Origin of the sequence: Polaribacter sp. BAL334 (assembly GCF_015767435.1) — a bacterium.
GTDB lineage: Bacteria > Bacteroidota > Bacteroidia > Flavobacteriales > Flavobacteriaceae > Polaribacter.
Genome location: NZ_JADWOV010000285.1, coordinates 1 through 92,782 on the forward strand (window position 1 = coordinate 1; position 92,782 = coordinate 92,782).

Annotated in this window: 84 protein-coding genes and 2 tRNA genes; 39 read left to right on the forward strand and 47 right to left on the reverse strand. The window is 33.0% G+C overall.

The window, feature by feature from the left end; translation table 11 throughout:
* Positions 1–288 (forward strand): hypothetical protein (locus tag IU405_RS08190; RefSeq protein ID WP_231749624.1); only part of this gene is annotated, 288 nt, incomplete at its 5' end.
* Between the two features lie 159 nt (positions 289–447).
* Positions 448–915, forward strand: coding sequence for a hypothetical protein (locus tag IU405_RS08195; RefSeq protein ID WP_197438126.1), 468 nt, complete (start codon positions 448–450; stop codon positions 913–915).
* A gap of 156 nt (positions 916–1,071) precedes the next feature.
* Here the strand turns inward: IU405_RS08195 and ribB are convergent, their stop codons facing one another.
* From ribB to tpx, 6 genes are all read right to left on the reverse strand, one after another.
* A complete protein-coding gene (gene ribB / locus IU405_RS08200) occupies positions 1,072–2,223 on the reverse strand; it encodes a 3,4-dihydroxy-2-butanone-4-phosphate synthase (protein WP_197438127.1) in 1,152 nt (383 codons plus the stop codon).
* Positions 2,220–3,668: an LptF/LptG family permease gene (locus IU405_RS08205; RefSeq protein WP_197438128.1), complete on the reverse strand. Its 1,449-nt coding sequence runs from the start codon at positions 3,666–3,668 to the stop codon at positions 2,220–2,222. Before IU405_RS08205 ends, ribB begins: the two co-directional genes overlap by 4 nt.
* 62 nt (positions 3,669–3,730) lie before the next feature.
* Positions 3,731–4,396, reverse strand: a complete 666-nt coding sequence (locus IU405_RS08210) for a LolA family protein (protein ID WP_231749626.1) — start codon at positions 4,394–4,396, stop codon at positions 3,731–3,733.
* Positions 4,389–6,839, reverse strand: a complete 2,451-nt coding sequence (locus IU405_RS08215; RefSeq protein ID WP_197438130.1) for an FtsK/SpoIIIE family DNA translocase — start codon at positions 6,837–6,839, stop codon at positions 4,389–4,391. Before IU405_RS08215 ends, IU405_RS08210 begins: the two co-directional genes overlap by 8 nt.
* 35 nt (positions 6,840–6,874) lie before the next feature.
* Entirely contained in the window at positions 6,875–7,255 is a 381-nt protein-coding gene (locus tag IU405_RS08220) for a diacylglycerol kinase family protein (protein ID WP_197438131.1), read from the reverse strand.
* 3 nt (positions 7,256–7,258) lie between these two features.
* Complete coding sequence (tpx, locus tag IU405_RS08225) at positions 7,259–7,756, reverse strand: thiol peroxidase (RefSeq protein ID WP_197438132.1); 498 nt, start codon at positions 7,754–7,756, stop codon at positions 7,259–7,261.
* An 89-nt stretch (positions 7,757–7,845) separates the two neighbouring features.
* On the opposite strand from tpx, the gene IU405_RS08230 reads away from it, so the two are divergent.
* Both IU405_RS08230 and IU405_RS08235 read left to right on the forward strand, forming a co-directional pair.
* Complete coding sequence (locus tag IU405_RS08230; protein ID WP_410896746.1) at positions 7,846–9,270, forward strand: MATE family efflux transporter; 1,425 nt, start codon at positions 7,846–7,848, stop codon at positions 9,268–9,270.
* On the forward strand, positions 9,257–9,481 hold the full coding sequence (locus tag IU405_RS08235) for a hypothetical protein (protein ID WP_197438134.1): 225 nt from the start codon (positions 9,257–9,259) through the stop codon (positions 9,479–9,481). The genes IU405_RS08230 and IU405_RS08235 overlap by 14 nt, the downstream gene beginning before the upstream one ends.
* Before the next feature lie 32 nt (positions 9,482–9,513).
* Here IU405_RS08235 and IU405_RS08240 read toward each other — a convergent pair whose 3' ends face one another.
* Complete coding sequence (locus IU405_RS08240) at positions 9,514–10,149, reverse strand: hypothetical protein (protein WP_197438135.1); 636 nt, start codon at positions 10,147–10,149, stop codon at positions 9,514–9,516.
* A 241-nt stretch (positions 10,150–10,390) separates the two neighbouring features.
* On the opposite strand from IU405_RS08240, the gene IU405_RS08245 reads away from it, so the two are divergent.
* On the forward strand, positions 10,391–11,494 hold the full coding sequence (locus IU405_RS08245) for a heparan-alpha-glucosaminide N-acetyltransferase domain-containing protein (protein WP_197438136.1): 1,104 nt from the start codon (positions 10,391–10,393) through the stop codon (positions 11,492–11,494).
* A gap of 412 nt (positions 11,495–11,906) precedes the next feature.
* On the opposite strand, the gene IU405_RS08250 is transcribed toward IU405_RS08245, so the two are convergent.
* Both IU405_RS08250 and prfB read right to left on the reverse strand, forming a co-directional pair.
* Positions 11,907–12,707: a DUF6090 family protein gene (locus tag IU405_RS08250; RefSeq protein WP_197438137.1), complete on the reverse strand. Its 801-nt coding sequence runs from the start codon at positions 12,705–12,707 to the stop codon at positions 11,907–11,909.
* A 429-nt stretch (positions 12,708–13,136) separates the two neighbouring features.
* Complete coding sequence (gene prfB, locus IU405_RS08255) at positions 13,137–14,228, reverse strand: peptide chain release factor 2 (RefSeq protein WP_197438138.1); 1,092 nt, start codon at positions 14,226–14,228, stop codon at positions 13,137–13,139.
* 85 nt (positions 14,229–14,313) lie between these two features.
* Between prfB and IU405_RS08260 the strand changes: the two genes are divergently transcribed.
* Both IU405_RS08260 and IU405_RS08265 read left to right on the forward strand, forming a co-directional pair.
* Positions 14,314–16,734 carry a zinc-dependent metalloprotease gene (locus IU405_RS08260; protein WP_197438139.1) on the forward strand — a complete coding sequence of 807 codons (2,421 nt, stop codon included), beginning with the start codon at positions 14,314–14,316 and terminating at the stop codon, positions 16,732–16,734.
* A gap of 14 nt (positions 16,735–16,748) precedes the next feature.
* Complete coding sequence (locus tag IU405_RS08265; RefSeq protein ID WP_197438140.1) at positions 16,749–17,774, forward strand: threonine aldolase family protein; 1,026 nt, start codon at positions 16,749–16,751, stop codon at positions 17,772–17,774.
* Here the strand turns inward: IU405_RS08265 and IU405_RS08270 are convergent.
* Together IU405_RS08270 and IU405_RS08275 are read right to left on the reverse strand one after the other, a co-directional pair.
* Positions 17,764–18,393 carry a hypothetical protein gene (locus tag IU405_RS08270; protein WP_197438141.1) on the reverse strand — a complete coding sequence of 210 codons (630 nt, stop codon included), beginning with the start codon at positions 18,391–18,393 and terminating at the stop codon, positions 17,764–17,766. The two genes, IU405_RS08265 and IU405_RS08270, sit on opposite strands and share 11 nt — an antisense overlap.
* Positions 18,394–18,395: 2 nt before the next feature.
* The gene (locus IU405_RS08275; RefSeq protein WP_197438142.1) at positions 18,396–18,890 is read right to left on the reverse strand and encodes an RNA polymerase sigma factor; all 495 of its coding nucleotides are present in this window, start codon (positions 18,888–18,890) and stop codon (positions 18,396–18,398) included.
* 118 nt (positions 18,891–19,008) lie between these two features.
* Here IU405_RS08275 and IU405_RS08280 point away from each other — a divergent pair, with 118 nt between their 5' ends.
* The 7 genes from IU405_RS08280 (at position 19,009) to IU405_RS08310 (ending at position 25,013) form a co-directional block, all read left to right on the forward strand.
* The gene (locus IU405_RS08280) at positions 19,009–19,902 is read left to right on the forward strand and encodes a MerR family transcriptional regulator (protein WP_197438143.1); all 894 of its coding nucleotides are present in this window, start codon (positions 19,009–19,011) and stop codon (positions 19,900–19,902) included.
* A gap of 61 nt (positions 19,903–19,963) precedes the next feature.
* Positions 19,964–21,430, forward strand: a complete 1,467-nt coding sequence (locus IU405_RS08285) for a phytoene desaturase family protein (RefSeq protein WP_197438144.1) — start codon at positions 19,964–19,966, stop codon at positions 21,428–21,430.
* 6 nt (positions 21,431–21,436) lie between these two features.
* Positions 21,437–22,279 (forward strand): phytoene/squalene synthase family protein, encoded by an 843-nt coding sequence (locus IU405_RS08290; protein ID WP_197438145.1) that lies wholly within the window; start codon positions 21,437–21,439, stop codon positions 22,277–22,279.
* The gene (locus IU405_RS08295) at positions 22,279–22,725 is read left to right on the forward strand and encodes a sterol desaturase family protein (protein WP_197438146.1); all 447 of its coding nucleotides are present in this window, start codon (positions 22,279–22,281) and stop codon (positions 22,723–22,725) included. Before IU405_RS08290 ends, IU405_RS08295 begins: the two co-directional genes overlap by 1 nt.
* Before the next feature lie 35 nt (positions 22,726–22,760).
* Positions 22,761–23,063 carry a nucleotidyltransferase family protein gene (locus IU405_RS08300; RefSeq protein WP_197438147.1) on the forward strand — a complete coding sequence of 101 codons (303 nt, stop codon included), beginning with the start codon at positions 22,761–22,763 and terminating at the stop codon, positions 23,061–23,063.
* Positions 23,053–23,388, forward strand: coding sequence for a DUF86 domain-containing protein (locus IU405_RS08305; RefSeq protein ID WP_197438148.1), 336 nt, complete (start codon positions 23,053–23,055; stop codon positions 23,386–23,388). Before IU405_RS08300 ends, IU405_RS08305 begins: the two co-directional genes overlap by 11 nt.
* Before the next feature lie 482 nt (positions 23,389–23,870).
* Entirely contained in the window at positions 23,871–25,013 is a 1,143-nt protein-coding gene (locus IU405_RS08310; RefSeq protein WP_197438149.1) for a lycopene cyclase family protein, read from the forward strand.
* Here IU405_RS08310 and argH read toward each other — a convergent pair.
* The 9 genes from argH to IU405_RS08355 form a co-directional block, all read right to left on the reverse strand.
* The gene (gene argH / locus IU405_RS08315; protein WP_197438150.1) at positions 25,010–26,287 is read right to left on the reverse strand and encodes an argininosuccinate lyase; all 1,278 of its coding nucleotides are present in this window, start codon (positions 26,285–26,287) and stop codon (positions 25,010–25,012) included. The two genes, IU405_RS08310 and argH, sit on opposite strands and share 4 nt — an antisense overlap.
* Positions 26,288–26,362: 75 nt before the next feature.
* Positions 26,363–27,442, reverse strand: a complete 1,080-nt coding sequence (locus tag IU405_RS08320; protein WP_197438151.1) for a M20 family metallo-hydrolase — start codon at positions 27,440–27,442, stop codon at positions 26,363–26,365.
* Positions 27,443–28,219, reverse strand: a complete 777-nt coding sequence (argB, locus tag IU405_RS08325) for an acetylglutamate kinase (protein ID WP_197438152.1) — start codon at positions 28,217–28,219, stop codon at positions 27,443–27,445. It abuts the gene before it with no gap.
* A gap of 72 nt (positions 28,220–28,291) precedes the next feature.
* Positions 28,292–29,230, reverse strand: coding sequence for an N-acetylornithine carbamoyltransferase (locus IU405_RS08330; protein WP_197438153.1), 939 nt, complete (start codon positions 29,228–29,230; stop codon positions 28,292–28,294).
* Positions 29,230–30,354 (reverse strand): aspartate aminotransferase family protein, encoded by a 1,125-nt coding sequence (locus tag IU405_RS08335; RefSeq protein ID WP_197438154.1) that lies wholly within the window; start codon positions 30,352–30,354, stop codon positions 29,230–29,232. Before IU405_RS08335 ends, IU405_RS08330 begins: the two co-directional genes overlap by 1 nt.
* Positions 30,351–31,151, reverse strand: coding sequence for a pyrroline-5-carboxylate reductase (proC, locus tag IU405_RS08340; RefSeq protein ID WP_197438155.1), 801 nt, complete (start codon positions 31,149–31,151; stop codon positions 30,351–30,353). Before proC ends, IU405_RS08335 begins: the two co-directional genes overlap by 4 nt.
* A gap of 12 nt (positions 31,152–31,163) precedes the next feature.
* Positions 31,164–32,141 carry an N-acetyl-gamma-glutamyl-phosphate reductase gene (gene argC / locus IU405_RS08345; RefSeq protein WP_197438156.1) on the reverse strand — a complete coding sequence of 326 codons (978 nt, stop codon included), beginning with the start codon at positions 32,139–32,141 and terminating at the stop codon, positions 31,164–31,166.
* Positions 32,141–33,322: an argininosuccinate synthase gene (locus IU405_RS08350; protein WP_197438157.1), complete on the reverse strand. Its 1,182-nt coding sequence runs from the start codon at positions 33,320–33,322 to the stop codon at positions 32,141–32,143. The genes argC and IU405_RS08350 overlap by 1 nt, the downstream gene beginning before the upstream one ends.
* On the reverse strand, positions 33,319–33,936 hold the full coding sequence (locus IU405_RS08355) for a GNAT family N-acetyltransferase (RefSeq protein WP_197438158.1): 618 nt from the start codon (positions 33,934–33,936) through the stop codon (positions 33,319–33,321). Before IU405_RS08355 ends, IU405_RS08350 begins: the two co-directional genes overlap by 4 nt.
* 1,025 nt (positions 33,937–34,961) lie before the next feature.
* On the opposite strand from IU405_RS08355, the gene IU405_RS08360 reads away from it, so the two are divergent.
* The 8 genes from IU405_RS08360 to IU405_RS08395 all read left to right on the forward strand — a co-directional run bounded on the left by IU405_RS08360 (position 34,962) and on the right by IU405_RS08395 (position 40,820).
* Positions 34,962–35,378, forward strand: coding sequence for a DUF2141 domain-containing protein (locus IU405_RS08360; protein WP_197438159.1), 417 nt, complete (start codon positions 34,962–34,964; stop codon positions 35,376–35,378).
* A 29-nt stretch (positions 35,379–35,407) separates the two neighbouring features.
* Positions 35,408–36,748 carry a histidine kinase gene (locus tag IU405_RS08365; RefSeq protein ID WP_197438160.1) on the forward strand — a complete coding sequence of 447 codons (1,341 nt, stop codon included), beginning with the start codon at positions 35,408–35,410 and terminating at the stop codon, positions 36,746–36,748.
* Between the two features lie 11 nt (positions 36,749–36,759).
* Positions 36,760–37,047 (forward strand): 2TM domain-containing protein, encoded by a 288-nt coding sequence (locus IU405_RS08370; RefSeq protein ID WP_197438161.1) that lies wholly within the window; start codon positions 36,760–36,762, stop codon positions 37,045–37,047.
* A 4-nt stretch (positions 37,048–37,051) separates the two neighbouring features.
* On the forward strand, positions 37,052–37,390 hold the full coding sequence (locus tag IU405_RS08375) for a 2TM domain-containing protein (protein WP_197438162.1): 339 nt from the start codon (positions 37,052–37,054) through the stop codon (positions 37,388–37,390).
* Positions 37,391–37,486: 96 nt separating this feature from the next.
* Entirely contained in the window at positions 37,487–38,242 is a 756-nt protein-coding gene (locus tag IU405_RS08380) for a LytR/AlgR family response regulator transcription factor (protein WP_197438163.1), read from the forward strand.
* A gap of 936 nt (positions 38,243–39,178) precedes the next feature.
* Positions 39,179–39,868, forward strand: a complete 690-nt coding sequence (locus IU405_RS08385) for a sensor histidine kinase (RefSeq protein ID WP_197438164.1) — start codon at positions 39,179–39,181, stop codon at positions 39,866–39,868.
* Positions 39,868–40,608: a LytR/AlgR family response regulator transcription factor gene (locus tag IU405_RS08390; RefSeq protein WP_197438165.1), complete on the forward strand. Its 741-nt coding sequence runs from the start codon at positions 39,868–39,870 to the stop codon at positions 40,606–40,608. The genes IU405_RS08385 and IU405_RS08390 overlap by 1 nt, the downstream gene beginning before the upstream one ends.
* A 138-nt stretch (positions 40,609–40,746) precedes the next feature.
* A tRNA-Ala gene (locus tag IU405_RS08395) sits at positions 40,747–40,820 on the forward strand.
* A 362-nt stretch (positions 40,821–41,182) separates the two neighbouring features.
* On the opposite strand, the gene IU405_RS08400 is transcribed toward IU405_RS08395, so the two are convergent.
* The 14 genes from IU405_RS08400 to IU405_RS08465 all read right to left on the reverse strand — a co-directional run bounded on the left by IU405_RS08400 (position 41,183) and on the right by IU405_RS08465 (position 54,117).
* Complete coding sequence (locus IU405_RS08400; protein WP_197438166.1) at positions 41,183–42,304, reverse strand: linear amide C-N hydrolase; 1,122 nt, start codon at positions 42,302–42,304, stop codon at positions 41,183–41,185.
* A 683-nt stretch (positions 42,305–42,987) separates the two neighbouring features.
* The gene (locus IU405_RS08405) at positions 42,988–43,266 is read right to left on the reverse strand and encodes a type II toxin-antitoxin system RelE/ParE family toxin (protein WP_197438167.1); all 279 of its coding nucleotides are present in this window, start codon (positions 43,264–43,266) and stop codon (positions 42,988–42,990) included.
* Entirely contained in the window at positions 43,256–43,501 is a 246-nt protein-coding gene (locus IU405_RS08410; protein WP_197438168.1) for a type II toxin-antitoxin system ParD family antitoxin, read from the reverse strand. Before IU405_RS08410 ends, IU405_RS08405 begins: the two co-directional genes overlap by 11 nt.
* Before the next feature lie 148 nt (positions 43,502–43,649).
* Positions 43,650–44,681, reverse strand: coding sequence for a 1,4-beta-xylanase (locus tag IU405_RS08415; protein WP_197438169.1), 1,032 nt, complete (start codon positions 44,679–44,681; stop codon positions 43,650–43,652).
* Between the two features lie 90 nt (positions 44,682–44,771).
* Entirely contained in the window at positions 44,772–45,203 is a 432-nt protein-coding gene (locus IU405_RS08420; RefSeq protein ID WP_231749629.1) for a hypothetical protein, read from the reverse strand.
* A gap of 117 nt (positions 45,204–45,320) precedes the next feature.
* Positions 45,321–45,530, reverse strand: coding sequence for a nucleotidyl transferase AbiEii/AbiGii toxin family protein (locus tag IU405_RS08425; protein WP_197438170.1), 210 nt, complete (start codon positions 45,528–45,530; stop codon positions 45,321–45,323).
* A 4-nt stretch (positions 45,531–45,534) separates the two neighbouring features.
* Positions 45,535–45,822 (reverse strand): DUF6922 domain-containing protein, encoded by a 288-nt coding sequence (locus IU405_RS08430; protein WP_197438171.1) that lies wholly within the window; start codon positions 45,820–45,822, stop codon positions 45,535–45,537.
* Positions 45,823–46,204: 382 nt separating this feature from the next.
* Positions 46,205–46,843 carry an SOS response-associated peptidase gene (locus IU405_RS08435; RefSeq protein ID WP_197438172.1) on the reverse strand — a complete coding sequence of 213 codons (639 nt, stop codon included), beginning with the start codon at positions 46,841–46,843 and terminating at the stop codon, positions 46,205–46,207.
* Positions 46,844–47,050: 207 nt separating this feature from the next.
* Positions 47,051–48,553 (reverse strand): restriction endonuclease subunit S, encoded by a 1,503-nt coding sequence (locus IU405_RS08440; RefSeq protein WP_197438173.1) that lies wholly within the window; start codon positions 48,551–48,553, stop codon positions 47,051–47,053.
* On the reverse strand, positions 48,553–49,986 hold the full coding sequence (locus tag IU405_RS08445) for an N-6 DNA methylase (RefSeq protein WP_197438174.1): 1,434 nt from the start codon (positions 49,984–49,986) through the stop codon (positions 48,553–48,555). The genes IU405_RS08440 and IU405_RS08445 overlap by 1 nt, the downstream gene beginning before the upstream one ends.
* A 76-nt stretch (positions 49,987–50,062) precedes the next feature.
* Complete coding sequence (locus IU405_RS08450) at positions 50,063–50,638, reverse strand: four helix bundle suffix domain-containing protein (RefSeq protein WP_197438175.1); 576 nt, start codon at positions 50,636–50,638, stop codon at positions 50,063–50,065.
* Positions 50,639–50,709: 71 nt separating this feature from the next.
* A complete protein-coding gene (gene hsdR / locus IU405_RS08455) occupies positions 50,710–53,103 on the reverse strand; it encodes an EcoAI/FtnUII family type I restriction enzme subunit R (protein WP_197438176.1) in 2,394 nt (797 codons plus the stop codon).
* A gap of 88 nt (positions 53,104–53,191) precedes the next feature.
* Entirely contained in the window at positions 53,192–53,371 is a 180-nt protein-coding gene (locus IU405_RS08460; protein WP_197438177.1) for a hypothetical protein, read from the reverse strand.
* Positions 53,372–53,724: 353 nt separating this feature from the next.
* The gene (locus IU405_RS08465) at positions 53,725–54,117 is read right to left on the reverse strand and encodes an HU family DNA-binding protein (RefSeq protein WP_197438178.1); all 393 of its coding nucleotides are present in this window, start codon (positions 54,115–54,117) and stop codon (positions 53,725–53,727) included.
* A gap of 1,181 nt (positions 54,118–55,298) precedes the next feature.
* Between IU405_RS08465 and IU405_RS08470 the strand changes: the two genes are divergently transcribed.
* Both IU405_RS08470 and IU405_RS08475 read left to right on the forward strand, forming a co-directional pair.
* The gene (locus IU405_RS08470; RefSeq protein WP_197438179.1) at positions 55,299–55,862 is read left to right on the forward strand and encodes an NfeD family protein; all 564 of its coding nucleotides are present in this window, start codon (positions 55,299–55,301) and stop codon (positions 55,860–55,862) included.
* A gap of 9 nt (positions 55,863–55,871) precedes the next feature.
* Entirely contained in the window at positions 55,872–57,395 is a 1,524-nt protein-coding gene (locus tag IU405_RS08475) for a flotillin family protein (RefSeq protein WP_197438180.1), read from the forward strand.
* 241 nt (positions 57,396–57,636) lie between these two features.
* Here IU405_RS08475 and IU405_RS08480 read toward each other — a convergent pair whose 3' ends face one another.
* From IU405_RS08480 to IU405_RS08495, 4 genes are all read right to left on the reverse strand, one after another.
* Positions 57,637–59,139, reverse strand: coding sequence for a pyruvate kinase (locus IU405_RS08480; protein WP_197438181.1), 1,503 nt, complete (start codon positions 59,137–59,139; stop codon positions 57,637–57,639).
* Positions 59,140–59,360: 221 nt separating this feature from the next.
* A complete protein-coding gene (locus IU405_RS08485) occupies positions 59,361–59,597 on the reverse strand; it encodes a hypothetical protein (protein ID WP_197438182.1) in 237 nt (78 codons plus the stop codon).
* A gap of 79 nt (positions 59,598–59,676) precedes the next feature.
* Positions 59,677–60,969, reverse strand: coding sequence for a voltage-gated chloride channel family protein (locus IU405_RS08490; protein WP_197438183.1), 1,293 nt, complete (start codon positions 60,967–60,969; stop codon positions 59,677–59,679).
* 116 nt (positions 60,970–61,085) lie between these two features.
* The gene (locus IU405_RS08495; RefSeq protein WP_197438184.1) at positions 61,086–61,706 is read right to left on the reverse strand and encodes a WG repeat-containing protein; all 621 of its coding nucleotides are present in this window, start codon (positions 61,704–61,706) and stop codon (positions 61,086–61,088) included.
* Between the two features lie 223 nt (positions 61,707–61,929).
* Between IU405_RS08495 and IU405_RS08500 the strand changes: the two genes are divergently transcribed.
* The 5 genes from IU405_RS08500 to IU405_RS08520 all read left to right on the forward strand — a co-directional run bounded on the left by IU405_RS08500 (position 61,930) and on the right by IU405_RS08520 (position 72,243).
* Positions 61,930–62,547, forward strand: a complete 618-nt coding sequence (locus IU405_RS08500) for a class I SAM-dependent methyltransferase (RefSeq protein WP_197438185.1) — start codon at positions 61,930–61,932, stop codon at positions 62,545–62,547.
* Positions 62,544–63,413, forward strand: coding sequence for a cation diffusion facilitator family transporter (locus IU405_RS08505; RefSeq protein ID WP_197438186.1), 870 nt, complete (start codon positions 62,544–62,546; stop codon positions 63,411–63,413). The genes IU405_RS08500 and IU405_RS08505 overlap by 4 nt, the downstream gene beginning before the upstream one ends.
* A 395-nt stretch (positions 63,414–63,808) precedes the next feature.
* A complete protein-coding gene (gene katG, locus IU405_RS08510; RefSeq protein ID WP_197438207.1) occupies positions 63,809–65,992 on the forward strand; it encodes a catalase/peroxidase HPI in 2,184 nt (727 codons plus the stop codon).
* Between the two features lie 7 nt (positions 65,993–65,999).
* Complete coding sequence (locus IU405_RS08515) at positions 66,000–66,752, forward strand: patatin-like phospholipase family protein (RefSeq protein ID WP_197438187.1); 753 nt, start codon at positions 66,000–66,002, stop codon at positions 66,750–66,752.
* A gap of 157 nt (positions 66,753–66,909) precedes the next feature.
* On the forward strand, positions 66,910–72,243 hold the full coding sequence (locus tag IU405_RS08520) for a collagen-binding domain-containing protein (protein ID WP_197438188.1): 5,334 nt from the start codon (positions 66,910–66,912) through the stop codon (positions 72,241–72,243).
* Between the two features lie 77 nt (positions 72,244–72,320).
* Here IU405_RS08520 and IU405_RS08525 read toward each other — a convergent pair whose 3' ends face one another.
* Positions 72,321–73,868, reverse strand: a complete 1,548-nt coding sequence (locus IU405_RS08525; RefSeq protein WP_197438189.1) for a bifunctional response regulator/alkaline phosphatase family protein — start codon at positions 73,866–73,868, stop codon at positions 72,321–72,323.
* 142 nt (positions 73,869–74,010) lie between these two features.
* Between IU405_RS08525 and IU405_RS08530 the strand changes: the two genes are divergently transcribed.
* The 7 genes from IU405_RS08530 to sucD all read left to right on the forward strand — a co-directional run bounded on the left by IU405_RS08530 (position 74,011) and on the right by sucD (position 80,984).
* Complete coding sequence (locus tag IU405_RS08530; protein WP_197438190.1) at positions 74,011–75,222, forward strand: HD domain-containing protein; 1,212 nt, start codon at positions 74,011–74,013, stop codon at positions 75,220–75,222.
* Positions 75,223–75,267: 45 nt separating this feature from the next.
* On the forward strand, positions 75,268–76,305 hold the full coding sequence (gene lpxD, locus IU405_RS08535; RefSeq protein WP_197438191.1) for a UDP-3-O-(3-hydroxymyristoyl)glucosamine N-acyltransferase: 1,038 nt from the start codon (positions 75,268–75,270) through the stop codon (positions 76,303–76,305).
* The gene (locus IU405_RS08540) at positions 76,302–77,693 is read left to right on the forward strand and encodes a bifunctional UDP-3-O-[3-hydroxymyristoyl] N-acetylglucosamine deacetylase/3-hydroxyacyl-ACP dehydratase (RefSeq protein WP_197438192.1); all 1,392 of its coding nucleotides are present in this window, start codon (positions 76,302–76,304) and stop codon (positions 77,691–77,693) included. Before lpxD ends, IU405_RS08540 begins: the two co-directional genes overlap by 4 nt.
* A gap of 1 nt (position 77,694) precedes the next feature.
* Entirely contained in the window at positions 77,695–78,480 is a 786-nt protein-coding gene (lpxA, locus tag IU405_RS08545) for an acyl-ACP--UDP-N-acetylglucosamine O-acyltransferase (protein WP_197438193.1), read from the forward strand.
* A gap of 14 nt (positions 78,481–78,494) precedes the next feature.
* Positions 78,495–79,061, forward strand: coding sequence for an elongation factor P (gene efp / locus IU405_RS08550; protein ID WP_197438194.1), 567 nt, complete (start codon positions 78,495–78,497; stop codon positions 79,059–79,061).
* Positions 79,062–79,123: 62 nt separating this feature from the next.
* On the forward strand, positions 79,124–80,050 hold the full coding sequence (locus IU405_RS08555; RefSeq protein ID WP_197438195.1) for a UDP-3-O-(3-hydroxymyristoyl)glucosamine N-acyltransferase: 927 nt from the start codon (positions 79,124–79,126) through the stop codon (positions 80,048–80,050).
* Positions 80,051–80,111: 61 nt separating this feature from the next.
* Positions 80,112–80,984 (forward strand): succinate--CoA ligase subunit alpha, encoded by an 873-nt coding sequence (gene sucD / locus IU405_RS08560; RefSeq protein ID WP_197438196.1) that lies wholly within the window; start codon positions 80,112–80,114, stop codon positions 80,982–80,984.
* Positions 80,985–81,068: 84 nt separating this feature from the next.
* Here the strand turns inward: sucD and IU405_RS08565 are convergent, their stop codons facing one another.
* The 5 genes from IU405_RS08565 to IU405_RS08585 form a co-directional block, all read right to left on the reverse strand.
* On the reverse strand, positions 81,069–83,510 hold the full coding sequence (locus IU405_RS08565; RefSeq protein WP_231749632.1) for an outer membrane beta-barrel protein: 2,442 nt from the start codon (positions 83,508–83,510) through the stop codon (positions 81,069–81,071).
* Between the two features lie 208 nt (positions 83,511–83,718).
* Positions 83,719–84,144 carry a DUF2147 domain-containing protein gene (locus tag IU405_RS08570; RefSeq protein ID WP_197438198.1) on the reverse strand — a complete coding sequence of 142 codons (426 nt, stop codon included), beginning with the start codon at positions 84,142–84,144 and terminating at the stop codon, positions 83,719–83,721.
* Between the two features lie 6 nt (positions 84,145–84,150).
* Positions 84,151–84,675, reverse strand: coding sequence for a KdsC family phosphatase (locus tag IU405_RS08575; protein ID WP_197438199.1), 525 nt, complete (start codon positions 84,673–84,675; stop codon positions 84,151–84,153).
* On the reverse strand, positions 84,665–85,360 hold the full coding sequence (locus IU405_RS08580; protein WP_197438200.1) for a Rossmann-like and DUF2520 domain-containing protein: 696 nt from the start codon (positions 85,358–85,360) through the stop codon (positions 84,665–84,667). Before IU405_RS08580 ends, IU405_RS08575 begins: the two co-directional genes overlap by 11 nt.
* A 1-nt stretch (position 85,361) precedes the next feature.
* Positions 85,362–86,237 carry a DUF808 family protein gene (locus tag IU405_RS08585; protein ID WP_197438201.1) on the reverse strand — a complete coding sequence of 292 codons (876 nt, stop codon included), beginning with the start codon at positions 86,235–86,237 and terminating at the stop codon, positions 85,362–85,364.
* A gap of 172 nt (positions 86,238–86,409) precedes the next feature.
* Between IU405_RS08585 and IU405_RS08590 the strand changes: the two genes are divergently transcribed.
* A complete protein-coding gene (locus IU405_RS08590) occupies positions 86,410–87,570 on the forward strand; it encodes a trans-sulfuration enzyme family protein (RefSeq protein ID WP_197438202.1) in 1,161 nt (386 codons plus the stop codon).
* Between the two features lie 273 nt (positions 87,571–87,843).
* Here the strand turns inward: IU405_RS08590 and pckA are convergent, their stop codons facing one another.
* Positions 87,844–89,472 (reverse strand): phosphoenolpyruvate carboxykinase (ATP), encoded by a 1,629-nt coding sequence (pckA, locus tag IU405_RS08595; RefSeq protein WP_197438203.1) that lies wholly within the window; start codon positions 89,470–89,472, stop codon positions 87,844–87,846.
* 322 nt (positions 89,473–89,794) lie between these two features.
* Between pckA and bshB1 the strand changes: the two genes are divergently transcribed.
* A complete protein-coding gene (bshB1, locus tag IU405_RS08600; RefSeq protein ID WP_197438208.1) occupies positions 89,795–90,511 on the forward strand; it encodes a bacillithiol biosynthesis deacetylase BshB1 in 717 nt (238 codons plus the stop codon).
* A gap of 56 nt (positions 90,512–90,567) precedes the next feature.
* Positions 90,568–90,643 (forward strand) — tRNA-His (locus tag IU405_RS08605).
* 150 nt (positions 90,644–90,793) lie between these two features.
* Here the strand turns inward: IU405_RS08605 and IU405_RS08610 are convergent.
* Together IU405_RS08610 and IU405_RS08615 are read right to left on the reverse strand one after the other, a co-directional pair.
* The gene (locus IU405_RS08610; protein ID WP_197438204.1) at positions 90,794–91,162 is read right to left on the reverse strand and encodes a helix-turn-helix domain-containing protein; all 369 of its coding nucleotides are present in this window, start codon (positions 91,160–91,162) and stop codon (positions 90,794–90,796) included.
* Positions 91,163–92,018: 856 nt separating this feature from the next.
* A complete protein-coding gene (locus IU405_RS08615; protein ID WP_197438205.1) occupies positions 92,019–92,468 on the reverse strand; it encodes a hypothetical protein in 450 nt (149 codons plus the stop codon).
* Positions 92,469–92,782 lie beyond the last annotated feature (314 nt).

Here is a 92,782-nt window from a genome sequence, read left to right on the forward strand (position 1 = left end):
AAGTATTTCTACGTCACTGAAGATTTACGAATGGACTACGAGCCTATAAAAGATTTTCATATGAGTGAGATATATAAAAATGTAAAAACGATTCTTGAAACAAACGATAACAGAGTAGCTGAACCAGTGAATCTTTCGGATGTCCAGAATGATATATATTTCCAAGAAGCTCTGAAACGAGCAATTTCGTTTTATCAATGGATGAATCGAAATTATAGAAATGGAATAAGAGAGAATGAAATAGTCCAGGAAAAAATCAAAGAGGAGTTGAACCGAAGTGGAAAATAACGAAAGCACAACAATGGCTATAAGTAATTGCTTGTTTTCGCCTACTTTGGAAATTCCGCAGGAATTTCCAACTTGGTGTGTACTTTCAAAATTAAGTGCTAACCCACGCAACTACTCATAGCCGAGACCGTTGTAGGTAATGTAAAAAACAGAACACTAATGAAAAATAATTTGATTTTACTATTTTATACTTTCACTATTGGATTGTCTTTTGGACAAACTAATAAAGTGAATGAAAAATCTTTTCCGACAAACTTTGACCAAACAAAATTTAATAAGATTAAAAAATTTACGAATAGAATAATTGCATATGACGCGAATATTCTTGAAATAAAAAATAGCAGAAATAATACACCTTTTTACAAATTAGAGTTAGGAGAAGGAAATTATTTATGGACTGTCTTAATGTTCAAAAATGAAGAAAATGTGATTGGAGATAAGATTAGAGTTGTTGGCTATTTAAATAAAGTTGACTCAAAAAATACTGATGAGGAATACTTAGAAGGAGAAAAATATATGGTTATAGCATTAGGTTTAGTTGATTTTGAAAAAGAGAATTTTCTTTTTGTCAGTTCTGGCTATAAACAGAAAGAACAATGGATTAAAGGCGAAATCCCTAGTCAATGAGAAACACTGCCTACAACAAAGAACTGAGTTAAAAAACAAACAATTTTTCAATATTTTTTTTTGCAATATTTCATTAAGCTTACATGTAACTCAATCTAAGAAAGCTAACAATTACAAACACCAAGCAAGAATTATTTTTAGAACACCGTCAACTCATCATTCCCCAAAACCCACATACTCCACAATCTCCAATCCATAGCCTATCATACCCACTCTTTTGGTTTGTGGTGAATTGGAAATGAGTTTTAGTTTGCTGATATTCAGGTCGTGCAGTATTTGTGCGCCAATACCAAAATCTCTTTGATCCATAGAAATGGCAGGTGCTTTGTGTTCACCTTTGGCTTGGTTTTCTTTTAAAATACTCAATCTGTTGAGCAAATTGGTATTTTGGTTTTGTTGGTTGATAAACAAAATAGCGCCTTTTCCTGCATCATTAATCACTTGAAACATTTTGTCTAATTTAGAATCAGCATCATTGGTGAGCGTTCCTAAAATATCATTGTTTACGAGGGTAGAGTTGATTCTGGTCAACACAGCTTCCTCCGCATTCCAAGAACCTTTAGTCAATGCCAAATGTATTTGGTGATTGGTGGTTTGTTCGTAAGCTCGCAATCTAAATTTCCCAAAACGAGTGGTAATTTCGAAGTCTTCTTTCTTTTCTATCAATGAATCATGCTCCATTCTGTAAGCCACCAAATCTTCAATAGATACAATTTTGATGTCGAATTTTTTGGCAACTTCCAGCAATTGTGGCAAACGTGCCATAGTGCCATCCTCGTTCATAATTTCGACAATTACTCCAGCAGGTTGTAATCCAGCCAAACGTGCAAAATCAATAGCAGCTTCTGTGTGTCCTGTTCTTCTTAGCACACCACCTTCTTTGGCTCTCAATGGAAAAATATGTCCAGGTCTTGCTAGGTCAAAGGGTTTGGTGTCTTTGTCTATCAATGCTTGAATGGTCAGAGCTCTATCCGCAGCAGAAATTCCAGTAGTAACGCCTTTTCCACGCAAATCTACAGAAATGGTAAAAGCAGTTTCCATAGGGTCAGTGTTGTTATTGACCATCATGCCCAATTCCAATTCTTTGCAACGCGATTCAGTAAGTGGAGTGCATATCAATCCACGACCATGTTTCGCCATAAAGTTGATCATTTCTGGTGTCACTTTTTCAGCAGCTGCTAAAAAATCGCCTTCATTTTCTCGGTTTTCATCATCTACCACAATAATGATTTTTCCATCTCTGATGTCATTGATGGCTTCTTCAATACGGTGCAATTGGCTATTTTTGGTTGCTATTTTTGAGGTCATTGTTGCCTTTTTTTGGGAAGTATTTTTTTGAAAAATTCAGTAATGGGTTGTAAGAAGGTGTCAATATTAAAAATACCTTTGTCTTTGGTAGCTCTGTACGTCAGCAGAATAGCGATGGGAATCATAATGATGCCTGAAATCCATGAGCCTAAAAAAGCCGTTACTGAACTGTTTTCTGCCAACCCTTTTCCAAAAGTATTGGAAAAATGATAGGTTACATAAACGGCTATTGCCAAAATCATGGGCATACCAAAACCACCTTTTCTTACAATAGAACCTAATGGAGCGCCTATAAAAAATAAAATAACACAGGATAAAGACAAGGCAACTCTGTTGTAATATTCTGTTTCATACAGATTTAAAACTTTTCGTTTGAATTTTAGGATTTCTGTATTATTTGTGATGGTGCTCAACAATCGGTTTGTTTTAGAAACAGAGGCGTTCAAAATCATGATTTTTTCCTCCAATTCAAAATTATCCAAGGTGTTTTTGGATAGTTTTTTGTTTAGTAAAGAATCTGGAATTTGAACCAATTCTTTTGCATCTATGGAAGCAAAAATATTATTTGCCCTTAGCTGCATGTCTTCGTCATAGGTAAATTTCAACTTTGGGACAGTGTCTTTCAGCTCTTCCAAACGATACATCATGGGGCTTCCTGTAGAATTGATAGAATCCAGTTTGCCATCATCAAAAACATCACCCACATCAATATTGAATTCATATTCATCAAACGTAGCACTAGAAGCAGCCATTTTTGATCTTTTAGCAGGAGTTCTCGCTGATTTTACATGTTCTTCATAAAAGTTACCATTGTTTAATATCATGGTAATGTATCTACTTCCTTCCTCGGAAACTACTTTTCCTCTCTCGGCAGTGATTACTTTTTGATTGCCTCTTCCACCTCTCAAATCATAAATCAATACATTCTTCAACAGGTTTTCTTCTTCGCCATATTTTTCATCAAATTTAATTTGAAAACCAGGAATATCAGCATTGAAACTTCCGGGAATCAAAGACATGGCTGGTTTTTTCTTTTTGATGTTGATGTATAAATTCGCTTGCTTCATTTTTGCATACGGAAATACATTGTTCAAGAAAAAGAAATTGGCAATACTTAATAGAATAGCGAGGATTGCAATGGGTCTTATCAATCGTTGTAAAGAAACACCTGCGGATTTTGCTGCGGCAAATTCATAGTTTTCGCCTAAATTTCCCATGGCCATGATAGAGGAGAGGAGGACTCCAATGGGCAATGCCTGCGGAATAATCATCAAAGTAGTGTAATATAAAAACTTTAAGATAAAGCCAATACTCACGCCTTTTCCTGCAATGTTTTCGAAAGCTTGCCACAACAATTGCATCACCAAAACGAAAAGCACAATGAGAAACGTCGCTATAAAAGGAACTAAAAAACTTTTAAGGATGTATCTGTCTAGGATTTTCATGGAAAACAAAAATAGCTTCTTTTTTGGTGGAATGCTATAAATTAATTGTTAATTGAAAATAACTAATCAATTCGATATTTTTTTGCTAAAAACTTTTGTTTGTCAAAGGTAAAATAGGTGTCAGACAATGTTTCATTACTCTTGAATTTGGTAATGGTAAATGTTGTTTTAGAACCATTAGACCCTGTCTGAATCAAATTGTAAATATGTTTTGTTTTGGCATCAATTCCCAATTCTACTTTTACAATTTCTGAGGAGCTATCCATAGGAAAAAGGGTTACAAACTGAATATTTCGTCCATTGATATTCTGCAATTTGCCCATTTTAAACTGATATCCTTCTTTGTAAAACGTAAACAATTTTGAGGGATAAATAAATCCGTCATCAGCATCTAAATCTCCTTTGGTGATGGCAATTTCTTTTTCATCGTGATTGATGACATGCAATTTTTTACCATCATATAAAAATGTATTGCCAAGATATTCCAATTGGTATTTTTCGCCAGCAATCACAATTTCACCTCTGATGGGTGGTTCGTCCCCGTATTTTATGCCTGCGTCTTCGTTAACCAATGTTTGGCTAAAGTCAATAAACATGTTTTTGTAAGCTGTCATTTTTGCAGAAACTTCGTCCAACAAAGATTTTGCTTCTTTTGAATTTTGAGAAAACACACTATTTCCTATCATTAAAAAGATGCAAAGCATCCCTATTTTCATCCTACTATTCATTTCTTTCATTTTCTAATAATTGTTCTAAACTTGTAAAGTCGGTGATCAATACTTGTCTTGCTTTGCTGCCTTCAAAAGGACCTACTATCCCAGCAGCCTCCAATTGGTCAATCAATCTTCCAGCTCTATTATATCCTAATTTTAATTTTCTTTGCAATAGGGAAGCTGAGCCTTGTTGTGCTGTTACAATAATTTCTGCAGCTTCTCGGAATAATTTATCGCGATCTTCTATGTTATTATCAAGAGTTGTGCCACCTTCTTCGCCAACAAATTCGGGCAATTGATAGGCTTGTGGATAGGCTTTTTGCGAACCAATGTAGTCTGTGATTTTTTCAACTTCGGGTGTATCAACAAAAGCACATTGAATTCGAATCAATTCATTTCCAGCAGAATACAACATATCTCCACGTCCAATCAATTGGTCTGCACCTGGCGCATCTAAAATGGTTCTTGAATCTATTTTGGAAGTTACTCTAAAAGCAATTCTCGATGGAAAGTTCGCTTTGATAATCCCTGTAATTACGTTTACTGAGGGTCTTTGTGTGGCAACAATCAAGTGAATTCCAATAGCTCTTGCCAATTGTGCCAAACGTGCAATGGGAGTTTCTACTTCTTTTCCAGCTGTCATGATCAAATCTGCAAACTCATCAATGACCAAGACAATATAAGGCAAAAATTGATGTCCTTCGTTCGGATTCAATTTACGCTTTTTGAACTTCTCATTATATTCCTTGATATTGCGAACCATAGCTGCTTTCAACAAATCATAACGATTGTCCATTTCAATACACAAAGAGTTCAAGGTGTTGATTACCTTATGTGTATCTGTGATAATGGCTTCCTCAGTATCTGGTAATTTTGCCAAATAATGACGCTCTATTTTATTGAATAAGGTCAATTCCACTTTCTTTGGGTCAACCAAAACAAATTTTACTTCAGCAGGATGTTTTTTATACAAAAGCGATGTTAAAACAGCATTCAATCCTACCGATTTTCCTTGACCAGTGGCACCTGCCATCAACAAGTGAGGCATTTTTGCCAAATCCACCACAAAGGTTTCGTTGGAAATTGTTTTTCCCAAAGCGATTGGCAATTCCATTTGTGATTCTTGGAACTTCTTAGAAGAAATTGCAGAATACATAGAAACTGTAGTAGGTCTTTTGTTGGGTACTTCAATACCAATGGTCCCTTTTCCGGGAATAGGCGCAATAATACGAATACCTAAAGCAGCCAATGAAAGCGCAATGTCATCCTCTAAATTTTTGATTTTTGAAATCCGAATTCCTGCATCAGGTACAATTTCATATAAGGTAATGGTTGGCCCTACAGTCGCTTTGATTTCGGAAATACCAATGCCATAATTTTTCAGCGTATCAACAATATTGTTTTTGTTTGCTTCTAATTCATCAGGGTCAATAGAAATGCTTTCATTATATTGTTTCAGCAAATTGAAGGTTGGAAAACGAAAATTTGACAATTCTAAGGTTGGATCAAATTCCCCAAAATCTTTTAAAAGTCTGTCAGATAAATTTTCAGCTTCTTGTTCTTCTTCTTCCACTTTTTCAATATCAATGGCTACATCACTTGAAATTAAGGAAGGCTCCATCATTTCATCCTCTTCTTCATCTAAGTTGACAGGAATATTTTCAAGATTCTTTTTCGAAAAATCAGAAAAACTAGCAATGGTAGGTTTTAAATTTTCCAAAGGACGCTCAAAAGTAGATTTCTCTTTTTTGTCAAAAATGATGGTATTGGAAACAGGAGCTTCTTCTTTGATAGGCTCTTCCAAAGACGCTTCAAAAGCTTGTTTTTCAAGAGCAGCCTCTTTTTTCAGTTTTTGTTCTTCGCGTTTTCTTTTTAAATTTTCGATATAATCATCAAAAGTCACTTTATAACGCACAATCAAATAGCTGATAAAAAGAAAAATAAGCGCAATGATTAATCCTGTATTTCCGATGAAAGTTTGCAAATACTCATTGATTTCGATACCAACAACTCCTGATAAAATGGCAAAATCATCAGGCAAAAAACCCAATGATACTGAAATCCAAATCATGGAAATCAATCCCCAATTCCATGAAATAATGAGTTTTGAGAAAGGTTTTTTCAATAGGATGGTATAGCCTGTAAACAATAATTTATAGGTGATGATAAAGGAAGCAACCCCAAAACCTTGGTAAACGAAAAAGTGACTCAGGTTTGCACCTACTTTTCCCAATAAGTTTTTGGCAATGACTTCTCTATTGAAAAACTGCTGCAATGTACTTTGATCTTCTTGCCAATGAAAAAAGAAAGAAATGAAAGAAGCAATTAAAAAAACAGCAAACAAAATAAAAAAAATAGCAACCAATGTTTTAGTTTGCCTTGATTTTAAAAATGCAAAAACTGATTGTTTTTCAGTGGATGCAGTTGTTTTTTGTGTACTTGTTTTTTCTTTAGCCATTGAAAGTTAATCTAATAAATAAGGTAACTAGTTGCTTACAATAAAGCAATAATTCTAGGAACGTAAATAATTCCGCAAATAACAATTGCTGCGAAAGCTGCAAAACTTGGTGCACCAGCAGCAACGTCTTTGATAACTTCTATTTGTTTATGGTATTCAGGATTTACAAAATCAGCTATTTTTTCAATAGCAGTATTGGCAGATTCAGCAACTAAAACCAGTCCAAGAACCAATGTTTGCATCATCCATTCTGTTGATGAAATGCCAAAATAGAACCCCATTATTGTTACTAAAACACCAAAAGATAGTTGCACTTTTACACTATCTTCTGTGGTAATTAAAATCCAAGTACCTCTCAAAGCATACTTTATACTTTTAAGTCTTCCCACCAAAAAACTATCATTTGGATCAATCATTCTTTAAATAGCTTTAAGAGCGGCCTCGTAATTTGGTTCATCAACAATATCTGAAACTTGTTCAGTGTATGCAATATTTCCTTGTTCGTCAATCAAAACAACTGCTCTTGAATGCAAATGTGATAAAGGGCCAGTTGTAATTTCTAATCCGTAATCTTTTCCAAAATCACCCGTAGCAAAATCTGATAAAACGTGTACATTTTCTATTCCTTCTGCACCACAAAAACGAGTTTGAGCAAAAGGCAAATCTCTTGAAACGCAAATCACTACTGCATTTTCTAGAGAAGCAGCAGATTTATTAAAAGTTCTTACTGAGGTGGCACAAGTGCTTGTATCAATACTTGGAAAAATATTCAATATCACTTTTTTACCAGCATAATCTGCCAACGTTTTGTGTGATAAATCTCCTGCAATTAAAGAAAAGTGAGGAGCTTTGCTTCCTATTTTTGGTAAATTACCTATAGTTTCTATTTGATTTCCTTTTAATGTAATTGTTGCCATTGGTTTTTTAAATTTTTGAAGCCCCAAAAATACTTAAATTTATCTATATTTTGGTTAAAAGTATGATAAGATGTGCATCTTTTTAATTTATGAAGAATGTGTATCTTCGCAAGTTCAAATTTATCGCTTTGAACATTCAACAATATACTAGGGAATTTAAGAAAAATTGGTATTTAGCAGCACCCGTAATTTTAGGGATGTTGGGTCATACTTTTGTGGGTTTTGTTGATAATATAATGGTGGGACAATTGGGTACAGCTGAATTGGCTGCGGTTTCATTGGGCAATAGTTTTATGTTTGTTGCCATGTCTATTGGCATTGGATTTTCAACAGCCATCACACCTTTAGTAGCGGAAGCTGATGCTGCTGAAAACACTTCGTTGGTAAAATCTTCCTACAAACATGGACTGATTTTGTGCACTGTTTTGGGAATTTTGTTGTTTTTGGTTTTGTTTCTTTTCAAACCTATTTTGTATCACATGGAACAACCCCAAGAAGTAGTTGAACTCGCGTTACCTTATTTGGATTTGGTGGCTGTTTCACTAATTCCTTTAATTATTTTTCAAGGAATCAAACAATTTAGTGATGGATTGGCTTTGACAAAATACCCCATGTATGCCACTTTATGGGCAAATATTGTGAACGTATTTTTCAATTACGTACTTATCTTCGGGAAATTCGGTTTTCCTGAAATGGGCATTGTGGGTGCTGCTTATGGCACCTTGATTTCAAGAATTGTGATGGTTGTTTATTTATGGTACATTTTACGAAAAAATAAACGCTCTCGTAAATACTTGAAATCCATCAAACTATTTGTGGTAGAAAGTGCCATGTTCAAAAAGATTATCAATTTGGGTTCATTAACAGCCATGCAAATGTTTTTTGAAGTTGCTGTTTTTACATCTGCAGTGTGGTTGAGTGGTTTGTTGGGAAAAAATCCACAAGCAGCCAACCAAATTGCGCTGAATTTAGCTTCCATGACATTTATGGTAGCTATTGGGTTTAGTGTGGCAGCCATGATTCGTGTGGGCAATCAAAAAGGTTTGCAAAACTATGTAGAGCTCAGAAGAATCACGTTTTCTATTCTGTTTTTAGGATTGATGATGGCAAGTATTTTTGCCATTTTCTTCTTCATTTTTCATGAAAGTTTGCCAAAAATATATGTTGATTTTAACGATGCTGTAAATTATCAAGACAATATGGAAGTGGTCATCATTGCCTCAAAACTCTTGTTGGTTGCTGCTGTTTTCCAAATTTCTGATAGTGCGCAAGTAATGATTTTAGGTGCTTTGCGTGGATTGCAAGACGTGAAAATACCTACTTTAATCACTTTTATTTCTTACTGGATTGTTGGTTTTCCCATTTCGTACTTTTTGGGAAAAGAGGCAGTTTTAGGCAGTTTTGGAATTTGGCTAGGATTGTTGGCAGGATTGACAACCGCTTCTATTTTATTATTTATCAGATTTAATTCCTTAACTTTAAAACTTATAGCAAAGAAAAATGAACTTACCTAAATTTTTATTGGCGGACAATAGCCAATTTCCAGAAGATATTTTTGTGTTACATACCGAATTTCCTCGTTTTGTGATCAATCTAAAAGATGACGAAATAGAATGGTTTGAAGATTTATCAGGAGAAAACGAAGAAGATATTGCCAATGAATTATCATCCTTGATTGAGCAAGCTTCTCAGTTTTATGATGATGAAATGGCTCAATACGAATAGTTATTATTTTTTATTTAAATTATTGATATTGTTTATTTTATAGTAGTTATCTGAAGTAAACTATCAATATATTTTTGATTGTTCATCAAGTAACTTTTAGGAAGTTCGCTGTTTGTAACAAAGAGATAGTTTGCTTTTTTTCCATCCATCAAAACACTACTTTGGTCTGTGGTGGTTTGTGTCCAATCTTTGGGATTTTCTATTTTTAAGCCTTTTTTGAATGCTAGATTAGGGTGTATATGAATGATGTTTGTATCGCGAATAAAAAGTTCTTTATCAAAAATTCCCCTCCTTTCAAATGGTGCTGAGGATGCATTTGGATTGTCAAACAACACTAAAACAAAGGAATTGTCTGTGTCAAAACGAATCGTTGTTTTCGAGTTTTGATATGAAAACATCAATAATAGGAGCAGCGCAATTCCAATTTCTGAAAACGCAATGATTTTGTACGAAAATTTCCGAAGCAAAATCCTGTCTATCAAATAAAAAAACCAAACTGCCATCGTAATTGGAGCTGCAATAGAAAGATAAATTCCGCTAAATAAATCAGGAGCAAAAAAGTTTTTATAAATCGCTTCAACCAATACAATCAAACACAAAATACTGGCAACAGTCAACAACGTAACTGGAAAAAAGACTTTTTTTAAAATAGGTTTCCAAGATATCATTTTCGTAATCGCCTGTTTGTATGTAAATATCTTTCAAAACGAATTGTTTACAGTACTAGTGCTTTACAACATCGTTTTTTAGTTGGTTGATTGACAATTGGATATAAAAATATCGAAAAAAAATCATTCAAACAACCTAATTAAAAAATAAGTTTGAGGTGATTTTGCGTGAAAACATGTCTTAAGATTGTTATTTTTTGAAAAATATCTCTTACTTTCGCAATTACCAATTGAATAAATTTTGAAACAAACAAGGTTGTATTTTATTGATATTGTTCGTGCAATTGCCATTTTAATGATGTTGCAAGGGCATTTTGTAGATACCCTTTTAGACCCTCAATATCGAAGTGACGATTACCTCGCATATAGAATTTGGTCGTATTTTAGAGGAATCACAGCCCCCACATTTTTTACCATTTCGGGACTGATATTTACTTATTTATTGATCAAAGCCAAGCAAAAAGGCGAATTGAATTTTCGTATCAAAAAAGGAATTATCAGAGGTTTTATGCTGATTGGCATTGGATATTTTCTCAGAATTCCGTTGTTTCAAATGTTTTATGGTGATGTTGGTACTGCTTGGTTGGCAGTGGATGTGCTGCAATGTATTGGATTGTCATTGATTATGATTGTGTTGCTGTATGTCATTACTTTCAAAAAAACCTTGGTATTTTCTGCCCTTTTATTCATCCTCGGGATTGTTATTTTCATCACAGAACCTTGGTATCGAAATTTAGAAATCCATAATGTACCCATCGCAATTGCCAATTACATGACAAAAACAAACAAATCCGTTTTTACCATATTGCCTTGGTTTGGGTATGTAGCTTTTGGGGGATTTTTAGCCACCATTTTTTACCGATATTTAGAGCGCAATACCTTTAAAAAAACAATTATCATTGGATTATTCATCACAGGATTTTTATTGATTAACTATTCTACGTCCTTTTTATATTTTATCAATAGAATTACTGATATAGAAGTAATCAAATTAAGCGCAGGGTATAATTACTTATTCAAAAGATTGGGAGATGTGTTTATTCTATTTGCACTTTTTTATACACTTGAAGACTATTTAAAACATTCATTGATCTTAAAAATTGGGCAAAAAACCCTTTCCATTTACGTAATCCATTTTATCATTATCTACGGAAGTATCACAGGATTTGGACTGAACAGGTTGATTGGAAAAACCTTGCAACCTTGGGAAGCTGTTTTTGGAGCCTTGTTGTTTTGGTTGGTGGTTTGCGTTACTGCCTTGAACTACGTGAAAACTAATCAATTTATCTACGGTAAAATCAACCGTCTTTTTGGGAAAATGAAGAAGGATGCTCCAAATGATTGATGGGGTAACTGCGTGTCATTTTTTAAATAGAATCCCTTAACCATCCAACACCCTCAAAACAAACGGTAATTTTCGGTGATTTCTTTGGCAACTGGAAGAAAAAGGTAGTTTTTTACTCGGCTCTTTGTTAGCAAATGTTGTTTCTTTTATGTTTGTCAAGTTACTTTAATTACGGGACGTTTTATCCTATCTATATCGAGTTGTATTCAGCCATTTTTAGAAAGCTAATACCGTTTTTTCTATAATGCTTATTGTGCTTAAAGTATTTTTGACTCACCTACAAATTAAAAGCTTTCTTTCAGTATCTCTTTTTTGTATCACAGAATCATTGTGAATGTAATTAATTTATGGTTTGATATTTAGGATTGGCACGGATTGCAAATCCACGCTATCAGTGTTTCTTTTAAAAAAATTAATTATTGGTATTCCTTTTTATTTCTTCTAGAATTTTTTCTGTTGTTTTTTTACTTTCTATCATTAAACCTAAATGTCCTAAACTAATTGTATGGCGCATGTTCACAATATTCATTAACTCTAACTTGTTTTCTGATTTTTGTAGCAAATCTTTTGAAATTTCGGAAAGTTCTTTATGATATATGGTGGTTAATTGAAATGTAGTTGTTTTTGGAATATATTTCATAGAGTCTAATTCTAAATTATTATAATAATACCCTAATTTAAGAAATTTAACCCCAAATTGTTGGTCAACAAGTAGGGTATTATTATTTTGAATTACCTTTTCTATTCTTTTTAATTCTTGATAATACTTAATGAGATGGTCTTTGAACTTTTGATTTTTAATTAAATTGATGTTTCCAGAAGAGATTAAATCTGTATACGTAGGATCTGTAATTACAAACGTTTTACGTGAGTGCAAGTTTGATAAGTTTTGATAAAAAGAAATCTCTAATTCAGAAAGTGAATTGGAAATAAATTGTTCTATAATACTTCCAGACTCATGGATATATACATTTTCAGAGTCAATTTGGTTGTTTATTGCTATTATTTGATTTTCCAAATCTCTTTCTAAATTGGAAAGATATATCGTTTCTTTTTGTTTGTCTTTTCTGATTTCATTCCAATTATTGATTTGCAACGCAATTAGAATACCTATAACAACCAGTACAATTTCGCCAAAAGCATATAAAAAATAACTGCGAACTCTGCTTTGTTCAATCAATTTTTGACGGATTTTTCGAAAGAATTTAATCATTGGTTTTTATTTTAATTCGTTTCTTTAGGGACATTATCTTGGTAGCAAATAGAATTTGCATTTTTTTGTTGTGCCTTTAGGTACATGACCATGAGTTTAAACTCCGATAGCGGATTTGCAATCCATGGCCACAAAACTATTTTTTGCAAAGCTAAAATAATAATCTTCTTTCAGTATCTCTTTTTTGTATCACAGAATCATTGTGAATGTAATTAATTTAGTATTTGATATTTAGTATTGGTACGGATATCAAATCCGCTATCGGGATTTATAGATGACAAATATAATATAACCACAAAGAAACATAGAAAAAAGGGAACCATAGTCCAAGTGTTGGGTTTCACATAGCTATGACGTTCTGAAACTGAGTGAAACGACTAAAAAAATAAACCTATGTTTTCTATATGGTTTATCTCATTCACCGAAAATCTACTCCTTCTGCCCATTCAACATCAAAAACGCTTTTAGGAATTCGCCAATATTCCCATCCATAACAGCATCTACATTGCCAGTTTCGTGGGCAGTACGAACATCTTTTACCAACTTATACGGATGCATCACATAATTACGGATTTGACTTCCCCATTCGTTTTTCATCTTGTTGGCTTCAATATCGTCACGGGCAGCTTGTTGTTTTTTCAGTTCAATTTCATACAACTGCGATTTCAACATTTGCAACGCAGTGGCTCTGTTATCATGTTGTGAACGCGAATTGGAACACTGAATTTGGATGCCTGTTGGTTTGTGCGTCAATTGCACTTTGGTTTCCACTTTGTTGACGTTTTGACCTCCAGCACCACTTGAACGAGCCGTAGTAATCTCAATATCAGCAGGATTGATCTCAATTTCTATAGAATCATCAGCCACAGGATACACATACACAGACGAAAAACTCGTGTGACGCTTGGCATTGCTATCAAAAGGAGAAATGCGCACCAATCTGTGCACCCCATTTTCACCTTTCAGCCACCCAAAGGCATAATCGCCTTCAATTTCCACAGTGACCGTTTTGATTCCGGCTGCATCTCCCGCTTGATAATTGAGCGTTTTAAGTTTGAAACCTTGTTTTTCTGCCCACATGGTGTACATTCGGAATAACATTTCTGTCCAATCGCAACTTTCTGTGCCTCCTGCACCTGCTGTAATTTGGATTACTGCGGACAGAGAATCTCCTTCTTCCGACAGCATATTTTTGAACTCAATATCCTCTAAAAACGAGATGGTTTTGTCAAATTGCTCCTCCAATTCCGTTTCATCTACTTCCCCTTCTTTATAAAATTCGAACAACACGTTTAAATCTTCATTCAAGGCTTTTACTTCTTGGTAGTCAGCCACCCATTTTTTCTTAAAACGCAATTCTCTGAGAATGACTTCTGCCTCTTTTGGTTGATTCCAAAAGTCAGGATTGGCTGTTTTTTCTTCTTCATTGGCTATCTGAATCAGCTTTTTATCGATTTCTAAATACGAATGTAGCTTTTCGATTCTGACAGTAATATCCTTTAAGTGTTCTAGTGTAATCATAAGTACTGCAAAAATAAATGAATTTTTAAGAATTCAACTTGAAAACAAGGCGAGTTATTTGTAGTTTTATCAAAATTTATATCCGATGCAAAAAAGACTCATTTTTATCGCCATTGCTTTTGTTAGTTTGCCGTTATTTTCTCAGTTTTTTCAGGAGAAAACAGGGGATAAATTGCAGAAAGGAATCACCAAGTTTGAAGGCTATTTTAATTTTTATTATGATGACACTGCTGATAAAGTATATCTAGAAATCGCCCAATTAGACCAAGAATTTTTATACATCAATGCCCTTTCGCAAGGAATTGGTTCGAATGATATTGGGTTGGATAGAGGGCAATTGGGGGATGGGGTAGTGGTCTTTTTTAAAAAAGCAGGCAATAAGTTGTTATTGATTCAACCCAATCAAAATTTCAGAGCCATTACCGATAATTTAGAAGAAAAAGAATCCGTAAAAGAAGCCTTTGCCAAATCGGTGTTGCATGGATTTGTCATCAAAGAAGAAAAAAAAGGGGTGTATTTGGTAGATGCCACTGATTTTTTGATGCGAGATGCGCATGGTGTGGCAGCAACTTTGGCAAACAATAATCAAGGAAATTATAGTTTGGACAAAAGTAAAAGTGCTTTTTATCTAGAGCGCACCAAAGCATTTCCTAAGAATGTAGAATTTGATGTGATGTTGACGTTTAGTGGCGCACCCAAAGGCTACAACATTCGCAGTGTGACTCCAGATGCCAGTGCAGTAACTGTGCATCAGCATCATTCTTTTGTGGAATTGCCAGACAACAACTACAAACCCAGAACATACGATCCACGTTCGGGTTCATGGCAAATGACTTATATGGACTATGCAACGCCCGTAAATGAAAATATTACCAAACGCTTTATTTACAGACATCGATTGGAAAAGAAAAATCCGAAAGCTGCCATTTCAGAAGCTGTTGAACCGATAATATATTATTTAGACAGAGGCACTCCTGAGCCCGTCAGAACTGCCTTATTAGAAGGTGGTCGTTGGTGGAATCAAGCCTTTGAAGCTGCAGGATACAAAGATGCTTTTCAATTTAAAATGTTGCCAGAAGGGGCAGACATGCTAGATGTGCGTTACAATGTAGTGCAATGGGTGCACAGGTCAACCAGAGGTTGGAGTTATGGCGCAAACATTTCTGACCCAAGAACGGGCGAAATTATCAAAGGACATGTAAGTTTGGGAAGTTTGCGCATTCGTCAAGATTATTTAATTGCCCAAGCCTTGCAAGCGCCTTATAAAAATAATTCGGTGGAGGATGAATTTGCATTGCAACTAGCGATTGCTAGAATTAGACAATTGTCTGCACACGAAATTGGACATACCTTGGGATTTGCGCACAATTTTGCCGCAAGTACTGTTGGGAGAACTTCTGTGATGGATTATCCACACCCAAAGTTGGTGATGAAAGACGGTAAGATTGATTTTTCTCAAGCCTATGATGATAAAATAGGAGCTTGGGATAAAGTGACAGTTGCGTATTCCTATCAAGATTTTTCGGATGATGTCAATGAAGAAACAGCACTGAATGACATTTTAGAAAAAGCCTTTGCCAATGGATTACGTTATTTATCGGATCAAGATGCAAGACCTACAGGAAGTGCCAGTGCCTATGCCCATTTATGGGACAATGGCAATACCGTTTATGACGATTTATACAACTTATTAGACATCCGTAAAAAAGCCATTGCTGCTTTTTCAGAAGACAATATCAAAACAGGTGAACCTTATTCGGTGTTAGAAGATGTATTTGTGCCTTTGTATTTTTTACATCGCTATCAAACAGAAGCTACTGCCAAAATTATTGGTGGTTTGGACTACACCTATGCAGTAAAAGGAGGAAATCAAACCATTGTGAAGCGCATTGCAGGAAAAGAAGAACGTAATGCATTCCAAGCCATTTTAAAAACATTGGCTGTGGAAGAAATAGCGATTCCAAAAGAGAAACTTTCGCTTTTTCCACCCAGAGCGTATGGCTATGACAGAACAAGAGAATCGTTCAATAGCAAATTAGGCGTGGCTTTTGACCCTTTTTCGGCAGTGGAAACGAGTGCAGAAATGACCTTAGAAATGTTGTTGCATTCGCAAAGAGTTTCTAGGTTGATTGCTCACAAAAGTTTGGACGATTCCCAATTGGGTTTTGATGAATTGTTAGAGGAATTGTTGGCGAATTCTATCAAAAAAACGCACAAAGACCCTTATTATCAAGAATTGCAAAACATCATCAATGCTAAAGTGTTAGAGCAATTGTTTTATTTGTCAAGCCATAAAAATCAATATCCGCAAGTCAATGCGATGGTTGATTTTACATTGAATGAAATAAAATCCTATCTAAAAGAAGCAAAATCAACAGGAATTCAAAAAATGTTTGACAAAGCTATGATAGAACAATTGAGTAATTTTGAGAAAAACCCAACGAGTTTCAAAAAATCAGCAGCACCCAAAATTCCAGATGGTTCACCTATAGGAACCTCTCATTAAAAATACTTGAAAGAATGATTATTGATTTAATTTCTGATACCGTAACCAAACCAACTCCAGCAATGTTGGACGCCATGATGCACGCAAAAGTGGGAGATGACGTCTTTAAAATGGACCCAACAGTCAATGCATTGCAAGAAAAAGCAGCGCAATTATTTGGCATGGAGGCAGCCTTATTTTTCCCCTCAGGAACTATGGCAAATCAAGCTGCCATTAAAATACATACCCAACCTGGGGATTTATTGTTTTGTGACAAATATGCACATGTGTACAATTATGAAAGTGGAGGAGCCGCATTTCACTCGGGAGTCACCTGTAAATTGATTGACGGAAAAAGAGGGATGTTTACAGCAGCACAATTGGAAGAAGTTGCAGCTGGAAATCCTGAAATCTATTTACCCTATTCGAAATTGGTGTGTATTGAAAACACTACCAATAAAGGAGGAGGAGCGTGTTGGGATTTTGCTGAATTGGAGAAAATAGAAAAAATAACCAGAGAAAAGAACTTGGCTTTTCATTTGGATGGTGCACGATTGTTCAATGCATTGGTTGCCAAAAACGAAACACCCCAACAATATGGGCACTTATTTGATACCATTTCTATTTGCTTTTCCAAAGGGTTGGGTGCGCCAATAGGTTCTATTTTATTGGGTTCCAAACAACATATGGAAAAAGCGTTGCGCATTCGAAAATTGTTTGGAGGCGGCATGAGACAAGTAGGTTTTTTAGCTGCTGCTTGTGACTATGCGTTGGATCATCATGTGGAAAGATTGGCAGAAGATCATCAAAAAGCGAAAGAAATTGGGGTGGTTTTGGAAACGCTTTCCTTCATCACAAAAGTAGAGCCTATTGAAACCAATATTGTGATTTTTTACGTAGACAAAACGATAGGTGATGCTACTTTTATTGAGAAAATGAAAGCTGAACATATCTTGTTAACGCCAATGGGCGAAGGCAAAATACGCATTGTCACGCACTTGGATTACACCAATGAAATGCATGAAAAATTACTGCAAATATTGAGAAATTTTAAAGGTTAGTTTCGTTTAATTCCTTTTCCAATCTCGCCAATTCTTTGTAATTTCTATTGAGTTTTTTCAGAAGAATTCCATACAATAGTTGATAAAACAGCCAGAAAAGTCCGAGTATAATGACAGTGGCAATCATCATGATAAAGACAACCATCACAATTTGTTTGTTGTTCAAGTGGTCAATATTGATATTGATGGATGCAATGGTAACCACAATCATTGTCAAACCTAAATAACCCAAATTGAAAAACACATAATTACGTACTGTTTTACGTGTTTTTATGATTTTATTCATCAATTGTTTGGTAGAATCTGTAGAAGAAATGCGAATGTAATTGAGATAGAATTGTGCTAAAAAATAAAACAAAATCGAATATGCTAGAATTTGAGAGTACAACACAAAGCTCTCTAAACCCAATTCTTCATATTGTTTGTAGGCCTCATCCATGTCCATAAAGAAATATAGCGAGTTCATAAAAACAAACTCCAAAATTCCAATTACAAAAATCCATTTTACGATGGAAGAAGATTTGGCATGCGCCATTTTGTAAATTTCTAATGTAGAAAATTTACAAGGCATTTCTACCTGTTTAGTCCAAGTTTCTTTATATTTATCTAATAAATCCATCTTTATGGGTTTAAAATACTTTTTAATTTTTCCTTTGCTCTGTTCATTTTCACTCTAGCATTTACGTTTGAAATTCCCAATGTTTCTGCAATTTCATTGAAATTTTTATCTTCTAAATACAAAAAAATCAATGCTTTATCAATATCATTCAAATGATGAATGGCTTTGTACAAAGCTTCTAGTTGTTTTTCTTCAGTATCATCATATTCTGTTGATGAAATTTTGAATGCCACATCGCTAAAATCATCTGTTTTAATAGTTCTAGTTGATTTTCTATACAACGAAATTGCGGTATTCAACGCCACTCTATACATCCAAGTGCTAAATTTAGCATCGCCACGAAACTTGGAATAATTTTTCCAAAGTTGGATAGTGATTTCTTGAAACAAATCATTATGTGCTTCTTTGTCTGTAGTGTACATTCTACAGATTTTATGAGCAATATTTTGATTTTGTTCAAAATCTGATAAAAATTCAGCTTCTAAATCTTTTTGCACTCTAATCAGTTAGTTTTGAGTATTAGTAGCGCAAAATTAGAAAATGTTACAGATTTATTTTTAACTATTTTCTAATTGAAAAAAATGTCTAACTTTGTTCACTTCAAAATGAAATACATTGAACAATATTAAGCAAGATTTCACGATAAGAGATTTGGAAAACATTTCTGGAATCAAAGCACATACCATCCGAATTTGGGAAAAAAGGTACAATTTATTGCAACCCAATAGAACAGATACCAATATCAGATATTACTCTCCAGAAAGTTTGACGAAATTATTAAACATTGTTTTACTCAATAATAATAATTTCAAAATTTCGAAAATTGCAGCCATGTCCAATGAGGAAATTCTGTTAAAATCTAGAGAATTGGCTTTTAGCAATGCCATCAATGATGAGGCTATCAATTCTTTCAAACTCTCTATGTATCAGTTTGATAAGATATTGTTTAACAATACATACAATACCTTATTACATAAAAAAACATTCAGAGAGATTTTTAAAGACGTGTTCATTCCGTTTTTAGAACAAATTGGGATGTTGTGGCATACAGATACTTTGTTGCCTGCTCATGAACATTTTATTTCCAACTTGATTGCTCAAAAAATATTGGCAAATACGGAGAAATTGCAATACAATATTACCAATAGCAACAAAACATTTGTATTGTTTTTACCTGAAAATGAAATACATGAATTGGGATTGTTATATCTGAACTATGAGTTGGTGTTGAGAGGTTTTCAAACTATTTATTTAGGACAAAGTTTGCCATTGAACAATTTGAATTACTTTTTAGAAAGTGACCGAGAAATTACGTTTATCACTTCGTTAACGATTCAACCTTATGATGATAAAATAGAGGAGTATTTTAATGAAATTGATCAAGTTATGGCTGATACTAAGAATAAATTCATTGCTACAGGACGAAAAGTTCAAAAAATAAAACACTTGAATTTGAACACCAATATCCAGTTGTTTGATACCATTGCAGATTTGTTAAAAGTCTTATAAAATTCTACAACCATCACTAAATCGTTTAATTAATGGTTACATTTGTTAAACAAATACACACATGAAAAAAAGAATATACATAATAGGTTCTGGTTTTTCTGCTTTGGCAGCTTCTTGTTATCTATCCAAAGAAGGATTTGAAGTGGTTGTTTTAGAAAAAAATGCCACTTTAGGAGGAAGAGCAAGACAGTATAAAAAAGATGGTTTTACCTTTGATATTGGCCCAACTTGGTATTGGATGCCAGATGTTTTTGAACGCTTTTTTGCGGATTTTGGTAAGAAACCTTCCGATTTTTATCTGTTACACAAATTAGATCCTGCATATCAAGTTTATTTTGGAGAGCAAGATTCTATCATTATAGATGGAAGTTTAAGCAATATTTACGAAACTTTTGAAAAGGAAGAAAAAGGAAGTGCTGCACATTTGAAATCATTTTTAGGGTCTGCAAAATCAAATTATGATATTGCCATCAAAGATTTGGTGTACAAACCAGGAATTTCTCCTTTAGAGTTGGTGACTCCAAAAACAGTAACAAAGCTGAATCAATTTGTTTCTACCATCAGAAAAGAAGTTCGAAAAAATATCAAAAGCAACAAGTTAATTCAGATTTTAGAGTTTCCTGTGTTGTTTTTAGGAGCAAAACCAAGCAACACACCTGCATTTTACAATTTTATGAATTATGCTGATTTTGGTCTAGGAACATGGCATCCAATAGGAGGAATGTATAAAGTGGTAGAAGGAATGGTGGCTTTGGCAGAAAGTTTGGGTGTTGAATTTAGAACCAATGCCAATGTTGAAAAAATCATGACAGATGCTTCAAACAACATTACAGGTTTGAAAGTAAATGGGGAAAAATTGGAAGCAGATTTGGTGTTGAGTGGAGCAGATTATCATCATACAGAGACTTTATTGAACGAAAATTTGCGTCAATATTCAGAAAATTATTGGTCAAAAAAGACTTTTGCGCCTTCATCTTTGTTATTTTATGTTGGTTTTGATAAGAAATTAGAAAACGTTTGTCATCATACATTGTTTTTTGATAGTGATTTTGATGTGCATGCAAAAGACATTTACGACACTCCAAAATGGCCTGACAATCCCTTATTCTATGCGAGTTTTTCAAGTATTACAGACGATTCTTTTGCTCCTGAAGATTGCGAAGCTGCCACATTTTTAATACCTTTAGCACCAGGATTGGAAGATACAGAGGAATTGAGAGAATTGTATTTTCAAAAAATAATTACACGTTTGGAGAAATTAACCAACCAAGATGTGCAAAAAAATATTATATTTAAAAAATCTTTTTGCGTGAATGATTTTGTTGAAGAATACAATTCATACAAAGGAAATGCATACGGATTGGCAAACACGTTGTTTCAAACAGCATTTTTGAGACCTAAAATAAAAAGTAAAAAAGTGAATAATTTGTATTTTACAGGACAATTGACGGTGCCAGGGCCAGGTGTACCTCCAGCATTGATTTCTGGTAAAATTGCATCAGATTTAATCGTAAAAAACCAACAATAATATAGTATGAAAGATTTGTTCGACAATGTTTCAAATGATTGTAGTAAATTGGTTACTAAAAAATATAGTACCTCCTTTTCTATGGCCGTCAATATGTTGTCTCCAAAAATCAGAGCTGATATTTACAATATTTATGGTTTTGTTCGCTTTGCAGACGAGATTGTAGATACGTTTCATGATTTTGATAAAGAGCAATTGATGTCGCATTTTGAGAATGATTATTATTTCGCTACAAAAAATAAAATCAGTCTGAATCCTATTTTACATTCTTTTCAACAAACGGTCAATAAGTACAACATTCCAGACGAAATGGTGCAAGCTTTTTTGAAAAGTATGAAAGCTGATTTGCACAAAACCGATTACAAAACGAAAGAAGAATATGACGAATATATTTTTGGTTCGGCTGATGTTGTTGGTCTCATGTGCTTAAAAGTCTTTGTCAATGGTGATGATAAACAATATTTAGAGTTGAAAGATGCTGCCATGCGTTTGGGTTCCGCATTTCAAAAAGTGAATTTTTTACGTGATTTGAAAGATGATTTTGAGTTGTTGAATCGTTCGTATTTTCCAAATATCGATTTAGGAAAGTTAGATGCTGCCTCCAAACAATTGATTATTGACGAAATTGAAGCCGATTTTGAGTATGCTTACACAAATGGCATTTTGAAATTGCCTGTAGAAGCGAAATTTGGAGTGTATATGGCATACAGATATTACAGAAGATTGTTGAAAAAATTGAAAACAGTTCCTTCTGAAAAAATTATGGATACCAGAATTCGTATTTCTAATCCTATGAAAATAAACCTTTTAGCTAGAAGTTACGTAAAGTATAAATTAAATATTATCTAATGTTGTACGCACTTATTACTCTTGGTGTTTTTATAACAATGGAAGGCGTTACTTGGTGTACACACAAATACGTAATGCACGGTTTTGGGTGGTTTTTACACGAAGATCACCATCAGCCAGGGTATCCAAATGTGTTTGAAAAAAACGATTTGTTCTTTGTTATTTTTGCAATTCCAAGTATGTTATTGTTTATTTTCGGTTCAAATACTCAGTATACCTTCTTGATATTCATTGGTTTAGGAATTTTATTATATGGTTTAGCCTATTTCCTAATCCACGATGTGTTGATTCATCAACGTTTTAAATGGTTTAAAAACACCAATAATTGGTATTTGAAAGCATTGAGAAAAGGACACAAAGTGCATCATAAAAACATGGGAAAAGAAGAAAGCCAATGTTTTGGGATGTTGTTTGTTCCGTTAAAATATTTTAAAGAGTATTTATAGTCTTTAACACGATACTTTTTGTTAATAAAACAATTATGCAAATCTCAAAAAAAAATCTTTATGCTATAAAAAATCTCTGCGATACTTATCGTGTGAAAAGATTTTTTGTTTTTGGTTCGGTTTTAAGAAATGATTTTAACGAAAATTCGGATATTGATTTTGTCGTTGATTTTTATGAAAAAGATCCTATAAAGTATACAGATTTATACTTTGATTTGAAAGAAAATCTAGAGAAAATTTTGAAACGACCCATTGATTTGATTGAAGAAAGAGGTATTAAAAACTCCTTTTTTAAAAAGGAAGTAGAAGAGTCAAAAGTTTTGATTTATGGACAATAAATTATACGCTTGGCTTGAAGATATTTCTAGATCTATTGATGAAATCTTTGATTTTCTCCCTGAAAAAAGAGATTTTTCAGAATTTCAAAAAGATTTAAAAACAAAAAAAGCAGTAGAGCGAAATCTTGAAATTATTGGAGAAGCCGTCAATAGAATTTCAAATTATAAAAACAGCGAAATCATCATTCAAAATGCAAAACAGATTATTGGTACAAGAAATCGAATTGCACATGAATATGATACTATTTCAGATGAAGTAATTTGGACAATTATCATCAGAGAATTACCTAAACTTAAGCAAGAAATAGTATTCTTGAAAAAATAATTTTTACAAAAAGTTCTCTTTATCAAAAAGAGCTTTTCTTGAAATAAAATTGAAAAAAATAGAATTAAATGAAATTTTATATTTATGAAAAACTACTTTCAGAATTGAAAATAGTTCGAATACTTTTAATAATTTACACAATTTTACATCCATTATTCATCATATTATTTTATTTAAATTTTATTGAATTTTCTTTTGAATTAATTTTTGGTATTAAAATCGTTTTTGTTTTAACTTTCTTAACATTCATTTGGTTGAGATTGCCAATTAGTAATTTCGACAAAATTGGAGAAACTATATTAATTTGTTTATTTGGATTATTCGCACTATGGATGTGGATTCCTGATAGAAAACAACTAAATGAAATGATAATTAATTATAATTCTAAAATTTGAAAATTATATTTTTATAATAGGTTTAATTTGGAAAATTGAATTGCATCAAAAAAGTCAAAAATTTGTAATAAAAGTACATACACAAATATGATAAATAATTACGATTACATACTTGTTGGTGCAGGAGCTTCTGGGTTAATGATGGCATACAGAATGTCAAAAGACACTTTTTTTGACAATAAAAAAATCCTAATTATTGATCAAGAAAAAAAATCAATCAACGATCGTACTTGGTGTTTTTGGGAAAAGAAAGAAGGTGAATGGGATGATATTCTCGTCAAATCTTGGAAAAAAATTCAATTCAAATCTCATATTCATTCGCTAGAAGAATCTATTTTTCCGTATCAATACAAAATGATACGCAGTGAAAAATTCTATGATACAATTTGGAAACAATTAGCGAATAAAACCAATATTACTTTTATTGAATCCGCTGTTTTGAGTATTCATCAAGAAGAAAATTCAGCAAAAGTGGTTACTTCTAAATCAACGTTTCATTCAAAAACGGTAATCAACAGCGTACTTTTTTCTGATGAGTATAAGACACAGACTGAATATCCAGTATTGCAACAGCATTTTGTAGGATTTTTTATCAAAACCGAAAGTGAGTCTTTTGATGATGAAAAAGCCACTTTTATGGATTTTAAAATTCCACAAAAAGGAAATACTCGATTTATGTATGTGTTGCCTTTTAGCAAAAACGAAGCGCTTTTTGAATATACCTTGTTTTCAGAAAAATTGTTGCCCATTTCCGAATACGAAGCTGAAATCGAAACCTATCTGAAAGAAAAAAACATCACCAACTACACCATTACCGAAAAAGAAAAAGGTTCCATTCCAATGACTTGTTATCATTTTTGGAAACAGAATTCTGAAAATATCATTCATATTGGTACTGCTGGAGGTTGGTCAAAAGCAAGTACAGGGTTTACGTTTAAAAACACCACAAAAAAAACCATTCAGTTAATAGCCCATTTAAAAGAAGGAAAACCTTTGCAAACGTTTCATAAAGTCAATAAATTTTGGTTTTATGACTTATTATTATTGGATATTTTGCACGAAAAAAATTATTTGGGTGCAACACTTTTTGGACAATTGTTCAAAAGGACTTCTGTAGAAAAGATTTTAAAATTTTTAGACGAAGAAACGACCTTTACAGAAGATTTATCCATCATGTTGAAAATGCCTCCTGCCAATTTTATACGTGCAATTTTTAAGCGGGTTTTCTAATCTCTAGGAAACTTTTTCCGAATTTCTTCCAAGCCCAAATTGTGAATACTTCCCATGTGCGTATGGTTTTTGCCCAACGTTGCTTTGTAAGTTCCTGATTGCACTTCACCACCAATTTTCTGATACGCTTCTCTAAAACTCATGCCTTCAGTCACTAGATTATTGATGCTATCAACGGTAAATAAATAGTGGTATTTTTCATCATTCAAATCAATTTCTTTCACCATAATTTGCTGAATGGCAAAGTTGAAAATGTCTAAAATGTTTTTTACATCTTCAAAAGCATTGATCATATTTTCTTTCAATAACTGAAAATCTCGGTGATAACCAGAAGGTAAATTATTGGTAATCAATATCATTTCTGTTTGCAAAGCCTGAATTTTATTGCATTTTCCACGAATCAATTCAAACACATCAGGATTTTTTTTATGTGGCATAATACTACTTCCAGTAGTCAATTCGTCTGGAAAAGAAATAAAACCAAAATTCTGACTCATATACAAACAAATATCCATGGAAAAACGCGCTAATGTATTGCACAAACCACCCAAAGCAGCTGCAATGGAACGCTCACTTTTTCCTCTGCTCATTTGTGCAGCCACTACATTGAATTTTAACGTACTGAAATTCATTTCTTTAGTCGTGAATTCTCTGTCAATAGGAAATGAACTTCCATAACCTGCAGCAGAACCCAAAGGATTTTGATCCACAATTTTTGAAACGGCATTTAACAAGTAAACATCATCAATGAGCAATTCTGCATAGGCTGAAAACCACAATCCAAAAGAAGATGGCATAGCCACTTGCAAATGTGTATAGCCAGGTAAGAGTTGGTTTTTGTGTGTTTCTGCCAAGTGTAAAAGTGTGTCAAAAAGGGTTTTTACTTTTTGGTTTACATCGCTTAAATTTTCTTTATAATACAATTGCAAAGCCACCAAAACTTGGTCATTTCTGGAGCGTGCAGTGTGAATTTTCTTACCAACTTCCCCAAATTTTTGAGTCAATTCCCACTCAATTTTAGAGTGTACATCTTCAAAAGAATCTTCAATGATAAATGTTCCATTTTCAATATCATTGGCAATATTTTGCAAACCAATTTCCAACTCTTTCCATTCCTTTTCCGAAATCAATCTAATGGAATGCAGCATTTTAGCATGCGCCAATGATGCAATGACATCATATTTTGCAATGTGCATATCAATTTCTCGATCATTTCCAACCGTGAAAAGTTCTATTTTTTTATCAATTGAAAATCCTTTATCCCAAAGTTTCATTGTTTTCGCTTTTAGTTTTTAGCTTTTAGAGAAATTCTCTTAATTCTATTCTCTTTAATCTTTATTCTTTTCTCTTTATTCTTTTCTCTTTATTAAAACCTTCTCCAACAACTCCACATAAATCGCAATTCCCTCTTCAATTTCAGCCAAATAAATAAATTCATCAGCAGAATGTGAACGTGTGCTATCTCCAGGGCCTAATTTTAATGATTGACAACTCAGCACAGATTGGTCTGACAATGTTGGTGAGCCATATGTTTTTCTTCCAATCGAAATTCCCGCTTTTACCAACTCATGTTCTATAGAAATAGAGGAGGAGTTGAGGCGTAAACTACGAGGTGTAATTTTAGTACAAGGTGCTTTTTCTTGCAAAATAGTAGCAATTTCCTGATTTGAATAGGCATCATTTACACGAACGTCAATTACCAAATCAACATGCGCAGGAACTACATTGTGTTGTTTTCCAGCATTGATTTGTGTAACTGTCATTTTTACATCTCCCAATGTTTGTGATTTTTTCTCAAATGTAAAATCTTTGAACCATTGCAACAAATCAATCAATTTATAAATCGGATTGTCATTATTTGGATGAGCTGCATGACTTGCAGTGCCTTCTAAAACCGCATCAAAAACCACCAAACCTTTTTCGGCAACTGCTAAATTCATCAACGTTGGTTCGCCAACAATGGCAACATCAATTTTTGGAATGATGGACAACATGCTGTTCAAACCATTTTCGCCACTACTTTCCTCTTCAGCAGAAGCAACAATTACCAAATTGTATTTTAAATTTTCGTGATGATAAAAATAAGTAAAAGTGGCTATTAATGACACCAAACAACCTCCAGCATCATTGCTTCCCAAACCATACAATTTTCCGTCTTCAACTATGGCTTCAAACGGATTTTTAGTGTACGCTGAATTTGGTTTTACAGTATCATGATGTGAATTTAATAATAACGTAGGTTTGCTTTCATCAAAAAAATTGTTGATAGCCCAAATGTTATTTTTCGTTCTTTGAAACGGAATTTCAAACTGCTTGAACCAATTTTCAATTAAAAGAGCGGTTTTGTCTTCTTCGGATGAAAAAGACGGAGTTTCAATCAACTTTTTTAAAAGCGTTATGGCTTCGTTTGTAAGTTTTTTGAGTTCCATTTATAGTGTTATTTTTGTGAAATGATTGTTTTCTTTTGTCAATATGTTGGTGTTTCCCATAAAAACGGCATAAACACCATTTTTTAAGGCATCAAAGCAATTTTCTAGTTTTGGTAACATACCGTCTGAAATAATTCCAGCAGCTAATAACTCTTTATAACTCTCTGAATTGATTTGTGTAATCACTGAGTTTTTATCCTCAATATTTTCTAAAACCCCATTCAATTCGAAACAATAATAAATAGAAGTTTCGTAATTTTTACTCATTCCAATGGCAATTTGACTTGTAATGGTATCCGCATTGGTATTTAACAGTTGTCCTTTTCCATCATGGGTAATGGCACAAAAAACAGGCGTAAAATTGGCACTTATCAACACCTCAATTGCTTGGTTATCCACATTTTTTACATCACCTACAAAACCATAATCGATCTCTTTTACAGGGCGTTTATCAGAAAGAATACTATTGCCATCAGCACCTGACAAACCAATGGCATTTGTTTTTAGTGCTTGCAATTTGGCAACCATATTTTTGTTTACCAAACCACCATAAACCATGGTAATGACTTCTAAAGTAGCAGTATCTGTAATACGTCTTCCATTGATTAAGGTTGATTCAATTCCAAATTTATGAGCCATTTGTGTCGCTTTTTTGCCACCACCATGAACCAATATTTTCTTTCCTTTGATATTTGAAAATAACTGCAAAAAATCATTCAAAGCAGTTTCATCTTCAATAATATTTCCGCCTATTTTTACAATTGATAATTTTTCCATAAGTGCTGAACTTGTTTCAGTAACTTTTTGTTTTATTTTAGATTCTGAATCAAGTTCAGAATTCCGAAGACTTTACAAGTCTTCTACTATTTTTTTCAATACCAATTGCGCAGCAAAAGTTCTATTATTCGCTTGCTGAATCACCAAAGAATTTTCGGAATCCAAGACAGCATCTTCTACCACAACATTTCTTCTGACGGGCAAACAATGCATGAATTTGGCATCACCAATTTTCTCTTTGGTAATCATCCAATCCAAATCTGTTTTTACTATTTGACCATAATCATCATACGAACTCCAATTTTTAGCATAGACAAAATCAGCATTTTTAAAAGCCTCTTTTTGATCATGCATAATTGTGGTGTTTTTGGTGATTCTTTTATCAAGATTATATTCTTCTGGATTTGTGATGACAAAATCAACGTCCATTTTTTGCATGGCTTCTACAAAACTATTGGCGACTGCATGAGGCAAGGCTTTTACGTGAGGTGCCCAAGACAATACGACTTTTGGTCTTTTTTTGGTGGTATTTTCTGCAATTGTAATCGCGTCAGTCAAACCTTGCAAAGGATGACTTGTAGCACTTTCCATGTTGATAATTGGCACAGAAGCGTATTTTATAAAGGCATTTAATACCTGTTCACGTTCGTCTTTTTCTTTGTCTTTCAACGTTGGAAACGCACGCACTGCAATCACATCACAATATTGAGAAACCACAGCAGCAGCTTCTTTGATATGTTCAGCTGTTGTGCCATTCATGATGCTTCCATTTTCGAATTCAATTCCCCAAGCATCTTCATACACATTCATCACAATCGTGTCCATTCCCAAATTCAAGGCTGCTTTTTGAGTACTTAAACGCGTTCGTAAACTTGAATTGAAAAACAACAACCCCAAGGTTTTGTGTTTGCCCAATTTTTTATCTTTCAAAGGATTTTCCTTTATTTTTCTAGCTTCTTTAATCCAAGAATGAATATCAGAAATGTCTTGAATAGACGCGTAATGTTTCATTATAATTCACTTTTTAGGGCATCCATAAATAGATCAATATGCTTTTTTTGGATGGTTAAGGGTGGCAAAATTCGGATTACAAATTGATTTTTCGCATTTCCAGTAAAAATATGATGCGTATTGATGAGTTTCTTTCTGAGTTCTGCAATCGGGAAATCAAATTCCAATCCCAACATCAATCCACGACCTTTGATTCTTTTTACTTGAGGAATTTCTTGCGCTTTTTCTATAAAATACTGAGACATATTTCTCGCATTTTCCATCAATTTTTCTTCTTCAATCACATTTAACACCGTTAAAGAAGCTGCACAAGCCAGGTGATTTCCGCCAAAAGTAGTTCCTAGTAATCCAAAAGATGCTTTGATGTGATTGTGAATTAAAATGCCACCAACAGGAAATCCGTTACCCATTCCTTTTGCAATCGAAATAATATCAGGAGTTACCTTGTATTTTTGATATGCAAAAAAGTTGCCTGTTCTTCCAAATCCTGATTGCACTTCATCTGCAATAAAACAAGCTCCGTATTTTTTACAAAGTGCATCAATGCCTTCATAAAATTCAGGAGTACTTTCGTCCAAACCTCCAACTCCTTGAATACATTCAATGATTACAGCGCAAACATCGTTTTTTGAAAGTGCTTTTTCCAAAGCCTCCAAATCACCCAAAGGCAAAATTTCCACTTCTTGTTGCGCGTTTAAAGGCGCAATAATTTTGGCATCATCTGTGGCAACAACAGCAGCAGAAGTTCGTCCGTGAAAACTGTTTTTAAAAGCAATAATTTTTTTCTTGTTGGTATGAAATGACGCTAATTTTAAGGCATTTTCATTGGCTTCAGCACCAGAATTGCACATAAACAACTCATAATCAATACAACAAGAAAGTTGTCCTAGCTTTTCTGACAAGGCTACTTGCAATGGATTTTGAATAGAATTGCTATAAAATCCCAAATTTGCCACTTGATGACTCACGGCTTCCACATATTTTGGATGCGAATGTCCAATAGAAATCACTGCATGACCTCCATATAAATCCAAATATTCAATCCCTTTGTCATCATATACATACACGTCTTTTGCCTTTACGGGTGTGATGTCAAACAAAGGATATACATTAAACAAACTCATAGTTGTTCTTTTTTAATCACGTTAATTTTGTTGAAAGAAGCGACCATTCCATGAATCAAAGACGAACTCAATCCTTTGTGTTCCATTTCATTCAAACCTTCTATAGTGCAGCCTTTTGGCGTGGTTACTTTGTCAATTTCTTCTTCAGGATGATTGCCATTTGCAATCAATAAATTGGCAGCACCATCACAAGTAAACATTGCCAATTCTTGTGCTTCTTTGGCATCAAAACCCAATTGGATAGCTGCTTGTGTGGTGGCTCTAATCAAACGCATCCAAAAAGCAATACCACTAGCACAAACTACAGTAGCTGCCTGCATTTGCGCTTCTGGAATTGTCATGGAATGTCCTAATCTGTTAAAAATAGCTTCTGCGATTTTAATGCGTTGTTTTCCCAATTCATTGCTACACAAACAAGTCATCGATTTTCCTACAGCAATGGCAGTATTTGGCATGGCTCTAATGATAAATGCTTCACTACCAATCACTTCTTCAATTCTACGAATGCTAAATCCTGTAATGGTAGAAATAATTACATGTTTATTCGTCAAAAATGGTTTTATTTCTTTCAGGATATTTTCAAAATGAGCTGGTTGCACAGCAAATATCAGAATATCAGATTGCTGAATTGCCTCTGCATTGCTCGTTGTTAAAAACACGTTTTTATATCCGTCAAATTCTGAAATGCTTTCTAAATTTCTTTTGGTAAGGTATAAAGAAGTGATGGCATTGTTGATTATTAACCCTTTTGCAATGGATTTCCCCAAATTTCCTGTTCCGATGATGGCTATTTTCATGTTCGCTTTTTTTTAAAAATAATTGGCTTTGCTGTTCAACCCCAAGGTTTCAGGAAAACCTAAAATCAAGTTCATATTTTGAATTGCTTGGCCTGATGCACCTTTCAATAGATTATCTATAATACTTGTAATCAATAATTTATCGTTTTGTTTTGACAAGTGTAATAAACATTTATTGGTATTGACCACTTGTTTTAAATGCAATTCATTGTCAGAAACAAACGTGAATGCAGCATCCTTGTAATAGGATTTATACATTTCTTTGGCTTCATCAATACTTCCTGTAAACTTTGTATACACAGTGGCGAAAATACCTCTAGAGAAATTTCCTCTGTTTGGAATAAAGTTGATTTCTGATGAAAAGTCAGGCTGTAGATTTTGTACAGTTTGGTTGATTTCATCCAAATGTTGATGCGAAAAGGCTTTGTAATGTGAAAAATTATTGTCTCTCCAGGGAAAATGTGAACTTGCAGAAAGCGAAGTTCCAGCACCTGTAGCACCTGTAACTGCATGAATATGAACATCATCAAACAGTAATTGATGAGCAGCTAAAGGCAAAATAGCCAATTGCAATGCTGTTGCAAAACAACCTGGATTGGCAATATAGGTAGCTCTTTTTATTTTTTCTCTTTGCAGTTCAGGCAAACCATATACAAAATCTTTTCCTTCAAAGCTCTGATCAGCTATCAATCTGAAATCATTGCTTAAATCAATGACAACCGTATTTTCTGAAAAAGAGTTTTCTTTTAAAAACTGGGTTGAATTTCCATGTCCTAAACATAAAAATAAAACATCAACATCAGCATTGATGCTATCTATAAACTTCAAATCAGTATCACCAAACAAATCTTGATGAACATCATAAATTTTATTTCCTGCGTTGGAAGTGCTGTATACAAAATTAATTTCAGCTTTTGGGTGTTGCAATAACAAACGAATCAATTCGCCAGCTGTATATCCTGCACCACCAATAATTCCTACTTGAATCATTATTCGTCGTTGTTTACTTGTTGATAAATTTTATTCTGATTTCCCAAAATCTTGATAAATCCTTTGGCGTCATCAGCTGTCCAAACTTTGTTTTCTTCGCCATAACTTCCGAATTTAGCATTCATCAAATCATGAGGAGAAGAAACGCCATCCAAAGTAAAATGATACGGTTTTAGTGTTACAAACACGCTTCCTGATACATTTTTTTGACTACTTTCTAAAAAAGCTTCCATATTTCTCATCACAGGATCTAAATATTGTCCTTCGTGCAAATGCATTCCATAGAAACTTGCCAAATATTCTTTGTGTTGCAATTGCCATTTGGTAAGCGTGTGTTTTTCCAATAAATGATGCGCTTTGATGGTAATTAAAGCAGCAGCCGCTTCAAAACCAACTCTTCCTTTGATACCAACAATGGTGTCTCCCACATGAATATCTCTACCAATAGCATATTTTGTAGCAAAGAAATTCAACAATTCAATACATTTTTCAGGGTCATCAATTTTGCCATTTACAGCTACCAAATTTCCTTTATTGAATGTCAACACCACTTTTTGATAGCCTTCTTTTTCCAATTGAGATGGATAGGCACTTTCTGGCAAAGGCATCGTAGATGTTAAAGTTTCTTCACCACCCACACTAGTTCCCCACAAACCTTTGTTGACAGAATATTTTGCTTTTTCCCAAGGCATGTTGATTCCTTCGGATTTCAAATAATCAATTTCTTCTTGTCTTGTCAATTTTTCATCTCTAATAGGAGTGATGATGGTAATATGTGGCGCCAATGTTTGAAAAATCATATCAAAACGCACTTGGTCATTTCCTGCTCCTGTACTTCCATGCGCGATGAATTCGGCATTGATACTTTTCGCATATTCAATGATTTCAATGGCTTGAATGATACGTTCAGCACTTACAGATAAAGGGTACGTATTGTTTTTCAGTACATTTCCAAACACCAAATATTTCACTACTTTTTGATAAAAAGACGAAACAGCATCAATACATTTATAGGTAGAAACACCCATTTTATAGGCATTTTTCTCGATATTTTTGATGTCTCCCTCAGTAAAACCTCCTGTGTTTACAGTAACTGCATGAACTTTGTATTTTTTTGATAATTTAACAGCACAATAGGAAGTATCCAACCCTCCACTATACGCAATAACTAATTTTTTCATTTCTTTTCTTTTTTTAAGAACAAGTTTTGTTTCATGTTTTTTAATCTATAAAAAACCTTTTCTTTGATTTTTTTGGGTGCTTCTTTTGATTGATTGTTTGGGTCATATAGCATCCCTGTACACAAGCACATTTTTCTGTTGGTTCTTGTCAACACATCATAATTGACACAGGTTTGACAACCATCCCAAAAAGTGGGATCGTCTGTTAATTCTGAAAAAGTAACCGGTTTATATCCCAAACTTGTGTTGAGTTTCATCACAGCCAAACCAGTGGTGATACTAAAAATTTTAGCATCTGGAAATTTGGTTCTTGAATGGTCAAAAATGACTTGTTTGATTTTTTTAGACAATCCTAGACCTCTATAATCAGGATGAACAATCAACCCAGAATTGGCAACAAATTTTCCATGTCCCCATTTTTCGATATAGCAAAATCCGGCAAATTTATCACCATCTAAGGCAATAACAGCGTTGCCATTTTCCATTTTGGTGGCAATATATTCTGGTTTACGCTTGGCAATTCCTGTGCCTCTCACTTTTGCAGCATCTTCTATAGTTTTGCAAATGATTTCTGCGTATCCAATATGGCTTTTATCAGCAATGACAATTTTCATTGAAATTGAAATTTAGTAAGTTTAAAAATGTTTTTTTGTCGATTTTTCAAGAGTAGAATTGGACTCACCTAATTCTGTTAAAATGCACAAACCCCTAAGGGCGAGTGGTAAAATGACGAGAAATTGTAACATTGTTATTGTGTAAAATAACGTGAGAATGTTGATGAGCTTTGATTGATTTTTTCATGAATTGAAATAAAAATTGATTGAACTTGAATAGTATTGGTATCTAACAAAAGATTAACAGCGTCTGCAAAGCAAACGCTTACTGGGTACTATTGAAGTATAATTTTTATTTATGGTCACTTGAATCATAGAGTAAAAGTATATATTTTTTAAAACTTATTATTAAAAACAAGGTATTTTTTTATCAGTTTTATCAAATCATAAATAAAATAAGGTTTGAGTTATGAAATATGTAGTAGAAATTAAAATAAATACATTTTTGGTAATTTTTAACCTTTTAGTGTCTTTCAATTTTTACTACCATGAAACAACATAGAAACATAGTATTTATAGAACTATTTGGTGTAATTGAATTTTAAAATGAAATTGCCACGAATTCACGAATTTTTTATAACTATGAATCCAATAAATTTAAATTTTCATCAAAGATGAAAACAATTATGGTGATGAAATCCATAAAATTGGTGAATTCGCGGCAAAAAAATCTATTTTATTGTCCAATAAAATAATGATATCCAACAGGTTTTTTACAGTATGTATAAAGACGTTTCACTCAGTTTCAGAACATCATAGCTATGTGAAACCCAAGAATTGGGCTATCTTTTCCTTTTTTCTATGTTTCTCCTATGTGGTTTTATAATGATTGTTGCTTTCCTACTTTTTCCCTTCATGAGAAGGCGCTTTGGAATATTTAAACTGTGTGGTAGGTATTGATTTTATTCAGTAGGTGATTGATGACAATTCATCCGTTAAAAAATACAGTTCGGTTAGAATCAATTTTTTAAAGCGAAATCCTGTCGCACTTTTGTGGCATCAATAATCTTAAAAACAGAGAAATTATGAAATTAGTAACATCAATCGTAGTAATGGCAGTTTTATTCATCACGAATTCAGTAACTGCTCAAGAGAAAGCAACCATCACAGCAGAAGTCATCAATGTTTCTTCTGATACTGGAAAAGTAGGTTTTGCATTGTATGACAAAGCATCCTTCATGTTGAAACCTATTCAAGCAGCAAATGCTAAAATTGTAGACGGAAAAAGTATCATCACTTTTGAAAATGTAGATTTTGGTGACTATGCCATCATTTGTTATCATGACAAAAACGACAATGACAAAATGGATTTTTCGCCTAATGGAATGCCTATTGAAGATTATGGCGCATCCAATAATGTGATGACATATGGACCTCCAACTTTTGATGGTGCAAAGTTTGCAGTTTCAGAGAAAAATGTATCTTTAAAGATTAAATTTTAAGATTCTTTTTAACTATAAAATTGAATAAAATGATGACTGGCATCACAAAAGAGAATATCAAAGAAGGAGCATTGATTAGCTTAAAAATTACCATCATTTTTGGGCTTTTATTTACCATTATCAATCAAAATTTTGATCTAAAATCAATTGTAGCTTCTTTTGTCATATCGGGTATTTATTCTTTTGGATTGGGTTTTGGACAAGGTTTGTTGAATGACTATTTGAGCGTAAAATGGTCTTGGATAGACAATACCAAACAACGTGTTTGGTCTGGGGTTGTTGCCACCATTTCCTATACGGTTCCTGTAGTGTTGTTTATCAATTACATGCAATTTGTGATTATCCCTGGAAAAAGTTCTGATGCTTTTTTAAACGGAGAATACCTTTGGACGCATCTTTTTTTCACTATTCTTTCTTTCGGAATTTCAGCTTTTTTACATGCGAGAAGTTTTATGATTGAATGGAAAAAATCAGTAAAACAAGAAAGCACCCAACAACAAATTGTTGCAAAAACAGAAACCGCCAAATTCGAATCGTTAAAAAGCCAAATTGATCCTCATTTTTTATTCAATAGTTTGAATGTATTGACCAGTTTGATTAGTGAAAATCCCAGTCAGGCAGAAAAGTTTACGACCAAATTGTCAAAAGTGTACAGATATGTTTTGGAGCAAAGAAACAAGGATTTGATTCCATTATCGGAAGAATTGACCTTTGCAAAAACTTATATGGAGCTTTTAGGAATGCGTTTTGAAGACGCTGTACAGTTCCATATTCCTGAAACAGTTAGCAATCAAGATTTGAAAATTGTGCCACTATCACTGCAATTATTGCTAGAAAACGCCGTAAAACACAATGTAGTTTCACCTTCAAAACCATTGACCATCAGTATTTATGAAGACCAAGACTATTTAGTGATTGAAAACAACGTAAACCCTAAAGAAGCTGTTGGGAAAAGTACCAAAGTTGGGTTGCAAAACATTGCTGATAGGTATGGTTTGATCACACAAAAAAGTGTACAAATAGAAAATAATAACAAAACATTTAAGGTGAGGATTCCTCTCTTAATTAAAATGAACAACATCATGTATCAAGAAAATATAGAAAACAGTAAGTATGTAAGAGCCGTAGAAAAAGTGGAACGATTAAAAGAATTTTACCAAAGTTTAGCTTCCTACTGCATCGTAATTCCAGTCTTAATTTTTATCAATTTGCATTTTTCACCAAGATTCTATTGGTTTTGGTTTCCGTTGATATTTTGGGGAATTAGTTTGATATTCAAATATTTGGAAGTTCAAAATTTCAATATATTTTTAGGGAAAAACTGGGAAGAAAGAAAGATCAAAGAATTGATGAATCAAGAAAAACAATAAAACAACACACTATGAATTCAACATTTAACAATCAACAAGCGTACGAAAAAGCTCAAAAAAGAGTCAAAGAAATCAAAGGATTTTACTCACACCTTATCACTTATTGTTTGGTAATTCCGGTCATTATCTTTGTCAATCTCAGATTTACACCTGGCTTTTATTGGTTTTGGTTTTCAGCCTTAGGGTGGGGATTGGGTCTATTTTTTCATTGGTTGGGAATTTTCGGATTTCGACTATTAGGTTTCGGAAAAGATTGGGAAGAGCGCAAAATAAAAGAATTTATGAATCAAAATAATTAATACTATGGATCAGCAGTTTTCAAAAGAACAAAGTTACCTTCGTGCCAAAAAACGAGTAAAAGATATCAAAGGATTTTATGTTCATTTGGTCGTATTTATTGCAGTAAATGTATTTATTAGCGGTATCATCATCTTCGGATTGATGAAAAGTGGAGATAGTTTTGGAGTAGCCATTTCCAACTTTGGTGTGTATTCTACACCATTATTTTGGGGAATTGGATTGTTTTTTCATTGGTTTGGAGTTTTCGGAGTTCAATTCTTTGGATTAGGAAAAGATTGGGAAGACCGCAAAATCAAAGAGTTTTTAGAGAAAGAAAACAACCCTTATAACAAACAACAATAATGATGAAATCGCCCATACGTTATGGTCTGATTACCAAATCAGCCATCCGTAAAGGGCAATTTTATAAGTAACCGCGAAATCATAAAATAAAAACCTATGAAAGTTGTTATTATCGAAGACGAAAAACCCGCAGCAAGAAGACTCAGCAGAATGTTGGCAGCGTTGGATATGGAAGTGGAAGAAATGTTGCATTCTGTTGAGGAATCCTTAAATTGGTTGCAAAACAACGAGCATCCTGAATTGATTTTTTTAGACATTCAATTGTCTGACGGATTGTCTTTCGAGATTTTTGAAGAAATAGAGGTAAAGAGCGCCATTATTTTTACGACGGCATATGATGAATATGCGTTGAGGGCCTTCAAATTGAATTCCATAGATTATTTGTTGAAACCCATTGACGAAGATGAATTGGCAGCAGCTGTGGCTCAATACAAAAAATCACAACCTAAAAAACAGGAAGTGATGGTCAATTTGGATGAGATTAAAAAACTGTTAGTCAATCCTTTAGATAGAAAATTCAAAAGACGTTTGTCTATCAAAGTGGGTGCGCATATTAAAATAATTTCAACAGATGCCATAGAGTGTTTTTACAGCGAAAACAAAGCAACCTATGCTTATACCCAAGAAAAAAGAAGTTTTTTATTAGACAATTCTTTAGAAACCTGGGAAGAACAATTGGATCCTGAGCAGTTTTTCAGAGTAAATCGCACCTTTATTGTAAACATTCATGCCATTAAAGACATTGTTTCGTATTCAAATTCGCGCTTAAAACTGATTTTAAATTCCTATTCAGAAACGGAAATTATTGTGAGTAGAGAACGTGTGAAGGATTTTAAGAGTTGGATAGAGTAAATCAGTTCTGAGTTTAAAATTAAATAATAATTTATTAATCATCATTTACATCAATTTATAGTTTTAATTATTTGAGTTTTTTTCAAAATTATTTATAAAAAAGGGTTAAGAATTTTTTAAATTTCAATTCACTCACATAAAATAACAATTCACTATATTTTTGTTTTTATTAAGGATGATAAGTTACACATTTGATGAAAATTACAAATTATCATGAAAATTTTCAAACCAATATTAATTGCCTTAAGTGTTACAATTCTTTTACATCTAATATCTGTTTTCGTTATTTATGCCCTAGATCATTTAGATAATGCAGAGATTCAAGATACAATAACTAATTTACCTTTATCTTTTTCTTTGTTTTTTATACCTATATTTTTCTCTTTATTTTTTTTTGATAAAAATAAAAGTAAGGTTGAAAATATATTTAAACCAGCATTAATTTCAATGGTATTATTGAGTTTATTTGAAATAATATTCTCTGTATTTTTTAGGAATAGGCCACATTTTAGCTATTTTGATGCAACTAACTTTAGAGTTTTTAGTATTGGATTTTTTATCTCCTTCTTTATTACAATTATTAAAATATTAGCCAATAGCAATTTAAACAAAAAGATTACAAATTATGAAAATATAAAATTTCCTTGGAGACTTATATTTTTAATCCCATTTATTGCAAGTACAATCTATTCTTTAATAATTGTAATTGCTTCATCAGCAATTTCTAATTTGGTAACAATTTGGTTTAGTTCTTTTCCTTTAGGTGTTATACTGACAATAATATCATTTCATTTTTTTAAAAAATTAAATAATAAGAATAGAAATCTCAAAATAGTGAGCTTTTATGTGGTTAGTATTTTAATTTTTGTTGCTTTTTGGATTTTATCACATTTAGTTTTTTCTCCTTTTATAAGGTCAGCAAACAATACTTTATTTATGTTAATTGTTCCATCAATAGTATTGTTTTCTCCTTATTTTTTATTTATAGTTTCGATTACTCATTTGAATTTTTTAAGAATAATCAATAATGAAGAAAAGCGACAACTAACCCAACAATCTTTTGAGTCTCAATTGAATTATCAACAGTTGAAAAATCAATTAAGTCCACATTTTTTATTTAACAATATCAATGTTTTAACAAGCTTAATAGAAGAAAACCCTAAAAAAGCAGTCCAATTTTCAGAAAATCTATCAAATATTTATAGGTATTTTTTAGAGCAAGAAAAACAGGATGTTGTTTTGGTGAAAGATGAAATTAACTTTGCAAAAAGCTATTTAGAATTGCTTAAAGATAGGTTTGAAATTGGATTTAATTATTCAATTTCTGTTGATGAAGACGCTAAAGAAAAATACATTGTTTCTACAATTTTACAGCAAGTTTTAGAAAATGTAGTAAAACACAATACTATAAATGAGTCGAATTATATAGATGTAAAAATTATATCAAAAAACAATTTTTTGATTGTTGAAAACAATAAAAATTCGAAGTTAAAAACGATTCAAAACTCTAAAAAAGGAATTGAAAACATTAAAAAAAGAATTGCATTTTTTACAGATGAACAAGTAATCATTGAAAACACCGAAATAAAATATCTTATTAAATTACCCATTTTAGAAAAATTATAATGAAAGCAATAATTATTGAAGACGAATTACCATCAGCAAGAAGATTAGAGCGTTTATTACAAGATTTTGAAATTGAGATTTTAATCCATTTAAATTCAGTAAAATCATCAGTTGCTTGGTTTCAAAAAAATGAGCAACCAGATCTTATTTTTTTAGATGTACAACTTTCAGACGGATTGTGTTTTGAAATTTTTAAGCAAGTTCATATTTCATCAAAAATAATTTTTACAACTGCATTTAGTGATTACAGCATTAAAGCGTTTGATTATAATAGTATTTCTTATTTATTAAAACCAATCAATACCCAAAAACTAGCTGAAGCGATTTTTAAAGCACAAAAAGTTGTTCAAAAAGAAACAGATTTAGCTGAGTTTAAAAAGTTATTTAGTAATTATTTTATCGAGAATTATAAAAATTCATTTACTGTTAAAGTAGGGAAGAATATTAAAATAATTGAAACAAAGAAGGTGTATTGCTTTTATAGTTTTGATAACGCAACTTATTTAAAAACAGATGAGGGAAATTATATTATAAATCATTCATTAACCAATTTAGAAACAGACTTAAATCCCAATGAATTTTTCAGAGTAAATCGCACCTTTATTGTAAACATTCATGCCATTAAAGACATTGTTTCGTATTCAAATTCGCGCTTAAAACTGATTTTAAATTCCTATTCAGAAACGGAAATTATTGTGAGTAGAGAACGCGTAAAGGACTTTAAGAATTGGATTGAGTAAATCAGTTCTGAGTTTAAAATTTTAGATTCAAGGTTTCGCTTAAAATTTTATTTATTTCTGAGTTTTAAAGGTATTAGAAAACAAATTATTTCTATTTTTGATGTCGATTACAAATGGCTTTAAGCCAAAAGCTTTTTCGGGGATGTAGCTCAGTTGGCTAGAGCGCTACGCTGGCAGCGTAGAGGTCGTGGGTTCGAGCCCCATCTTCTCCACAAAATCGATCCTTTTTAAATTGAAAGTAATTTAAGAGGTCGTGGGTTCCCCCGAAGTTTCGGGGCCATCTTCTCCACAAAAACAAACTACTTTTTAAATTGAAAGTAATTTAAGAGGTCGTGGGTTCCCCCGAAGTTTCGGGGCCATCTTCTCCACAATAACCATTGATAATCTTATGATTGTTAATGGTTTTTTTGTGAAATCTCTTATTTTCACAATTCAATTCTACTTTCCATTTTCCTAAAACTATCCTCTGTGTGAAGCTATTTGTTTTTTGTTGGTATTTCGTATTTTGAAACTTTAAAATAAATAATCAATAGTAAACAAGCTATTCAGTATTGTATAATACTCCTCTTTATATTTATTTCTTTTTATTGTTTAATTTTGGGGTAACATCTTTAATAGTATTTGTTTTAGAGGCATCATCATCAATGATTTGTTCTTTTACGGTGGCAAAATCAATCGAATTTAAGTCAATTTTTCTGATTTGTCTGTTCCACATAGTATGGTAATAATACACTTTGTTTTTTAAGTCAGATGCAGAAGTTACCTGAGTTGCACTAACGATGTCTGTTGGAAGATGGTCTTTTGGCATATGAGCACCAAGTGGAATATTAAAATTATCCAATATTCTAAAAGATTCAAAAACAGCGTCATTACTTGTTTCTAATGGACGACAAGAAGCAGTAAAAGCAGCTGCTCTCACAAATCTTGATGGGGGAGTAAAATCTCCAGGCAAGCCCATCAAACCTGAACCTCCTCCTAAAGGTTTTAAGGAATAGTCATCCAATTTCATTGGACTATTAGGATTTGTTGACAGGTTTAGATAATTTCTTTGATTTATCAAATGCCAATCATAAGTTGGCGAATTTGTGATAACACCAATATAGGGGTCATACACTTTTACTTCACCATTGTTTACGATTTCTATTATTTTACTGTTTCCACTTGGATCAACAATTTTGAAATGAAAAGGAAGTGCAGCTCCTCCAAAATCTTTATTTTCAACATTTACTACAATTACACTATTCAAATTGGCAATAATTTCGTCAACTGTTTTAAATGAAGACAACATCCATTGCATCAAATCTCCTACACTCATTGATTTTTCAGCTTTTGCACTGTCATAAATTGCGTATTGAGCATAATCTGGCAAATAATATACTCCAACATAAAGCCCTTCTTCATTCAAACCATCAGGTCCATAAGGTTGACCATAAGCAGTTAGTGTTACAAAACCATATTTTCCATTCCATTTCTTTCCGTTATTGCCTTCAGGTGTTTGTCCTATAAATTTTTTATTTCTTGGCACCACTAAAATTTTGTTATGTTGTGCATCGTTCAGTGCCCATTCTACTGTACGAGCTACCACAAATCCACCATCCTTTGATTTTAACGTAATTCCTGTACAAGGATATGCGCTAATGCTGAACATTAGGAAGGCTAAATTAACTGCAATAATTTTTTTAAATGTATGATTCATTTTTTATTTTTTTTATTGTTACTAATCCAATTCCACTTAAAAAGGAACATCTATGTTACTGATTTTCAAATTTTTTATCCCCAAAACAACTGTAAGTATTGATGACCAAGATAGGGGAGTTTGGCGAATGATTGTTACACTTTTTAGTAAAACCAAATATATTGATTTTCATTTATAAACCATCAATTTGATTTTTTATTTGTTTGTTTTAGAATAGAGCTATTGATGGAAAATCAAATCCTTTAATACAAGTTATTTTTTTATATAAAAATGTATGAAATCATGATTGTTTAGAAATAAATCAATCTATTATTTTTCTTTAGAAAAGGAAATCGCTTTTAGTGTTTTATTCCGTTTGCGAGGATTTGCAATCCGTGTCCATAGCACTCTCTTTTTCAAAGCTAACATAACTTGTTGGTTGTCATTGAGTTTTAAATAAATTTGGCACGAATTCACGGATTTTTTATGAATCCAATAAATGTAAATTTTCATCAAAGATGAAAACAATGATGGTGATGAAATCCTTACAATTGGTGAATTCGTGGCAAAAAAATCTATTTTATCATCCAATAAAAAAATTGCCACCAAAGGGTTAATTTAGTATTTGATATTCTTTATTGGTACGGATTTCAAAGTTGCGTTATTGGCTGTTTAAGACAAAGTTAGAGATTTCAATGTACTTTTTAAAAATCTTGTCTTCCTATAATTGTGATGATTTCAATGTCATTTTCTTTGATATTGAAATAAATAGTATCCACTCCACAAACGCAAAATCTATCAATATCTCTATATTTTGAATCAACTGGAAACATGTATGGATTAGCTATGATTTTATCAAAACAATCATGCAGCATTAAGAAATAGTTGTCTGCTTGCGCTTCCCCAAATTTATAAACCCCAAATTCATAAATTCGCCATAAATCTTCTTTTGCTTCACGTGTTAAAAAATAACTATATGACATTTAATCTTTTTTTGAACTCGGCTAACATTTCTTCTTTAGTTTGTTTTGGAGCCAATCCACTTTTTAAACCTCTGTCAATTTTCATTTGCACAAAATCATGATACGCATCTCGTTCACGTGCTTGCTTTATTAAATAATTAATAGCCTCACTTTTGCTGTTAAATTCTTCTTTGGCTACTTGCTCTTTTAACCATTCATCATTTTGATTGGCTAGAGTAATGCTTTGTCTTGACATAATTATAACTATTTAGTGGTGTAAATATACACCAAATATTTTAAGTTACCATCTTTCAATTTTACCTGACACTGCTATTTTTACTTTTATAGGATGATGAGTTCACCAACCATTTTTTCAAAATCCAAACCTATTTATTTGTTGTTTTTTAGCGTTTGTGCGGATTCACGCCTTCAATTCGCGCACTAGTAAGTTTTACATACCTAGGATGTGAAATTTCTTCCAACCATTTTTTCGAAATGAATTCACTTTTTTGAATCCGCGAATCTACATGTTTAAACAAATCATTTTCTTGCCACATGGGTTGTACAGACCAATTTACATTGATGTATGAAAATGCTTTGATCACATCTTTGTTATTATTTAGGGTATTGATAAAAGGCACAAACCAATTCTCCCACGCTTTTTTTGCTTGTTCAGGATTTGATAAAAAGGTATCAAAAAATTGTTTTCCATCATACAGGATAGGAGTAGCCTCTGCAATAAACACTGGTTTTTGATGCTTTCTGGCAAAAGTGAGCATTTCCTCATCAGGATTTTCAAAATACGAATACCCACACCAATCCACCAAATCATCCCCAGGATACCATTCTTCTAGTGTTTTTTGATCAGAACCATTTCCCTTTGATTGCCACACAAAAGCTACGTTATCCACCTTCATTTTGGCAAAGAGTGCATGAATGCGTTTCCAAGCTGCTAAGTAATATTTTTTATCATAATGATTCCAATCCCAACCATCAAATTCGTAGCCAATTCGTAAAAATACAGGGCGTTTTGTTTCTTTTATCCATTCGCCCAACTCTTTTATCAAATCATCATGGGTGCCTTTAGCGGTCTTTTTTTCGTTGTCAACTAATGACAGTCCAATGGCGATTGCACTGTTTTTAAAATTGGGTGCATCTATATAACAGTGCGCACAACTGTCTTCTGCACCCCAATTGGCAATGCTTTTTAACCCATCATTTCCTTTTTGCACATATCCAAAGGAGGCTGCACCTTTGGCAAAACCAGTATATAAAGTGATTCCTGCAGGAATCTCAAAATGATCACAATACCCATCATTGTACTTTTCTAAACCACCAATAGCCCTCATATCTTGCCCAATAAAAAATAGGCAATCTCCATGATCAGGCTCAAATTTGGCTTTTAGGGTGTTGTTTTGAAAATTGGAGTTATTCATTTCTAGGCCAAATATATGCTCTTCTTGCAATTACATTTTTTTTATTTGAAATTATCATAGTAATCGACGACTTTGGTGCGCTTTATATATTTAAAGAGGATAAACAATATCTAAATATCTGTATAATTTTCTAAGTTTCATGCGCCATTGAATACTAGCCATCCGCCAACTTTTATTATCATCTATAATGATAATATGATCATTAGAGTGATTTGGTTTTATAGCATTTCTTTTTTTAGATCTATTATCAAAATTTAAAAGTTCTAAAGGATATTGTGATGGGCATTTATCATTATCTAAATCAAAAATATTTTTATGTTCATCTTTGCTAAATATATTTTTTTTAACTCTAAGTGCTTCAAACAACTCTATGATTGGTATTTTTTCTGTAATAAAGTTTAGGTCGTAAATATCTTTTTTAGCGGCTCTATTTGAACTACTTATTAATTTAAATAAACCAATATCTTTAGTGCTTACTAATCTTAAACCTTCTAAAACCTCAACAGCATCCATCATTTTCATGTTTTGAATGATTTCAACTTTTATACAATCACCACAAGGTTTTGAAATAAAGCATCTAAAAAAACTATATTGGTCATTTATTTTATCAGCTGGATAATCAGTACCTGTTACATTGGTTTATCCGTAAAAGGTTATAATTTCTTTTTCGATAGTTTCTAAATGCGTTACGCCCACAATTTCTTGGCAAAATAAATCGATGTCTTGTGATTCTCTGTGATTGAAACGAAAGGCTAAATTTGTTCCACCTGCAAGTGCAAACTGAGATAAACTTGGTAAGGATTGTAATTCTTTAATTGTTTGTATGAGTACGTTTGATAGTGCACTCATTTTCTTAAAACTTGTAGCGTAAAAAAGTAGGCTTGTTATAACGTTGTGATACTAATCTACACACAGTATTGCTTATACGTTCTTTACTTTCTTTTAAGATAGTGTAAATTTCATTGGCATCATACACAGATTCTACTAATGCAATGTCTTTAGAAAAAGTATCTTCATTGGTAGTCATTAAAACTCTAGGAATAATAATAGCCTTATCTTTTTGAGCAGATAATTTAGTACTATCCATATCCCAAAAAGCTTGTTTAGGGAAAGTCTTTGCTATGTTTATTCTTTTTGCCAATGGTTTTGTAAATTAAAAAATGGTTTAAATACTTTACAAAAGTATACAATTTTATACTATTAAAGCAACATGTATAACAGTTATTATCGTGTAAATGGATTATAAATCTTTATTAATTAGACGTTTAATGGTATTTTTAAATCCTAAATATGTTGTTAAATGAACATGTTGGGTGAAATTGAATTTTAAAATAAATTTGCCTCGTATTCACTTGTTTCACAGCAGTATGTTGAATGTGATTCATTTATGGTTTGGCACGGAGTTAAAAAGTGTTGTATGTTTTGATCTCAGATATTCATAAGCCTAGAAGTCGTGTGACTTCGATGAGCAGGAGTAACTGCACGTCATTTTTTAAAAGAAATCCTTTACCCATCCAACACCCTCAAAACAACCGGTAATTTTCGGTAATTTCTTTGGCTACCAATGGCACTTGATACGGAAAAGCAACGTCCGCAATAGGGGCTTGGTTGAGCCATAACTGCTCATCTTTTGGGTGCAAAATAACGGGCATTCTTTTTTTACTATTGTGTATGTTCGCCATCAATTCATTGGCTGCTGTGGTAAGGATGGTGCAGGTACTTTTTATAGTCCCACTGTTGGGTTCTACCCAATGCGCATACAACCCAGCAAACGCAAATAAGGCTTCGTTTTCTAAACCAATTTCATATTTTATCTTGTTTTTCCCTTTGTGATCCAACCATTGCCATTCGTAAAAACCGTTGGCAATGATTAGACAACGTTGGGCAACCACCTCTTTAAAAGCAGGTTTTTCGTGCAGGGTTTCTATTTTGGCATTCAAGGTCATTTTTTTGATGTCGTCATTCTTTGCCCAACTAGGAATCAATCCCCATTCAAAAGGCTGAATCAACTCAGGCGCTTGTTGGGTAATGACAGGCATCTGCGGAAAACTAAATCCATTGATGTGGGCTTGAGGCGCAAACAACAAACCTGATGCAATTTCGGCATCAAAGCTTTGTTCCATGGCTTTAGCAGTGCTGGTTTGTTTTACGTGGAAGCACATAGGGTAGTTATAAGCTTGTTTATTATCGTTACAAAACTAGGAAGGAATTTCTAGATATTAAAATGCTAGGCTAACGCGAGCGTCTCGCTCGTGAACGAACTTTTAGTCAATTGCTCAACTATTTTTAAGATTGTATGTATATCTTCTTTTATCATAAAATGCACTAACGGGAAATTCCAAAATTCTTTAGTTTATTGATTTTTGTAATCATAAAACAACCTCTTTTTTCCCCTTCCTCAACGCCTCTCTCAAAACCTGTTGCAATAGTTTTTCATTTTGTGATTCACTTTGTTTGATGTTTTCCTCTAAATTATTGCAATTTTGCATTGCTTGCTCCAATTTATCAACTATTCTTTTTTGTTCATTTAATGGGGGAAGAGGAAAAGGAGTTAAAGCAATAATATCTGTATTTAAATTTGGTTGCCCTTGACCTCTTGATGCTTCTTTTAAATACCAAGCGGATTTCGATTTTAAAAAATAGTAGAGATAAACTTTATCGATATTATTCAAATTTAAAAATGCAGCAATACCGTCATTAAAGGTTGTTGGAAAAGTGCAGATTCTTGGAATGCCTAATGTTGCACCGCTATTAGTTAACATTAACGTATCTGCTTCAACAAATCTTGTTTTATGGAGACCTGCTTCTTTAATTGAATATGTATGTGTTCTAACATAAATATCTTCGTATCCTGTTAAGTCGCCTACTTTTAAGAATGGTATTGCACCACCATAAAATGTTGGGTCACCTGCTGGTCTTGGTGAACCTCCTCGCACTATTTCTGCAATTTCTCCTAATCTGCACCAAGTCCAGTTAGAAGGTATTTCAAATGATAACTCTTCGGGTTTTAAGGGAGGCAATTCTTTTTTAAATTTCTTTTCGGCTTTTATCTTTTTTAGCAATTCGCTTGCTGGTTCGTCCTTTTTATTTTGGGCTACCAACTTGCCTTGCACTGCATCTTGCAATAATTGCTGACGGAGTTTTTTAAGTAAAGTGAGTTGGTGGGTGAGTTCGATAGAGATTGAACTTGTCGTAAATTGCTTTTCGTGTAAAGCAACAATTTCATTTTCAATTAAGACATCAAAATAGATTTTGTCTTCTTTTAAATCATTATTCTTTAAATCATTTAAGAAGTCAATTATGCCCCTTTGAGTTTCCTTTGTTGGAAATGGGAATTTCAACGCTTCAATTTGTTTTGGACTTACATTTGGTATTGCAGCACCCCAAGCTAAATTTTTAATAATACTTTGTATACTTCTTGCTAACCAGTAAATATATTCTACTTCAAACTCATCAGGTTTTAATGCCTGAAATTTACCTACACGCTGGTTCAAATATATTTTTCCCAAACCATTCTGAACAATTGCCAATTTTGCGATAGTACCACCAGTTAATGCAATAATTATATCGCCTTCAACTAATTGGTATCTATCTAATTCTTTTGCTTCTTGATAATAAACAACATCTTTCAAAACGATTTGCTCATTATTAAAATCGGAAATTCTAATTATTGGAATACCTTGATTTTTATATTCTGCTGTTTTAAAAGCATATCCACCAACAATTTTTAAATGATTTGATAAAGGTTCGAGTTTATATTCTTTTGATAATTGAATATTTATATACTGTACATAAGTACCTACAGAATTGTAAAAAACAGTTTCCCATTCTGAACCATTGAAATTAGATATTGGTTTTCTTCCTCTTCCCATTATAAAGTTTCTTTTATTTGGGATAGCAAAGAATTACTTTTTTTAAAACTTTTTGAAAGCATTTCAATCAGTTCAGCACTGCTATATTCCTTTTCCTCTTCAGGTTTGGTTGGGTTTTTAATGTCTAAATCATACCCACGTTCTATAATAGTGTTTATGTTCACTTTCCACGCAATATCACTTTCTTTGCGTTTGTGCCACCATTTTTTAATGGGGTCAAATTCTTTGGTTTGTATGGGGCGTGTTTTGTTGTAGGCTTTATAACCCTCTGGCATTCTGTGTTCATAGTACCAAATGTCTTTGGTAGGGGTGCCTTTGTCAAAAAACAATAAGTTAGTAGCCACAGTTGCATAGGGTTGAAACACCGAATTTGGCAAACGAATAATGGTGTGCAGGTTGCATTCTTCCAAGAGTCTTTGGCGTATGCGTTGTTTTACGCCATCGCCTGTTAAACTGCCATCGGGCAACACAATACCTGCTCGTCCGTCTTGTTTTAGCAAATGAATCATCAAGATTAAAAACAAGTCGGCACTTTCTTTGGTACGATAGGTTTGTGGAAAATTTGCTTCATTATTATTGGCAACAATCCCACCAAAGGGCGGGTTTGCTAAAATAACATTTACTCTGTGTTTTTCAGTAAAGGCACTCAAAGGTTGGTCTAAAGCATCCCCAAATTTAATATTGGGTATTTCAATGTCGTGTAAAATTAAATTGGTGGTTGCCAATAAATAGGGCAAAGGCTTGTATTCCCAACCTGCAATGTTTTGTTCAATGCTTTTGCGTTCTTCAATATTTTTGGCTTGCTTTTTTAAATGCTCAATAGCACATGTTAAATAACCACCTGTTCCGCATGCAGGATCCAATATTTTTTCGCCCAATTGCGGATTAATTATTTCAGTAATAAACTGTGTAATGGCTCTTGGTGTATAAAACTCACCACTTTTGCCAGCACTTTGCAATTCCTTTAAAATGGTTTCGTACAATTCACCAAATGCATGACGATCTTTGGCAATGTTAAAATCTATTTCATTTAGCTTGTTCAACACCTTACGAATGTTGATACCGCTTTTCATATAGTTGTTATTGCCTTCAAATACTTCACGAACTATTACTGCACGTTGGTTGCCTGTGCTTAAATCTAAATTGCGCAATGCAGGGAATAATTGTCTGTCTACAAACTCTAAAAGTTCATCACCTGTCATTCCTTCATCATCTCCAGCCCAATTGCCTTTTTCTTTTACCCAATGAAATTTGTCGGGAATTGGCGATGTATAGCTATCATCTAACAATTCCAATTCTTTGTCTTTATCCGAAAATATTTTCAAGAAAAGCATCCACCCTAATTGCTCAATGCGTTGTGCATCACCATTAAGACCTGTGTCTTGCCACATTATTTTTTGTATGCTTTTTATTACGCCTCCTATGTTACTCATGTGTTGTTTTAGTTATTAGGGACTTTTGCGACAACGTGCGACTTGTCGCCTGTGTCCTTCCTATCCCAAAAATGTATTATTTATTATTGTTACGTATGTTTAATCGTGCCTTTGTCATTCTTTCTCTTAAGCCACCTTCATTGATAAATGCTTTTTCTTGTTGCTTTATTTGCTGATTCAGCAAATAGCTAACAATATTTATCAAACAAATCATTGAATTGGCACAAATTTCCGGTTGCTCATGTTCAATAGCTTTTTGGTAAGTTTCATAAGTAGCATTTGGTGTTCTGTTTAGTTCCCTAAATCTAGTTGTCAACTTATGCTCCTTATCCCAAATTGGCAATTTATTAGTTCTTAAAAAATCTTGGAAATCAATTTTTAATTCTTCTAAAGATGCTCTTGCGACATTTGTTAGCTTTATTTCCATTTCTTTAGAAGTGCCTGATGCCATGCTTGCCTCAACAATATTTTGCTTTCCACTTCTTGCAGCTTGCACCATTTGGTCTATGGTTCTATCATACTTTTGAAAAAAACGTTTGGTAAAATAGATGGTGCCATCATAAATAATTTCAGATTTCTGATAGGTAATCAGGTTTTTATAACCACCATGCAGTGGTATAAAACCTTTACTATTTTCTTTTTCTTCTTTCATTATTTTAGGTACTTTGGGGACAGGTGTGTCTGTGGCTTGTTCCACAATTCACAAAAGTCCCTATTTGTTGGTTACGCTGTTTTATACAATTCAATTTCTAATTCTTTTACCGCTTTTAAATAATTTGCTTTGCTGCCAAATTGATTGATAATTTCAAGTGGTGAGCCAAATTTATCAAACGGATTTACTCTTAAAACTTCAAAACTTTCAATATTGGCTATGCCTTCATCAGCATATTTATCTAGCAAAGCCTCCAATACATTTTTTGCTTGCTCGCCGTATTTTGTAAAGTAATTTCGTTTTTTTACGTTGTTTGCTCTTTCCAATCTTGTCAATGGTGGTTGGTCATAGGCAATGTGGCAAATCAAATCAAACAAATCAACTTGCTTATCTACAGCTTCGTAAAGAGCCTCAACCATAACACCTTGTTCTTGCAATTGGGTGATGATTGCTTCTTTTCGGTCTGTAGCATTCCAGGTGTTTAAAAAGTCATTTAAAGAAACAAAGTTTCCTTTTATAATTTCTTTTGTATGGTCTTTTAAACTTGTTGTGATGGGTTTTCCATGTTGGTCAAAATACATTTCACGGCTTATTAAAACGGAGACATCTATACCATTTACATATACTTTTCTTCTAGGTTCATGTACACCAGTTGCATTAGTTTCTTCTTCTGGATATCGAATTTTAGGAATAATCATTTCTATTTCTTCCCCTGTTTCTAAATCAATGATAGGATTTTCGCTTTGTTCTTCTTCACTGATAATATCGCCCAAATCAGTAGTTTCAGTAACTGGTTTTACTCTGATTGGGTCACCATCAAATTGAGGGTCAGCAAACAAATCTGTGGCATTTCTAAAATCTAAGATGGTAAAAAATAGTTTTCCATATTCTTCATTGATTCGGGTTCCACGCCCAATAATTTGTTTGAATTTTGTCATTGAATTGATGTTGGCATCCAATACAATTACTTTACAAGTTTGAGCATCTACACCCGTTGTCATCAATTCGGAAGTAGTTGCAATCACAGGATATTTTTCTTCAGGATTGATAAAGTTATCAAGTTCACGTTTTCCTTCGTCATTATCTCCCGTAATTTGCATAATATATTTGTAATTATCAGCAACCAAGTCAGGGTTGTGTTTTGCCAAAGCAGTTCTCATTCGCTCAGCATGGTCAATATCAACACAAAACACAATCGTTTTTGCAAAGCGATCATACCCTTTTAAGAATTCTGTGAGTTTTTTAGCCACAATGTCTGTCCGCTCTTCAATAACTAAACTTTTATCAAAGTCTTTACGATTGTATATTCTATCTTCAATTTCAATACCTTCTTTATCGGTTTTACCTTGATGAGGTCTCCAACCTTCCGCATCTACATTTAATGCAATACGCACAACACGATAAGGAGCTAAAAAACCATCATCAATTCCTTGTTTTAATGAATAAGTATAAACAGGCTCACCAAAATATTCTGAATTACTTGCTTCATTACTTTCTTTGGGCGTAGCTGTCAAACCAATATGAGTGGCTTTTTCAAAGTAGGTTAAAATTTCTCTCCAACTACTATTTTCTTTGGCACTTCCTCTATGACATTCGTCAATAACAATCAAATCAAAAAAGTCACGAGAAAACTGTTTATAAACATTTGCATCTTCATCTGAGCCACTCAAACCCTGATATAGCGCCAAATAAATTTCATAACTTTTATCAATTTGACGTTGTTTAACAACCGTCATTTTATCTTTAAAATGTTTAAAATCGCCCCTTCGAGTTTGGTTAATCAATGCATTTCTATCTGCTAAAAAAAGGATTCGCTTTTTAGCACCACTTTTCCAAAGTCGGTGAATGATTTGAAAAGCTGTGTATGTTTTGCCTGTTCCAGTAGCCATTACCAAAATAATTCGGTTTTGTCCATTGGCGATTGCCTCTACAGTTCTATTGATGGCAATTTGTTGGTAATATCTTGGTTTTCGGTTTGTTCCGTCAAAAAAGTAATCTTGGGAAGCAATTTTCTCAGCAGCTGGTGTGGTAATTCCTTTGTATTTTTTGTATTTCTCCCAAAGTTCTTCAGGAGTAGGAAAATTGTCAATATCAATTTCTGTTTCAATATTTCCGTCAGTAGCTGTTCTGTCGTGAAACAAAAAACCATCCCCATTGCTACTAAAAACACAAGGAATATCTAAAATCTTTGCATAGTCTAAAGCCTGCTGAATTCCTGCTCTTACTGAATGTTTGTTGTCTTTTGCCTCAATGATAGCAACAGAAATATTTGGTTTGTAATAAAGAATATAATCAGCACGTTTTTTATTTCCTCTTGCGGTAAGTTTTCCTCTTACGTGTATTTTACCATCTGTAAATGAAACCTCTTCCAATAATTGAGTAAGCTTATTCCATCCTGATTTTTCAACGGCAGGCGTTATAAACTTTGTGCAAATATCTCTTTCTGATAGGTTTTTTTTATTCATTGCTTTTTCTTTTCTATATCTTTTAATCTTTTCAAAAATTCAAGCTCTTTTAGCATGTTACAAAACTAATTGATATGTGCAACTTCATCTAACTTTTTATAAAAAACTCAGTTGCATATACAGCCCCCAAAATACAAATAAAACCAATATCATCTGCATCCCAATAGCAAATACCGGAAAAATCCCCTAAAAAAAAGTCAAATTCAATCTCATTTTTACTCGGTTTAAGAGCCTTTTGGGGGGAAATTTCTACCAAAAAAGCCCTCATTTTAGGGTATTTTAGGGCGCTTTTTAGGCTAAAAATGAGTGTTTTTGGTGTAAAAAGTTGGTTTTTTTAGTGCTTTTTAGGCCTGTTTTTAGGAGTAAAACACTGTTTATAGGCTCATAAAACGGGTTTTTAGTCCCTAAAAAGCGTCGGTTTCAGTGTAGTACAGCTTCGTTTTGGTTGCAGTACTGGTCTGAGGTCGTTGCAGTACTGCTCTTCATGCAAAGCAGTACTGCTCTGAGACCAACCCAGTACTGCTCTGAAGTCGTTGCAGTACTGCAATTTAGGGTAAAAACAACAAAAAACCCCAATAGCTTTCGCTATTGAGGTTTTGTTACATTCGGACTTTTTGTTCGCTAAATCAGGGAATCACTGATGGTGAATTTCACTGTTTTCGTGTTCAAGGTGCCCTTCATGTCTTCGTCAGGACGGAAGTTGATACGGATGTCTTTTACAAGATTTCCGTTCACTTGGTCTTTGGTAGGCACTCCTTCTGAACTCACACTTAGTTGAAAAGAACCAAGTCTATCCAACTTGACAATTTTACCTTGTTTGAGTTCGTCCATAATGTTGTGCACCATTGACAGGATGACTGCATAACAGTCTCCCTCCCTAACCGAACTTTGATTGGATACTAGGTATGCCAATCGTTTTAAATCTATTTTACCCGTTGCTACTGCTTGCGCGTAAAACTTTCTATCACCACCCGCGTCTTGCGGATTGAACTTTTGTACTGGTTTTAATTTCATTTGTTCTATTTTTTAAATGAGATTAACACTATTTGTTGCAACTTCTTCAAAAAGGAGTCGCAACGACTTTTTTTACTACGTTTTTAGACAGTTTCTTTGCAATTGATGCATTGTTTTGAACGATTTTTTCAAAACAAACTTTGCTACCCAACTCAGGGAATAAAGAAGAAAAATTAGAATGTTTAGGATCTCTTACAGTCCTTTGTCACTTCATGTTGGGTTGCGGAAGCCAACATCAAAAAAAAAATTTTTTGTTAAAAAAAATTTTTTGTCGTGTAGTTTTGTGTAACTTTGAAGACTCAAGACAAAGTTAGTTTCTTCACAGAAACTACAACATCTAAAAAAGTCCAAATCCGCAAAGTTTGGGCTTTTTTACGTTTGTAAAGATAAGGGGTACTTTTCACATAAAGAAGTTTCAAAAAATTTATTTTATACTATTTGCTTAAAGTTTTTAACAATTTTAGGTTTTTGTTCACTTTTTTATCAAAATCAATGAATTGATGTAGCATTGTGACAATGAAGTAATAAAATGATGACACCTAATTAAGTTTTTATATGACATGTAGGCAAAGGCAAAGGCTCTAATCGTAAACTTATTAACAATAGAAACTAAGGCAAAGGCGAAGGCGAAGGCTCTAATTCGTTACCTAAATAACCACAAAAACTTTTAAACAATAGAAACTTAGACGAAGGCAAAGGCGAAGGCGAAGGCTAAGGCGAAGGCTTTAAATCGTAAACTTAAAAACCACAGAAACTTTTAAACAACAGAAACTAAGACGAAGGCGAAGGCAAAGGCTCAACAATGTAAACTTAACAACAACAGAAACAATAGAAACAACAGAAACTAAGACGAAGGCGAAGGCAAAGGCTAAGGCGAAGGCTCTAAATTGTAACCTTAAAAACCACGGAAACTTTTAAACAACAGAAACCCTTAAACAATAGAAACCCTTAAACAATAGAAACCCTTAAACAATAGAAACCCTTAAACAATAGAAACCCTTAAACAATAGAAACCCTTAAACAATAGAAACCCTAAAATAAACAGTGAACTATTTTTAAAAAAGTGATGGGTAATTCATAAATTTTGTTATTTTTGGAAATAGTAAAAAAGCTGTAATTCAGTAATTTTATTCTATGTCATTTGATGAGAAATCAATTAAAATGACTTAAATTTGATAGCTATGGAAATATTAGAAAATTTAGAGCCATTACTCAGAACTTTTTGGTTTGTGGCAATTCCGTCAAGTGTTATTTTTATCATTCAAACAATCTTAACTTTTGTGGGTGGTGATGCTTCTGATGGATTAGAAGCTGATTTTGATGGAGATTTAAGCGGTACAGAAACTCCGTTTCAACTATTCTCATTGAGAAACTTAATCAACTTTTTATTGGGATTTAGTTGGACAGGAATTTCTTTTTATGAAACCATTTCCAACAGCCTTTTACTGATTTTTATTTCATTAGTTGTAGGAATCTTGTTTGTGTATCTGTTTTTTATCATCATCAATCAAGTGCAAAAATTGGCAGAAGACAATTCATTCAAAATAACAGATACATTGCATAAAACAGCGGATGTGTATCTGACAATTCCCGAAAATAAATCAGGCAAAGGCAAAATCATGATTAGTGTAAAAGGCGCTTTTCATGAATTGGATGCCATGACCGAAAATGAAAAAATTCCCTCAGGAAAAGTAGTAAAAGTAATCAGAATAGAAGATCGTATTTTAATCGTAGAAACCCTTTAATCCACTCATATGTTTTCACCCATCATTATTATTATAGTTGCCGCAGTTGTACTTTTTGTAACTATATCTGCCTTAGTTTCAAGATACAAACGTTGTCCTTCCGACAAAATATTGGTTATTTATGGACGAACAGGAGGTTCATCAGCAAAATGTGTGCATGGTGGAGGGGCTTTTATTTGGCCGGTAATTCAGGATTATGCTTTTTTGGATTTAAAACCTTTGTCAATTGAAGCAAATTTAACGAATGCACTGAGCCGTCAAAACATTCGAGTAGATGTTCCTTGTCGTTTTACAATTGCCATTTCTACAGAATCTGATAGTATGAATACAGCTGCTGAACGACTTTTAGGATTGACGTCTGAGCAAATTCAAGAATTGGCAAAAGACATTTTGTTTGGTCAATTGCGTTTGGTGATTGCCACGATGACCATTGAAGAAATCAACTCTGATCGTGATAAATTTTTGGATAATATCTCTAAAAATGTGGATAGCGAATTGAAAAAAATCGGTTTGAAATTGATAAACGTAAACGTAACAGATATCAAAGACGAATCAGGATATATAGAAGCTTTAGGAAAAGAAGCAGCTGCGAAAGCCATCAACGAAGCGAAAATTAGTGTAGCTGAGCAAGAAAAAATTGGGGAAACAGGAAAGGCAATGGCAGACAGAGAAAAAGATACTCAAATTGCTGAAACACATAGAGATAGAGATGTAAAAATTGCCATCACCCAAAAAGACAAAGAAATTAGTATTGCCACTGCAGTAAGAGATGAAACTATTGGAAAAGCAGAAGCCGCAAGAGATACAAGAGTAAAAACATCCGAAGCAAATGCGCTTGCCATCCAAGGAGAAAACGAAGCGAAAATTGCGATTGCACAATCTGAGGCAAACAGAAGAGAAAAAGAAGCAGAAGCTTTGAGAACTGCGTTGGCATCAGAAAAAGTACAACAAGCAAAAGCATTGGAAGAATCGTATGTTGCTGAGCAAAAAGCCGAATTAGCGCGTTCTGAAAGAGAGCGTTCTACACAAATTGCGAATATTGTAGTACCAGCAGAAATTGCCAAACAAAGAGCCATTATTGAAGCACAAGCTGCTGCAGAAACAATCAGAGAAAACGCAAAAGGGGAAGCAGATGCTATTTTTGCGAAAATGGAAGCAGAAGCAAATGGACTTTTTGAAATATTGACAAAACAAGCACAAGGATATAAAGATGTGGTGGCAGCAGCAGGAGGTGACCCAAACAAAGCGTTTCAGTTATTGTTGATTGAAAAATTGCCTGAATTGGTAAGAACGCAAGTAGAAGCTGTGAAAAACATTAAAATTGATAAAATCACTGTGTGGGATTCAGGAAATGGACAAGGTGAAAATGGGAATTCGTCCACTGCAAATTTTGTTTCAGGAATGATGAAAACAGTGCCACCTTTGAATGATTTGTTCAATATGGCAGGATTGAATTTGCCAAGTTTCTTAAAAGGAGCAGAAAATCAAACAAAAGAAAGTTCGGAAACAACGGATGAGGTTAAGGAATCTTAATTTTAACCTGTTGTGTAATTGAATTTTAAAATAAAATTGCCACGAATTCACGGATTTTCATCAATGATAAAAACAGTTATTGTGATGAAATCCTTACAATTTGTGAATTCGTGGCAAATAATAAATTTTACCCAATAGGTAATTACCTAAACCAATAAAACAAACGACTTCATCTCTTTAAAACAGTTGATCAGTCTCTTATCTTTTGTCTATTCTCTTTTGTCTACTTCAAAAACTACAATTACGAATTGATTTTCTTAACAAAACGTTTTGCAATATTCAGCGCACGTAATTCGTCTTTTTTCTTGAAAGAATGTTCTTCCATTCGTGTGAGAATATCTTTCAAAACTTTGATAGTTTCCAAAATATAAGGGCCTTTATTGAGCATGACACATTCTGCTTTCACTGACAATGCAGCGTCACTGATTTCTGCTCTTGTAGGGATGCCCGTTTTCGCCAAATTATCCAACACTTGTGTAGCCCAAATAACAGGAACGTGAGCAGCTTCGCACAACCAAAGAATTTGATTTTGTACTTCCGAAATTCGTTCAAAACCAATTTCTACAGCCAAATCTCCACGTGCAATCATCACACCTATTTTGTTGCGTTCCATGCCTTTTAGGAGAATATCAGGCAAGTTTTCGAATGCTTCTTTATTTTCTATTTTAAAAACAATGCCCACATCTTTTGCATTGTTTTTTTGCAAAGCTTCATATAATTGACGCACATCTTCGCTATTTCGCACAAACGAATATCCAATAATATCTGCATATTTACAGGCAAATGGCAGCACTTCCATATCTTGTTCTGTCAAAGCAGGAAGACTCAGTTTGGTGTTTGGTAAGTTGATTCCTTTATAAGAACCCAACTTGGTTTTATAGCATTCCGTAATTTTCAACACCAAATAATGATTGTTTTTTTCAATCACTTTTGTTTTGATCATTCCGTCATCAAACAGCAAAGAATCTCCAATTTGAGTTTCGTCCACCACTTGCTCAAGCACCACTTCAACTATTTTTTTGTGTTTTTTTAAGAAAGAAGTATCAAAGGAAATGGAAGCTTTGTGTAGGATGATTTTTTCGCCAACTTCAATGCTTATTTTATCTTTTATTTTACCGTCTTTACTTTTGTGCGCTATTTTTGAAGTTCTCAGTTTAGGTCCTGACAAATCAATATAAATCTGTATTTTTTGGGCAGTTTCTTTTTCAACACTTTTAATATTCTCAACCATTTTTTTCCAGATGGACTCATCACCATGACCTAAATTTATTCGGGCAATTTTCATTCCGTGAGCAACCATTTTTTGAATCAATTCTTTGTCTTCAGCAGTTTCATCAGGCAAGGTGACCATAATAACAGCTCTTTTTTCTTTACTACCTTGGTTAAATAATTGTGCTGTATGCTCTTTGATCAATCGCATGCTATTGGTATAGCCAATGATGTCCACATTTTTATCGATTTCAAAAGGTGAGTTTTGGATAAGATGAATATTTCGAACCACGCTATATAAATTGCTATACACATAACCCTCTCCAGAACGTAAAGACGAAATGCCCAAATCGGACAACATACCATGATAGGATCTCAAATCTTTGCTTCTCAAAATCAAATAGCGCAGTAAGTTTTTGGCACTTAACTTATATTTTTCATCCACATGAAGCGTTAATTTATTGATAAGTGCTTCACTAGCATTCAGCTCTAAAAGTAGTTGCGACAATTCTTTTTCTAATCGTTGAATATCCATTTTTTACAATTGTAAGTAATTCGTTTGACAACGTAAAGAAATGTATTAATTGTCAATTGTATATTATGAAATTATGAAATTTTATTGGGTTCAGAATTGTGAATTGGAATGTGAAATTGGAAAGGTTTCTGATGTTTTTTTTGAATACTGTAAGCTCTTGTTTCTTTTGTTAAAGTAATCAAGGATTTCTTGTAGTTGAATTTCTGATAATTTTGTCCAAATTACATTTCGTTCAACCATTCTGATACTTTTTGATCCATTTCTGATTGCGAAATTACAATTCCTTTTTTTCCTTCTGAACTCGCAAAAAGTAGTTCTTGCTCTAATTCTGGAGAAATTTCAATAAACGATTCTTTTTTATTGTAATCTAAGATTGTCTTGATAGCAATAAGAAACTCAGTATCATCAATCCTTGAAATTCGGTGAATTAATTCTTGTTTCAATTCAATTGTATTCATTTTTTTGTTTTAAATCCATTATAAAGTTACAAAATTTAATGAACTAATTATTGTAAACCTCAACATTTAAAATCCTTCTTTACAACTCATTCACTCGTTTGTTTTGCGCTTGCATAAATTGAATTTGTTTTGGTTCGCCAATAACTTGCCTTTGGTAGATGCTTGTATGCCCTGAAAGTAAATAGGAAACTACACACCCAATGGCTACAAAAACCCCACATTCTATGCCAAATAATTCAATGGCCATGAACGTGCACGCAATAGGTGTATTGGTTGCTCCTGCAAAAACCGCTACAAATCCCATTCCAGCCAACAATGCTGTGGGTAGTGGAATAAACAAACTCAAAGCACTGCCTAAAGTGGCTCCAATAAAAAATAAGGGCGTCACTTCTCCACCTTTAAATCCAGCAGCTAATGTAAGTATGGTAAATGCCATTTTGATGGCAAAATCATACATGGGCAATTGCGTTTCAAAAGAGGCTACAATCGTAGGAATTCCCAATCCAATATACTTGGTAGTTCCTATTGCAAAAACAGCAACAGCCACCAAAATCCCACCAATCAACGGACGAAATGGAGGATAGGTGATTCGCTTTTTAAACACATCAGTGGTGATGTGCATGAATTTACTAAACGTGGCTGCACAAATTCCAAAGACAATTCCTGCAGCAATGGCATATAAAATTGTGGTAATAGAAACAGAAGGAATGCTATCAATGTAATAGGAGGTATGTGGTGTTTCCCAAAGTTTGGTGACAATATCAGCAAAAATCGCCGTAACAAATGCCGGAAAAATAGCGCTGTAACTGATTTTCCCAATCAAGAAAAACTCTAACGCAAAGATTGCACCTGCCAATGGCGTTCCAAAAACAGACCCAAATCCACCAGCAACAGCAGCAATCAATAGTATTTTTCGGTCTTCTGTTGATAAGCGCAATGGTTTGCTAAACTGGTCTGCAATAGCGCCAGCCATTTGCAATGCAGTGCCTTCACGTCCTGCAGAACCTCCCAAAAAGTGAGTGATGATGGTGCCTGCATACACAAAAGGGGCCATGATAAACGGAATCGTTTTTTGAGGCGCATGAATGGTATCAATCAACAAATTGTTTCCAGCAACCACTTCTTTCCCATAATAATGATAGACCAATCCAATTCCCAAACCTCCAATGGGCAATAAGGCAATAATCCAAAGATGATTTTCACGAAAATCAGTTGCCCAATCCAATGATTGTAAAAAACCCGCAGAAGCACTTCCAATCAAAAGACCTAAACAAAGGCTGATGAATGTCCATTTGAAAATAAAAAGTGTGGCAGGATATTTTTTCAATTTTGAAAGAACATTTTTTTGGGTTGATGTTTTTGGTTGTTGCATGTATTTCCTGATTGCGATTTTATGATTTTTATGTTAATCTTGGTTGTTGAGCATACTCTTTTCGCTAGTAAGCAAAAATCCAGCAATAAGTTTTTTACGTTATTGGCTGAAGTATTTTATTCGTTTTTCCAATTTATTTCTGTCGCAATTTCCTCAAATGTGTAATTCCCAAATTTTAATATTTCTCCTTTTTCATTTATAATTCCATGTTGAGCACATTTAATCGAAAAATGATTACACCCATTTTCGTGTTTTTCCTTTTCCCAATATTCTTTTTCGCATTTTTTTCCAAATATTGCTCTGTTATTTTGAAATGAAGTAATTACTTCAAATTGAGGTTTTATTATAATTTCTCCTTTTTCATTAGCAAAACCAATTTTATCATTTTTGTCAATTATTCTGATTTTATTCTCTATTAAATTGTCAGGTGAAGGTTCTCCATTTACAGAATTATAAACTTTAAAAAGGATTTTTTCATTAGAGTCAATTGCTGACCAACCAGATTCTCCTTTTATTCCGAAAACAGCAAAGTGTTTCAAAGAATTTTCTGTTAAAAAAGCATAATATTTTGACGTATCAAGTTCGTGTAAAATATTTTCTTTTTCATCAACAAGATAATATTGATTTACTGTTTCATATTTTTCCTCAATCTTTACTTTAAATTTCTTCTGACAATAACTATTGATTGAGAAAAAAATTAATGTAATAAGTACAATGCTTGATTTCAGGTTTCTCACTTGCGTTTAGTTTATATTACAGCCAAATATTTAATAGGCGCAGGTTTATGTAACTTTTTTAGGTTTTATAAAACTTCTATAAAATCTATCAATTACAAGATGATACTTAAAAAGCGCTTCTATTTCAAGCGAATATATAAAAAAGCATAGAATTAAAATGTAGTTTTTATGCGAATTATTCTTTTATGACTAGCTTTGTAGTATCATTTTCAATCCAACACTCGTGCACTGTCCACTTTGCGAAAACTTGTTAGAACATCCCATAGATGCTTTTTACTTTCATTGCCAAACCTGTGATGCGTATGTAAAAGACAATGCGTTTTATTTGGATGAACATCAGGAAAAAGAACGCTATGAAATTCATAATAATGATGTAAATGATGTTGGATATCAGCAATTTACATCACCAATCACCAATTATATTTTAGAAAAGTATTCGCCAAATCAGTTGGGTTTAGATTTTGGTTGTGGCACAGGACCTGTGATTAGCAAACAGTTGCATGACCAACATTACCGAGTGAAATTGTACGATCCTTATTTTTTTACAGATGAATCTTACCTCAATTTTCAATACGATTACATTTTTAGTTGTGAGGTTTTTGAACATTTTTACCATCCAAAACAAGAAATTGAAAAATTGTTACGTCTTTTGAAAACATCAGGAAGATTGCTAATTATGACACATTTGTATGATGGTGTGATTGCTTTTCCCAATTGGTATTATCGCAAAGACCCAACACACGTTTTTATATATACTTCCAAAACGATTGCTTATATTGCTGAAAAATATCAATTGCATATCGAGTTTCAAAATAACAGATTCTTCATACTTCAAAAATGAGCCAAGAACAATCAGCCATAAAAACCACTTATTTTAGTATTGTAAGCAATACCATTTTGGCAATTGTAAAAGGATTGGCAGGGTTTTTCGGGAATTCGTATGCCTTGATTGCAGATGCTATTGAATCCACTACAGATATTTTTTCATCCTTATTGGTGTTGTTTGGTTTGAAATATGCCAAACGTCCTGCTGATAAAAATCATCCTTATGGACATGGAAAAATAGAACCTTTGATCACGTTTTTGGTGGTTGTTTTTTTAGTAATCTCCGCAGGAATCATCGCTCATGAAAGTATCCAAAACATTCAAATTCCTCATAAATCGCCCAAATCATGGACATTGATGGTTTTGGGAATCATCATTTTATGGAAAGAAATTTCCTACAGAATTGTCATCAAAAAAAGCAAAGAAATCAACAGTTCTTCTTTAAAAGCAGATGCTTGGCACCATAGAAGTGATGCAATAACTTCGGTCATGGCATTTATCGGAATTTCGATTGCGTTGATTTTTGGAGAAGGGTATGAAACTGCAGATGATTGGGCTGCATTGTTAGCATCAGGATTTATTTTATACAATAGTTATTTGATTTTTAGACCGGCTTTGGGTGAAATCATGGACGAGCATTTGTATGATGATTTATTGGCGGAAATCAGAAAAAAATCTACAGAAGTTCAGGGAGTTTTAGATACAGAAAAATGTTTTATTCGCAAAGCAGGTATGAAATTTCATATTGATTTGCATATCATTGTGGATGCAAAAATCACAGTGAAAGAGGGTCATGACATTGCGCATGCCTTGAAAGATTATTTGAAGAACAATATAGATGGCATTGGACAGGTTTTGATTCATGTTGAGCCGAATGAATAATTTTTTGTTATCATGATATTATTGAATAGTAACATAAATTTTTTTGCCACAAATTCACAATTTTTCAATTATTCATCACAATAATTGTTTTCATCTTTGATGAAAATTTGAATTTATTGGATTCATGTTCATAAAAAATTCTTGAATTCGTGGCAAAACATTTTAAAATTCAATTACTCCCAATAGTTTAATTCATAAACTGCTTTTTACGGTATATCATTTTCTTATTGATAGATCTTATTTGTATAAGGTTTGTCTATATGATTATAAAAAACAAGAAAGAAAAAACACTGCTAGGTCAATCAAAATCCTTAAATTTACAACTCATTTTAGAGATTTCAGAAAGTATTTTTTTCAAAGAAATAGAGTATAAGTTTAACCAAAATAAAAATAATATGAATCAATCAGGAGCCGCAAAATGCCCTTTTGGACATGGAGCGAACACCACAAAAGAAACCAATTCAGTAACAGATTGGTGGCCTAAAAATATCAATTTAGATATTTTACATCAGCATGATACCAAAACGAATCCTTTAGGAGAAGAGTTCAGTTACAAAGAGGCTTTTGAAAAATTAGATTTAGAAGCATTAAAAACGGATTTAAAAGAATTTATGACTACTAGTCAAGATTGGTGGCCTGCAGATTGGGGGCACTATGGAGGTTTGATGATTCGTATGGCATGGCATGCTGCAGGAACTTACAGAATTGCTGATGGTAGAGGAGGAAGCAATACAGGAAATCAGCGTTTTGCACCGTTAAACAGTTGGCCAGATAATGGAAATTTAGACAAAGCAAGAAGATTGTTATATCCTATCAAAAAGAAATATGGAAACAGTATCTCTTGGGCAGATTTATTCATTTTAGCGGGTAATATGGCGTATGAATCAATGGGCTTTAAGACGTTTGGTTTTGCAGGAGGAAGAGAGGATATTTGGCATCCAGAAAAAGAAATCAATTGGGGAAGTGAAAAAGAATTTTTGGTAGCAACAAGAAATCGTTATCAAGATGACACCAATCGTGAATCGCTAGATAACCCTTTAGCAGCAGTGCAAATGGGATTGATTTATGTGAATCCAGAAGGTGTTGACGGAAATCCTGACCCATTAAGAACAGCTCACGACGTTCGTTTGACATTCAAACGTATGGCAATGAATGATGAAGAAACTGTGGCATTAGCAGCTGGAGGTCACACTGTTGGAAAAGCACATGGTAATGGAGATGCTTCTATTTTAGGCGCAAGTCCTGAAGGTGGTGAAATTCACGAACAAGGCTTTGGTTGGGCAAATCCAACAAGAAAAGGAAATGCAGAAGACACTGTAACAAGTGGATTAGAAGGAGCTTGGACAACTACTCCTGATAGATGGAATCAATCGTATTTCTATTTACTATTAGAGCATGATTGGGAATTGAAGAAAAGTCCTGCAGGTGCTTGGCAATGGGAACCAATCAACATCAAAGAAGAGGACAAACCATTTGATGCACACATTCCAGGAGTAAGAAGAAATCCAATCATGACAGATGCTGATATGGCAATGAAAATGGATCCTGCTTACAGAGTGATTTCTGAGCGTTTTTACAAAGATCATGAATATTTCAAAGATGTATTTGCAAGAGCTTGGTTTAAACTGACACACAGAGATTTAGGTCCAAAAAACAGGTATTTAGGTGCTGATGCTCCAACTGAAGAATTGATTTGGCAAGACCCAATTCCAACAGTAGATTACACGTTATCTGATGCTGAAATTGCAGATTTAAAATCAAAATTATTAAATTCAGGGTTGTCTTCATCAGAAATGATTGCTACTGCTTGGGATAGTGCAAGAACTTTTAGAAATTCTGATTACAGAGGTGGTGCAAACGGCGCAAGAATTCGTTTAGCTCCACAAAAAGATTGGGTTGGAAACGAACCAGAAAGATTGCAAAAAGTGTTGAACAAATTGACTGAAATCCAATCAGGTTTGTCTAAAAAAGTAAGTTTGGCTGATTTAATTGTGTTGGCAGGTACTGCAGCCGTTGAAAAAGCAGCACACGAAGCTGGTGTAAAAATTACAGTTCCTTTTGTGGCAGGACGTGGAGATGCATCACAAGAAATGACAGATGCAGCTTCTTTTGATGTTTTAGAGCCATTGCATGACGCTTTCAGAAATTTCTTGAAAAAGAATTATGATGTAAAACCAGAAGAATTGATGCTTGATAAAGCGCAATTGTTAGGTTTGACTGCAACAGAAATGACGGTATTTTTAGGAGGGATGAGAGTATTAGGAACCAATTTCGGAGGAACTTCTCACGGAGTTTTTACTGATAAAGTGGGTGTATTGACAAACGATTTCTTCGTAAATTTAACAGACATGAGTTATTCTTGGAAACCTGCTGCTGAAAATCTATACAACATTGTAGATAGAAAAACGGGCGCTACCAAATGGACAGCTACCAGATTTGATTTGATTTTTGGTTCAAATTCCATTTTACGTGCTTACGCAGAATTATATGCACAAGACGATCACAAAGAAAAATTTGTGCATGATTTTGTAAAAGTTTGGACGAAAATGATGAATGCAGATCGTTACGATTTGAACTAAATACATTATGAAGAAAATAGGATTGGCACTTGGTGGAGGAGCCGTTTTGGGAGCAGCACATATAGGTGTTTTGCGAGCCTTACACGAACACAATATCAATGTTAACTACATCACAGGCACCAGTATTGGTGCCTTTGTTGCTTCATTGGTAGCCTTCGGAAAAACCTGGGAAGAAATAGAAAATATAGCATCCGAAATAAAATGGATGGATATTTCTGGAATCACATTATCAAAATTTGCCTTGTTAACCAATGAAAAATTAGGTGAATTGTCTATAAAACACATTGGAGATAAAAATATTGAAGATGCCATGATTCCATTAGCCATCATTGCAACAGATATTTCAAATGGTGAAAAAATAGTACTTAATAAAGGCTCTGTTGCCACAGCAATTATGGCTAGTACTTGCATTCCAGGAATCTATAAACCTATTGAATTTGATGGAAAAATGTTGGTTGATGGTGGAATTGCAGAGAATATTCCTGTAAAAACAGTAAAAGAAATGGGAGCAAAATTTGTGATTGCGGTAGATTTGAATTCCTCACACACCTACCAAAAACCAAACAATATTTTAGATATTATTTTGAATAGTTTCCATTTTTTGATTCAAAAAACCAATAAATTTCAAACAAGAAAGGCATCTATTTTATTACAACCAGATTTATCAAAATTCAATGGATCAGACACAAAACAAATCCAAGAATTGATAAAAAAAGGGTATGAAGATGCAATCGAAAGTTTTAAGAAATCGTTTTCTTAACTTTTTTTAAAAAAAAACACTTAAAAAAAGCACTGTATTTCAATGAAATATGGTGTTTTTTTTGTAATTTTATATACATTTGCAACCCAATAAAAAATTTGTTGTTATAATTGATGAGCTCCCCCTAAGTCAATAGGTATCTATTAAATCATCTTTTATGAATATTAACTATCAAAAAACCAACCTCTCACTTGTTTATTCTATAAATAAACTTGGGTTTTTCATCATCACTTTTTTCATGTTTACTTTCTCGTCAAATGCTCAGTGTGTTATAGCAAATGATTGTGATGGAGATGGAATTGTAAATAGCATCGATTTAGATGATGACAATGACGGAATACTTGATACAGAAGAATGCGAAGTTTTAATTGGAGTTACTCCTTTTGCTGTGAGTAATGGAAATTCTGTAAACTACTCGTTAAATTCAGTTGGTAACGGATTTATTTTAGATGTTACTAGAATGGATAACAGTTTCAATTTAACGATAAATGGAACTCCATTAACAACTCAAGAAATTCAATTTCAGCAAAATCAAACCCCTACAGGACAAAATATTCGTTTTAAAGATGGAAGTAGATGGGGTGTAAGTGGCATTCCACAAATTTATCAATTTGGAAACGCTATAAATCCGAACACTCCAATTATTAGGTTTGTAATTGATGAAAATCTATCAGTAAAAATGTACGGTAGTAAAGTGGCAAACGGCCCTTTATTTGAGTTAGAGTTATTTAATGGAAATAGTTTTAATGCTTTTAGTTGGAATGCAAATTCAATTAATAACTTTATTCTGTCACAATTAGTTACGGGTCCTACTTATATTAATGGAAGGGTTTATGGAACAGCTATAAATTGTGATATTGATGAAGATGGATTTCCTAACTCACAAGATTTAGATTCTGATGGAGATGGATGTTTTGATGTAATAGAATCTGGTGGAGTTGACGCTAATAATGATGGAAAACTTGATGGTACTGGAATAGATCTTAATGGAAAAGTTACAGGCGGAATTAATGGATATAATGGAGTAACCTCAAATGAATATTTAGCTCATCAATTGAATGTTACAACAAATCCAATCAACCAAAATGTTGCAAATGGTCAATCAGCTTCATTTTCTGTTGTTGCAATTTCTGAATCAGCAACTAGCTATAACAGTGGTTCACCAGTGTATGGTACACCAGGAAATGCAAATGCGTCTATTTCATATCAATGGTATTTAGGTGATCCTGAAAATGGGGGAATTGCTTTGACAGATTCTGGATTGTATTCAGGTACAAATTCAGCTAATTTAAACATCAGTAATAGTGCTGGTTTAAGTGGTTCTGAGTATTATATTGTAGTGTCAAATGTTGATAATATTTGTTCTTCAGTAACAAGAAATGCACTTTTAGTCATCAATTTACCAACAGCAGTTGATGATACTTTTGATGCTGATGAAAACAGTCCTGCAAACACTATTGATGTTTTATTGAACGATACTTTTGGTGTTGATGGTCCTAATTTAGGTACAATTTCATTGCCTTTACCAACATCTGCAAACGGAGGAACAATTACTGTTGATGATGGTGGAACTCCAAATAATCCTTTGGATGATACAATTTTATATACGCCAGCAGCAAATTTTACAGGAACTGATACTTTTCAATACACCATTACAGATGCAAATGGTGATGTTTCAACAGCAACTGTCACTGTCACCGTAAATACTGTTTATAATTGTAATCAAAGTCCTACAGCACCTGCTCAAGGTTTCAATGTTTTTGTAGAAGAAAATTTGAATGTTAAAGAAAGCCAAACAAAAGGAGCCATGGCTGTTGGAAATGATTTGACAATCAGAGGAGATTATAATGTTGCAACTGATGATTGTGGAGATTTTGATACAAATGGTTTAAAAACAGGACTTTTAGTAGGTAATAAAGTGAATTATCCATTAAATACTGTAATCAATACAACTGATAATGATTGCAATTGTGGTGATCCAACTATTGTAAATAATGGAAGTTTTGAAGAAAATGTAAATCCATCAACTTGGGTACAAAAAAAACAAGAAGATATTCCTGGATGGAACACAACATCAACAGATGGTAGAATAGAAATCTGGAAATCTGGATTTTTAAGTTCGCCTTCTCAAAATGGTGGATTTCATGCAGAAATCAATGCAACTCAAAGAGCTGCTTTGTATCAAGTGATTTGTGCGGAACCAGGTTCCGTATTAAATTGGTCTATATGGCATAGAGGTAGAGCAGGAGTAGATGTAGCTGAAGTAAAAATAGGAGGTTCATTAAATGCGGCAACTTCAGTTCAAACAATGAGCACAGGAAATACTGCATGGCAAAATTATACAGGTTCATATACTGTTCCTGCTGGAGAAAATAAGGTGTATTTTGTTTTTCAAGCAATTTCAAGTAGCCCATTTAACAATTTAAGTTATGGAAATCTTATTGATAATTTTGAAGTTACCAAAACAACCACAGATGTTTGTCCTCCAAGCGGTTCAATAAATCCAAATGGATTGTTAACCATTGTCAATCCAAATTATTATGCAAAAATTGGCAATAATGCTGGTTCTGTAGCTTGGTATTTTGATGAATTGAGTGCACCTGCACCAATGAGAGTAACTCCAAATGCTGTGTACAATTCTTCTTCAAGAATTCAAATGACAAACAATTCTCCTTCTTTTGGAGTAAGCTCAGGAAATAACCCAGTTTATGAAGCGAATTTGTTAGATTTTGCTGGAGCTTTCCAAAGTTTAAGAACGAATGCTACAAATTTATCTTTAAATGCCAATAATGCTGTTTTAGAAGACAATCTTGGCAATTCAATTCCTAATACAGGATTGCCTAATCATACAGAAATATTTTTAAATAATGGTGTCAACTATTTAAATATAACTGGAGCTGATTTAAATTCAGCAAGAATTTTTGAAGCACAAAGAGTTGCTAATGCAGATAGAATATTAATCATCAATGTTGATGCAGCAGGAACATTTAATTGGGATGTTTGGGAACAACAAGGTTTTGCACCTGCAGACAGTCCATATGTACTATACAATTTTTTCAATACAACTACTTTAAACATTATTGGAAATCAAACAATTTACGGAACTGTTTTTGCTCCTTTTGCGGAAATTGAGAAATCTATAAATAAAGCAGATATTTATGGCCAAGTAATTGCAAAATCGTTCATCCATGAAGGAGGAACTATTCATTGTGAAAAGTTTGCAGCTTCTACAACTTGTCCTCCAATTGTGGGTGTTGCTCCAACTTCGGATTTCAATATCAATGTAAATCCACAATGTTTTGATGCAAATATTTTTACTTTTGATAATTTGACAAATACTGGTGGTTCAGTTCAACCTGAAGCTCCTATCACATATTTATGGGATTTTGGAGATGGGACAACAAGTACTGTTATGAATCCTACCAAAAATTATGCAACGCCAGGAAATTATTCGGTTTCGCTTACTGCAACAAATAGCTATGGAGTAGATATAAAAACAGTAATGGTTGAAGTATTGCCTGTTTTGCAACCTATAGTAACTGTTGAAACCTTACCTTCAATTGCTGGGAAAATCATCAAACGTTTTACTGTTGAAAATGCAGCTTCATTCACTGAATTCTCTTGGACTTTACCTGGAATTGGTCCTGGAATGCATGTAAATCACAATCCAATTACGTACGAATTTACAGAAGCAGGAGCTTTTGAAGTTGCAGTTACTGCAACAAGTGCTGATTGTACAACTACATTTATTGTTCCAATAACGATTACTTCTAATGAAGTTACTACTGGAAATGCTGGTGGTGTAGAATCTGAAAGTTTGGGTGATGCTATATCAAAAATCTATGTAAATCGTAAGAAAAATAGCATTCCTACTGAGTTTGTAAAATCGGAAGAAAACCTTTATAACAAAGCAAAACTAAAACAAGCACAACCTTATCAAGGAAAAGGTCAAACCATGTTAGATATGTTTCCTGAAAGATTGGTTGCTGGTGATGTGGCAAACGTAACTTCTCCAACAGATATTTTGGATTACACCATTGCTGATGAAGTATTGTCTGTAGATTTCTCTTTCGACGGAAAAACTAAAGGGGTTGTTTTAGGTATCAAAACTTCTGACAAAGTGTATAACCACACAAAAGCGTCTTGTGACAGATTGCGTGGTGCTGAAATTTTGACTGTAAAATCAGTAAATTTAGAAGGTTATAATTTCTTAATGCAAGCCATCAAACAACGAAATGGTGTTGTGGAACATGCTATTTCATTTGCAGTTGCTAAAAACAATAATGATGGAAATTACAGCATCCAAACAAACTGGTATGTGAATAATTATACCAAGTTCAATGACATGTATAATTTCCAAGTGTGGTCAACAAATCCTGAGGATACTCAAAAATTGGTGAAAGATATTTTAGCGAATTTGAAATCGTTTATTCCTGTTGTTCAAAATGAAAAACATAAGACACCAAAAACTTTTGCAGCCAAAATTTATAGAGAAAAATCTGACTTGGTCGTGAAATTGAAAAGTACTCAAATGGGTCAAAATGTGGAGGTTACTATGGATGAAATGTACTCAGAAACAACCAATAATTTAAAGCACAGATACAATCCAATTAGCACTGAATTAGATCAGTTTTTACGAATTGACATTGCTGATGGTTATGAATATGATGCGTTAATCAAAGTAAATGGCGAAGTAGAAGATGCCTTTTATCATGCTGATGGAAATTGGGGATTGGATTTCGATTCAAAATACACGAAAATTGAAAAATACTTTGTTTCAAACAATTTTGATAGAGAGTATAAAGATGATGAATATGCAATCAACAGAAATGTTGAAATCAAAGCAACTAGTGAATACGATTATTTAACACTTTACAAATCGCTATTACCAGGAACTTTATCAGCTGATTACACAGATTACAATTATGTGTCATTCACTGCAAAAGGAAGTGGATTGATGGAATTGGGATTGATAAAATCATCTATTGAAGATTGGAAAAAACAATACAGATTGATGGTTGATGTATCAAATGAAGAACAAACTTATTATGTTCCATTCGAAATTTTCAGTTCAACAGGCACTCAAGAAAAAATGGTTGCTGATGATTTAACCACGTTAACATTCACATTCTTGCCTGTTGAAGCGCAAACAAAAGAATTGGATTTAACAATTTCTGATGTGAAATTTGTGAAAGTAGCAGGTTCAAATGGAATAATTGTTGAAAAAGAAGAGACTTTTGAAAACGAGTTTATCACCTATCCAAATCCTTCAAAAGGAACTGTAAATTTACTATTATTCAGCAAAACGGATTCTGAAGCAATGGTTACTTTGTATGATATTACTGGAAAAACAATCTACAGCGCGCCAACCAAATTAACTATTGGCAAGAATGAATTGGACTTTAATTTCAAAGTAAAAACAGGAATTTATTTTATAAAAGTAGTAAGTTCAGAAACTAATTACGGAACATCTAAAATTCTTTTTAGATAATCCATGTAAGATATCAAAAACAAAAAAAGACTGTCATTTTAGACAGTCTTTTTTTGTTTAAACATTTCTTGTATTAATTATTTAGGACTATAAACCACACAAGGAATAATCATTTCTTCCAATGAAACTCCTCCATGTTGATAGGTATTTTTGTAGTAATTTACAAAATGATTGAAGTTATTTGGATAGGCAAAAAACAAGTCTTCTTTTGCAAAAATAAACGGACTATTCATGGCAATTGTTGGTAAAAAAATGTCTTTTGGATTTCGAACAGCATAGACATCTTTTTCTTCAAATGTCAAGCTTCTTCCTGTTTTGTAACGCAAATTCGAACTGATATTTTTATCGCCAATTACTTTGGTAGGCGTTTTACAATTGATGGTTCCATGATCAGTGGAGATGATTAATTTTTGTCCTAATTGCTGTGCTTTTTGAATAATTTCAAACAAAGGAGAATTCCGAAACCAACTGAGTGTTAAACTTCTATACGCTTTGTCATCTCCAGACAATTCCTTGATAACGTCCATTTCTGTTTTGGAATGTGATAAAATATCTACAAAATTATAGACAATCGTAGTCAAATCATTTTGTTTGGTTCCGTTGAAATTATCAGCCAATTCTTTACCACTTTTTAAAGAAGAAATTTTATAATACTGATGTTGAATATCCAAACCCAAACGTTTTATTTGAGCAGTTAAAAAATCTTGTTCGTGTAAATTCATTCCTCCTTCATCAGTGTCATTTTTCCAATAATTGGGAAACCTTTTTTCCATTTCAGAAGGCATTAATCCTGAGAAAATGGCATTTCTAGCGTATTGTGTTGCTGTTGGTAAAATAGAAAAATAGGAGTATTCGTGTTCTTTTTTATGATGATTATTGATCAAAGGTTCTAAAACTCGGAATTGGTCATACCGTAAATTGTCGATAATAACCCAAACAACTCCCTGAGATTTACTGATTTCTGGAACAATATAATCCTTAAAAAGGGTGTGCGAAAATGTTGGTTTGTCATGGGCTGTTAAAAAGTGTTCATAGTTCTTTTTGATAAATTTAAAAAACTGTGAATTTGCTTCTTGTTTCTGACTTTCTAAAATACCCAACATTCCAGAATCACTGATGTTTTCTAACTCTAATTCCCAGTGAATCAATTTTTTATACAACTCAATCCATTCTTCATAACTATTCACCATAGACAAATCCATAGCTATTTTTCTGAATTCTTGCTGGTAATTGGAAGTGGTTTTTTCAGAAATTAGTCGTGAATGATCTAAATTCTTTTTCAGCGTTAATAAAATCTGATTTGGATTGACAGGTTTGATCAAATAATCCGCAATTTTAGACCCAATTGCTTCTTCCATGATATATTCTTCCTCGCTTTTGGTAATCATGACCACAGGCAAATTTCCCTGTTTTTGCTTGATTTCGGCAAGCGTATCCAAACCCGATAAACCAGGCATATTTTCATCTAAAAAAACAATATCAAAATTGATGGAATCTACCAAGTCAATAGCATCTGCGCCATTGGTGCAAGTAGTTACTTTATAATTTTTTCGCTCTAAAAAAAGGATATGAGGTTTTAACAATTCAATTTCATCATCTACCCATAAAATATGTATATCACTCATCGCTTTTAAAAAATTTAAGAAATAACGTTAAAAGTACAGTTTTGTTATTTAATCATCGTTTTAAAATGATAAAATATTGCCAAAAATAAAATAGTTCGTAATTTGCATCCAAATTGATAGAAAGTCAATTTTGAAATAAAAAATGCCAAATACACTAAAAATTTTAAATGATCCTATTTACGGATTTATTCAAATTCCCAATTCATTAGTTTTTGATATTATTGAAGATTCGTACTTTCAACGTTTAAGAAGAATTGCGCAAATGGGTTTGTCAAGTTTGGTATATCCAGGGGCAATTCATACGCGTTTTCATCATGCCTTGGGTTGTATTTATTTGATGCAAAAAGCGGTTAGAGTGCTTCGTTTTAAGCAAGTTGACATTTCAGATGAAGAAGAAAATGCGTTGTATGTGGCTATTTTGTTGCACGATATAGGTCATGGTCCTTTTTCGCATGCTTTGGAGCATAGTTTGGTACATGGAGTTTCGCACGAAGAAATTTCTTTGCAATTTATGCACAAATTGAATCAGAAATTTGATGGAAAACTGACCTTGGCAATTCAAATTTTTGAAGGAAAATATCCACGCAAATTTTTGTGTCAATTGATTAGTAGTCAATTAGATATTGATAGGTTGGATTATTTAAAACGAGACAGTTTTTATACAGGAGTAACTGAAGGAAATATTTCATCTGACAGATTGATTGTGATGATGGATGTTGCTGATGATGAATTGGTCATTGAACAAAAAGGCATTTATTCTGTAGAAAAATTCCTGATTGCCAGACGTTTGATGTATTGGCAAGTGTACCTGCATAAAACAGGTTTGGTTGCTGAAAATATGTTGGTAAACGTTTTGAAAAGAGCCAAAGAATTGGCTGAAAAAGGTGTTGAACTTTTTGCAAGTAAGGCTTTTCGATATTTTTTATACAATGATATTCACAAAGAGAATTTTTCTGATGTTACCCTAGAAATGTTTTCAAAATTAGATGATTATGACATTTTATTATCCATAAAAGAATGGATGCATCATGATGATAAAGTACTTTCAACTTTGTCAAAAATGATTGTAGAACGAAAATTATTGAAAGTAGAAATTCAAAATGAACCATTTACAGCACTTCAAGTATCTCAAAAGAGGAAAAAATTTCAACAGAAATTAGGTTTGAACGAGGCTGAAATCAATTATTTTGTTTTTACTCAAGAAATTAAAAATCAGGCATATACAACTCAAAAACCGATTTACATCATCAATAAAAAAGGAAAATTAAAAGATATTGCAAAAGCATCAGACCAATTGAATTTGCAAGCCTTGACAAAACCTGTGGTAAAACATATTATTTGTTATCCAAAATAAATTGGTTGTAGCCAAATAACGATTATTTTTATACTTTTGCAGTTAATGAAATTTACAGCACAACAAATAGCAGCAATTTTAGACGGCGAAGTCGTTGGAAACCAAAATGAGGAGGTTTTTAAACTGTCGAAAATTGAAGAAGGAGAAAAAGGTTCATTGACTTTTTTGTCTAATCCAAAATATCAACCTTATTTATATACTACAAATGCTTCCATTGCGATTGTAAATAATACTTTTCAACCTGAAAAAGAGTTGAAAGTTACCTTGATAAAAGTTGAAAATGCGTACAAATCCTTTTCAAAATTACTTGAATTTTACAATGAAGTGAAAAACAATAAATTAGGAAGAGAAGTACCCAATTATATCTCAAGTTCAGCAAAAATTGGGGAAAATGAATACATTGGAGCCTTTACGTATATTGGAGAAAACGTAAAAATTGGGAACAATGTGAAAATTTATCCAAGTTGCTATATAGGTGATAATACTGTAATTGGTGATCATTGTGTGTTGCATTCGGGAGTAAAAATTTATTCTGAAACGCAGATTGGCAATCATTGTAAAATTCATTCCAATTGTACGATAGGTTCAGATGGTTTTGGTTTTGCGCCCAATGCAGAAGGAAATTATGTAGCTGTTCCTCAAATAGGCAATGTAATTATTGAAGATTATGTGGATATTGGAGCAGGAGCAAGTATTGATAGAGCAACTTTGGGTTCTACCATTATCAGACAAGGAGTGAAATTGGACAATCAAATTCAAATTGCACACAATGTTGAAATTGGAAAAAATACAGTCATTGCTGCTCAAACAGGAATTGCGGGTTCAACCAAAATCGGAGAAAACTGTATGATTGGTGGGCAAGTTGGCATTGTTGGTCATTTGGTTATTGGAAATGGTGTAAAAATTCAAGCACAATCAGGAATTTCTAAAAATCTGAAAGACAATGAAGTAGTGCAAGGTTCTCCTGCATTTGGTTATGGTGATTTCAATAAAAGTTATGTGTATTTTAGAAATTTGCCAAAGATTGCAGCATCAGTAAATAATTTAGAAAAAGAATGGAAAGCTCAAAATAAAAAGGAATGAGTAAAAAGCAAAAAACAATTCAATCAGAAATTTCATTGTCAGGTGTAGGATTGCACACAGGAAACAATGTAACAATGACCTTAAAACCAGCTCCCATAAATCATGGATTTTCATTTGTGAGAGTTGATTTAGAAGGACAACCAGTAATCGAAGCAAAAGCTGAATATGTTGTGAACACTCAAAGAGGTACAAACCTTGAAAAGAATGGTGTTCAAATTCAAACTTCAGAGCATGTTTTAGCAGCTGCTGTTGGTTTGGATATTGACAATTTGATTATTGAAATCAATGCGTCTGAACCTCCCATTATGGATGGTTCTTCTAAATATTTTGTAGAAGCATTAGAAAAAGCAGGAATTCAAGAGCAAAATGCTCAAATTGAAGAGTATATCGTAAAAGAAATTATTTCATACAAAGATGAAGTAACAGGAAGTGAAATCATTTTAATGCCAGCTGACGATTATCAAATCACTACTATGGTTGATTTTGGCACTAAAATACTTGGTACACAAAACGCAACTTTAGATAAAATTACTGATTTCAAAACCGAAATTTCTGGAGCAAGAACATTTAGTTTTTTGCACGAAATAGAAATGTTGTTAGAAAAAGATTTGATTAAAGGAGGAGATTTGAACAATGCTATTGTTTATGTTGACAAGGAATTGTCAGAAAATACGATGCAAAAATTAAAATCTGCTTTCAAAAAAGATAAGATTTCAGTAAAACCTAACGGAATTTTAGATAATTTGACTTTGCATTGGGCAAATGAAGCTGCACGTCATAAATTACTAGATGTAATTGGAGATTTGGCTTTGGTAGGAATGCGAATTCGTGGAAAAGTGATTGCCAACAAACCTGGGCATTTTGTAAATACTCAGTTTGCAAAAAAGTTGTCTAAACTGATTAAATTAGACAAAAGAAATAATGTTCCGTTTTATGATTTGAATCAACCACCATTATATGATATTCATCAAATCATGGATATTTTGCCACATAGACCACCTTTTTTATTGATTGACAGAATTATAGAATTATCTGAAAGTCATGTAGTTGGTATGAAAAATGTAACAATAAATGAAGATTTTTTTGTAGGTCATTTTCCTGGTGCTCCTGTAATGCCAGGTGTTTTACAAGTAGAAGCAATGGCTCAATGTGGAGGTGTTTTGGTTTTAAGTACTGTCCCTGATCCTGAAAATTACTTGACGTATTTCATGAAAATGGACAATGTAAAGTTCAAACAAAAAGTATTACCAGGAGATACTTTGATTTTTAAATGTGATTTAATCACACCTATAAGAAGAGGTATTTGTCACATGCAAGCTTATGCGTATGCTAATGGAAAATTGGTAGCTGAAGCTGAATTGATGGCGCAAATTTCAAAAATAAAATAACATGAATCAACCACTAGCGTACGTTCACCCCCAAGCAAAAATAGCACGAAATGTTGTTATTGAGCCCTTTACAACCATTCATAACAATGTAGTTATCGGTTCAGGAACTTGGATAGGTTCGAACGTAACTATTATGGAAGGCGCAAGAATAGGCAATAATTGTAGAATTTTTCCAGGAGCTATTATCTCTGCAATTCCTCAGGATTTGAAGTTTGATGACGAAGAAACTACTGTTGAAATTGGAGATAATGTAACGATCAGAGAATGTGTTACCATCAATAGAGGAACTAAAGATAGAATGAAAACTGTGATAGGAAACAATTGTTTGATTATGGCTTATTGTCATATTGCGCACGATTGTTTGATAGGTGACAACGTTATTTTTTCAAATAATACAACACTTGCAGGTCATGTTACTGTAGGGGATAATGTAGTTTTAGCAGGAATGGTTGCTGTTCATCAATTTGCTTCTATTGGAAAACATGCTTTTGTAACAGGAGGTTCCTTGGTTAGAAAAGATGTTCCTCCTTATGTAAAAGCCGCAAGAGAACCACTTTCTTATGTTGGAATCAATTCTGTTGGACTAAGAAGAAGAGGGTATAACACAGAAAAAATAAGAGAAATTCAAAATATTTACCGAATTTTATTTCAAAGAAATTACAATTATACACAAGCGATTGATATTATTGAAGCGGAAATGGAAGCAACTCCAGAGCGTGATGAAATCATTCAATTTATCAAAGAATCGCATCGTGGAATTATGAAAGGATATTCAAAAATAAATTAACAAATACATATTTAATGGCAACTACTTCAGATATTAGAAACGGATTATGCATTCGTTATAACAATGATATTTATAAAATTATTGAATTTTTACACGTAAAGCCGGGAAAAGGTCCTGCTTTTGTAAGAACAAAACTAAAAAGTGTTACCAATGGAAAAGTAATAGACAATACCTTTCCAGGTGGAAGAAAAATTGAAGACGTTCGTGTAGAAACGCACAAATTTCAGTATTTATACAATGAAGGAGATACGTACTTTTTTATGAATGAAGAAGATTATACGCAAATTCAATTGCCTAAAAGTGCATTGGATGTTCCTGAATTGATGAAAGAAGGTGAAATTGTAACGATTATCATCAATACTGAAGACAACATGCCACTTTCTGTTGATATGCCTTTAAGTGTAATTTTAGAAGTAATTCATACAGAACCAGGTGTAAAAGGAAATACAGCAACCAATGCAACAAAACCAGCAACTGTAGAAACTGGGGCTATTGTGAATGTACCTTTGTTCATTAATGAAGGAGATAAAATCAAAATTGAGACTGCAAAAGGAACCTATCAAGAGCGAATGAAAGAGTAATTTGCAACAGATTATTCTTGAAATGAATTCAATTTTTAACATCACAAACATCAAATTTTACGTTGGATTTTAATAGAACTTACACTTTAAAAGAAGTATCTCAAATACTTCAATGTCAGTTTATTGGAGATGAAAATTTTCTAATAAAAGGAATCAATGAAATTCATGTGGTTCGTGAAGGAGATATTGTTTTTGTAGATCATCCAAAGTATTATGACAAAGCAATGCATTCTGCTGCTTCTGTTGTTTTAATCAATAAAATAGTGGATTGCCCTGAAGGAAAAGCCTTGCTAATTTCAGAGGATCCTTTTCGTGATTTTAACAAATTAACCATTCATTTCAATCCTTTTATTGCCTCTAAAAATAGCATTTCTGATACTGCAATTATAGGAGAAAACACTATTATTCAACCGAATGTTTTTATTGGAAACAATGTGAAAATTGGTGCAAATTGTGTCATTCATCCCAATGTTTCTATTTATGACAATTCCGTTATTGGAAACAATGTCACGATTCATGCAAATACGGTTTTAGGAGCAGATGCTTTTTATTACAAAAAGCGTCCAACAGGTTTTGACAAACTACTTTCTGGTGGTCGTGTTGTGATAGAAGATCATGTTGATTTGGGTGCTTCATGTACTATTGATAAAGGTGTTACAGGAGATACAACTATTAAAGAAGGAACAAAAATTGACAATCAAGTGCATGTGGGACATGATACTGTAATTGGCAGAAAATGCTTGATTGCCTCTCAAACCGGAATTGCAGGTTGTGTAATTATAGAAGATGAAGTGACTATTTGGGGGCAAGTTGGTATGAATAGTGGTATTACCATTGGAAAAGGAGCCATTATTTTAGGTCAAACAGGAGTTACCAAATCAGTTGCAGGAGGGAAAACCTATTTTGGAACGCCCATTGCAGAATCAAGAGAAAAGCTAAAAGAAATGGCAGCAATTAAACTATTCTTAAAAGACAAAAAGAATTTATAAAAACGTTTTTTTAAAAACTTTCAAAGAACTATTTTTGCACCACAAATAAAAAAATCTATCCATGAGTGTTTTAGTTAACAAAAATTCAAAAATTATTGTTCAAGGTTTTACAGGAAGTGAAGGTACTTTTCATGCTGGTCAAATGATTGATTACGGAACCAATGTTGTTGGAGGAGTAACACCAGGAAAAGGTGGTCAAGAACACTTAGGAAAACCGGTTTTTAATACTGTAAAGGAAGCTGTAGATAAAGCTGCTGCTGATACTTCTATCATTTTTGTACCGCCAGCTTTTGCTGCTGATGCCATCATGGAAGCTGCTGAAGCAGGTATCAAAGTAATTATTTGTATTACTGAGGGAATTCCAACTGCTGATATGGCTAAAGTAAAAGCCTATATTTCAAATAAAGAGTGCAGATTGATTGGTCCCAATTGCCCAGGAGTTATTACTCCTGAAGAAGCAAAAGTGGGGATTATGCCAGGTTTTATTTTTAAAAAAGGAAATATTGGAATTGTTTCAAAATCAGGAACATTGACGTATGAAGCTGCTGATCAAGTTGTAAAACAAGGTTTTGGAATTTCAACAGCCATCGGAATTGGTGGAGATCCTATTATTGGGACAACTACCAAAGAAGCTGTTGAATTATTGATGAATGATGATGAAACGCATGCTATCGTAATGATTGGTGAAATTGGTGGAAATCTTGAAGCAGAAGCTGCAAAATGGATCAAAGCTGATGGAAATAGAAAACCAGTAGTTGGTTTTATTGCGGGACAAACTGCTCCTGCTGGAAGAACGATGGGACATGCAGGTGCTATTGTTGGTGGTGCTGATGATACTGCTCAAGCAAAAATGAAAATTTTAGCTGAAAACGGAATACACGTGGTGAGTTCTCCTGCTAAAATTGGAGTCATGGTTGCAAGTGTTTTGAAATAGTTAAAAGGCTACATTGCCAATATCCATAAAAAAACCGTTGAAAATTTCTCAACGGTTTTTTTATTTGGTTTTGGGTGCTAAAAATTATCCTTCAAATTCCTCACCACCATTAAATTCTTGATTTCCGTTTTTCTTTTTATCAATTTTTGTTTGATTAAAACGATAAATAAAACTCACACTAATTTGACGCTCTCTCCATTGAAATTCGCTGTATTGTTCAGTGAAATTTGGAATAGTAACAGTACTCATTCTCTTACGACTGTTAAAAACATCACTAATATTAAAGTTGATGGTTGCTTTTTCTTTTAGGATCTCTTTACTAGCTGCAAAATCCATACTGAAAATTCCTTTATTTTTAGATTGCGCATTTTGTGAAGGACCGCTATAATTAGAGTTGATTTGGATATCCGTTTTGCTAGGCAATGATATTTTTTGATTCAACCTAATAAAATAAGAGGTGTTTTCGAAATCGAAATTTTGTGTAAATCCTGAAGTAGGATTTGTATAATCACCATTGGTAGTTACATGAAATACATTGAAATCACTGTTGATATTCCAAATTTTAAAAGGTTTGTAATTCAATGTAAACTCGAAACCAACTCTTTTTGAGGTAGATAAATTTATAGGAAATCTTCTTAAAATTGCATCTCCATTGTCTGTGATATCTCCAGTATTTTCTTGAATAGATTCCCAGTTATCTCTACTGATGTTGTAATATGCAGAAGTACTCAAGGTAAATTTTTCCCAACGCTTCAGGTAGCCTATATCGAAAGCATCTGTAAAAACCGGATTCAAATCCACGTTTCCTGTATAAATATTTGTTTCGCTAGATCTACTTGGAAAAGGATTTAAACTACGTCCTCTTGGTCTTCTAATTCTTCGGTTATAACCAATAGTCACATTTTCACCTTCTTTGGTCTCAATTCCAATATTCAGTGTTGGAAATAGATTTCCGTAGTTTCTTTTGGCTGGAGAGCTTATAATCATTTGATCAACTACTATAGAAGTATGCTCGTAACGTAAACCTCCAAGTATTGATATTTTATTAAACTTTTGACCATATTGAAAATAAGCAGCATTTACTAATTCTTTATAATTAAAATTATTATCGATTAGTATTTCTGTAGGTTTATTATTTTTAAAATCGGTTTGTTCAAGAAAAAAACTATTAAAAATATCTCTGTAATTTGCTCTATACCCTGCTTCGTATTGAATATTTTCTCCAATAGGATGTACATAATCTATTTGTAATAGAGCACTATCTTCATTTTGTCTTTCTATAACATTTTCAAATTCATCAAGAAAATTTATTTCCCTATCGATTTCAGGTATATCATTTAAAACATCTTCTATTTCACTTGAAAATTGCAAACTTGCGGTAAGTTTTTTTCCTTTTCCATCAAAATTATTCACGTAATCTAAAGTGTATTGCACTCTTTTTTCATCTTCACTTTCGTTTTCAATACGTGAAGTTGCTTCATTGATATTTCCTAAACGATCAAAACGATTTATGATATTTGTATTTACATCATCATCATTTCCATAATTATAAACGATATTGGCAACAATACTTGAATTGTCATTGATGTAATATTCTGTTCCAAAACTAGTAAAAAGAGATCTTCCTAATCTGTCAAAATTTCTAGTTTCAACCACTCTTGCATTTTGTGCTGTTGGAGAAAAATATTCAGAATCGTTGAAAGCATTTCCAGGAACAGCATTATATCTAAAACCAGTATTGGTGAAGAAATTCCATTTTTTTGAACGCAAGTTAAAGTTCAATGCACTTCCATAACGCTCAGGAATTCCTAAATCCAATTGCATTGAACCATTAAATCCTTTCAATTGATTTTTACGCAAGATGATATTCAATATTCCAGCTGTACCTTCAGCATCATATCTTGCTGATGGAGAAGTGATTACTTCAACTCTTTCAATGGCTTCCGCAGGAATTTGACGCAACGCTTCAGCGCCGTTAATACCCACCAAAGCGCTTGGTCTTCCATCAATCAAAATCGTTACGTTATCATTGCCACGTAAACTTACATTTCCTTCAACATCTACTTGCACTGAAGGAACATTTCCTAATACATCACTAGCATTTCCTCCACGAATTGACAAATCTTTTCCGATGTTAAAAACCTTTTTGTCCAAGCGAATGTCCACAGTTGTTTTTTCTGCAATGATGACAACTTCATCCAAGCTTTTGTTGTCTTCACTTAATTTGATGGTTCCAAAATTTTTATCAGCGGTAATATTTTGGGCGGGGAATTTTGCGGGTTTGAATGAGATAAACTCAATACTTATTTCATAATTTCCGACAGGAGTTTTTACATTGAACAATCCTTTTTCATCTGTAATTCCTCCTGAGATTTTAGCTGTTTTAGTATTTTTTAAAATGATTGTTGCGTATTCTAGGGGTTGTTTGGTTGTTTGGTCTACAACTTTTCCTGTTAGCGTAATTTCTTTTTCAGTGGAAGGGGATTGAGAAAATAAGAAAGTTGTAAAAAAGAGACAAAAAATCAAAAATGAATATTTTTTAGTCAAAACGATATGTTTTAGGTTATTTTAGTTTGACAGCAAATTTCCAACTAAGTTTAACTTGTTATAGTTAAAATGGTGTTAAGAATATTTTGTTTAGATTTTACAATTTAAAGATATTTTTAAAAATGAGTGAAATGAAATTATTATTGGATTTTAAAATTAATTTGGATAGTAAATATATAAACTAAAATCACAATGCTCGTGTCCAATAAGCAGTTTTGCCAATCAAAGAAAAACCAATAAATCCTCTAATTTTTAGTTTGTTTTCAGTTTCTAACTTGATGTAGCATTTATAAACTTTACCATTTCTAGGATCCAAAATTTTTCCTCCTGACCATTCGTCACCATCTTTTTCTAAGCCAGTAAGAATGTTTAATCCTAAAATGGGTTTGTTTTTATTTTCATCTGAACACAAATCACACACCGCATTTTTTCGTTTTGGGTCTTTGATATCAATAATTTTAGCAAAGACTTTTCCATTTTTTTCATATACTTCAATGACTGAATCTACTTCGCCAGTTGTTTCGTTCGTGGAATGCCATTTACCAAAAATCGTTTGTGATTGTACACTAAAACTTGCTACTACTAATAGTGCTGTAAAAAGAATTTTTTTCATGATATATTAAATTTGAGCATCAAAATAAGTATTCCATTTTTGTTGCACACGCATGGTTTGTTCAATCACATCACGCACACAGCCTTCACCACCTTTTTGATTTGAAACATATTTCGCAATTTGTTGGACTTCAGGCACTGCATCATTAGGAGCACAGGGCAATCCTACCAATTGCATTACTGGAATATCGGGTAAATCATCGCCCATATACAACACATTTTCGGGTTTTAAATCGTACTTTTTTACCAATTCTTGGTATTGAACTATTTTATTGTGTGCTCCTAAATAAATATCTTCAATACCCAAAAGAGCTAACCTTTTTCGCACGCCTTCATTGGTACCACCTGAAATAATACAAATTCGGAACCCACTATTCAAAGCAGTTTTCATGGCATATCCATCTTTGACATTCATGTGGCGTAGCAATTCTCCATCTGGCATTATGGTGAGCATTCCATTGGTCAATACGCCATCAACATCAAAAATAAAAGTGGTGATATTTGCCAATAATTGTTTATAACTAAGCGTCATTTTGTATGGATTTTGTGATGATTTTATAGATTTCCTGTTGTTTTTCCGACAACAAAAATAAATGATTTTTTATCGTTTCTGCATCCTTTCTTAGGGCAGGTCCTGTTTGCGCTAAGGAAGGAGATAAGACCTTAATTTTTTCAGCAGTTTCTTTGATTAATGGATGTAAAATTTCAAAAGGAACTTGATGTGTTTCGCAAATATCATTCGCTATTTTATACATGTGATTCGTAAAATTATTTGCAAAAACAGCAGCAACATGAATTGCTTTGCGTTGTTCAGAGGTGATGTGATATATTTTTTTACCTAAATAGCGGGCTAATTTCTCAAGTAATTTCAAATCGTTTTCGGTACTTGCTTCCAAACAAAAAGGGACTTCTGTGAAATCAACTTTTTTGTCTTTGCTGAAAGTTTGTAAGAGATAAAAAACACCTTTTCGAGTGCTATTTTCAAGACCTGACAAAGGAACACTTCCAGAAGTATGGACTACAAAATCATTTGAAATTTGGGAAGAAACTTCGCCAATGGCATCATCAGCAACTGCTATGATGGTAATTTCAGCTGCTGGAATATTTTTTAAATTTCTAGAAGAAATCAATTGTACTTTCAGGTTATTTAAAGACTGAAAAGCCTCAAATAATTGAGTTCCCACATTGCCATTCCCAACAATCAAAACTGAAATCATGTTACGAAGATAGCTTTTTTTTGATTTTTTGAAACACAATAACAAAAAGAAGCACCATACATCCAACTCCCAAACCAATCAGAAATTCTTGAAGTGTTGCAGGTAAAGATGTCAATATATGATGAAAAAAGTCAATATGATGTACAAAAATTCCACCAGCAACCAACAGCAGTGCAAGGGTTCCTAATACAGCCAACATGCGAATAATGATGGGTAAAGATTTTACTAAAATTGTTCCCAAAAAAACAAGAAATTTACTTTTATCAGTTCCTTTTTTAATCAATTTATAACCAGCATCATCCATTCTAACCATCAATGCTACAATCCCATAAACACCCACTGTTGCAATCAAAGCAACAACAGTCACCACCAAAAGTTGATTTACAAAAGGAGCATCAGTAACAGTACCCATTGCAATGATGATAATTTCTAATGACAATATAAAATCAGTGCGAACGGCAGAGGAGATTTTTGTTTTTTCGAAAGCCATTACTTGCTCAGGAGTGATTTCTTCTAGTTGTTCAGCGACAACTTCTTTAGGATGTGGTACAAAAAATTCATAGATTTTTTCTGCACCTTCATAGGCTAAATACAAACCACCAATAATCAAAATGCCAATAATAGCTGGCGGATAAATGGCGTTTAAAATAAATACGACAGGAAGAATGATGAGTTTGTTTAAAAAAGATCCTTTCGTAATTGCCCAAATAACAGGAATTTCTCTATCAGAAACAAAACCCATCGCTTTTTCTGCATTTACAGCAAGATCATCACCCAAAATACCTGCGGTTTTTTTAGTAGCTATTTTACTCATTGCAGCCACATCATCCATGAGTGCAGCTACATCATCTAATAAGGCAAATATTCCTGAAGCCATTCGTATTTTTATTGCAAATATAGAAACTCTCAATTAAAATTAGGGAATAACATTCGATTACAATTCGCGCAAATTCGATTGTTACTATTGTAATGATATGTTTACAAATAAGATTTTACACTTTTAAAGCATTTCAATGGAATTTAGTAATTTAGCATTCTAAATTATTTTCATGAAAAGTACTAAGAAATTTGGAATTAACACTACTTGCGTACATGTAGGAGAGGTGAAAGACGAACAATTTAAAGGCGCAGTTTCGCCTATATATCCTTCAACCTCTTATGCTTTTGATGGTGTAGATATCAAACGCTATCCTCGATATTTCAATACACCAAATCAAGAAATGTTGCATAAAAAAATTGCCGTTTTAGAGCATACTGAAGATGCATTGATTTTTAGCTCGGGAATGGCAGCAATTTCTGCGGCATTGTTTGGTTTTCTTCAAAAAGGGGATCACATTATCGTGCAACAAATAATTTATGGAGGTACTTTTAATTTTATGGTGAATGAATTTGAGAAATTCGGAATTGAATATTCGTTTACAGAATCTGACAAGATTGAAGATTTTATCCCGTTAATTCGTTCAAATACAAAGGTCATGTATATTGAAACACCTTCCAATCCATTGTTAGGAATTACTGATATGCAAGCCATTGCTGATTTGTCAAAGCAACATCAAATCACCACAATGATAGACAATACCTTTGCTTCGCCCATTAATCAAAATCCAGCAGACTTTGGAATTGATATTGTGTTGCATTCTGCTACAAAATATATGGGAGGACATTCAGATATTTCAGCAGGAGCCATTGCTGCAAGCAAAGAGCATATTTCTAAAATTTGGAAAACAGCCATTAATTATGGAGGAAATTTGAGCGACCAAACAGTTTGGTTATTAGAACGCAGTATGAAAACCCTGAATTTGAGAGTAAAAGAACAAACTAAAAATGCGCAAATCATGGCTGAATATTTAGAAAAAAATCCAAATATTGACGCTGTTTATTATCCTGGGTTGCCAAGTCATCCTCAATATGAAATTGCTAAAAAGCAAATGAAAGGTTTTGGAGCGATGTTGTCTTTCGAACTGAAAAGTCACATTGATGCTATGGATTTTCAGCGCAATTTACAATTGATAAAACCCTCAATGAGTTTGGCAGGATTGGAAAGCACTACTGTGAGCCCTGTAAAAACGACACATGCTTTATTGAGTGAAGAAGAGCGTTTGGAACGAGGCATTAAAAATGGATTGATTCGTTTTTCAGTTGGTATTGAAGAGCCTGAAGATTTGATGGCTGATATTGAACAGGCAATTGAAAAAGCGCAAAAATTATAAATGATATTTTCTGATTAAAATAACTTGTTGGTTTTAAATATTTTATTGGATTATAAAATAGATTTTTTTTGCCACGAATTCACAAATTGTAAGGAATTCATCACAACAATTGTTTTCATTTTTGATGAAAATTCAAATTTATTGGATTTATTGTTATAAAAAATCCGCGAATTCGTGGTAATTTTTTTTAAAATTCAATTAGACTCAACAACTTAAAAAAAAATCGAGGTTTTTATGAAAATAAAAACCTCGATTTGTCATTTCTAATAAGTATTAAATATGATCATCTAAATGGTGATGTTCGTCAATTAATGGGCCACCATCCATAATGTGTTTTGATGCTTTTGCTGAGAATTTTTCAAAATTCAAATGGAAAAAGTGCGCTAACTGTATGGCTTTGCTTACATACCCACCTTTTTGCAGCCAAGTATTCATAGGGTCAAGCATTTCTATGGGTACATTTGGACAGTATTTAGGCATAAACAATCCAAAAATTGGATGTTGATGAAATTCTACTTCATTTAATTTTCCTTCCAAAGCAGCAGTAATCATCGCTCTTGTGTATTTCAATTTGATTCTTGAACCAACTCCATAAGGTCCTCCAGACCAACCAGTATTTATCAACCAAACATTTACACCAGCTTCAGTCATTTTTTTGCTCAACATTTCAGCATATTTTGTAGGATGCAAAGGCATAAAAGGTTCGCCAAAACAAGCTGAAAATGAAGGAACAGGTTCTGTAATTCCGGCTTCTGTTCCTGCTACTTTTGCAGTGTATCCTGAGATAAAATGATATGCAGCTTGACCTGGCGTTAATTTTGAAATAGGAGGTAAGACCCCAAAAGCATCACAGGTTAAGAAGAAAATATTTGTGGGATTGTTTGCAAAAGAAGGTTCTTGAATATTATCAATATGATAAATAGGATAACTCACTCGCGTATTTTGAGTGATAGAAAAATCAGCAAAATCAACATCGCCATTGGCATCAAAAACAACGTTTTCTAAAATTGCTCCAGGTTTGATTGCTCTGAAAATATCAGGTTCTTTTTCTTCGGTCAAATCAATTACTTTGGCATAGCAACCTCCTTCAAAATTAAAAATAGTATTATCTGCTGTCCATCCATGCTCATCATCACCAATCAATTTTCTATGAGGGTCTGCAGAGAGAGTTGTTTTTCCTGTCCCAGACAATCCAAAGAAAATTGCAGTATCACCAGCTTCACCAACATTTGCTGAGCAATGCATAGGCAATACGTTTTTTTCAATTGGTAAAATCAGGTTCAATGCCGAGAAAATTCCTTTTTTCATTTCGCCTGTATAAGCAGAACCGCCAATCAAAGCAATTTTTTTAGTAAAATCTAAAATTGAAAAGTTTCCTTGTCTGATGCCATATGCTTCAGGATTTTCGCATACATAACCTGGTGCGCAAAGAATCAGCCAATCTTCTTTAAAATTTTCATGAGCTTCTTCTGGCAATCTCAAAAACATATTGAACACAAACATACTTGACCAAGGATATTCAGCAATTGTTCTGATATTGGTCGAGAATTCAGGAGAAGCACAAACATATGCATCACTTGCATACAATTCTTTGTTTGATAAATACTCAACTACATTTTGCTGTAATTTTTCAAAGTTTTCTGTAGATAATGGTTTATTTATTTTTCCCCACCAAACTTTATCTTCGGTATAAGTATCTTTTACAATAAATCGGTCTTGAGGTGATCTTCCTGTAAATTTTCCAGTATTTACAGCCAATGTTCCGTTTTTGGTTTCAGTACCCATTCCTTTTTTGATGGTAATTCTTTGCAATTCTTCAGGAGATAAATCCCAATTTACATGAGCATTTTTAATTCCATATTTTTTTAAATCTGGTTTTTTAATTTCTTTTATTGTTTCCATAGGATATAAATTATTTAAAAAGGTTTATTTTTATAGAGTCACTGCAAGTACTTAAAATGAAGATTTTATGACTTTGAATAGTGCTATAAATATACCTAAATAAACCCATTTTTACGTATGACAAATGTCATAAAACGCTGAATAACAATAAATTTACAAGTCTTTTATCGAATTTATGCGAATGTTGATTTTTATGAAAAACGCAAACGAAATAGCTTACTATTTATGCAAATACTTTCTATGAAATGTCTATTTTTGACAATTGAAAAATCATCTCAAAAGAGTGTTTTTTAATAAAAATGACCGTTATTTTTAAATTATGATAAAATTAGACATACTTGCTTTTGGAGCACATCCTGATGATGTAGAATTGAGTTGTGGAGCTACCATTGCTAAAGAAATTTCATTAGGAAAAAAAGTAGGCATTATTGATTTGACAAGAGGTGAATTGGGCACAAGAGGTTCTATTGAAATAAGACATAAAGAGGCCACAAAAGCCGCAGAAATATTAGGAGTTTGTGTTAGAGAAAATTTGAATTTTGCTGATGGATTTTTCTCAAACGACAAGGAACATCAATTGAAAATCATTGAAATGATTCGAAAATACCAACCAGATATCGTGTTATGCAATGCCATTGACGATAGGCATATAGATCATGCAAAAGGAAGTAAATTGGTTTCTGATGCTTGTTTTTTGAGTGGTTTGATAAAAATTGAAACCAAAATTGATGGTACAATTCAAGAAAGATGGCGCCCAAAACAAGTGTATCATTACATTCAATGGAAAAACATTGAACCTGACTTTGTGGTAGATGTTTCCGGATTTTTAGATATAAAAATTGCTTCGGTGATGGCATACGCTTCTCAATTTTACGACCCAACTAGTAATGAACCAGAAACCCCAATTACAAGTAAAAACTTCATTGACAGCATTGTATATCGAGCAAGAGATTTAGGAAGACTGATAGATGTAGAAAGTGCAGAGGGTTTTACAGCAGAACGTTACGTGGCAATTGAAAATTTTAGTAAATTAATTTAAAATTTTCTTTTTGAGTATTCGAAAATAAATTATATTTGCACCCGCAAGTTATACACGGTGGTTGTAGCTCAGTTGGTTAGAGTATCGGTTTGTGGTACCGAGTGTCGCGGGTTCGAGTCCCGTCTTCCACCCAACAAAAAAAACCTTCTTGATTTATCAAGAAGGTTTTTTGTTTTGAAGACTTTTAAAAAATATCAAATATTGAAGATTTCAATTTGCATAAAAAGCTAGGGAACTTTTTAAGTAATCGTTCTGTTTGTCTAATTTTAGGGGTAACTTTAGTTAATTAGACTTTTTAACAAACTCTTCAATATTTGATAGTTTTTGAAGAATACCATTTGATAATTCTTCAAATTGCCTTCTAACTATGTTTTTGATGTGAAATTCTATAGGGGATTGAACTTCAGTTAGGGGTACATAGTTATTTTTGTACTTTCCAACGCCGGTAAACAACCACATTGGATCTATTTCTTTTACGTTGTCGATAATTCCAAGCAAAATCGTTTCATTTGGTTTTTTGGTGAAGTTGATTACAGCGCTGACAAGTTGTTGAGAAACTCCGATGAGTTCGGAAAACTGTCGTTGATTTAAACCAGTATCATTAAAAACCATAATTACTCTTTCTGCTCTTTCTTTATCTACACGTTTCATTTTAAAGGGGGTCATCAAATGTAGTGAAAAATTACTACAAACAAAGTAAATTTGAAAAAAAAATTATTTGATTCGAGAAAATATATCTAGAAATAGTGTTTTTTTATCAAAAAAAGAGCTATTTTATAGCAATTTTAGCTCAATTTTTGAATTTTATAAAATTTCGAATATCCTTAAACTATGCATTTATATATAATGTATTAAACAATTGATATATAATAAATTAAATACTATTATATAAAGTATTACTTAAAATATTTTACTCAAAATATCGATAAAATAGCCCTATTTTTAACCTCAATTTTGCTGATTTTTACCTGTTTATAAAATATTTTCACTTTTTTTTAAAATTTTTTTTCTTTTTTTATGCTTTGTGGTAAAAAATACCACAAATGATGTGAAAAAGGATCCTTTTTTAGCTCTTAAAAAACCTGATTTTCGTCAAATTATTCCTGATTTCTATTTTTTTTACAAAAGACAGGAAAAGATATTTTAAAAATTGAGGTTTACAATTTGTAAAAAAGTATTTGAAATTGTGATTTTTTGACGTTCTTTTTCAGCGTGAAAACATCATACAGTGTTTAGATAATTTTATGACTGAATTGTGAATAAAGGAAAAAGTAAAAATTAGCTTGAATTTGAATTTTTTAAACTTAGTTATTTGTTATGCAACGTTTTTTAATTTAGACAAGCCTTTATAGAATTTTGATAATCTTCCATTCCAACTATTTCTTTCCTATTTGTTTTTCTCCATTTTTCTCGAAATTGAAAATCTAAAACTTTTATTATGTAAAAATTATATTCAGTTACACATTCATAATTTTTTCCATTACAACCAAGATCCACATATTCAACATTATATTTTTTTTTCAAATTTTTCGTCTGCTTTTGTATTAGCAATAGGAACAATACCACTATTCAAATAAAGTTTTGGAGTACCATTTTTCCAATCTTTTCTTGCTTTTTCTTTATTTATTTCACACTTTCCTTCAATTACAATTGATTTCGGATTTTTCCTTTTACTCCATAAAGATTTATATTCATAAATTAAATTCGGATAATTACCGACTGAAATTTCTAGAAGATAAATTTCCATATTAGTCTTTGGAATTAATTTGAATTCTCCTGATTGGTCAGAAATTGTTCCATTTGAAGTTCCTTTTATGTAAATGTAAATATCTCCTTTAGGTTTTTTCATACTAATAGAAGAAAAGATTTTTCCTTTGATTGTGTCATTTTGACAATGAAAATATTCAACCTTTAAAAAGGCTAAAAATATAAATATTATGACGAATTTTAATTTCATATTTAATGTTGCACAACGTGTTCCTTTAGTTTGTAATAAATATCTTTATAAAGAAAGAGAGGAGAACTATAACGTGTTTTAGATTTTGAGCTCCACTGCACGTACGAGTCCTCTCTTTCTATAAAGTTGCCAAGAACCATTTGGAATACCAGGAGAAAAATCTCCCGATAAAGGAAAAATCTCCCGATAAAGGAAGTAGTTAAAGCAACATATTTATTAACCTAAATGTAAAAATATGAAAAATTACAAAGAAGTAGTAGGAATTGATGTATCAAAAAAAACAATTGATGCATATTGTTATCAATCCGAAGTCC

Bases quoted from the DNA above. Each gene is read 5' to 3' on its own strand.
- IU405_RS08195 (WP_197438126.1), top strand. From the start codon at position 448: ATGAAAAATAATTTGATTTTACTATTTTATACTTTCACTATTGGATTG.
- ribB (WP_197438127.1), bottom strand. From the start codon at position 2,223: ATGACCTCAAAAATAGCAACCAAAAATAGCCAATTGCACCGTATTGAA.
- IU405_RS08205 (WP_197438128.1), bottom strand. From the start codon at position 3,668: ATGAAAATCCTAGACAGATACATCCTTAAAAGTTTTTTAGTTCCTTTT.
- IU405_RS08210 (WP_231749626.1), bottom strand. From the start codon at position 4,396: ATGAATAGTAGGATGAAAATAGGGATGCTTTGCATCTTTTTAATGATA.
- IU405_RS08215 (WP_197438130.1), bottom strand. From the start codon at position 6,839: ATGGCTAAAGAAAAAACAAGTACACAAAAAACAACTGCATCCACTGAA.
- IU405_RS08220 (WP_197438131.1), bottom strand. From the start codon at position 7,255: ATGATTGATCCAAATGATAGTTTTTTGGTGGGAAGACTTAAAAGTATA.
- tpx (WP_197438132.1), bottom strand. From the start codon at position 7,756: ATGGCAACAATTACATTAAAAGGAAATCAAATAGAAACTATAGGTAAT.
- IU405_RS08230 (WP_410896746.1), top strand. From the start codon at position 7,846: ATGAAGAATGTGTATCTTCGCAAGTTCAAATTTATCGCTTTGAACATT.
- IU405_RS08235 (WP_197438134.1), top strand. From the start codon at position 9,257: ATGAACTTACCTAAATTTTTATTGGCGGACAATAGCCAATTTCCAGAA.
- IU405_RS08240 (WP_197438135.1), bottom strand. From the start codon at position 10,149: ATGATATCTTGGAAACCTATTTTAAAAAAAGTCTTTTTTCCAGTTACG.
- IU405_RS08250 (WP_197438137.1), bottom strand. From the start codon at position 12,707: ATGATTAAATTCTTTCGAAAAATCCGTCAAAAATTGATTGAACAAAGC.
- prfB (WP_197438138.1), bottom strand. From the start codon at position 14,228: ATGATTACACTAGAACACTTAAAGGATATTACTGTCAGAATCGAAAAG.
- IU405_RS08260 (WP_197438139.1), top strand. From the start codon at position 14,314: ATGCAAAAAAGACTCATTTTTATCGCCATTGCTTTTGTTAGTTTGCCG.
- IU405_RS08265 (WP_197438140.1), top strand. From the start codon at position 16,749: ATGATTATTGATTTAATTTCTGATACCGTAACCAAACCAACTCCAGCA.
- IU405_RS08270 (WP_197438141.1), bottom strand. From the start codon at position 18,393: ATGGATTTATTAGATAAATATAAAGAAACTTGGACTAAACAGGTAGAA.
- IU405_RS08285 (WP_197438144.1), top strand. From the start codon at position 19,964: ATGAAAAAAAGAATATACATAATAGGTTCTGGTTTTTCTGCTTTGGCA.
- IU405_RS08290 (WP_197438145.1), top strand. From the start codon at position 21,437: ATGAAAGATTTGTTCGACAATGTTTCAAATGATTGTAGTAAATTGGTT.
- IU405_RS08295 (WP_197438146.1), top strand. From the start codon at position 22,279: ATGTTGTACGCACTTATTACTCTTGGTGTTTTTATAACAATGGAAGGC.
- IU405_RS08300 (WP_197438147.1), top strand. From the start codon at position 22,761: ATGCAAATCTCAAAAAAAAATCTTTATGCTATAAAAAATCTCTGCGAT.
- IU405_RS08305 (WP_197438148.1), top strand. From the start codon at position 23,053: ATGGACAATAAATTATACGCTTGGCTTGAAGATATTTCTAGATCTATT.
- IU405_RS08310 (WP_197438149.1), top strand. From the start codon at position 23,871: ATGATAAATAATTACGATTACATACTTGTTGGTGCAGGAGCTTCTGGG.
- argH (WP_197438150.1), bottom strand. From the start codon at position 26,287: ATGAAACTTTGGGATAAAGGATTTTCAATTGATAAAAAAATAGAACTT.
- IU405_RS08320 (WP_197438151.1), bottom strand. From the start codon at position 27,442: ATGGAACTCAAAAAACTTACAAACGAAGCCATAACGCTTTTAAAAAAG.
- argB (WP_197438152.1), bottom strand. From the start codon at position 28,219: ATGGAAAAATTATCAATTGTAAAAATAGGCGGAAATATTATTGAAGAT.
- IU405_RS08330 (WP_197438153.1), bottom strand. From the start codon at position 29,230: ATGAAACATTACGCGTCTATTCAAGACATTTCTGATATTCATTCTTGG.
- IU405_RS08335 (WP_197438154.1), bottom strand. From the start codon at position 30,354: ATGAGTTTGTTTAATGTATATCCTTTGTTTGACATCACACCCGTAAAG.
- proC (WP_197438155.1), bottom strand. From the start codon at position 31,151: ATGAAAATAGCCATCATCGGAACAGGAAATTTGGGGAAATCCATTGCA.
- argC (WP_197438156.1), bottom strand. From the start codon at position 32,141: ATGATTCAAGTAGGAATTATTGGTGGTGCAGGATATACAGCTGGCGAA.
- IU405_RS08350 (WP_197438157.1), bottom strand. From the start codon at position 33,322: ATGAAAAAATTAGTTATTGCGTATAGTGGAGGGTTGGATACTTCCTAT.
- IU405_RS08355 (WP_197438158.1), bottom strand. From the start codon at position 33,936: ATGAAAATTGTCATTGCTGATAAAAGCCATATTGGATACGCAGAAATC.
- IU405_RS08360 (WP_197438159.1), top strand. From the start codon at position 34,962: ATGAAATTAGTAACATCAATCGTAGTAATGGCAGTTTTATTCATCACG.
- IU405_RS08365 (WP_197438160.1), top strand. From the start codon at position 35,408: ATGATGACTGGCATCACAAAAGAGAATATCAAAGAAGGAGCATTGATT.
- IU405_RS08370 (WP_197438161.1), top strand. From the start codon at position 36,760: ATGAATTCAACATTTAACAATCAACAAGCGTACGAAAAAGCTCAAAAA.
- IU405_RS08375 (WP_197438162.1), top strand. From the start codon at position 37,052: ATGGATCAGCAGTTTTCAAAAGAACAAAGTTACCTTCGTGCCAAAAAA.
- IU405_RS08380 (WP_197438163.1), top strand. From the start codon at position 37,487: ATGAAAGTTGTTATTATCGAAGACGAAAAACCCGCAGCAAGAAGACTC.
- IU405_RS08385 (WP_197438164.1), top strand. From the start codon at position 39,179: ATGTTAATTGTTCCATCAATAGTATTGTTTTCTCCTTATTTTTTATTT.
- IU405_RS08390 (WP_197438165.1), top strand. From the start codon at position 39,868: ATGAAAGCAATAATTATTGAAGACGAATTACCATCAGCAAGAAGATTA.
- IU405_RS08400 (WP_197438166.1), bottom strand. From the start codon at position 42,304: ATGAATCATACATTTAAAAAAATTATTGCAGTTAATTTAGCCTTCCTA.
- IU405_RS08405 (WP_197438167.1), bottom strand. From the start codon at position 43,266: ATGTCATATAGTTATTTTTTAACACGTGAAGCAAAAGAAGATTTATGG.
- IU405_RS08410 (WP_197438168.1), bottom strand. From the start codon at position 43,501: ATGTCAAGACAAAGCATTACTCTAGCCAATCAAAATGATGAATGGTTA.
- IU405_RS08415 (WP_197438169.1), bottom strand. From the start codon at position 44,681: ATGAATAACTCCAATTTTCAAAACAACACCCTAAAAGCCAAATTTGAG.
- IU405_RS08420 (WP_231749629.1), bottom strand. From the start codon at position 45,203: ATGAAAATGATGGATGCTGTTGAGGTTTTAGAAGGTTTAAGATTAGTA.
- IU405_RS08425 (WP_197438170.1), bottom strand. From the start codon at position 45,530: ATGAGTGCACTATCAAACGTACTCATACAAACAATTAAAGAATTACAA.
- IU405_RS08435 (WP_197438172.1), bottom strand. From the start codon at position 46,843: ATGTGCTTCCACGTAAAACAAACCAGCACTGCTAAAGCCATGGAACAA.
- IU405_RS08440 (WP_197438173.1), bottom strand. From the start codon at position 48,553: ATGGGAAGAGGAAGAAAACCAATATCTAATTTCAATGGTTCAGAATGG.
- IU405_RS08445 (WP_197438174.1), bottom strand. From the start codon at position 49,986: ATGAGTAACATAGGAGGCGTAATAAAAAGCATACAAAAAATAATGTGG.
- IU405_RS08450 (WP_197438175.1), bottom strand. From the start codon at position 50,638: ATGAAAGAAGAAAAAGAAAATAGTAAAGGTTTTATACCACTGCATGGT.
- hsdR (WP_197438176.1), bottom strand. From the start codon at position 53,103: ATGAATAAAAAAAACCTATCAGAAAGAGATATTTGCACAAAGTTTATA.
- IU405_RS08460 (WP_197438177.1), bottom strand. From the start codon at position 53,371: ATGAGGGCTTTTTTGGTAGAAATTTCCCCCCAAAAGGCTCTTAAACCG.
- IU405_RS08465 (WP_197438178.1), bottom strand. From the start codon at position 54,117: ATGAAATTAAAACCAGTACAAAAGTTCAATCCGCAAGACGCGGGTGGT.
- IU405_RS08470 (WP_197438179.1), top strand. From the start codon at position 55,299: ATGGAAATATTAGAAAATTTAGAGCCATTACTCAGAACTTTTTGGTTT.
- IU405_RS08475 (WP_197438180.1), top strand. From the start codon at position 55,872: ATGTTTTCACCCATCATTATTATTATAGTTGCCGCAGTTGTACTTTTT.
- IU405_RS08480 (WP_197438181.1), bottom strand. From the start codon at position 59,139: ATGGATATTCAACGATTAGAAAAAGAATTGTCGCAACTACTTTTAGAG.
- IU405_RS08485 (WP_197438182.1), bottom strand. From the start codon at position 59,597: ATGAATACAATTGAATTGAAACAAGAATTAATTCACCGAATTTCAAGG.
- IU405_RS08490 (WP_197438183.1), bottom strand. From the start codon at position 60,969: ATGCAACAACCAAAAACATCAACCCAAAAAAATGTTCTTTCAAAATTG.
- IU405_RS08505 (WP_197438186.1), top strand. From the start codon at position 62,544: ATGAGCCAAGAACAATCAGCCATAAAAACCACTTATTTTAGTATTGTA.
- katG (WP_197438207.1), top strand. From the start codon at position 63,809: ATGAATCAATCAGGAGCCGCAAAATGCCCTTTTGGACATGGAGCGAAC.
- IU405_RS08515 (WP_197438187.1), top strand. From the start codon at position 66,000: ATGAAGAAAATAGGATTGGCACTTGGTGGAGGAGCCGTTTTGGGAGCA.
- IU405_RS08520 (WP_197438188.1), top strand. From the start codon at position 66,910: ATGAATATTAACTATCAAAAAACCAACCTCTCACTTGTTTATTCTATA.
- IU405_RS08525 (WP_197438189.1), bottom strand. From the start codon at position 73,868: ATGAGTGATATACATATTTTATGGGTAGATGATGAAATTGAATTGTTA.
- IU405_RS08530 (WP_197438190.1), top strand. From the start codon at position 74,011: ATGCCAAATACACTAAAAATTTTAAATGATCCTATTTACGGATTTATT.
- lpxD (WP_197438191.1), top strand. From the start codon at position 75,268: ATGAAATTTACAGCACAACAAATAGCAGCAATTTTAGACGGCGAAGTC.
- IU405_RS08540 (WP_197438192.1), top strand. From the start codon at position 76,302: ATGAGTAAAAAGCAAAAAACAATTCAATCAGAAATTTCATTGTCAGGT.
- lpxA (WP_197438193.1), top strand. From the start codon at position 77,695: ATGAATCAACCACTAGCGTACGTTCACCCCCAAGCAAAAATAGCACGA.
- efp (WP_197438194.1), top strand. From the start codon at position 78,495: ATGGCAACTACTTCAGATATTAGAAACGGATTATGCATTCGTTATAAC.
- sucD (WP_197438196.1), top strand. From the start codon at position 80,112: ATGAGTGTTTTAGTTAACAAAAATTCAAAAATTATTGTTCAAGGTTTT.
- IU405_RS08570 (WP_197438198.1), bottom strand. From the start codon at position 84,144: ATGAAAAAAATTCTTTTTACAGCACTATTAGTAGTAGCAAGTTTTAGT.
- IU405_RS08575 (WP_197438199.1), bottom strand. From the start codon at position 84,675: ATGACGCTTAGTTATAAACAATTATTGGCAAATATCACCACTTTTATT.
- IU405_RS08580 (WP_197438200.1), bottom strand. From the start codon at position 85,360: ATGATTTCAGTTTTGATTGTTGGGAATGGCAATGTGGGAACTCAATTA.
- IU405_RS08585 (WP_197438201.1), bottom strand. From the start codon at position 86,237: ATGGCTTCAGGAATATTTGCCTTATTAGATGATGTAGCTGCACTCATG.
- IU405_RS08590 (WP_197438202.1), top strand. From the start codon at position 86,410: ATGAAAAGTACTAAGAAATTTGGAATTAACACTACTTGCGTACATGTA.
- pckA (WP_197438203.1), bottom strand. From the start codon at position 89,472: ATGGAAACAATAAAAGAAATTAAAAAACCAGATTTAAAAAAATATGGA.
- IU405_RS08610 (WP_197438204.1), bottom strand. From the start codon at position 91,162: ATGAAACGTGTAGATAAAGAAAGAGCAGAAAGAGTAATTATGGTTTTT.
- IU405_RS08615 (WP_197438205.1), bottom strand. From the start codon at position 92,468: ATGAAATTAAAATTCGTCATAATATTTATATTTTTAGCCTTTTTAAAG.